At 70.2% G+C, this 82,234-nt stretch carries 67 protein-coding genes, 1 other RNA gene and 1 pseudogene (1 of these 69 only partly in view); 30 read left to right on the top strand and 39 right to left on the bottom strand.

The genetic code is table 11. The features are described 5' to 3' along the window. Window positions 1-302, top strand: a 302-nt coding sequence (locus ABD817_RS33565; protein ID WP_344922326.1) for a hypothetical protein, incomplete at its 5' end; no start/stop codon positions are given. Between the two features lie 146 nt (window positions 303-448). Continuing rightward, window positions 449-772 (top strand): hypothetical protein, encoded by a 324-nt coding sequence (locus ABD817_RS33560; protein ID WP_344922325.1) that lies wholly within the window; start codon window positions 449-451, stop codon window positions 770-772. A 120-nt stretch (window positions 773-892) separates the two neighbouring features. Here the strand turns inward: ABD817_RS33560 and ABD817_RS33555 are convergent, their stop codons facing one another. From ABD817_RS33555 to ABD817_RS33530, 6 genes are all read right to left on the bottom strand, one after another. Next, the gene (locus tag ABD817_RS33555) at window positions 893-1,645 is read right to left on the bottom strand and encodes a hypothetical protein (protein ID WP_344922324.1); all 753 of its coding nucleotides are present in this window, start codon (window positions 1,643-1,645) and stop codon (window positions 893-895) included. 171 nt (window positions 1,646-1,816) lie between these two features. Next, window positions 1,817-3,403 (bottom strand): acyl-CoA synthetase, encoded by a 1,587-nt coding sequence (locus ABD817_RS33550; protein WP_344922323.1) that lies wholly within the window; start codon window positions 3,401-3,403, stop codon window positions 1,817-1,819. Window positions 3,404-3,422: 19 nt separating this feature from the next. Then, a complete protein-coding gene (locus ABD817_RS33545; protein ID WP_344922322.1) occupies window positions 3,423-4,574 on the bottom strand; it encodes a thiolase domain-containing protein in 1,152 nt (383 codons plus the stop codon). 24 nt (window positions 4,575-4,598) lie between these two features. Continuing rightward, window positions 4,599-5,636, bottom strand: coding sequence for a thiolase domain-containing protein (locus ABD817_RS33540; protein WP_344922321.1), 1,038 nt, complete (start codon window positions 5,634-5,636; stop codon window positions 4,599-4,601). Next, complete coding sequence (locus ABD817_RS33535) at window positions 5,637-6,545, bottom strand: Zn-ribbon domain-containing OB-fold protein (RefSeq protein ID WP_344922320.1); 909 nt, start codon at window positions 6,543-6,545, stop codon at window positions 5,637-5,639. It lies immediately after the preceding gene. Continuing rightward, window positions 6,535-8,085: an acyl-CoA synthetase gene (locus ABD817_RS33530; protein ID WP_344922319.1), complete on the bottom strand. Its 1,551-nt coding sequence runs from the start codon at window positions 8,083-8,085 to the stop codon at window positions 6,535-6,537. Before ABD817_RS33530 ends, ABD817_RS33535 begins: the two co-directional genes overlap by 11 nt. Window positions 8,086-8,489: 404 nt before the next feature. Between ABD817_RS33530 and ABD817_RS33525 the strand changes: the two genes are divergently transcribed. From ABD817_RS33525 to ABD817_RS33505, 5 genes are all read left to right on the top strand, one after another. Next, window positions 8,490-9,305, top strand: coding sequence for a crotonase/enoyl-CoA hydratase family protein (locus ABD817_RS33525; RefSeq protein ID WP_344922318.1), 816 nt, complete (start codon window positions 8,490-8,492; stop codon window positions 9,303-9,305). Window positions 9,306-9,407: 102 nt separating this feature from the next. Continuing rightward, window positions 9,408-10,199, top strand: a complete 792-nt coding sequence (locus tag ABD817_RS33520; RefSeq protein WP_344922317.1) for a hypothetical protein — start codon at window positions 9,408-9,410, stop codon at window positions 10,197-10,199. Window positions 10,200-10,216: 17 nt separating this feature from the next. Beyond that, window positions 10,217-11,092 (top strand): DUF3037 domain-containing protein, encoded by an 876-nt coding sequence (locus ABD817_RS33515; RefSeq protein ID WP_344922316.1) that lies wholly within the window; start codon window positions 10,217-10,219, stop codon window positions 11,090-11,092. Between the two features lie 78 nt (window positions 11,093-11,170). Further along, window positions 11,171-12,385: a cysteine desulfurase-like protein gene (locus ABD817_RS33510; protein WP_344922315.1), complete on the top strand. Its 1,215-nt coding sequence runs from the start codon at window positions 11,171-11,173 to the stop codon at window positions 12,383-12,385. A gap of 252 nt (window positions 12,386-12,637) precedes the next feature. After that, the gene (locus ABD817_RS33505; protein WP_344922314.1) at window positions 12,638-13,438 is read left to right on the top strand and encodes an aminotransferase class IV; all 801 of its coding nucleotides are present in this window, start codon (window positions 12,638-12,640) and stop codon (window positions 13,436-13,438) included. 115 nt (window positions 13,439-13,553) lie between these two features. Here ABD817_RS33505 and ABD817_RS33500 read toward each other — a convergent pair whose 3' ends face one another. The 3 genes from ABD817_RS33500 to pgfA (ABD817_RS33490) form a co-directional block, all read right to left on the bottom strand. Then, window positions 13,554-15,449, bottom strand: a complete 1,896-nt coding sequence (locus ABD817_RS33500; protein WP_344922313.1) for a hypothetical protein — start codon at window positions 15,447-15,449, stop codon at window positions 13,554-13,556. A gap of 69 nt (window positions 15,450-15,518) precedes the next feature. Further along, window positions 15,519-16,634 carry an NAD(P)H-dependent flavin oxidoreductase gene (locus ABD817_RS33495; protein ID WP_344922312.1) on the bottom strand — a complete coding sequence of 372 codons (1,116 nt, stop codon included), beginning with the start codon at window positions 16,632-16,634 and terminating at the stop codon, window positions 15,519-15,521. Window positions 16,635-16,895: 261 nt separating this feature from the next. After that, entirely contained in the window at window positions 16,896-17,792 is an 897-nt protein-coding gene (pgfA, locus tag ABD817_RS33490) for a cell envelope lipid trafficking protein PgfA (protein ID WP_344922311.1), read from the bottom strand. A 129-nt stretch (window positions 17,793-17,921) separates the two neighbouring features. Here pgfA (ABD817_RS33490) and ABD817_RS33485 point away from each other — a divergent pair. Next, window positions 17,922-19,040 (top strand): annotated as a pseudogene (locus ABD817_RS33485) (acyltransferase family protein); the annotation flags it as partial. 55 nt (window positions 19,041-19,095) lie between these two features. Here the strand turns inward: ABD817_RS33485 and pgfA (ABD817_RS33480) are convergent. The 8 genes from pgfA (ABD817_RS33480) to ABD817_RS33445 all read right to left on the bottom strand — a co-directional run bounded on the left by pgfA (ABD817_RS33480) (window position 19,096) and on the right by ABD817_RS33445 (window position 32,327). After that, on the bottom strand, window positions 19,096-20,169 hold the full coding sequence (gene pgfA / locus ABD817_RS33480) for a cell envelope lipid trafficking protein PgfA (RefSeq protein WP_344922310.1): 1,074 nt from the start codon (window positions 20,167-20,169) through the stop codon (window positions 19,096-19,098). Further along, window positions 20,166-24,458: an alpha-(1->3)-arabinofuranosyltransferase domain-containing protein gene (locus ABD817_RS33475; protein WP_344922308.1), complete on the bottom strand. Its 4,293-nt coding sequence runs from the start codon at window positions 24,456-24,458 to the stop codon at window positions 20,166-20,168. The genes pgfA (ABD817_RS33480) and ABD817_RS33475 overlap by 4 nt, the downstream gene beginning before the upstream one ends. Then, window positions 24,459-25,730, bottom strand: coding sequence for a glycosyltransferase family 4 protein (locus tag ABD817_RS33470; RefSeq protein WP_425583430.1), 1,272 nt, complete (start codon window positions 25,728-25,730; stop codon window positions 24,459-24,461). It lies immediately after the preceding gene. A gap of 207 nt (window positions 25,731-25,937) precedes the next feature. Further along, the gene (locus ABD817_RS33465) at window positions 25,938-26,069 is read right to left on the bottom strand and encodes a hypothetical protein (protein ID WP_344922307.1); all 132 of its coding nucleotides are present in this window, start codon (window positions 26,067-26,069) and stop codon (window positions 25,938-25,940) included. Between the two features lie 139 nt (window positions 26,070-26,208). Continuing rightward, window positions 26,209-27,744 carry an MmpA family trehalose lipid delivery protein gene (locus tag ABD817_RS33460; protein ID WP_344922306.1) on the bottom strand — a complete coding sequence of 512 codons (1,536 nt, stop codon included), beginning with the start codon at window positions 27,742-27,744 and terminating at the stop codon, window positions 26,209-26,211. A 208-nt stretch (window positions 27,745-27,952) separates the two neighbouring features. Beyond that, the gene (locus ABD817_RS33455; protein WP_344922305.1) at window positions 27,953-28,717 is read right to left on the bottom strand and encodes an FkbM family methyltransferase; all 765 of its coding nucleotides are present in this window, start codon (window positions 28,715-28,717) and stop codon (window positions 27,953-27,955) included. Between the two features lie 90 nt (window positions 28,718-28,807). Beyond that, on the bottom strand, window positions 28,808-31,033 hold the full coding sequence (locus tag ABD817_RS33450; protein ID WP_344922304.1) for an acyl-CoA dehydrogenase family protein: 2,226 nt from the start codon (window positions 31,031-31,033) through the stop codon (window positions 28,808-28,810). A gap of 154 nt (window positions 31,034-31,187) precedes the next feature. Continuing rightward, window positions 31,188-32,327 carry a hypothetical protein gene (locus tag ABD817_RS33445; RefSeq protein ID WP_344922303.1) on the bottom strand — a complete coding sequence of 380 codons (1,140 nt, stop codon included), beginning with the start codon at window positions 32,325-32,327 and terminating at the stop codon, window positions 31,188-31,190. A gap of 551 nt (window positions 32,328-32,878) precedes the next feature. Here ABD817_RS33445 and ABD817_RS33440 point away from each other — a divergent pair. Then, a complete protein-coding gene (locus ABD817_RS33440) occupies window positions 32,879-33,985 on the top strand; it encodes a S1C family serine protease (RefSeq protein ID WP_344922302.1) in 1,107 nt (368 codons plus the stop codon). A gap of 249 nt (window positions 33,986-34,234) precedes the next feature. Here the strand turns inward: ABD817_RS33440 and ABD817_RS33435 are convergent, their stop codons facing one another. Continuing rightward, a complete protein-coding gene (locus ABD817_RS33435) occupies window positions 34,235-35,305 on the bottom strand; it encodes a polysaccharide deacetylase family protein (protein ID WP_344922301.1) in 1,071 nt (356 codons plus the stop codon). Between the two features lie 334 nt (window positions 35,306-35,639). On the opposite strand from ABD817_RS33435, the gene ABD817_RS33430 reads away from it, so the two are divergent. Both ABD817_RS33430 and glpK read left to right on the top strand, forming a co-directional pair. After that, window positions 35,640-36,473, top strand: a complete 834-nt coding sequence (locus ABD817_RS33430) for an MIP/aquaporin family protein (RefSeq protein ID WP_344922300.1) — start codon at window positions 35,640-35,642, stop codon at window positions 36,471-36,473. Window positions 36,474-36,560: 87 nt separating this feature from the next. Further along, window positions 36,561-38,078, top strand: coding sequence for a glycerol kinase GlpK (gene glpK, locus ABD817_RS33425; RefSeq protein ID WP_344922299.1), 1,518 nt, complete (start codon window positions 36,561-36,563; stop codon window positions 38,076-38,078). Between the two features lie 301 nt (window positions 38,079-38,379). Here the strand turns inward: glpK and ABD817_RS33420 are convergent, their stop codons facing one another. The 3 genes from ABD817_RS33420 to ABD817_RS33410 form a co-directional block, all read right to left on the bottom strand. Continuing rightward, on the bottom strand, window positions 38,380-38,790 hold the full coding sequence (locus ABD817_RS33420) for a hypothetical protein (RefSeq protein ID WP_344922298.1): 411 nt from the start codon (window positions 38,788-38,790) through the stop codon (window positions 38,380-38,382). A gap of 274 nt (window positions 38,791-39,064) precedes the next feature. Further along, window positions 39,065-39,433, bottom strand: a complete 369-nt coding sequence (locus ABD817_RS33415) for a roadblock/LC7 domain-containing protein (RefSeq protein ID WP_344922297.1) — start codon at window positions 39,431-39,433, stop codon at window positions 39,065-39,067. A gap of 156 nt (window positions 39,434-39,589) precedes the next feature. Then, complete coding sequence (locus tag ABD817_RS33410; protein WP_344922295.1) at window positions 39,590-40,504, bottom strand: hypothetical protein; 915 nt, start codon at window positions 40,502-40,504, stop codon at window positions 39,590-39,592. Between the two features lie 462 nt (window positions 40,505-40,966). Between ABD817_RS33410 and ABD817_RS33405 the strand changes: the two genes are divergently transcribed. The 3 genes from ABD817_RS33405 (at window position 40,967) to ABD817_RS33395 (ending at window position 42,017) form a co-directional block, all read left to right on the top strand. After that, the gene (locus ABD817_RS33405; RefSeq protein WP_344922294.1) at window positions 40,967-41,332 is read left to right on the top strand and encodes a hypothetical protein; all 366 of its coding nucleotides are present in this window, start codon (window positions 40,967-40,969) and stop codon (window positions 41,330-41,332) included. 113 nt (window positions 41,333-41,445) lie between these two features. Beyond that, window positions 41,446-41,646, top strand: a complete 201-nt coding sequence (locus ABD817_RS33400) for an Arc family DNA-binding protein (protein WP_329090606.1) — start codon at window positions 41,446-41,448, stop codon at window positions 41,644-41,646. After that, complete coding sequence (locus ABD817_RS33395) at window positions 41,643-42,017, top strand: type II toxin-antitoxin system death-on-curing family toxin (protein WP_344922293.1); 375 nt, start codon at window positions 41,643-41,645, stop codon at window positions 42,015-42,017. The genes ABD817_RS33400 and ABD817_RS33395 overlap by 4 nt, the downstream gene beginning before the upstream one ends. A gap of 114 nt (window positions 42,018-42,131) precedes the next feature. On the opposite strand, the gene ssrA is transcribed toward ABD817_RS33395, so the two are convergent. From ssrA to ftsE, 5 genes are all read right to left on the bottom strand, one after another. After that, window positions 42,132-42,516, bottom strand: a transfer-messenger RNA (tmRNA) gene (ssrA, locus tag ABD817_RS33390). Window positions 42,517-42,856: 340 nt separating this feature from the next. Beyond that, a complete protein-coding gene (locus tag ABD817_RS33385) occupies window positions 42,857-44,743 on the bottom strand; it encodes a penicillin-binding transpeptidase domain-containing protein (protein WP_344922292.1) in 1,887 nt (628 codons plus the stop codon). Between the two features lie 2 nt (window positions 44,744-44,745). Continuing rightward, a complete protein-coding gene (gene smpB, locus ABD817_RS33380; protein WP_344922291.1) occupies window positions 44,746-45,213 on the bottom strand; it encodes an SsrA-binding protein SmpB in 468 nt (155 codons plus the stop codon). Window positions 45,214-45,334: 121 nt separating this feature from the next. Next, the gene (gene ftsX, locus ABD817_RS33375; RefSeq protein ID WP_344922290.1) at window positions 45,335-46,243 is read right to left on the bottom strand and encodes a permease-like cell division protein FtsX; all 909 of its coding nucleotides are present in this window, start codon (window positions 46,241-46,243) and stop codon (window positions 45,335-45,337) included. A gap of 31 nt (window positions 46,244-46,274) precedes the next feature. Next, window positions 46,275-46,964 (bottom strand): cell division ATP-binding protein FtsE, encoded by a 690-nt coding sequence (gene ftsE / locus ABD817_RS33370; RefSeq protein WP_012888192.1) that lies wholly within the window; start codon window positions 46,962-46,964, stop codon window positions 46,275-46,277. A gap of 236 nt (window positions 46,965-47,200) precedes the next feature. Between ftsE and ABD817_RS33365 the strand changes: the two genes are divergently transcribed. Beyond that, window positions 47,201-47,392, top strand: coding sequence for a hypothetical protein (locus tag ABD817_RS33365; protein WP_344922289.1), 192 nt, complete (start codon window positions 47,201-47,203; stop codon window positions 47,390-47,392). 133 nt (window positions 47,393-47,525) lie between these two features. On the opposite strand, the gene prfB is transcribed toward ABD817_RS33365, so the two are convergent. Continuing rightward, window positions 47,526-48,644 carry a peptide chain release factor 2 gene (gene prfB / locus ABD817_RS33360; RefSeq protein ID WP_344922288.1) on the bottom strand — a complete coding sequence of 373 codons (1,119 nt, stop codon included), beginning with the start codon at window positions 48,642-48,644 and terminating at the stop codon, window positions 47,526-47,528. A 65-nt stretch (window positions 48,645-48,709) separates the two neighbouring features. Between prfB and ABD817_RS33355 the strand changes: the two genes are divergently transcribed. Continuing rightward, complete coding sequence (locus ABD817_RS33355; RefSeq protein WP_344922287.1) at window positions 48,710-49,801, top strand: DUF8094 domain-containing protein; 1,092 nt, start codon at window positions 48,710-48,712, stop codon at window positions 49,799-49,801. A gap of 72 nt (window positions 49,802-49,873) precedes the next feature. Here ABD817_RS33355 and ABD817_RS33350 read toward each other — a convergent pair whose 3' ends face one another. The 3 genes from ABD817_RS33350 to ABD817_RS33340 all read right to left on the bottom strand — a co-directional run bounded on the left by ABD817_RS33350 (window position 49,874) and on the right by ABD817_RS33340 (window position 56,057). Continuing rightward, on the bottom strand, window positions 49,874-54,754 hold the full coding sequence (locus ABD817_RS33350; RefSeq protein WP_344922286.1) for an NAD-glutamate dehydrogenase: 4,881 nt from the start codon (window positions 54,752-54,754) through the stop codon (window positions 49,874-49,876). A 560-nt stretch (window positions 54,755-55,314) separates the two neighbouring features. Further along, window positions 55,315-55,494 (bottom strand): zf-HC2 domain-containing protein, encoded by a 180-nt coding sequence (locus ABD817_RS33345; RefSeq protein WP_344922285.1) that lies wholly within the window; start codon window positions 55,492-55,494, stop codon window positions 55,315-55,317. Window positions 55,495-55,517: 23 nt separating this feature from the next. Beyond that, window positions 55,518-56,057 carry a sigma-70 family RNA polymerase sigma factor gene (locus ABD817_RS33340; RefSeq protein WP_329090583.1) on the bottom strand — a complete coding sequence of 180 codons (540 nt, stop codon included), beginning with the start codon at window positions 56,055-56,057 and terminating at the stop codon, window positions 55,518-55,520. A 307-nt stretch (window positions 56,058-56,364) separates the two neighbouring features. Between ABD817_RS33340 and ABD817_RS33335 the strand changes: the two genes are divergently transcribed. The 5 genes from ABD817_RS33335 to ABD817_RS33315 all read left to right on the top strand — a co-directional run bounded on the left by ABD817_RS33335 (window position 56,365) and on the right by ABD817_RS33315 (window position 62,565). After that, the gene (locus ABD817_RS33335) at window positions 56,365-57,036 is read left to right on the top strand and encodes a DUF4142 domain-containing protein (RefSeq protein ID WP_344922284.1); all 672 of its coding nucleotides are present in this window, start codon (window positions 56,365-56,367) and stop codon (window positions 57,034-57,036) included. Window positions 57,037-57,041: 5 nt separating this feature from the next. Then, window positions 57,042-58,508, top strand: coding sequence for a DUF1996 domain-containing protein (locus ABD817_RS33330; protein WP_344922333.1), 1,467 nt, complete (start codon window positions 57,042-57,044; stop codon window positions 58,506-58,508). 143 nt (window positions 58,509-58,651) lie between these two features. Then, window positions 58,652-59,473 carry a ferric reductase-like transmembrane domain-containing protein gene (locus ABD817_RS33325; RefSeq protein ID WP_344922283.1) on the top strand — a complete coding sequence of 274 codons (822 nt, stop codon included), beginning with the start codon at window positions 58,652-58,654 and terminating at the stop codon, window positions 59,471-59,473. Then, entirely contained in the window at window positions 59,470-60,927 is a 1,458-nt protein-coding gene (locus ABD817_RS33320) for an NADH-ubiquinone oxidoreductase-F iron-sulfur binding region domain-containing protein (protein ID WP_344922282.1), read from the top strand. Before ABD817_RS33325 ends, ABD817_RS33320 begins: the two co-directional genes overlap by 4 nt. 168 nt (window positions 60,928-61,095) lie before the next feature. Next, window positions 61,096-62,565: an FAD-binding oxidoreductase gene (locus ABD817_RS33315; protein ID WP_344922281.1), complete on the top strand. Its 1,470-nt coding sequence runs from the start codon at window positions 61,096-61,098 to the stop codon at window positions 62,563-62,565. 36 nt (window positions 62,566-62,601) lie between these two features. On the opposite strand, the gene ABD817_RS33310 is transcribed toward ABD817_RS33315, so the two are convergent. After that, entirely contained in the window at window positions 62,602-64,722 is a 2,121-nt protein-coding gene (locus ABD817_RS33310; protein WP_344922280.1) for an acetoacetate--CoA ligase, read from the bottom strand. Between the two features lie 583 nt (window positions 64,723-65,305). Here ABD817_RS33310 and ABD817_RS33305 point away from each other — a divergent pair. After that, complete coding sequence (locus ABD817_RS33305) at window positions 65,306-66,448, top strand: AAA family ATPase (protein WP_344922279.1); 1,143 nt, start codon at window positions 65,306-65,308, stop codon at window positions 66,446-66,448. Window positions 66,449-66,472: 24 nt separating this feature from the next. Here ABD817_RS33305 and ABD817_RS33300 read toward each other — a convergent pair whose 3' ends face one another. From ABD817_RS33300 to ABD817_RS33290, 3 genes are all read right to left on the bottom strand, one after another. Beyond that, complete coding sequence (locus tag ABD817_RS33300; RefSeq protein ID WP_344922278.1) at window positions 66,473-66,691, bottom strand: DUF397 domain-containing protein; 219 nt, start codon at window positions 66,689-66,691, stop codon at window positions 66,473-66,475. Between the two features lie 261 nt (window positions 66,692-66,952). Further along, window positions 66,953-67,156 (bottom strand): DUF397 domain-containing protein, encoded by a 204-nt coding sequence (locus tag ABD817_RS33295; protein ID WP_344922277.1) that lies wholly within the window; start codon window positions 67,154-67,156, stop codon window positions 66,953-66,955. Further along, entirely contained in the window at window positions 67,153-68,007 is an 855-nt protein-coding gene (locus tag ABD817_RS33290) for a helix-turn-helix domain-containing protein (RefSeq protein WP_344922276.1), read from the bottom strand. Before ABD817_RS33290 ends, ABD817_RS33295 begins: the two co-directional genes overlap by 4 nt. Window positions 68,008-68,239: 232 nt before the next feature. Between ABD817_RS33290 and ABD817_RS33285 the strand changes: the two genes are divergently transcribed. The 6 genes from ABD817_RS33285 (at window position 68,240) to ABD817_RS33260 (ending at window position 72,398) form a co-directional block, all read left to right on the top strand. Continuing rightward, complete coding sequence (locus tag ABD817_RS33285; protein WP_344922275.1) at window positions 68,240-68,506, top strand: hypothetical protein; 267 nt, start codon at window positions 68,240-68,242, stop codon at window positions 68,504-68,506. Then, on the top strand, window positions 68,503-68,928 hold the full coding sequence (locus ABD817_RS33280) for an ATP-binding protein (protein ID WP_344922274.1): 426 nt from the start codon (window positions 68,503-68,505) through the stop codon (window positions 68,926-68,928). The genes ABD817_RS33285 and ABD817_RS33280 overlap by 4 nt, the downstream gene beginning before the upstream one ends. Before the next feature lie 109 nt (window positions 68,929-69,037). Further along, complete coding sequence (locus tag ABD817_RS33275; protein WP_344922272.1) at window positions 69,038-69,172, top strand: hypothetical protein; 135 nt, start codon at window positions 69,038-69,040, stop codon at window positions 69,170-69,172. Between the two features lie 249 nt (window positions 69,173-69,421). Further along, window positions 69,422-70,354, top strand: a complete 933-nt coding sequence (locus ABD817_RS33270) for a hypothetical protein (RefSeq protein WP_344922271.1) — start codon at window positions 69,422-69,424, stop codon at window positions 70,352-70,354. Next, window positions 70,351-70,923 carry an AAA family ATPase gene (locus ABD817_RS33265; RefSeq protein WP_344922270.1) on the top strand — a complete coding sequence of 191 codons (573 nt, stop codon included), beginning with the start codon at window positions 70,351-70,353 and terminating at the stop codon, window positions 70,921-70,923. The genes ABD817_RS33270 and ABD817_RS33265 overlap by 4 nt, the downstream gene beginning before the upstream one ends. Window positions 70,924-70,940: 17 nt before the next feature. Beyond that, window positions 70,941-72,398: an ASCH domain-containing protein gene (locus ABD817_RS33260; protein ID WP_344922268.1), complete on the top strand. Its 1,458-nt coding sequence runs from the start codon at window positions 70,941-70,943 to the stop codon at window positions 72,396-72,398. Window positions 72,399-72,549: 151 nt separating this feature from the next. Here the strand turns inward: ABD817_RS33260 and ABD817_RS33255 are convergent, their stop codons facing one another. The 5 genes from ABD817_RS33255 to ABD817_RS33235 form a co-directional block, all read right to left on the bottom strand. Beyond that, entirely contained in the window at window positions 72,550-73,284 is a 735-nt protein-coding gene (locus ABD817_RS33255; RefSeq protein ID WP_344922332.1) for an HAD family hydrolase, read from the bottom strand. Window positions 73,285-73,464: 180 nt separating this feature from the next. Further along, complete coding sequence (locus ABD817_RS33250) at window positions 73,465-74,097, bottom strand: HAD family hydrolase (RefSeq protein ID WP_344922267.1); 633 nt, start codon at window positions 74,095-74,097, stop codon at window positions 73,465-73,467. Between the two features lie 129 nt (window positions 74,098-74,226). Next, entirely contained in the window at window positions 74,227-74,733 is a 507-nt protein-coding gene (locus tag ABD817_RS33245; RefSeq protein ID WP_344922265.1) for a DUF6912 family protein, read from the bottom strand. Window positions 74,734-74,837: 104 nt separating this feature from the next. Then, window positions 74,838-75,482, bottom strand: a complete 645-nt coding sequence (locus ABD817_RS33240) for an HAD family hydrolase (protein WP_344922264.1) — start codon at window positions 75,480-75,482, stop codon at window positions 74,838-74,840. Window positions 75,483-76,072: 590 nt separating this feature from the next. Continuing rightward, window positions 76,073-77,467 carry a hypothetical protein gene (locus tag ABD817_RS33235; RefSeq protein WP_344922263.1) on the bottom strand — a complete coding sequence of 465 codons (1,395 nt, stop codon included), beginning with the start codon at window positions 77,465-77,467 and terminating at the stop codon, window positions 76,073-76,075. 81 nt (window positions 77,468-77,548) lie between these two features. Between ABD817_RS33235 and ABD817_RS33230 the strand changes: the two genes are divergently transcribed. Together ABD817_RS33230 and ABD817_RS33225 are read left to right on the top strand one after the other, a co-directional pair. Beyond that, window positions 77,549-82,153 (top strand): HAD-IC family P-type ATPase, encoded by a 4,605-nt coding sequence (locus ABD817_RS33230; RefSeq protein WP_344922262.1) that lies wholly within the window; start codon window positions 77,549-77,551, stop codon window positions 82,151-82,153. Between the two features lie 66 nt (window positions 82,154-82,219). Next, a protein-coding gene (locus tag ABD817_RS33225) for a hypothetical protein (RefSeq protein WP_344922261.1) crosses the window boundary here: on the top strand, window positions 82,220-82,234 show its start. The gene runs 111 nt beyond the window's last position; only the first 15 of its 126 coding nucleotides appear in the window; its start codon is at window positions 82,220-82,222; its stop codon lies beyond the right edge, outside the window.

Here is an 82,234-nt window from a genome sequence, read left to right as displayed (position 1 = left end):
GCGACCGGCTCGGCGCGGCCACCTGGCGGCCCGGCGCCATCACCGCCCTGCGGCACCTGCGCACGGTTTTGCACGACCACCGGATCTACCCGGCGATCTCCTACGACGAGGGCGAACCGCGCCTCGTCATCAGCGCCGACCTGACCGTGTGGGCCGACCGCGAAGGCGAGTTCTTCGCGTGGGGAGCCGTCCACATGGAGGAGCCCGCCGAGTCCGCTCGAACCGACGACGTACCGCAGGTCGCACGCCGAATCGCCCGGCGACTCGGCGAGCACTACACCGAACCGACCACGGCCCCATGAGCGGCGCGACGGCACGGCGAGTGGCCTCCCATGCCGTCGCGCTCACACTCCCCGCAGGCGGTGGTGCACGACCAGGGGACGCGGCGAGGCGAGGCGCGGGGCCGGGAGTCGTCGCCCGGCCCCCGCACCTCGGAGAGGAGCACGCGATGCCAGCCACCCCCGACACTCAGAGCGGCGATCCGGACACCCGCGTCACCTGGCCCTGCCCCGGTGTCAGCGCACACCCCGTACGCGTCACTTCGAAGCGCCTGGCGCTCGACTGGGAGTCGGTACCGCAGGGGCGTTACCGCGTCACAGAGCACACGTGCTCCTGCCGGATGGTCTTCTACGAGCTGATCTCCTGCGGTGGCACCTACATGATCCACAGGGTGATTCAGAACAGACCGCCAGAACACGCCTTCGCCGGACGGTGGACGCTCCGCGAAGCGCGGGAGATGTGGCGGCAGGTGCTGACCGGGCAGGCGCGGTAGCCGAACACAAAAGTTGACGATGCCCGCCCAAGGGCCGCCTGCCCCGGTATCCGGCACCGGCTCGCCCGTGAACACAACTCATCGCGCAACCGAACAACCCATCATGTTACGGAGGCAAAATCACGGCAGCACCGCCTCCCAGCGGGCGATCAGGGTCTTGCCTCCGGGGGTCACCGTCACGTTGTCCCCCGCCTTCCCGAGGGCGGTACGCAGGGTCGTCGCCTCGCGTCCTTGGTAGGTCCGGGTGCCGAAGTTCCCGCCGGACGCGGCTTCGATCGGTGTGGTGATCCCCTCGGGCCAGGTCGCCTGCCGGATGGGCCGGGCGCTCGGGTCCTCGTACATCGTCACCGTGATCGGCGCGGCGGGGTCGGGGGTGCCGGTGGAGCGGATCCTTGCGGTCAGCTTCGAGAGGCGCTCGGTCGCGGCGACGATCGGCTCGTCCTCCGCCAGCGGCGTCCCCTCCAGCCGGGTCTCGTGCTTCTTTCCGCCGGGGTCCACCACGGTGACGACGGCGAACGGCTGGTCGGTCGCCCCTCCCTTACGGTCGAGCGTGCCCTCCCGTCCCGCGAGGGAGGCGACGAGCCCGGCCCGCAGGTCGCGCAGTTCGGCCTCCGGGAGCGGGACGACGACGAGTTCCCCGTCGCGCAGCGAGACGGCCCGCCCGTCGGCGGTGACGGCCATGCTGTCGCCGCCCTCGCATGTCATCCCGCCGCAGCTGACGTACCGGATGACGACGTCACCGGGCCGAGCACCGGTCGGCGCGATGGTCCCGCCCGGCGCGGTCGGCGCGGTGGTCTCGACGGTGGCGGTGGTTCCGGTGGTCGCGGAGCAGCCGGTCAGGAGGAGAAGCACGGCGGCGAGCAGGAAGCGCATCACACCCCTGAAACGGACCGGCCCCCCGAGCGGTTCACGCCTCGCCGGGCCACGCGGCCCCCTCCCTGCCTCTCCGGACCGGGAGCCCGTACGCCGGTGGCGTTTGACCCCGGCCCACCCGGCGGGCCGGAGCGGGGTGACACCAGGAGGCGGGTGACATCGGGAGGACCGTCAGGAACGGACGGCCTCGGCGATTTTCCTGGCCCAGCGGTAGTCGGCCTTGCCCGCCGGGGAGCGGACCATCTCGTCGACGAAGGCGAAGGTCCTGGGCACCTTGTAGCCGGAGATCCTTCCCCGGCAGTGGGCGCCGAGTTCCTCGGCCGTCGGTGCCGTGCCGGGGCGCGGCTCGATCACCGCCGCCACCCGGGTGCCCCACCGCTCGTCCGGGATACCGGTCACGACCGCGTCGAAGACCGCCGGGTGGCCCTTGAGCACCGCCTCGACCTCCTCGGGGAAGACCTTCTCCCCACCGGTGTTGATGCAGGCGGAGCCCCGGCCGAAGATCGCGATGGTGCCGTCCGCCTCGACCTTGGCCAGGTCGCCGGTGAGCAGCCAGCGGACGCCGCCCCTGTCCGTCACGAACGTACGGGCCGTCTTGGCCTCGTCCTTGTAGTAGCCGGAGGCGATGCGGCCGCTTCTGGCCACGGTGCCCAGCTGGTCCGAGCCGGGTTCGACCGGTTCCAGGGCCTCGCTGAGCACGGCGAGCCCGGCGTGGGGGTTCGCCTGGTAGCGTAGCCCGGACTCGGGGGAGGAGCCGGGGACCGCCGAGGCGGTGTAGCCGGACTCGGTGGAGCCGAAGCTGTCGACGATCATCTTGCCGGGCAGCAGTTCCTCCAGGCGCTCGCGTACGGAACCGCTGAGGATCGCGCCGGTGGAGCTCAGCACGAACAGCGAGGACAGGTCGTAGGCGCCGGTGGCGATCTCGTCGGCCAGTGGGCGGGCCATCGCGTCCCCGGTGATGTTGAGCGTGAGGACCCGCTCCCGCTCGACCGTCCGCAGCACCTCGGCCGCGTCGAACCTGCGGACGTACGCGATCGTGCCGCCCATGCACCAGGCGATGAAGGTGCCCATCTGGGCGGCGCCGTGCATCAGGGGGGCCGCGGCCATCATGGTCATCTCACTCGCGGCGACGGCCGCCTCGATCACCTCGTCCGGGGTGGTGGGCGGCTCGCCGTAGGGGTTGCCGCCGCCGAAGGCGAAGAAGAGGTCCTCGGTACGCCACATCACGCCCTTGGGCAGGCCGGTCGTGCCGCCGGTGTAGATGATGTAGAGGTCGTCGCCCGACCGCTCGGGGAACCCGCGCGTCTCCGGCCGCCCGGCCAGCGCCTCCTCGTACGGCACCGCGCCCTCGACCTCGGACGGTCCCCCCACCGCGACCAGGTGTCGCAGGGCGGGGGCGTGCGGTGCCGTGGCCGCCACCCGGGCGTCGAACTCCACGTCGAACAGCAGGGCCACAATGTCGGAGTCCTTGTAGAGGTAGAGCAGCTCCGCCTCGACGTAGCGGTAGTTCACGTTGACCGGCACCGCCCGGATCTTGAGGGTGGCGAGCAGCCCGGCCACGTACTCGACGCCGTTGTACAGGTGGATCCCGACGTGCTGCCCGGGGCGCACGCCCCTGCTCTCCAGGAAGTGGGCGAGCCGGTTGGCGTGCGCGTCCAACTCGGCGTAGGTCATGTGGCGGTCGCCGCAGACGACGGCCGTACGATCCCCGATCGCGTCGGCGAGTCCTTCGAACAGATCCGCGTGGTTGAACTCCATTCGCACCCCTCCTGGGGGATCAGGGTTTGTCGCTGCCGACCATCCACATCGCGAAGAATTGCGCGCCTCCCCCGTACGCGTGCCCGAGGGCCCGCCTGGCGCCGTCCACCTGGTGCTCCCCCGCCATCCCCCGCACCTGGAGCGCCGCCTCGGCGAACCGGATCAGCCCCGAGGCCCCGATCGGGTTGCTCGACAGCACGCCGCCCGAGGCGTTCCACGGGATGTCGCCGTCCAGGGCGGTGGCCCCGGACTCGGTGAGCTTCCAGCCCTCCCCCTCCGCGGCGAACCCGAGGTTCTCCAGCCACATCGGCTCGTACCAGGAGAAGGGCACGTACACCTCCGCCACGTCGATCTCCCGTCGCGGGTCGGTGACCCCGGCCTGCCGGTAGACGTCGGCCGCGCAGTCCTTGCCGCCCCGCGGGTTCACGGTGTCGCGGCCCGCGCGGAAGATCGGCTCGGAGCGCGTCGCCGCGCCGAGGACCCAGGCGGGGGTACTGCCGGTGAGCCTGTCCTCCGCGGCCAGGACCATCGCGCAGGCGCCGTCGGAGGACGGGCAGGTGTCGAGGTAGCGGATCGGCTCCCACAGCATCGGGGTCGACTCGACCATCCTCTGGTCGATGCCGGGGATCCTCAGGTGGGCGTACGGGTTCTTCAGGGCGTTGCGCCGGTCCTTGACGGCCACGAGGTGGCCGATGTGCCCGGGGGCGCCGGAGCGGCGGATGTACTCGCGGATGTGCGGGGCGAAGTAACCGCCCGCGCCGACGACCAGCGAGGCGCTGAACGGCAGGTGGGTGGAGAGCGCCCAGGTCGCGTTGGACTCCGACTGCTTCTCGAACGCCACCACCAGCACCCGGTCGTGCACGCCGCCCTGGATCAGCGAGGCGCCGACGAGCGCGGTGGACCCGCCGACCGAACCCGCGGTGTGGACCCGCATCATCGGCTTGCCCGCGGCGCCCAGCGCGTCGGCGAGGTACGCCTCGGGCATCATCACGCCCTCGAACAGGTCGGGCGCCTTGCCGATGACGACCGCGTCGATGTCCTTCCAGGTCAGACCCGCGTCCTCCAGCGCGCGCAGGGCCGCCTCGCGGACCAGCCCGGCGAGGGAGACGTCGTGCCGCCTGGTCGTGTAGCGGGTCTGGCCGACCCCGATGACAGCGCAGGGGTTACCCATGGTTCCTATGCCTCCATCACGTCTCTAAGCCCCGTCACGTCTCTGGGCCTCCATCACGGTGACGAGGTTGTGCTGGAGGCAGGGGCCGCTCGTGGCGTGCCCGAGGACGCGGCTCGCGGTGCCGTCCATGACGCGCCCGGCCGCCTCGCCGATCCTGATGAGACCGGTGGCCATGACCGGGTTGGCGGCGAGGGGGCCGCCGCTGGGATTGACGCGCGTGCCCTCCGGGAGCCCCAGCGCCTCGCGCAGGATGAGCTCCTCGTGGCTGAACTGGACGTGCAGCTCGGCCACGTCGACATCACCCTTGCCGACCCCCGCCGCTCGTGCGGCGTCGGCGGCGGAGGTCGACCGGGCGAGATCCCTCATGCCCAGGTAATGGGGTTCTATGCGGTGGGCGATGCCCGTTATCCACGCGGGCCGCTCGCACAGCTCCCCGGCCAGGTCACCGGCCGCCAGCACCACCGCGGCGGCGCCGTCGGTGATCGGGGCGATGTCGTACGGCCGCAGTGGCGCGACCTCGGCGGCCTCCCCTTCGGGGTCGGGCAGGTCGAGGGCGTACGGGTTGGCCCTGCCGTCGGCGCGGCTGCGCCGTACGATCTCGTCCAGCTCGGCCCGGTCCGCCCCGGTGGCCGACGCCTGCAGCGCGGCGAAGGAGACCTGGTCCAGCCCGAGGGGAGCCAGGTAGTACGGGTCCAGCTGGAGCGTCATGATCTCCCGCAGATCCCCCTGGGAGGACTTGCCGAAGCCGTAGACCAGGGCCGAGTCGACGTCGCCGTGCTGGAGCCTGACCCAGGCCTCGTACAGCGCCCAGGCCGCGTCCATCTCGACGTGGCTCTCCGAGATCGGCGGCCAGGCGCCGAGCGCGTCGAGCGCGGAGACGAAGGAGAACGGCGCGCCCGCCAGGTAGTCGCACGACCCCGAGCAGGTGAAGCCGAACCTCCGCAGCCCGGTGGCGGCCCTCACCTCCTCCAGCGGGGGCAGGATGAGCTCGGACTCGCTCTGTCCCTCGTCGACGGCGCTGTGCCGGGTCTGCGCGAACGCGACGACCGCTATCTCCCGCATCTAGAGCTCCGCGTCCGGCTCGCCGGTGGGGGCGAACCACTTGATGTTCGACATGGACGTCGTCCACTCCTCCTCGGGCACCCACACGGCCCGCACCCGCATGCCCTGGCGCACCTCGTGGGCCGCGATCCCGCCGACCAGGGCGATCATCGGGATGTCGGTGCCGTCGAGCCGGATGTACGCCGAGACGAACGGCACCTCGGGGGCGCGCGGGTCGGGCAGGTTGTTGATGGCGAAGGTGGTGATCGTGCCGGTGTCCGGGACGACCACCTCCTCGGTGATCGAGACCCCGCACTCGGGGCACGACAGCCGGTAGGGCACGTAGACCTTGTGGCAGGTGCCGCACCGGCAGCCGATGAGGACACCCTCGGCGACGCCCTCCAGGAAGCGGGTCAGCGCGAGGCCGGGCGTCACCGTGTACTCGACGCGGACCTCGGAGACGATCCGGGTGACCTCGGGGACGAAACTCTCGATGTCGGTGATGTGCCCGGTGCGCCCGGCCCGCCAGCGGGGGCGTACCCGCAGCCCCGGGCGCATCGCCCTGGCGTCCCCGGCGTCTCCCACGTCCACCGCGTGCACTAGCGAGGTGTCGGCGCCGTCCAGCCGGATCAGGGCCCAGGCGAACGGCCGGTCCAGCGGGTGGCCCTTCCTGGGGGCGGTCACCCACGCCCAGCTCTCGACGGTCCCGGCGGGGCCGACCTCGACGAACTCACCGGTCACGGCGTCGCCGGTCTCGGGGTCGTACTCCAGTGGCGGCACCAGTGTGCGGCCCGCCGCCGTGCGGACCCCGACGAGCCGTCCGTCCCGCAGCTCGGTGAGGAAGCGCCCGATCACCGGTCCCGTCGTGCGCGTGTATCCGCCGGGGAACTCCAGCACGTGCCGTGCCCGGGTGTCTTCGCTAGATGGCACGTTCGTGTCCCTTCCAGTACGGGTCACGCAGCTTGCGTTTGAGGAGCTTGCCGTTGGGCTCGCGGGGCATCTCCGCGATGAAGTCGATGGACTTCGGCCACTTCATCCTCGACAGGCGGCCGCGCAGCGACTCGATGAGCTCGGCCGCCAGCTCGGGCGAGGGGACGACGCCGGGCGCGGGCTCGACCACGGCCTTGATCTGCTCGCCCCACTCCTCGTCGGGGATGCCGAACACGGCCACGTCGGCGATCTTGGGGTGGACCGTCAGCTCGTTCTCGATCTCGGCCGGGTAGATGTTGGTCCCACCGGAGATGATCATGTCGGCCTTGCGGTCGCAGAGGAAGAGGAAGCCCTCCCCGTCCAGGTAGCCGATGTCGCCGACGGTGAAGTGGTCGCGCAGGCGGTTGGCCTCGGTCTTGGCCGGGTCGCCCTTGTACTCGAAGCCGGTGCCCAGCATCTTCATGTAGATGGTGCCGGGGGTTCCCGTCGGCACGGGCTCCAGGTTCTCGTCCACGATAAGCAGTTCGCTGATCGGCCAGGCGGTGCCGACGGTGCCGGGGTGCTTCCTCCAGCCCTCCGGGGTGGCGATGGTGCCGCCGCCCTCGGTGGCCGCGTAGTACTCGTAGACGCAGTCGCCCCACCACTCCAACATGGCCCACTTGACGGGGACCGGGCAGGGGGCCGCGGCGTGGATCATCCACCTGAGGGAGGAGAGGTCGTACTTCGACCTCACCTCGCCGGGGAGCGCGAGCAGGCGCTTGAAGTGGGTGGGAACCAGGTGCGAGTTGGTGACGCGGTACCTCTCGCAGAGCCGGAGCGTCTCCTCGGCGTCCCACCTGTCCATGTAGACGAGCGTGTGCCCCATCTGCAGGGCCGTCCCCCCGAACTGGGTGACGGCGGTGTGGTAGTTCGGCGAGGTGACCAGGTGGACGTTCTCCTTGCCCGGGGTGATGCCGAACAGCGTGAGCAGGAACGTCATCGACTCGGCCCCGTCGTCCGGGTCCAGGCCGTTGAGCGGGCGGCGCACGCCCTTGGGCCTGCCGGTGGTGCCGGAGGTGTAGTGCATGGTGGCGCCCGCCGTACGGTCGGCGGGGGCGGTGTCCGGCTGTCCCTCGGTCAGCTCGGAGACCGGCCTCACCCCCTCCACCCGCCCGAACGTGAAGACGCGGCCGGGGGCGATGCCCGACTCCGCGGCGCCGCGCAGGCCCTCCTCGGCGTAGCGCTCGTGCACGAAGAAGGCGCGCGCCTCGCTGTCGGCGACGATGTAGCCGATCTCGGGACCGGTGAGGTGCCAGTTGATCGGCGTGTAGTACCAGCCGGCCTGCAGGGCGGCGAGATAGAGGGTGAGCCCGTCGGAGCCGTTGGGCATGAGCCCGCAGATGCCGTCGCCCGTCTTGAGACCGAGTTCTCTCAGGCCGTGGACGAGACGGTTGGCACGGGCGAGCAGGTCACCGGCGCGGTGTTCGGTGCCGTCCGGGTCGACGGCGGCCACCCACCCGGGGTCCGCCTGCGCCAGCCTCCAGAAACCGAGCGTACCCATCGGACATCCTCTCGGTGGAAAGGCCCCGGTACGCCGGAGTGCATCACGTTCTCTTTATCGCGACAAGCCCTGGCGGAACGGGGTATATAGAACAAGAATCTGTTCTTGTACGCATGGGCAGAGTAACCCCGGGAGATACACCTAGCAAGCGCTTGACTTAGCGCGGAACCCGCCCCATCCGTGAGGGACCGGCCTTCGGAGGACGTCTCACCCCACACCACCGGAAACCCCGGATGGCCAGACCGCACGGGAACGACCGGCCCCCACCCCGGGCCGTCGGACCACACGAAAACCCCGGGCCGCCAGGGCACACAGAAGCGACCGAGGCTCCCCCACACCGCGCGAGAGCGATACAGACCCGGAATCTCCCATCAGGCACCTGGTGAATCAACGGAGGTCGTCCCGTGGAACTCCTGCCGATCAGCACGCCGCACTGCCGGATCGAACGCGACGGGCACATCGTGGTCGTCACGATGGACCGGCCCGAGGCGAGGAACGCGCTCTCCACCGACATGCTGGTCGGCCTGGCCGACGCCTGGGCCTACGTCTCGGCGGAGCCCGGGGTCCGCGTCGCCGTCCTGACCGGCGCGCACGGGACGTTCTGCGCGGGTGCCGACCTCAAGGCCATGGGTACCCCGTCCCAGGACCCCCGGGTCAGGGAGCGGGCCGCGGCCATCCCCGACTTCCACTGGAAGGGCCTGCTCCGCGACTCCGGCGCGCTGCCGACGAAGCCGATCGTCTGCGCGGTCGAGGGGTACGCCGTGGCCGGGGGCACCGAACTGCTCGTCGGCACCGACCTGCGGGTGGTCGCCGAGTCCGCCACCCTCGGCCTGTTCGAGGCCCGCCGCGCCCTCTTCCCCATGGGCGGCTCCGCGATCCGCCTCCCCCGCCAGATCCCGTACGCCTTCGCCATGGACATCCTGCTCACCGGCCGCGCCGTCACCGCGCGGGAGGCGCTGGACATGGGCCTGGTCAACCGGGTCGTCCCCGACGGGGAGGCACTCACCGCCGCCCTGGAGATCGCCGCCCAGGTCGCCGAGTGCGGCCCCCTCGCCGTCCAGGCCATCCTCCGCGCCTACCGGGAGACCCTGGGCCTGCCCGAGGCCGAGGCCCTGAAGGTCTCCGACACCATCGGCTGGCCGGTCATCGCCTCGGAGGACGCCAGGGAGGGCTCCCGGGCCTTCCGCGAAAAACGCCCGGCCACCTACCGGGGCGCCTGATCCGGGACACCACCGACTCCTTCTTCGGCAACCACCGGCCGCAGCGCTCACGCCCCGTTTATGCTGCCGCGATGAACCGTCGGTGAGTGAGCGGAGGCAGCCTTGGTCGATCTTGCCAGCTGGTACGGCCTGGTCAGCGGCCGCAGCGACGACTACGACGCCCTCCAGTTGGTCGCGGTCGTCGCCCCTGGCGGGCAAAGCTGGGCAAGTCCCTTCCGCGCGATCGCCGATGACGGAAACGACTATTTCGTCAAGACCTTGGAATCCTGTCGACGAGATTGGGCCAGAGGGTCACTCGCGGTCGAGTACATCGTCGGCAGAGCGGGAAAGCTGATCGAAGCTCCGGTGTGTGACAGCAGGTTGATCCGCATACCCGAGGACTTCAGAGGCGACGAGATTCGCCCCGGCATTCCCCTCGTACCGGGAATCGCCCACGCCAGCAAGGCGTTGGAGCACGCCGACGAGCAACGCGACCACCTGGCGTACCGCAACCAGGATCACAACCGAGCCCGCCATGTCGGCGTCTACGCACTGTATGACTGGTGTTACGGAGATGACGCCCAGTGGCTTTACGATCTCGACGACGACCGGTCGATCTACTCGCATGATCACGGCCTGTACTTTCCGCCCAACCACGGCGGCATCGAAGCCAACATACTCAAGCAGTCCGCCGACGAACCGAATGTGCTGCCCGACGCCCCGAAAGGGTTGGATCCGAAGGCGGTCGAAACCGTCGCGAGAGCCCTTGAGAAAATAGATCGCGATGCTCTCGTCAACATCCTGCGCGCCGTGCCAGCATCGTGGCCGGTGAGCGACGAAGCTTTGGCGACGCTCGGCTGGTTTCTTGAGCACCGGGCATCCGCCGTGGCGAGCCGTCTACGAGCCCTAGCCTGAAGGGGGTGTGACATCCAGTGAGCAGATACATCTACTCGATCGTTCGTTGTCTCCCTGACCCGCGAACCGGGGAATTCGTCAACGTCGGCGCCATAGCCGGCGATCCGAATACCGGCGACTGGGCCGTCCGGCGCTTGAGCAACACCGAACGGATCAAAAAGTTCGCACCGGCCCCGGCGATCGATGTCACCGACCGTTTCATGGTCCGGCTGAGCAGCGAGATAGCCGAGGCGCGCGAGAGCCTGGAAACCGATAACAGTCACCCGTTCGGTGACGACTGGCTCCTCAAGCTGCATCACGACCATCGGAACATCGTGCAGCTCAGCCCTCCGGTTCCGATCGTCGCCAACCACGCTGAGGCCGCACTGGACATCATCTTCGGGCGAATGATCATTGATCCGGCGTCACAGCCGCGACAGGTCACCGTCGGAAAGGACCGAGTCGTTCAGGACCTTCGTAAAGCCTATGCGCAGGCACAGATACCAGCGCACCTCCTGAGACCGAAATCCGAAGTGTTCATCGGCGACAAACTGCATTCCGCCATCGACATGGCCATCGCCAACGGCAAGGTCGCACAGCTGGCACAGGGCTGGTCCTTCCGGGTCACCGGCATGGAAAGGCTCCTCACACAGGTGAAGGCCTGGGGTTTCGCGCTGGAACGCCTGCGCCGCGGTGACGAGGCGCGGGTGGTGGACGCTCAGGGGCGCTTGAGTGAAGTCGCCCGAGACGTGAATCTACAGGTGGTCATCGCGACACCCGAGACGATTCAGCAGGAGGCGGCCTACGAAGAGGCGGAGCAGGTCTTCCACACGCTGGGCGCCGAAGTGCATCCCGTGGAAAACGTGGGTGCCGTGAGTGCCCGAGCCGTGGATCTCGTCCGAGAACTGCTCTGACATGTCCGGTTCCGGTGCCCCGCCTCTCGCGGAGAGGCGGGGCACTTCCGTATTGTCGACAGCGATCCGGGAGGTCTCATGGCATACGACGTGGCGGCTGTACGGGCGCGCTTTCCCGCGTTGGACGAGGGCGCGGCGCACTTCGACGGGCCGGGGGGCTCGCAGGTTCCCGCGGAGGTCGCGGAGGCCGTGGCCGGTGCGCTGCGGTCCGCCGTCTCCAACCGGGGCGTCGAGACCGCCGCCGAGCGGCGCGCCGACGGGATCGTGACCGAGGCGCGCCGGGCGATGGCCGACCTGCTCGGCGCCACGCCGGGCGGCATCGTGTTCGGCCGGAGCATGACGCAGCTCACCTACGACATGGCCCGTGCGCTCGCCAAGGAGTGGCGCCCCGGTGACGAGGTCGTGGTCACCACGCTGGACCACGACGCGAACATCCGGCCCTGGACGCAGGCCGCCGAGGCGCGCGGGGTCACGGTGCGCTGGGCCGACTTCGACCCGGAGCGCGGTGAGCTGGACGTCGCCGCGATCGCCGACCTGCTCACCGGGCGCACCAGGCTGGTGGCCGTCACGGCCGCGTCGAACCTGCTGGGCACCCGCCCGGACATCCCGGCGATCGCCGAGCGGGTGCACGCGGCCGGGGCGCTGCTCTACGTCGACGGCGTGCACCTGACACCGCACAGCCTGGTCGACGTCGGAGGGCTGGGCGCCGACTTCTACGCCTGCTCGCCGTACAAGTTCCTCGGCCCGCACCTGGGCGTGCTCGCCGCCGACCCCGGCCTGCTGGAGACCGTCCACCCCGACAAGCTGCTCCCCTCCAGCGACGCGGTGCCCGAACGCTTCGAGCTGGGCACGCTGCCGTACGAGCTGCTCGCCGGTACGACGGCGGCGGTCGGCTTCCTGGCCGGTCTCGTACCGGGCGAGGGAGACCGGCGCGAACGCCTGGCCCGCTCGATGGCCACGCTGGAGGAGCACGAGAACGCCCTGCTCGAACGGCTCGACGCCGGTCTGGCCGAGACCGCCGGGGTGACCTCGTACGGCGCGGCGTCGCGCAGGCGCACCCCCACGACGCTGTTCTCCGTCGACCACGTCAGCCCTGCCGACGCCTACCGCTTCCTGGCCGAACGCGGCGTCAACGCGCCCGCGAGCAGCTTCTACGCGCTGGAGTGCTCCCGCCGCCTGGGCCTGGGCGACACCGGCGCCCTCCGGGCCGGAATCGCGCCCTACACCGACGAGTCGGACGTGGACAGGCTGCTGAAGGGCATCCGCGAACTGGCCGGAACGCGCGGCGGGTAGCTCACTCCTCGCCCCCTGACCGAGCCTCGGCGCGGCCCAGTGCCTGAACGAGATCGGCGGCCAGGAGGGATACCGGCAGAGCAAAGGTATCGGTGCCTGTCCACAAACCGATCGCTTCGGGGTCCGCGAGGTGTTGAGGGTGCTGCGGCGCCGCCCACCCTTCCGCGAGCGGAGCGGTTCGGCTGCGACCGTGGTCGTCGCCGTGTCGACCGGACGAGTGTCCCGCATCGGTTGCTGGCGTACTCTGCGGGGATGTTGTACGTGGAGATCAACGGTGCTGCTCCCTCAATAGCCGACCTGCACCGCGTAGCGGTCGTCAACTACGGACACTTCACCTCGATGCAGGTGCGGGAGAACCGGGTTCGTGGGTTGGACCTGCATCTGCGCAGGCTCGACGACGCATCGAAGGAACTCTTCACGGCGACGCCGGGAACCGACCGCGTACGCTCGCTTCTACGACAGGCTTTGGACCATGGGCCGGGCGACGTGTCCGCACGGATTTCCGTCTTCGCCAGGTCAGGCGACATCTCTGTCCCGACCCCAGACGTTGATCTCGCCGTCATGGTGTCGCTGAGCGATCCGGTTCCTGAAACACCTCAGACACCGTGGAGCGTGTGCTCCATCCCATACCTTCGGGAATCAGCACATCTGAAACACGCCGCGACCATGGGACTCATCAGGGCTCGCCGCGCCGCCAGGTCCCAAGGCTTCGATGATGCCGTCTTCATCGGGCCGGACGGGCTCATCCTCGAGGGTTCCATCTGGAACCTCGGGCTTTGGGACGGTGAAACCGTTACCTGGCCACAGGGGCCGAAGCTGCCAGGCGTGACCGAACAGCTGCTGACGATGGGCCTTCACCGCATCGGAGTGCGGACGCGGACCAGGCCGGTGGTCGCGCAGGATCTTGCCCACTACCAGGCGGCGTTCGCCAGCTACTCCTGGTGTCCGGCACAGCCGTTGGCCAGTCTGGACGACGTGTCGTTCGCGAACCCCCCGGCGGCGTTCACGATGCTGGAGAAGGCATGGGACTCCGTACCCTGGGAGACCGTCTAATGGCGGCGGCCCGCATGTGACGCCCGGTTGCCCATGTCGGCCCTGACGGTAAAACCCCATGGAGGGACACCGCACACCGCCGAACTCCACGTCCGGCACGGGAGAGGCGCGCTCGTCAGGCGGGGACGACGCCGCCGAGGGTGGCGAGGGTGACGCACAGGTCCGCGTCGGGGGACAGGATCTCGATCTGGATCGAGGGCGTGGCGGCGCTCACCGGTAGGAAGACCCTCCCCGCGCCCCTGGCGAAGGCGACCTCGATCTCCTCCTGACCGAGCTGACCGAGCTGACCGAGCCGGCCGAGCCGCACGTAGGCCGCGGTCTCCTCCGCGCGAACGTAGGAGAGGCTGAGCGTCGCCGTGCCGCCCCGGTGACGCAGCGGGACGGTGACGAGGCCGCCGACGCGGGGGAAGCACTCGCCGGACGCGGGCACGGCGTACCCGCCGCGGACCTCGGCGGGGACCAGTCTGCCCTGGTCGTCGAGGACCAGCGGGTTCGTCGTCGGCCTCGGATGGCGCATGAGGGCGGCCAGGCCGGGGGGCGCCAGCGGGCTCAGCAGGTGCGAGCTGAGGTTCTCCTCTCCGAAGGAGAGCCAGAGCAGGTCGTCGGGGAGAGGGCGCGGGTAGATGTCGGTCGTCTCGGGGGCCGAGGCGAGGGTCGCCCGTACGGACTCCAGATACCGCTCGGTCCTGGCGCGGTGGTCCTCCTGCCCCGCGACGTAGCCCTCGACCGACACGACGGAGAAGGCGAGGAAGGCACAGACCACCACACCCCCCGCCACCCGGACGGACCGGCCCCGGGGGACACGGCGGCGGTAGGGCCGTTTCTCGCCGAGCAGCGGAAGCGTCGCGAGGGCGAGCGCGAGCGTCGCGACCAGGGCGCTGTCGGCCAGGTAGCGGGTGTCCTGCGCCGAGAAGAAGAACTGGCCGCGCCCCAGGAAGACCGGGACCATCAGCACCGCGGGGGTGAGGAACAGGATCGTCCAGGCCCGCCACGCCCCCCGCCGCCAGAGCAGGGTGACCACCACGACGGCGACGATGACGGCCCAGGCGAGCGCGATCACCGCGACCGGCGGATCGGACAGCTCGTCCGTCCACCGGCCGGGACCGCCGATGATGGAGGTCGGCATGGTGACGCCGAAGAACCGCGTGACGAACGCCATCCCCTGGGCGGGCGTCGGCAGCCCGGCCGACTGCTGCAGCTCGTCGAGCTTGGTGAGCACGTAGACCGAGTAGACGGCGATCAGCCCGGCGTACACCCCCCAGGCCCGTGCGTGCCGGGTGAGGACCCGCGAGCGGGGCCGCTCGGGGAAGTAGAGGACCGTGACGAGCAGCAGCAGGAGCGGGATCGCGACGGTGGCCTTCAGCTGGAACGACAGGAGCCCGAGGAGCGTCCATCCGGCCGCCGCGAGGACGTGCGAGAACCTGCCGTCGCGCAGATAGAGGACGTGGCTGCTCAACGCCATCGCGATGGCGATCTGCAGCGGGAGCGCCTGCAGTCCCGCCGCCCACCACCACGAGGCGGTGAAGGCCATGGGCGTGATCAGGTAGAACGACAGGGGAAGCAGGATGGCCGCGCGCCCGCCGAAGAGCACCCCGAGCATGCGGAGCACGGCCAGCGACGCGCCGAGTTGCAGGAGCAGCAGCGAGGCGGCGGCCAGGCCCCAGCCGTAGGGGTGGACGGCCGTGACGATTCCGACGATCGCCATCGGGACCGGCATCAGGTGGGCGCCGTAGATCTGGGTGAGGAACTCCCAGCCGAACCCCTGCCAGGCCGCCCTGCCGGTGAGCGTGAGGTCGTCGAGGAAGAAGTAGCCACGGCCGAGGAGGACGCCGTGCCAGACCAGCTGGGCGGCGATGAGCGCCAGGGCGACGGCCGGAACCCACCGCTCGCCGCGACGTCGCCTTCCCTCACCCGGGACGGGCGCCAGGGCGGCGGGCACCCACCGACTACGGGAACGCGGCCGGTCCGCCGCCTCCTCGCCAGGGGCCCGGTCGACCTCGGGGTGCGCCATCCATCTCCAACCTCGTCAACCACATCGTCGTTGATGAGTTTGTAGCGCACATCCGAACACCGGTGCCACTCAGTCGCCCGTTATGCGATCCAACCGGTCCTTGGCCGCCACATACTCCTCTACCAGGCTGAACACGACGTCACGGGTGGATCTCACCTGGTTCATCGCGCCGATGATCTGCCCGGCGGGGAAGGTCGCGAGCTCGGTCGCGCCGGAGCGGCCGATCCGGCGGAGCGCCTCGGAGATCAACATGAACTGCAGCGGCATCGGGAGCGTGCCGGGCGACTCCGGGGACTCCCAGGCGTCGGTCCACTCGTTCCTGAGCAGCCGGGCGGGCTTGCCGGTCCAGGACCGCGAGCGCACGGTGTCGCGCGAGGTGGCCTCCAGGATGCGGCGCCTGACCACCTCGGAGGTGTCGGCCTCCTCCACGGCGAGCCAGATCGACCCCGTCCACACGCCCTCGGCGCCGAGCGCGAGCCCGGCCGCCACCTGGCGGCCGTCGCCGATGCCGCCCGCCGCGAGTACGGGGACGTCGACGGCGTCCACGACCTGCGGGACGAGGACCATCGTGGAGATCTCCCCGGTGTGCCCGCCCGCCTCGGTGCCCTGGGCCACGACGATGTCCACGCCGACCTCGACCTGCTTGACCGCGTGCCGGGGTGTGGAGGCGAGCGCGGCGACCTTCACCCCCCTGGCGTGGGCCTGGCCGACCACGTCGGCGGGGGGCGGGCCCAGCGCGTTGGCGAGCAGCGCGATCGGGTGCCTCAGCGCCACCTCGACCTGCGGGCGGGCGGTGGCATCGGTCCAGCCGAGCAGCACCCTCCCCGCGTCCGCGTCGGCCGACAGCGGCGGCACGCCGTGGGCGGCGAGCAGGCCGTCGACGAACTCCCGGTGCTCCCGGGGGATCATCCCCTGGAGCCGTCCCACGAGGTCCTCCGGGGAGTCGACACCGAGGTCCGATCCGGCGTACGAGGCGGGCATGACCACGTCGACGCCGTACGGCCTGCCGCCGACGTGGGCGTCGATCCACGTGAGCTCCGTTTCGAGCTCCTCCGGGGTGAAGGAGAGGGCTCCGAGCACCCCCATCCCCCCGGCGCGGCTCACCTCGGCGACGACGTCACGGCAGTGGCTGAACGCGAAGATCGGCAACTCTATCCCGAGCATGTCGGTGACACGGGTCCGCATGCGTTGACTGTACGACCGCCGGAAATTAACTGCAACGTGTTCTAGTGTGTGGTCTTTCCTTCGGCCGGAACTCAAAGCTACTCGCGAGTAATCAACGGGGGAAAAGGGTGAAACACGTTCCAGCGGCATTCCGGTGAGCGTTCCGGCGAACGCTTTGGTGGCGTTCCGGCGAGAAGCGTGCGGCGGGGAGGCGGGAAAAAGCGGGGAGGCCGCGGGCGCTCTCGCCCGCGGCCTCCCCGTCACGATGTCCCGTCGAGAACGTCAGTTGTACGCGCGGCGCCTCATGAGCACGAAGCCGGTGATGACCAGGGCCAGCCCGAGCAGCAGGAGCACCAGCGGGATCGTGGTCCTGAGCATCGTGATGGTGCTCCTGCCGTCGATCGCGTTCTTGACCAGCTCGTCCTCGGTCTCCTGGGTCATCTTCGCGGTGGCGACGAAGGCCAGCGAGCGCTCGACCCCGTCCTCGGTCTTGAGCACCTCGTGGCGCTGCTGCTCCTGCCGCACCGGCGAGCCGGTGGCCGGTTCGATCCAGAAGGTGTTGACGGCGTCGTAGACGCGGTCCACCTGCACGTCACCGGAGTCGTCCATGCCGAGGACGGAGGCCGGGGCGGTGATGGTGTCGGTCTTGGTCGGCGGGACGGTCTGCTCGAACCGGTAGACCGACAGCCCTCCGACCTGCTCCTCACCGGCGAACCTGGCGTCGAACGCCTTGCCGGTGACCGCGTTGAACACGCTGTACGTCTTCTTCTCGACGTCGAAGGGCCACTTGTAGATCTGCCCCTGGAGCCGCACGGGGTCCTTGTCGACGTTGACGTCACAGCAGTTGACGCCCTCGCCGGTGTACTTGTCGAACGCGCTGCGGCGCTCGGTGAACGAGATGAGGGGGTTCTGGTTGGTGACGTCGTTGACGACCATGGCCTCCTCCCAGACGACCCGGTCGCCCTCGGCCGCTGCGACGTCGCCCCTGGTCGTGACGGTGATGTCGAGGTCGCCCGTCATCACCTTCAGGTCCCCGGGACTGAAGTACTGGGCGCCGACGGCCTCCAGCTTGCTGATGCCGTACTGGTCGGCGGGGGCGGCGATGAGGCCGGACGCGACCTGGAACCGCACGAGCGGCGCGAGAACGATGAGGAACGCCCCGATTCCGATCAGTGTCAAACCGACGACGCGACGCATCGCTCCTCCAGGGGCTGTCCGCTGCGCAGGGGTGCCGATCGCGCTATAACAAGTTCCATTTCGCGATATGTTAGTGGCGGCGATGACCTACGTCACGAGGGATGCCAAAAAGTGACCGAAGCAGGCTCTCCACCGGCCTACCGGCCGGTAACCCCCTCGGACGTGCGAGACCTTCCCGCGGTCGACGGTCGTCTGGACGCGCTGGACGGGGTCCGGGCGGTCGCCTCCTTCTGCGTGCTCTTCTATCATGTCGCGGCCCAGACGGGCGTGTCCCTGCGGGAGGGGTTCGTCGGCGGCCTGATCGCCCGCGGCGACATCGGGGTGCCGATCTTCTTCCTCCTGTCGGGGCTGCTGCTCTACCGCCCCTGGGCCCGGCAGGTCATCGAGGGCACGTCCGCTCCCGGGACGACGGGCTATCTGTGGAGACGCGCCCTGCGCATCCTGCCCGCGTACTGGCTCGTCGTGGTCGTGGCCATGGTGCTGTGGGCACCGGGCGCGGCGGGCGACCCGCTGAAATGGCTCCCGTTGCTGCTGCTCGGGCAGAACTACGTCACCACCCCCTGGTGGGAGGGGGCGAGCCCGGTGGGGCTCGGGCAGATGTGGAGCCTGTCGGTGGAGATGTCCTTCTACATCGCCCTGCCGGTGATCGCCGTGCTGCTGCGAGCCGTCGCGGGACGGGGCGCGTCACCGTCCGCGCGTGCCGTGCGGCTCCTGTTCTGCCTCGGAGCGCTGGCCTCGACCTCGTTCGCCTGGACGATTTTCACGCACGTGCCGGACCACCGGCCCGAGCTGGGGCTGTGGCTGCCCCGGCTGCTCGTCTACTTCTGCGCGGGCATGGCCCTGGCGGTCGTCTCGCTCTGGGCCCGCGCCGAACCCGACCCCGAGGCGCCGGTGCGGCGCCTGACGCGCGGGATCCGCGAGTCGTGGTTCACCTGCTGGGTCATCGCCGCCTTCGTCCTCGCCATCGCCGCCACCCCGATCGCCGGGGGGCGCCTCTTCGAGCTGCAGGACCTGTGGACGGACGTCTTCGAGATCGTCCTCTACACCGCCTTCGTCCTCGCCTTCCTGTCCCCCGTCGCCCTGCTCACCTCCGGCCCCTCGCCGCTGCGCTCGCTGCTCGGCAACCGCGTGATGCGCTATCTCGGCCGGATCTCCTACGGCGTCTTCCTGTGGCAGTTCGTGGTGATCGTGGCCTGGTACGAGCTGACCGGGCAGGCCGCCTTCACCGGCGACCTGGTGACCACGCTGGTGGTGTGCACCGCGCTCACCGTCGCGATCGCCGACCTCACGCATCGGCTGGTCGAGGGTCCCGCCCAGCGGCTGTACCGGCTGCTTCCCCAGGGCCGGAACCGGGACCGGGATCAGAGTCAGGACCGGGATCAGGGTCAGGGGCAGGGTCAAGGTCAGGACCGGGAACGGGATCAGGAGCGGGATCGGGCCCGTCAGGTCTGAGCTGCCGGCGCAGGCCCAGCAGCAGGGCGGCCAGCCCCGGCAGGGCCAGGCTGAGCGGCACCACCACCCCGACGACGAGCGACCACGAGCGGAAGTGCCCGGCCTCTCCGGCGTTCCACCGCTCGTCGCCCGAGGACGTACGCAGGTCGGCGGAGAAGAGCACCAGCCTGCCCCGGCCGTCGGCCGTGCGCAGGGTCTTGGTGAGGTTCTCCCTGACCCCGATCACCATGCCGCTCGCGGGTTCCACCCAGAAGGTGCGGGTGCCGTCCAGATAGGCGACGGCCGGTACCTCCTCCGGCCGGTCCAGGCCGAGCACGGTGCCCGGCAGGTTCATCGCGGGTTGCTGGAGACGCTCGTTGACCAGGCGCTGCGCGTAGCGGTGGACCCGCACGCCGTACAGGGTCTCGATGGCCTCGAACCTGGCGGTCACCGCGCGCCGGGCCAGCGGGTCGTAGACCGGGTAGGAGATCGGCCGCGCGTCCAGCGGCCAGCGGAAGACCAGCCCTCGGGGCCGGGGCCGGGGATCGATGTCGTTGTAGCCGTCGCAGCAGTCGACCGCCTGCCCGGTGCGGCGGTCGAAGGCGGCCCGCCGCTCGTGGTAGTCGATCCGGCCGCCCGTACGCGTCTGGACCGACACGAACTCGGTCCAGACGGCGACGTCCGCCGTCGACCTGACCAGGTCGCCGTACCGGGCGACGGCCACGTCGATCGGCACCCCCCGCCTGGTACGCAGTGCCGCGGTGTCGAAGTAGGTGCCGGACTCGGAGCTCATCCTGGTGACCCGGTCCTGTTCGGCGGGCAGGAGCATGGCGCCGGGATAGACATGGAGACGGACCAGTGCCGCGAGCGTGACGAGAAACGCTCCCACCGCGATCGCGACGACACCGTGCAGCCGACGGTCGATCATGGCTTCCCCTCGGGCTGGAGGGGCCGGGGAACCGTCGGCGCGGGCAGCCACGACCGGGGAAGGGGCCGGGTGCCGATCGCGGCGAACAGCAGGCCGAGCACGGCCAGGCAGAGATACTGCGCCACGGTCTGCCCGGTGTCGCCGCCGTACCCCAGCGCGGCCCCGGCCGCCCCCAGGACGGCCACCACCGGCGACGGCGACGTCAACACCCTGCCCGCCCGGTACGGCAGGCCGCCCGCGCTGTGCTCCGCGGTCGCGACCTCCCGCAGCCAGAGGGCCAGGGCGGCGACCACCCCGACGAGCAGCGCGCCGGGCCAGCCCTGGACCCAGAAGCCGAGCAGCGGGGCGAGGGGCCAGAGCCAGGCGGCGCGCACCCGCGCGGGCGCCGCCTCGGGAAGAAACCGCCCGAGACGGGGACTCTCAGGACGGGGACTCTCGGCGCGGAAACGGAAGCGGGGGCGGGAACCCGGACCGGAACGGGAACGGAGCAGCGCGAGTGCGGCGACCAGTGCGACGAGGATCCCCCCGGCGACGAGCGAGGCCCGGTACAGCCCGTCCGGCTCGTAGGTGATCACCACGACTCCGGTGGACGGCGGGAGCGACCACGCCTGGCGCCACCCGTCCAGCCGTGCGGGTTGGAGGGGGCGTCCGTCGATCGAGGCCCGCCACCCCCGGTTGTGGTTCTCGTTGACCACCAGGTAGGAGGGCTCGGTCGTACTGACCCTGACCACGCGCCGCGAGGCGTCCCAGCTCTCGACCTCGGCCGGTCGCATGACGACCTCACCGGCCTCCCCGCTCTGCCCGGTGCGGGTACCGGTCCCCCGGGTACGCCCGGCGTCCGTGACGACCAGCGAGTCCACCCGGTAGCCCTGCGAGGAGGAGGCGGTGAACCGCGCGACGCCCTCTCCCAGGGGGAGCGACGCGCAGCCCCGGTAGCCGAGCGGGCGGCCGTTCAGCAGGTCGGCGTAGGTCCCCGAAATGATCTCGGTGGCCACGGCGGTGCCGTTCACCCTCAGGGTCGGGCCGTAGCCGCAGGGGAGGCGCAGCGGCCGGTCGGGGTAGGAGGGCAGCGGCTTCACACCGGGGATGGAGACGTCGACCACCTCGGTCCTCCACGCGCCGAGCACGCCGAAGGCCAGCGTGATCCGGCTCGCCCTGAGCGGCTTGAAGTCGATCCAGCCGTCGGCGGAGGCCCACGCGTACCGGGTCCCGCCGTCGGTGGTGATCGTCACCCGCACGGGCGGCGCGCCGGTGCGGACGTCGGGGAAGTCGACGCGCAGGCGCGAGAGCTCGACGGTCCTGCCCAGGTCGGCGGTGAGGGACGGGGCGAGGTCGTCGCCGTGCGCGTACCAGATCGTGCTCCGGTCACCGTCGAACGCCGCCCAGGGGCCGGTCGCGGGGATGTCGCTCTTCGTGGAGGACGCGGTGACCTTCGGGTAGAGGTCCGGGGGCGTCAGCAGGCCGACCGCCGAATTCCCGTCGGTCAGTGCCGTCCGGCCGCTGATCACGCGCCTGCCGGGATTCTCCAGCAGGACCGTGCGGTCGAAGCCGTAGCCGTCCTCACCCACGATGCCCAGCTCCTCGGCGCAGGTCCACGCGTAGGAGCCGCGCATGCAGCCGGAGGCCCGGTCGGTACGGCTCGTCACGACCGTGGGTCCGCCCCTGTCCGGCACGACCGGCCCCGCCCCCCTCGGCGCCGCGCTCAGCGCCGTGCCCGACGCTGTGGGCACCGTGGGTACGAGCAGCGAGCGGCCGGGCTGGAGGCCGGGGATCGACAGGTCCAGGATCCCGACCTTGTTGCTCCGCTCCGTCGCCACCCCGGAGATCCGCACGCGCAACCTGGAGGTCTTGCCCGGCCTGACGTTGAGCTCCTGCCAGAAGGCCGCCGGGTCCACCCGGGTGCGTACCGCGCCCGCGTCCGTCTCCACCGACACCTCGGAGACCAGCGCGGTCTCGTCGGAGCGGTCGAAGGCCGCCCGCAGCGAGGGGACGGCCGTGGGCTCGGTGAACCGCACCTCCAGCCACTCCTCGGCCGGGGGCCGCCACCCCGTGGACCGCCACCCGGTGCGCACGTCACCGTCCAGGGCGGCGTACGGCTGCCGTCCGGGGTCCCGGACGTTCCACGGGGCGCCCAGCCGGGAGTCCGAGGAGGAGGCGGTCACGCGGTCGGCGCCGCTCAGGACGGCGACGGTCTTCGGTTCCTCCCACGCGGGGTCGGTGAGGTCGCTGACCGGCCTCTCCGTCTCGAAGGGCTCGTCGGCGGGAAGCGTCTCGGTCAGCGACCTGCGCAGGTCGCTGACGCCCAGCTCCCGTCTGCGCATGGTGTCGGTGAGTACGGTGTCGGCGGCGGGCACGTTCTCCGCCCCGGGGTCGTCCCCCAGGATGACGGGCCTGTCGTCGTCGAGCACGCCCTCCTCCGCCATCGTGAGCAGCGCCTCGGGTCCGCCGGACACCCGCAGCGGGCGCCGCGCGCTCACCGTGCCGACCGGCGGTCTCGCGTCCGTCACCTCGTAGATCTCCAGGGCGGTGTACGGCTGGTCCAGCCAGCCGGACCCGGTTCCCGACTCCGTGAAGCCGACCGGCGGGCCGTACCCGCTCACCCGGACGATGCCGGGAGAGCTCTCCAGCGCCTGGTGCACCCGGGCGGGCCAGGCGCCGCCGAAGGAGACGCGGTCCAGGTCGTTGCGGATCACGAGATAGCGGACGCCGACGCGGCGCAGGGTCCGGGCGAGCCCGGCGGAGCCCTGGCCGTTGGCGAAGCGGTCGTCGATCGCGTCGACGAGACGTGAGGAGCCCGCCGTCCCCCAGGGCACGATGGTGTTGCTCACCCACCGGGCCTTCCTCAGCAGCGGCTGGAACGGTTCGTCGATGGGCCGTCCCCAGGTGTACTCACCCCTGCGCGACCCCGGCAGGATCAGCACCGTCCCCTGGTCGGCCCGCTGGTCCAGCCAGGCCGCCGCCTCCCGCCAGTAGCCGGGAACGTCGGGGAAGGCCCCGCTCGGGGCGATGCCCGCGCTCGCGACCGGGACGAGGGTGAGCCCGATCAGCCCGGCGCACGTCGCGGCGACGGGGATCCTGACCGCCGCGCGGCGGGCTCCCACGTAGGACACGAGCGCCGCGAGGCCGAGAACGAGCGGCAGCCTGACGAGGGCGTTGAACTTGTGGAGGTTGCGGAACGGTGAGAGCGGCCCGTCGAGCAGCGCCCGCGTCGGCTCGGCCAGCGGCCCGGCGTACCCCATGACGAGGACGGCCACGCCGACGAGTGCCGTGGTGACGAGGAAGAGACGTTCGGGGGTGGCGGGGAGCGTGAGCCCGGCGAGCCCGAGTCCCGCGACCAGCGCGGTCACCAGGACCAGCCAGGGCACGGTCGCGTGCTCGTAGGCCGCGGGAAGGTACGGCCGTCCGTCCACGGGCAGGAAGGCCACCCAGTTGTTCACGCCGCGCAGCGCGTTGGTCAGGGAACCGACCAGCGTGGTCGTCCGCGCGTTCTCGGTGAAGGGCAGGAACGAGAAGACGTACCTGCCCAGCAGCACCAGCGGAGCGAGCCACCAGAACGACACCGCGGCGATCGCGGCGAGCCACCAGGCGATCAGCCGCCGCTTGCGCGGGCCGCGCGCCCGGGTCAACAGGTAGATCATCGGTACGACGAGCACGGCCAGTTCGGCGGCGGCGTTGATGCCACCGGCGAGCAGGAACACCAGCGCCGACAGGCAGGCGGCCCGGCGCGGGCTCGTCTCCCCCCGCGCGCCCCTGACGAGGAAGAGCAGCACCCAGGGCAGGACGGCGCTGGGGGCGAACTCCACGGAGTTGAACCCCATGAGCGCCTGCGCGTGCGGGGCGAGCGCGTAGGTGAGACCGGCCAGCACCCCGGCGAGCTGCCCGCCGATCCGCAGCGCCCTCGCCACCTGGGCGACGCCGACGAAGGCCACGCACAGGATCAGCGTCACCCAGAGCCGCTGCACCACCCACGGGGGCATGCCCGCGTTGATCAGCAGGGTGTAGAAGGGGCCCATCGGGAAGATGTAGCCGTACGCCTGGTTCTGCAGGTGTCCCAGGTAGTCCTGGTCCCACATGTTCAGCGCCTGGGAGAGGAAGCCGATCGGGTTGATCGGCATGTCCAGCTTCGTCTCGGCGATGAGCTTGCCCGGCGCCATGTTGAAGGCGACGGCGGCGAGGAGGAGACATCCGGCGAGCAGCCTGAGCCGGAGGCGCAGCCCGGTGTCGGAGGCTCCGAACTCGGAGGGAGGTGCGGCCAGGCGGTTGATCCACGCCTCGGAGGTCGCGGTCACTTATGGCGGATCGGTCTCACCCGCGGCGAGACAGAGATCGGATACATGGAGGTGACGACCGTTTTTAGAGAGCTCTGTGGTGATTAGTCCGGTCATCGTAGCGCCCGTTCTCCCCCAGGTGAACTCGGCGGCCCAGAGCCTGCACGCCTGCTGGATCTCCTCGCGCCTGGCCGGGTCCGACAGTTCCCGCAACGCGCGGTCCACCACGTCGGCCAGCGCCTCCCCCTCCCTGACCAGCCAGCCCGTGACGCCGTCGCGCACCGAGTCGCGCAGTCCCGCGACGTCGAAGGCGACGGTCGGGACGCCGAGGGCGGCGGCCTCGATCACCGTCAGCCCCCAGCCCTCGAACTCCGAGGCGGTGACGTTGACCCGCGCCGCCCCCAGGATCGCGTTCTTGGCGGCCTCGGGCAGGAAGCCGTGCAGGTGGACCCGGTCCTCAAGGCCGCGACGGGCGGCGTGGGCGGCGAGCCGCTCCTGCTCGCCGCCGCGCCCGATGACGTGCACGTGGACGCCGGGCCAGGCCGCTTCGAGGTCTCCGGCGAGGTCCACCACCCGCTCGACGCGTTTGTGGCCCACGAGCCTGCCGAGGTAGACCACCGCGGGGTCTCCCGCCACGTCCTCGCCGCTCGCGACCAGGCGTGCCGCGGGGCTGCCGTTCGGGACGACCTGGATCGGCGCGAGCCAGCCGAGCCGCTCGCGCAGCTCGTTCCTGGAGGACTCCGAGACCGTGACGGTCGGGCGGCGCCGGTAGACGAGCCGGGCGACCGGCCCCTCGATGAAGCAGCCGATCCGGGCCAGCCAGCGCGGGAAGAAGGCGTAGAACTGGCGGTCGTGCACGTGGTGCACCAGGGAGATGACGACCGTACGCCGTCTCACGACCAGGGGGGCGAAGAAGGGGATGCCGTTCATGCAGTCGATGACGACGTCGAAGCGCCTGCGCCGCAGCAGCATCCAGAGCGGGACCAGCAGATAGACCAGGAACGGGTTACCCATCCGCCGCAGCGCGATGCCGTCGCGCGCCTCGGCCGGGGACTGCCCGGCCTCCCTCGACGTGACGAAGGTGACCGACGCCCCCTGCCCCACCAGGTGGCGGCTGACCTGCCAGGCGTACTCCTCGGCGCCTCCGGCCACCGACTGCAGCGGCTCGCGGAAGTTCAGGACGGCGACGCGCACCCCGCGCATGGACGGCCGCTGCCGCGCCGTCGCGGCCACCAGGCCGGCGGGGGACGGGCCCGACGCCCGGCGGGTCGCCCTGGCGCCCTGTCCGGCCACGACCACTCCTATCTCCGTTCTCCGTACGCCATCTCGCTGCGCGACGCGTCCCCGGGTGAACGTCCCTGTGCGGCATGCGAGAACGGCCGCGCCAGGGGGTTTTCGCGCACGCGGCCGCCGGGTCCCGTCCTGCCGATGTGGGATCTTCCCGCGCCGGGGGCCCGGATGCTCAGGTGGGCGCCGGGACCGGCCTGCGGCCCCCGCGCGTCACCTGGTGCCGTAGTTGTAGAGCGGCCTGTTGGGCGGCTCGGGGGTCGGCGACGCGACGTTCACGACGGCCACCGAGGCACCGACCGCCAGTATTGCCCCTATCGCCAGGGCGGCAATCACTCGCAACACCCGAGCTCTCCCTCCACAGTGTGGTCATGCGGTGTGCCCGACAGTAGAACCAGATACAGGTCCTCGCCAGTCAATCGGTAAAAATGTGATAAATAACGTTACCAGCTGGTAAATCACGAAATAGCCACACCTCCCGGGATCAGAGGCGGAAGAGAAGCAGGTCCTGACCAGCGAAGACCAGCCGTGCGCCAGGAAGTCTGGAACGGAACAAGTTCTCGTTCGATCTCTGGATCAGCACGTGGCTGATCCCCTCCTCGGCCAGCGGCCCGGTCAGCGGGCCCGTCCCCGCGAGGACCGCGCCGACCCTGCGCGCCAGCGGATCCTCGGTGGCGAGGGTGAGCGTGCGGCCGTCTCCCAGCCCGACCGACAGGCCGTCGTTCCAGACGACCCTGCGCTGGAAGAGCTTGACCGCCGGGTCGAGCACCACCCGGCCCCCGTTCCAGCCGAACGCCCGGTACGCCCCCCACGGCAGCGTCAGCAGCGCCCCCGGCGCGGGATCCGCGTCCACGATCCTCTGCACCCCGGGCCAGTCAGGGGGGTACTCGGCCGCGACCAGCCTGCCGAACGCCCCCATCGCGAAGGTGGGCAGCACCAGCAGGGGCAGCACGAGCATGCCGGGGCGGATCGCCGGGGACAGGCGCGCGGTCACCTCGGCCAGGCCGACCGCCTGCAGCAGGGCGAAGGGAGCGAGGTAGAGCTGCCCGTCGCGAAGCGGCCCGAAGCCGGGCCACAGCCCGACCAGCGCCTCCACCACCCCCGGCAGGAAGGCCCCGGCGCACGCCACCACCAGCCCCGCCACCGAGGCGACCGCCAGCCCGCCCCAGTACGCGGGCCGCCCGCCGCCGTCCCGCTCCCTCGCGAGCAGGGCGTACCCGCTCACCGCCGCCACGGCCACCGCCAGCCGGACCAGGGCCGACCACCAGGTCTCCTGTCCGGGTACGGTGGCCCCGGAGTTCCACACACCGCCGAGGGTGAGCAGGCTGCCGAGGGTGCCCAGCGGCCCGTCCGCCCGTGGCGCGAAGGCCCGGACCCCGGCGGGGTCGGTGACGGCGGCGCTGCCCAGCGCCGGGACCAGCCACGGCAGGCTCAGTACGGCGACGGCGAGCAGGGCTCGCGGGGCACGGCGGCCCGCCACGGGCACGACCGCCATCGCCGAGACGAGCATCGCCTGGAAACCCCCGACCGCCGCGGGGAGCAATGCCAGGACCGTCCTCCAGACCCCCGCCCGGGTGACCGCGCGCACCGCCCACGGCAGGCCCGCGTACCCGAGCAGCAGCGCCCACTGGCCGAGCAGCAGCCGCTGGGCGAGGTAGACGTTCCAGGCGTAGAACGCCGCGGCGACCAGCCGGGCGGCCCGGCGCTCCCCCGGCACCAGGGCGGCGGCGCCCGTCGCGGCGAGCACGAAGATCCCCAGCAGGATCGCCTTCTGCACGATCTGCCCGGGAAGGACCGACGAGAGCAGGGCCACCACGAGGTCACTCGGCACGGCGCGGGGGAAGCCGCCGCTCTCCGGCGGGAACGCCGGGATCGGCGGGTCCGGCACGAACACCATGTCGTAGCGGAGCGCGAAACCGGGACCGAGCGCGGGCCAGAGCGCGAGCACCCCGAGGACCAGTCCCACCAGGGCCGGAGCCAGGCGCGCGGCCCACGGCCGGGCGCGGTCGAGGCGGCTCACGTCGGCCACCCCGCGGCCGGACGCGGAACGGGAACGGGCCGCGCGGCCAGGCGCGGGGCGAAAGCGGCCAAGCTCGGAACGGGAGCGGCCGAGTGGGAGGCGGAAGCGGCCAAGCTCGGAACGGGAGCGGCCGAGTGGGAGGCGGAAGCGGCCAGGCGCGGGGCGGGAGCGCGAAGGGCGCGCTCTACGACGCCGCGAAGGGGGCGCACTACGAGGCGGCGGGGCGGAACAGCACCATGTTCACGTACTCACCGCCGGGCCGAAGGAGACGGGAGATGAAGCTCCGCTCCACCTCGCCGACCGCGGCCTCCTGGTGGGCGGCCAGGTCGAAGCCGTCCAGCGGGACCCAGGCGCCGCCGGTGAGGACCGAGCCGGTGTAGCCCCACTCCGCGAGCTGGTCGACGACAAGGCCGATGTCCTGGTGCCGGGTCTCCAGCTCGACCAGCAGGACGGGCCGGTCCCGGTGGACGGTCCGCGCGGCGCCACGCAGGGCGGCGAGCTCGTGGCCCTCCACGTCGACCTTGATGAACCGGACGTCCTTCAGGTCCAGCTCGTCGATGGTGACGGTCGGGACGTCCACCGGCGTCCCCTCCCCGTGGACGAGCGAGGCCGTGGCCTCCGCTCCCCGCCCGCCGCCGGGTATCCACAGCCGCGCCGTGCCGGAGCTGTCCGAGGCGCCGGCCGCGACCACCCGGACGTCGGGGAAGGTCCGCCCGAGCATGGCGGCCAGGCGGGGGTTGGCCTCGATCGAGACGACGTCGCAATCGAGCCTCCGCAGCCTCGCGGTCCACGGCCCGTACCAGACGCCCACGTCGACGGCGGTGCCGCCGCGCGGCACGAACTCCCCGGCACGGGCCAGCTCGGCGTCCAGCCGGGGGTAGACCCGGCGGATCACGGCGCCGAACCAGCGCAGCGGGATCGCACCGGCGACGGCGCTCCGGACGACCACACCTGGCCGGAACCGCATCGACATGCGCGAAGCCTAACCGAAGCGTCAAAACCCACCCCGTACCGGACGTGACGGGTCCCGGCGGACGGGATCACGGAGACGACGGCGGGCGGGTCACTTCCCCGGCTCGGGGTCGCGCGGCAGGCCGAGCATGCGCTCGGCGATGATGTTGAGCTGCACCTCCGTGGTGCCACCGTAGATCGTCATGGCCCGGGTGGAGAGCACGGCGCGGTTCCAGTAGCCGGCGTCGCCGAGTTTCATGTCGGCGGCGATGACGGCCGAGGAACCGAGCAGCGAAACCGCGCACTCCGAGACGTGCTGGGCGTGCGAGGTGGACAGGAGCTTGCGGACCGAGGCGTCGGCGCCGGGCTCCTGGCCGGTCAGCTGCTTCAGGGTCACCCGCAGTCCGAGCGCGGCGATCGAGTGGCCCTCGCAGACGACGCGTGCCAGCTCCTGGCGTTCGGCGGGGGTCAGCTCCCTGCCGAGGCGCCCGGCCAGGCCGAGCAGGTCGGGGACGGACGAGCCGGTGCCGCCGGAACCCGACGAGAGCGAGACCCGCTCGTTGGACAGCGTGTTCCTGGCGACCTTCCAGCCCTGGCCCACCTCGCCGACGACGAGCTCGTCCGGGATGAACACGTCGTCGAGGAAGACCTCGTTGAACAGGTTCTCCCCGGTCATCTCGGTGAGCGGCCTGACCGTGACGCCGGGCCCCTTCATGTCGACGAGAAAGTACGTGATGCCCTCGTGCTTGGAGCCCTCGGAGGAGTTGCGGGCGATGCAGATGCCCCATTCGGCGAAGTGCGCCACGGAGGTCCAGATCTTCTGGCCGTTGAGCCGCCAGCCGCCCTCGACCCTCTCGGCCCTCATCTGCACGTTCGCCAGGTCGGAACCCGCGCCGGGCTCGGAGAAGAGCTGGCACCAGATCATCTCGCCGCTCAGCGTGGGCGGCAGGAAGCGCTCCTGCTGCTCGGGGGTGCCGTACGTGGCGATCGACGGCACCACCCAGGCGCCGATGATCATCTGGGGCAGCCTGACCTTGGCGGCCTTGAGCTCCTGGAGGATGAGGACCTGCTCCAGCGGCTTGGCGTCGCGGCCCCAGGGCCTGGCCAGGTGCGGCATGACGTATCCGGCGCCCGCCAGCGCCCGCTTCTGCTCCTGGCCCTCCAGCGCGGCGAACCCGGCGATCTCGGCCCGGATGCCCTCGCGCAGCTCGGCGGCCTCCTCGGGCAGCTCGATCTCCATCTCCCGGCTCACGCCGTTCAGCGCCAGCTCCGCGACCGACTCGGCCCACTCTCCCGAGGAGCCGAGCAGGGCGCGCAGGGTGAGCGCGCGGCGGTAGTACAGGTGGACGTCGTGCTCGTAGGTGTAGCCGATGCCGCCGAAGATCTGGATGGCGTCCTTGGCGCAGAGCACGGCCGCGTCGGGGGCGACCACACCAGCGATCGCGGCGGCGTAGGCCGGTTCGTCGGTCGCGCCCTCGGTGGCCTCGGTGGCCTCGGTGGCGCGGGCGGCGTCCCACACGGTCGCGCGGGCCTGCTCCAGGGCGACGAGCATCCGGGCGGCCTTGTGCTTCACGCCCTGGAACTGCCCGATCGGGCGGCCGAACTGCACGCGGACCTTGGCGTACCCGGCGGCGGCGGTCACGCACCACGACGCGACGCCCGCGGCCTCCGCGCCGAGCAGGATCGCGGCCAGGTTGAGGACCCCGGGACCCCGCAGCCCGTCGAGGACCCGCCCCGCCGGTACGGTGACCGCGTCCAGCTCGACCCTGGCCACCCCCCGGGTGAGGTCGAGCGACCTGACCGGGGTCACGGTCGCCGTGGCGGCGTCCACCGCGACCCACTCCTCACCGCGGTCGGTGTTCACCGGGAGCACCAGGACGTCGGCCAACGCGCCGCCCAGGACGAACTCGGCGGCGCCGCCGATCGTCAGGGTGCCGTCCTCGCCCCGGCTGCCGGTGATCGAGGCGCCCAGCGCGACCGCGCCGGTCAGCGTGCCGTCGGCGAGGCCGGGCAGGAGCTCGGCGTGGGCCTTGCCGTCGGAGGCGAGGATCACGGCACCGGCGAGCACCGTGGGAACGTACGGACCGGGGGCGACGCGCTCGCCGAGGGCCTCGACGGCGACGACGGTCTCCAGCAGGCTGTAGCCGCTGCCGCCGTACTCCTCGGGGATGTGCAGGCCGAGCAGGCCCTGGTCGGCCAGCCCCGCCCAGAAGCCGGGACGCTCCTCACCTGCCGCCGCGACGGTGGAGCGCACGACCTCGGACGGGATGTTGCGCTCCGCCCACCCGGTCACCGACTCCCGGAGCGCCTCGTGCTCCTCGCTCAACCCGATCGCCATGCCAGCCTCCAGACAGGATTCACTGCCAGAACCATATTCTAGAAGGTACTTCCATCACAACGCGCGAGCCTATCCCCGGGTACGGCGCCTCACGCCGTGAACACGGTCGGGAAACACGGTCAGGAGATCTCGTCTCCGGAAAGCGGGGAGAACCTCAGAGGGCGCGGACGCTCGCCATCAGCGGAGCGATGTCGGCCCAGAGCCGCTTGCGCGTGTCGGGCACGGTCACGAAGAGCACGGAGGGCTTGCGGCGGCCGACGTCGATCACGGCGAGCGCCGCCTGCGAGGTGTGCCGCTCGCCCTTGATCTCGTAGGTGACCCGGTAGCCGAGCGTCCACCCCTTGCCTCCGGCGGGCCGCTGCGAGGCGGTCCAGGCGACCTTGCCGCCCGCGGGGTGGTGGTTGCGGATCGTCCACCTCACCGCGTTCAGCGCCGCCCTGCGGTAGTCGGCGTCGCTCTTGAGGGCCTTGGCCGGGGTGGCGCCGGGAAGCGGCCCCGAGGCGATGACCGTGCGCGGCAGCCGCGCCGCGCCGACCTGCTGGCCGACGGAGAAGGACGGCACGGCCTTGGTCGCCCACGGCGCGCCCAGGCTGACGTAGGTCAGCGCGGACCTCGTGTCGGTCACCGCGCCCAGCACCGTACTCGGCCTGCCCGGCAGGACCTGCAGGGCGGTCGCGCCCGGCAGGGCGGGCAACGTGATCGGCGAGACGGTCGGCGAGGGCTTCGCGGTGGGCAGCACGGCCCGGCCGACCCCGGCCGGATCCCCGGGCTCGTCACCGGAGAACAGCACGAAGATCAGGGCCACGACGACACCGGTGAGGACGGCGGCCCCCAGGCTGTAGGCGACCCGGATCGGGATGTCGCCGATCCGCATCAGCAGGCCGCCGGACCTCTTCGCCCCGCCCTTCGCCCCCGGGCCGCCCTGCGCGCCGGACTGGTCCTGGGCGCCGGGGTCCGCGAACACGCCGGGCCGCTGCGCCGCGCCGGGCCATCCGGCCGCCGCGCCCTGCCCACCCCCCTGCCCGTCGTCCGAGCCCGCCGGAGACCACGCGCCCGGCCGGCCGGGCGTCCCGGTCCGGTCGGGGCGCCAGGGACCCGCGGAACCGCCCACCTGCCTGACCGGGATCGTCCCGAGCCCGCCCGACTCGCGTACCTGCTCGGCGTCCGCTCCCTGCTCGTCCCGCCGGTCGCCGGACGTCGTGCCGGGCGAGGACTGCGGGCGGGGGAACGATCCAGGGGGCCTGGAGACCAGAGCGGTCTCCTCGCCGTCACCGATGGGGAACCTCCGGGGCACCCGGGGGCTGATAATCGAACCGTCTTCGGCGGGTATGGCTGGTATGGGAGCCGTGGGCGCCTCATATGAGGGGATGTATCTCTCGTGAGAGCGCCCGGAGGAGTTGCCGCCGACGTCCGCCATAAGCGTCAGGTTATGTCACCCCGGAAAGATTCGACGCATCGCCGTTTATTACGCTTCGGCCACGAGGTGCACATCAGCCCAGGTGACCGTCTTTCCCTTTCCATGAACAGAATGTCGTTCTATACGGTCGCGCCATAAGGGCCACGAAGGGCCCCCACGAGATTGCGGCGACCGACCCCGGACACGCCGCCGACCGCGCGGCGTCCCATGACCGACCGGCGCACACCCAACATGACCGGTCTTCAGGGTCTGCCAGACCCCACCCCGCGGCCTTGACCCCTGACCTTAGTCGACACTGCGCGTCTCGGATGGCACGGCCTCACGCACTCCGGATGATCTAGCACCGCGACCGGATGCCGCTGGCAAGCTCAGTCGCAGTAATCATCGCAAGACGTATCTTCCTCTCTGAGCTGGGCAAATACCCTTGTATGGGGGTATCAAAGACAGGCGCCGCGCTACTGGCGGCTGCCGTCATGACGCTCGCGGGCTGCGGTCAGGGCCTGGAACTGCAAACGTCCGGGGCACTCGGCCCACCCCGCGCCCCCACCCCCGGCGCGTCGGCGAGCATCTCCGCCGGAGCCTCTCCGACGAACCCCCTCACCCCGGACACCCTGGAGGCCGCGTACGAACAAACCATCGCCAAGGTGCTGCCGTCCATCGTGCAGATCACCACGGGGGACGGCCTCGGCTCGGGGATCGTGTACGACACCTCCGGGCACATCATCACCAACGCCCACGTGGTCGGGGGTTCCAAGCGCTTCGAAGTCACGCTCGCCAACGGCGGCACCCCGCGTACGGCGAGGCTGGTCAACTCGTTCGAGCTGGGCGACCTGGCCGTGATCAAGGTGGACGACCCGACCGGGCTGAAACCCGCCGTCTTCGGCGACTCCGCCAGGTTGCGGGTCGGCGAGATCGTGATGGCGATGGGAAACCCGCTGGGCCTGTCGGGCAGCGTCACCGAGGGGATCATCTCGGCGCTGGGCCGCACGATCACCGAGCCCGTGGGCGAGAACTCGCCGGGTGCGACGATCAGCGGAGCCATCCAGACCTCCGCGCCCATCAACCCGGGTAACAGCGGCGGCGCCCTGGTCAACCTCAGGGGCGAGGTCGTCGGCGTGCCGACCCTGACCGCCGTCAACCCCGAACTCGGCAACGCCCAGGCCCCGGGCATCGGCTTCGCGATCCCGGCCAACATCGTCAAGGACGTCGCCACGCAGATCATCAGGGACGGCCGGGTCACCAACACCCGCAGGGCCGCGCTCGGCGTCGTCGTACGGACCGTGATCGACATGAACGGGCAGCCCGCGGGCATCAGCGTCGTACGGGTGCAGAGGAACAGCGGCGCGGAGAGGGCCGGGCTTGAGGCCGGAGACCTGATCGTCTCGGTCAACGGCACCCCCACACCGTCGACCCAGGAGCTGTCCACGGTCCTCGCGCAGCTCAAGCCCGGCGAGGACGCGAAGGTGGAGATCCTGCGCCCCGACGGCTCGACGACCACCGTGGTCGTTCCCCTCGAAGAGCTCCCCGGCGGCTGATCCCGGCGAACGGCCGATCCCGGCGACCTGACGACCTGGCGACCCGGCTCTCTGCTCTTGGCTCTCGGTGACCCGGTCGTCCGGTGACTTGGCCGTCCTGGCGACCCTCCGTCAAACCCCACGGAGCAGCCCTACGAAGCAGCCTTGATCCGTCTTCGGTGCCCGGCTCGGTGACCCCGCGGGGAGCCGCGGGGTCACCGTGGCCGCCCGGTTGGGGCGGCCGGGACGGTCAGTGCCGGTCAGTGCCGGTCAGTACGGCAGGACGCGGTCGGTGAAGGACTTGGCCACGAAGGGCGCCTTGAACTTGGGGAAGGCGACCGTCTTCACGTCGCCGTCGGAGGTGTAGCGCTCGTCGGCGTTCGCCTTCAGCCAGTCGAGCCAGGCCACCGAGCAGAACTTGACGCAGTCGCCCTTCTTGTCCATCGAGCGGATGCGCGGGATGCCGAGCGGGTCGAACTTCTTGTTGAACGGCGACATGGCCGGGGTGTACCCGGCGAGGAACACGCCGCCGTAGTCGTAGGAGACGTCGCCGGAGGAACCCTTGAGACCCCACTCCTTGCCGTCCGGCTGGTTGCCGTACGGCAGCGCCAGCGTGACCGGCGGCAGCTTGATCAGGCCGGTGATGAGCCGGTGGCCCGCCGCCACCTCGGCGTTGACCGCCTTCTTCGGCTTGCCGCCCAGGCTGAGGTGGTCGCGGGTGTGGTTGCCGATGTCGTAGCCCTTGTCGGTGAGCCAGAGGAGCATCTGCGCGCCCTCTTCGGGCGTCGCCTTGCCGAACATGTCTCGCGTGACGTAGAACGTTCCAACGCCGCGGAAGCCCGGGTAGGTCTTGGCGACGTCCTGGAGGATCGCGACGGCGGTGTTCGGCTTGGGCAGCCCCATCCCGTCCAGCTCGAACTGCGAGGGCGAGGAGTCGTCGAAGGTGAGGACGACGGGGTGCTTGCCCGCCGGGATGTCCATGCGCCCGGTGACGTACTCGGCGGCGGTGACCGCGACGTAGTCCTCCTTGGCCAGTCTCTCCAGCTCGGTACGGAACTGCTTGGGGGTGCGGTCGTCCTGGGTGGAGGGCTTGTCGACCACCCGGTGGTACATGAGGACGGGCACCTGCCCGAGCTCGTTCGCCTTGACCTTGGCCGCGGCCGCCGTCTTGGCCTTGAGGAGGTTGGCCTGCGAGGCGGCGGCGGCCGACGCCTTCGCCGAGGCCGCGATCTTGGCTTTCTGCGCGTCGCCCTCGTCCGACCCCGTCGATCCGCATCCGGCCAGTACGGCTCCTGTCGCGACGACGGCCACACCGGCCCTGCCCATTCTGAGACAGCCCATCGAATTCCTCCAAGCGCACTGACGATACGCTTCTCATCCCCCTCTGACCTGCGGGTTGACCTCCGCACCCGGCAAAGGTTCGCGCCGGAGCGGCTCTTGGCGGCACCTTGTGGCCCCGATGAGAAAGGGGTTTCCTCGCGTGGGAACGCCGGGCGGTGACGGGGTTCTCACCCGGCGGAGACGTCGCAAGTAATGACGTCGGATCATATTTCGGTGACGTTACCGATGACTTAGATTGTTGACCATAATTCAATAATTCCGTCACGTTACCGTTGACTGCCCTGAAATTCGCGCTTACCGTCCGGGCATCCGAGCGGCATCGTGAGGGGGCAAGATGGCGGAGCGCCTGAAGAACCGGGGGCTTGTCGGGGAGCTGGCGGCCGAGTTCGCGGGCACCATGATCCTTATCCTGTTCGGGGTCGCGGTGGTGGCCCAGGTCGTGGCGGCCGAGATCGGCGACCACGACAGCATCGCGTGGGCGTGGGGGCTCGGGGTGACCCTGGGCGTGTACGTCGCGGCACGCACCAGCGGGGCCCACCTCAACCCCGCCGTCAGCGTCGCGCTCGCCGCCTTCAAGGGCTTCTCCTGGCGCAAGGTCCTGCCGTACTCCCTGGCGCAGACCGCGGGCGCGTTCGTGGCGGCGCTCATCGTCCGTTTCAACTACAGCGAGGTGCTGCAGAAGGCCGATCCCGGGCTCACCATCAAGACCCAGGGCGTCTTCTCCACCCTGCCCGGCAACGGGAGCCTGCCCATCGGCACCTGGGGCGCCTTCCGCGACCAGGTGATCGGCACCGCGATCCTGCTCCTGCTCATCCTCGCCGTCTCCGACGTGCGCAACTCGGCGCCGATGGCGAACCTGGCCCCCTTCGTGGTCGGCCTGGTCGTCGTGGCCATCGGCATGGCCTGGGGCACCAACGCCGGGTACGCCATCAACCCCGCCCGCGACTTCGGGCCGCGGCTTGCCTCGTACCTCACCGGGTACGAGACCGCCTGGCAGGATCAGTACGGCCAGCTCTACTTCTGGGTGCCGATCGTGGCACCGGTGATCGGGGGCCTGATCGGGGCGTTCCTGTACCAGATCCTGATCGCCAGGTTCCTTCCCCCCGAGGACGCCGCGCCCGAGGTGGGGCGGGTCCCGCCGTCCGAGGAGAGGACCGACACCGCCTGAACGGAAGCGGGACGACGACCGCGGCCGGGAACCGTCACGGGGAGAGCGGCAGATCTCCCGGAGAGTCTCACAGAGGAGGCACCATCCATGCCTGACTTCGTCGGAGCGATCGACCAGGGAACGACGAGCACCCGTTTCATGATCTTCGATCATGGCGGTAACGAGATAGGCCGCCACCAGCTCGAACACGAGCAGATCCTGCCGAGGGCCGGATGGGTCGAGCACAACCCCACGGAGATCTGGGAGCGTACGAGGGCGGTGATCGAGACCGCGATGAACAGAGCCGGTCTCGCCGCCTCCGACCTGGCCGCGCTCGGCGTCACCAACCAGCGCGAGACCGCGGTGGTCTGGAACCGGAGGACCGGACGCCCGTACCACAACGCGATCGTCTGGCAGGACACCCGCACCGACCGGATCGCCTCCGCCCTGGACCGCGACGGCAGGGGCGACGTCATCCGCCGCAGGGCGGGCCTGCCCCCGGCGACGTACTTCTCCGGCGGCAAGATCCAGTGGATCCTGGAGAACGTCGAGGGGGTGCGCGAGGCGGCCGAGGCGGGGGAGGCGATCTTCGGCAACACCGACACGTGGCTGCTGTGGAACCTGACCGGCGGCACCGACGGCGGCGCGCACGTCACCGACCCGACCAACGCCAGCCGCACGATGCTGATGGACCTGGAGACCCTCGACTGGGACGACGAGCTGCTGTCGTTCTTCGGCATCCCCCGCCGGATGCTGCCGTCCATCGCCCCCTCCTCCCACCCCGGCCTGTACGGCGTCACCCGGGCGACCGGCCCGCTGAAGGGAGAGGTCCCGCTCTCCGGCGACCTCGGCGACCAGCAGGCCGCCACCGTCGGGCAGGTCTGCTTCGGCGTCGGCGAGGCCAAGAACACCTACGGCACCGGCAACTTCCTGCTGCTCAACACCGGCACCGAGCTCGTACGGTCCCAGAACGGCCTGCTCACCACCGTCTGCTACCGCTTCGGCGAGGAGCCGCCGGTGTACGCGCTGGAGGGCTCCATCGCGGTGACGGGCTCCGCCGTGCAGTGGCTGCGCGACCAGCTCGGCATCATCTCCGGGGCGGCGCAGAGCGAGGCGCTCGCCCGGCAGGTCGAGGACAACGGCGGCGTCTACTTCGTGCCCGCCTTCTCCGGTCTCTTCGCCCCGTACTGGCGGTCCGACGCCCGGGGCGCCATCGTCGGCCTGTCGCGCTTCAACAACAACGCCCACCTCGCGCGGGCCACCCTGGAGTCCATCTGCTACCAGACCCGCGACGTGGTCGAGGCGATGCGCCAGGACTCCGGCGTCACCCTCGACGTCCTGCGCGTCGACGGCGGCGTCACCGCCAACGACCTGTGCATGCAGATCCAGTCCGACCTGCTCGGCGTGCCCGTCTCCCGGCCCGTCGTGGCCGAGACGACCGCCCTGGGGGCCGCGTACGCGGCGGGGCTGGCCGTCGGCTTCTGGAAGTCGACCGACGAGCTCAGGCAGAACTGGCAGGAGGGCCGCCGCTGGGAGCCCCAATGGTCGGACGAGCAGCGGGCCACCGGCTACGCGGGCTGGAAGAAGGCGGTCGAGCGCACCCTCGACTGGGTCGACGTGTCCTGAACGACCTGCCGGGGCGACGGCGGCTCCCGCTCCCTGCGGAGTAGATCACGTCACCTTGCGCGCGGGCCCGCGACAAGGATGGGAACCGTGTCGAACAGACCGTGACCCGCCCCTTCGATCCGAGGTGACCGGCCCGCGACCGTGACGTCCGGGCCCGCGTTGACCGGGCCCGGACCCCGGAAACCATCTCACCGACGGTCCCCGCACCACCACGGTTCGCGCCCTCACCGGGACCGAGTGCGGTCCCGGTGAGGGCGCGAACCGATCGCCGTCTCGGCCCGGTCACCGTTGACCGGTGTGCTCAGGGCTGTACCCAGGCGCTGTGGAAGTTCTGGTTGTTGGTAATGTCCTGCATCTTCACCTGGCACTGCCCCTGGTTGCCAACCGAGAAAACGAAACTTCTTCTCTGACCCGCCGAGATCGAGAAGGCGCCGTTGTCGGATCGCCGGAAACCGTTCTGGCACTGCAGGTGGAACCGCGCGGTCAGCGCGGAACCCGCTCTCTTGATGTAGGTCGCGTCGTAACCGGCGGGAGAGCCGGGAATGCCGGTGGCACACAGGTCGCCGTTCCCGATGTTGATACACCGTGTCGGGCCGAAAGCGGCTGTGCCGCTCGTGCCTGCCTGGGCCGCGGACACGGAGAAAGTGGTCAGCGGCACAGCGGCGCACACTACTGCGAGCGCAATGGTGCTGATTCGACGGCGTGTGATCATTCATTGATCCTTTCTCAGATGGGATATCGCGCCGCGCGTTTGTGGTTCGTCGTTCGCAGGCGCTGATTCCAGGATCGGAAACCATCGGAGAAATGTCTTTGATCGTTGGTGCCACGTGCTTGACTATGCGTGCCAGGCTACACAGGGCGGTCATGGAGAGGGACCGGACGGCCCGCCTGCCGTGAACCTGCCCGCCGCGACGTCCTGTGCCAAGCGGCAGGTACCGACGACCTACCACTTCCATCGCGGGTAAAGGTGGTGGATGGAGTCCCGGTCAGGCTCCGGCGAGCAGCACGCCCAGCCTCTCGACCGTGGGCCGGGACTCCACGTGCAACCGGGAGACGTCCAGCCCCTCGTCGGCGAGCACGACGAGCAGCGCCTCCTGGCGGACGGCGTAGACGACGATGTATCCGCTGCGGCAGCGGATCACCACCTCACGAAGCTCCCCCATGCCCACCTCGTAGCCCGTCCGCTTGCCCAGCCCCAGCGTGGCGGCGGCCAGGGCCGCCAGCACCTCGGGCCTCGCCCCCTCGCTGTCGGCCGCGACGAGCAGCCCGTCCACGGACGCGACGGCCGTCTCCAGTACGCCCACCACCCGATCGCGCAGGATCTTCAGCTCGGCGAGCACCGCTTGCCTGCTCATCACATACCTCCAGCGTGGAGACGACCCCGGCCTCGGGGCCCAGGGAGGGAACGCGACACGACGCCGCACGAAGGGACTCTCCCGGAAGCCCGAGCGGGGCCGGGGAGAGAAAGCGGGAAGGTGGCGGTCCGGGCCGCCGCGAGGGTGTCGAAGCCGTCAGTCACCGGCGGGGCCGATCTCTTCCGGCTCCCGTGGGGGCAGGGGCCGGGGGGCGAGGATGGGCCGGGATCGGATCAGTCCTCCCCCGATGGCGGCCAGCACCTCATTGATCTTGCTGGTGCCCGGGTGGCGGCGCGGCAGCCGGGCATCCGAGCTCTCGTCCTGATCCTCCGCCGTGGGCTCGGGAGCGGGGGTCTCCTCCCCCGCCGGGGGACCGCCGAGGTCGAGCACCCCCTCCTCGACCATTCTGGCGATCTCGCTCATCACCGCGAACAGGCCCTTGCCCAGGACGAAGGCGATGTCGCGCGGCGTCCGGCGCCCGTTCGCCCGCTCCAGGACGGCACGGCGGATGCGGTCGGAGCCGAGCGGCGTGGGAACGGGGACGGCCGGGGGCACGGGCCTGACCCGCATGGACAGGCCGAGCCGCCGCCAGGTCTCCACGTGTCCCATGCGGCGCGCGGTCTCCCTCGCCAGCCGCTCGCGCCCGATCCCGGGCAGGACGGGCAGCAGCGGCAGGCGGTCGCCGGGGCCCACCGTCTCCGCGGCACACGACTCGACGCCGTAGAGGACCATGGCGAACACCGCGTCGAAGAGCGCGGCCAGGCACACCGCCTCCAGGCTCGCCTCGCCGATGACGCCGCGCCCGGCGAGTTCGGCGGCGAGCCGGTCGGCGGGGGCACCGGTCGCGTACGCGTCGGTCCAGTCCTTCTCCGACACCCTGCCCGACCGCAGCAGCAGCGACTCCGGGCCGGGGGCGACCGGCGTCGTGGCGGCCACCACGAGGCCGTCCCTGAGCCACAGCGCCCCTCCCGGGCCGCCCTCGACGCGCAGCACACCGGAGAATCCCTCGGGCGAGAGCCTGACCAGGAGCTTTCCGATCTCGCCCAGGACCTCCGGCTCCGCGGTGGTCACACCGTCATCCCGTTCTGGGAGAGGGAGCGGTCCGTCGCTCCACGGGACGGCATCGGCTGGGTCACGGCCGACGACGACACAAGGTCACCTCTGGTTCTGCTCGCGGAGGGCGAGTCGTTCAGGTGCGGAATGCGGGTCGGCCCCCACCACCGGATGCCTTCCCGACTCTCCCGCGGGCGCCTGGACGGGAGACGACACGACCGCCGCCGCGCACCCCCGGACGCGGCACAACACCCCTGACTTCGTGAAGGGGACGGGCATGTCCCCGGCCACGAGGTAGGGCTCCGGATATCTTCCTGAATGAGCCGTTCATCCGCTACTACACCATATTGCACTTCACTAACGGTAGTAGTTAAGTGTACTTTACGTATCTGCAGCCACAAACTGCCTCATCTGCGTGTCCGATAGTCCCCTCCCCCGGCGAGACACCGGGACACGCCCGTTCGCCTGGGAAAGAAGCTCATGAACATCGAAACCGCCCTCAAGGAAAGCATGACGATCGACGGCGCGGTCGGCGCGGCACTGGTCGACTACGAAAGCGGCATGTGCCTCGGCACGATCGGGGGAGGACGCGAGCTCGACCTGGAGGTGGCGGCCGCGGGCAACACCGACGTCGTCCGGGCCAAGGTCCGGACCCTGGCCGCGCTGAACATCAACGACGCCGTCGAGGACATCCTCATCACGCTGGCCAGGCAGTATCACATCATCAGGCTCCTCTCCGACAGCGCCGGCCACACCTTCCTCTACCTGGTGCTCGACCGCGACCGCGCCAACCTGGCCCTGGCCCGGCACCACCTCAGGCGCATCGAGACCGAGCTCACCGTCTAGGCGTACGGAAACGACCAGGCACCACAGGGCCGACGCGAGGACGAGCCCGTCAGCATCCGCGCCACGAAGGGATGACACCGCTTTTTGGTACCGCAGTTAGGTACCATCTCGTCATGGACCTTCGCCTTCGTCTTCCCGACGAGACCCACCGGCGGCTGCGCGCCGTCGCCGACGAGAGTGACAACAGCCTCAACGCCGAAATCCTGCTCGCCATCGAGGAGCATCTGGAACGCAGGCAGACCAGCGCGGTGCGGGCCATCGCCCGCAAGGTCGCCAAGCGTGACGCCGAACTCCTGGACAGGCTCTCCAAATGACCGTCTACCTCACGAAGGCCGACGTTCTGGCCATCGCCGAGGAGATCCTGCCTTCGGTCGGCCTGCGAGACGGCGGCCAGTTGCACGCGGCGGTGCTCAGGCCGCAGACCAGCGTGTTCGGGGACGACGCCTACCCCGACCTGTGGACCAAAGCGGCCGCGCTGATGCAGAGCTTGATCATCGGCCATCCTCTGGCCGACGGGAACAAGCGGCTCGGCTGGACCTCGGCCGTCGTCTTCCTGGAGCTGAACGGCGAGACGCTGAGCGGCACCGACGCGGATGCCGCCGAGGCTCTCGTGATCGCCGTCACCACAGGAGAGCTGGACGACGTGACCGAGATCGCCAAGCGGCTCCGCGAGCTGGAGCCGTAGACCCAGTAGGTTCAAACGCGGCCGTCCGGCAACGCCGAAGGGCGGTCGGGTCGGCGGTGGCGCCGACCCGACCGCCCTTCGGCGATCTGCTCCGCACGGTTCGGTGCGAAGCGGGGGTGGAGGTGGCGGGAATCGAACCCGCGTCCTTCAACTCCAAGACAGGGCTTCTCCGGGTGGAGCCTGCTGTGCTTTTCTCAGCCCCGGCGATCACGCAGGCAAGTCGCCGACGGGCTCAGCCACTGTAAGATTTCCCGATCTTCCCCGTGGCCGGGTCGATCGGTTGAGCCTCCTAGCGATGCCGGCTCCGGGCCGGAGGCACTCCCGGGCCGGCAGAAGTCACTCGCTGCTTAGGCGGCGAGGGCCAGGTTGCCCTGGCTGACTTCGGAGTGCGTCTTATTGGCACTTGTTGGTCGCGGTCACAGTGTTAACGAGGTTATGTCCGCAGTCCTCGACCCGCTTCACCTGACTTGCAAAGCCAAAGTCGAAACCAGTCACCCCCTGTTGAGTTTTCAACGCGGCCCCGAAGGGCCGAGCTATCCGAAGATACCCGTTACAACGCGGCTAACGCGAATCGAATTCCCGCCCGGCGCGCCACCTCGGGCCGGGGAGAACCGGCCCCCGGGAACGCCGAAACCCCGGGGACACCCGCGAATCGCGAGCGCCCCCGGGGCCGACCGGCAGGGTCGAGCCGGTCCTGACGGCAGGGCTTCCCCCGAGATGAAGCCCTGATCTCATCACAGCGACCGAGTCCGCAACCCCCCAAGCGGAGCCCGGTCACTTAGAAAGACGCAAACGAGACACCCTGCGGTTGCTCAGGGTGAAAAAATTATTACAGATAGTCACAGTCCGGCATGGAGCCCCTGGAAGAACCGCCCGGCGACGATCGCCCCCGCCGCGGCGTCCGAGCTCTGCGCCAGCACGGCGACGGCCACGTCCCCCTGCCACCCCACGAACCAGGCGAGCGGCTTGCGGTTCTGCGAGGCGACGGCGGTGATGCCGTGCACGGGGTCGCCGAGGGCCGAGGCGGCACGCGCCGAACCCGCGGTCACCCCGCTGCGCATGAAGGCGCGGAGGGTCTCGACCGTCTTGTCGTCCAGTTTTACCGGGTCGGGCGCCTTGACCGGCTTGGCGTCGGTCGTGGGGTCGGCCGCCCGGGGCTCGGTGACCAGGACCGGCGGACGCCAGGTGCCCGAGGCGACGGCCCCCGCGACCAGCGCCATGGACAGCGGGCTGACCAGGACGTTCTGCCCGGTGATCGCCCTGGCCGTGGCCGCGTCGTTCTGCAGCGGTTTCATGGAGCCGCTGAACGACTTCAGCGGGAGGGTCCACGGCACCCCGATGCCGAACTTCGCGGCGTCGGCCGCCAGCTCCGAGCCGTTGATCCTGCGGGCCAGCGCGGCGAGCGCGGTCACGCAGCCGGTGGCGAAGTTGGCCTGGAGGGTCGGCGAGCCCCCGGCGGGCACGCCCTCCTGGTGGAACGCGGCACCACCGACGGACCTGTCGGCCGGGCAGGCCACCTTCTGCTTGGGGTCGATCTTCGCCCTGAGCATGCCCTCGACGGTCGTGATCGAGAAGGCGGTCCCGGCCGGGAACCTCCCGGCGAGAGCGTGCCGCTCCTGGTTGTACTGCTCGGTGCTGGACACCGCCAGGATGTCGCCGGTCGAGGCCTGGACCGCGACCAGCATGCCGGGGGTCCCGCCCATCAGCGCGCTGTCGGCCGCCTTCTGGTGGGAGCGGTCGAGCGTGGTCTGGACCGGCGAGGTGGAGCGGTCGGGCCGCCACTTCTTGAGCTCGGTCACCTTGAGCGTCTTGAGGTCGACGGTGATCACACGCGTGTCGGTCGAACCGGTCAGATGCTCCTGGTACGCCTTCTGCAGACCGGCCCTGCCGACCGTGTCCCCGGCCCGCTGCGGGCCGCCGAGCTGCTGCTCGCTCTCCGGGGTGACGGCGGTGACGGTGCCGACGATCTGGGTGGGCGAGGCGGGGGCCACCGCCTGCTCCTGCTCGGAGAGGACGAGGCCGGGGATCGCCTTCAGCTGGGCGCTCAGCTGCCCGAACTTCGTACGGCCGAAGGTGACCAGCGGCACCTGGATGTTGGGCGGCGCGGAGCGGATCCGGCTCAGCAGGCGGTCCTGCGGGAAACCGGTGATCTTGGAGAGCTTCTCGCAGAGGTCGTCCGCCGCGCCGCTCTTCAGGTTGGCCGGGACCACGCTCGCCACGTGCAGGACGGCCTTCTCCTGCAGCGGTTCGCGGTTGCGGTCGAGAATCGGCTGGCGGCCCTCGGGGGTGACCTTCACCGCGAACCGCTCGCCCTCGCGCAGCTGGGGGTGCAGGACGCTGGGCGACCAGCGCACCCTCCACTGGCCGTCGACCAGGTGGAGCGGCAGCTTGCCCTCGTACTCCCACAGGGGGTTGTTCTCCCCCAGGTCGACCTCGGCGTCGAAGTCGGCCTCGACCTCGTCCGCCGCGCGCCGCATGCTCGTGACGTTGAAGCGGAACGAGGCCGCGTCGAGCTGGAGCTTGGCGTCCTCCAGCGCCCGGCTGACCACCTTCTGGTCGCCGTCCGTGCGCTTGGCCGCGGCGGCGTAGTCGCCCGTCTGCCAGCCGATCAGGAAGTCACGCACCGCCTCGTGGGCCGAGGGCTCCTCGAAGCACGCGGACAACATGGGAGCCGTCGCCGCCAGCGCGAGCGCGGCGGCGGTGGTTCGCCGGGCCCTGCCCCTCACGATCACCTGTTCCTGTGCCTGAGCGCGCGCGCCATCTCCCGCTTGGCCTGGTTCTCGGCCAGCGTCTGCCGCTTGTCCCAGTCTTTCTTTCCCTTGGCGAGGCCGATCTCTATCTTCGCCCTGCCGTCCTTGAAGTAGATGGCGAGCGGCACCAGGGTCAGGCCGCCCTCCTTGGTCTTGGAGACCAGCTTGTCGATCTCCTTGCGGTGGAGCAGGAGCTTGCGGGTTCGGCGCGCGGCGTGGTTGGTCCAGGTCCCCATGGTGTATTCGGGGATGTGGACGTTGATCAGCCAGGCCTCGCCGTCCTTGATGACGGCGTACCCGTCGAGGAGAGAGGCGCGGCCGAGCCGCAGGGACTTGACCTCCGTGCCCTGGAGCACGAGGCCGGCCTCGTAGGTGTCCTCGATGTGGTAGTCGTGCCAGGCACGCTTGTTCTGAGCGATTACCTTCCGCCCGGTCTCACGTGGCATGTCTGGAGCCTACCGGTGACCGGGGCCACGGGCCGCGCCCGCGAGCGTGGGCGGGGCCTCGATCGGCCCTCGGGCGCACCGCGCTCGCGGGACGGTCACGGCGGACGGGGTCACGAGATCGTCACACCCGCAGGTAGCGGCGGAGCGTGACGAAGGACGCCAGCACACAGATGAGCACGCCGAAGACCATGGTGACACTGATCACCGAGGCGACCGTCTCCCAGGACAGCTGGCTGTCGGGAGAGAGGCTGAGCTGCACCCCGTCGAAGAGGAAGACCTTGCTGACGATCAGCAGCATCGCGGCGAGCACACCGCCGATCAGGCCGGCGATGACGCCCTCCATCACGAACGGCAGCTGGATATAGAGGTTGGAGGCCCCCACCAGCCGCATGATGCCGGTCTCACGCCTGCGGTTGTACGCCGAGAGCCTGACGGTGTTGCCGATCAGGAGCGTGGCCGCGAAGACCAGGATGATCGCCACCACCAGGGCCGCCCAGCGGAGCTTCTCCAGCAGCCCGAAGAACTTCTCCAGGAGCTCCTTCTGGTTGACCACGTTGGAGACCCCCGGGGCGCCCTTGACCGCCTCGATCACCGGCCCGTAGGCGTCGGGGTCCTTGAGCTTGACCCGCAGCGACTCGGGCATGTCCTCGACCTGGATGGCGGAGAGCAGCACGGTGTTGTTGGCGTTCTGGTCCCGGAAGTTCTTGTAGGCCTCGGCCGCGTTCTCCACGGCGACCGACTCGACCTGGGGCATGGCCTCGATGGTCGACTTCAGCTCGGCCTGCTCCTGGGCGTTGACACCACCGCTGCCCTTGCACTGCGGGAAGGGATCGTTCTTCTTGCACAGGAAGACCGAGACCTCGACCTTGTCCGCCCAGAAGTCCTTCATGCTGGAGATCTGAGAGTTGATCATCAGACCGACGCCCAGCAACGCCATGCCGATCGCCACGGTCACGATGACCGCGATGGTCATCGTGAGGTTGCGGCGGAGGCCGATCCAGACCTCGGAGAAGATGAAGTTTGCCCGCATGCTCTTCCTGTCGCTCTATCCGGTCCTGGTGTCAGTACGCCTGGCCGTACACGCCTCGCGACTGGTCACGGACGATCTTTCCGTCCTCCAGTTCCACCACCCGCTTGCGCATGGAGTCGACGATGGCCGCGTCGTGCGTGGCCATGACGACCGTGGTGCCGGTCCGGTTGATCCGGTCGAGCACCTTCATGATGCCGATGCTCGTCGCGGGGTCGATGTTTCCGGTCGGCTCGTCGGCCAGCAGGATCATCGGCCGGTTGACGAACGCACGGGCCATCGCGACCCGCTGCTGCTCGCCACCGGACAGCTCGTCGGGCATCCGGTGTGCCTTGCCCTCGAGGCCGACCAGCTCGACGACCTCCGGGACCACCTTACGGATGAAACGCCGGGGTTTGCCGATGACCTCCAGAGCGAACGCGACGTTTTCGTACACGTTCTTGTTCGGGAGCAGCCGGAAGTCCTGGAAGACGCATCCGATCCGGCGGCGCAGGTGCGGGATCTTGAAGTTGGACAGTCGGGCGAGGTCCTTGCCGGCCACGTGGATCGCGCCCGAGTTGGGGCGCTCCTCCTTCAGGACCAGCCGGAGAAAGGTCGACTTCCCGGACCCCGAGGGGCCGACGAGGAACACGAACTCGCCCTTGTCGACATCGACGCTGACGTGGTCCAGCGCGGGCCGGTTCTGGTTCGCGTAGACCTTGGTGACATTATCAAAATGGATCACGGGCGCATCACGGCATGCCAGTCTAGGGGTTAGGACGGTCGCAGGAGTGGCAGAGGGCCACTTCCGCCTCTCGCCGGCCGGGGGGCGCCGGTCTTTTACTCTCGATCGACGTTCCGGTTGGCCGGAGCCCAGTCTAGGGGGAAGACTGGCATGGAAAGCCCATAACGGAAACAAAACGATTCGGCGCCCGGTAACGACCGCATAAAGTAGTTCTGACCTCGAAGAGGGAGGACGTCATGAGCTGTGAAGACCTGGTCTGCGCGGGGTGCGCTCACCCCGTGGCCGAAGGCCGCTGCCCCCGCTGCCGCGCGTACCGCGAGCGGATGCACCAGAACGCCTTCGGGAGCATGACCCCCGCGCTCGTCGCGCTGGTACTGATCGCGCTCTTCTTCCTCACCCTCGCCCTGAAGCACCTCAGCGGCGCCTGACCGCTCCCCGGAGCCTCCCGCGGGGCTCCGGCGGCGGTCGAGGAAGGAAAGCGGGGAAAACCGCCCCACGGGCGCTCGCGGGCGCCCGTGGGCGAAACCCGCGAAGGCACGCGAGACGGGGCGGCGGGCGGGCCTACTCGTCGGCGCCCGACTCCTGGCGGCGGGTCCAGCGGATCTCTGCCTCGATGAAGCCGTCCAGGTCGCCGTCGAGCACCCCGCTCGGGTTGCCCTCCTCGGCGCCCGTCCGCAGGTCCTTGACGATCTGGTACGGGTGGAGCACGTAGTTACGGATCTGGGTGCCCCATGACGTGGTCGACTCGCCCCGGATCTCGTTCAGCGCCGCCTTCTCCTCCTGGCGCTTGCGCTCCAGCAGCTTGGCCTGCAAAACCGCCATCGCGGTCGCCTTGTTCTGCAGCTGCGAGCGCTCGTTCTGGCAGGAGACCACGATGCCCGTGGGCAGGTGGGTCAGGCGGACCGCGGAGTCGGTCGTGTTGACGCCCTGGCCACCGGGCCCCGAGGAGCGGTAGACGTCGACGCGCAGGTCGTCCTCGTTGATCTCGATGTGGTCGGTCGTCTCGACGACCGGCACCACGTCGACGCCCGCGAAGGAGGTCTGGCGGCGGCCCTGGTTGTCGAACGGGCTGATGCGGACCAGCCGGTGGGTGCCGTGCTCGCCGCGGAGCGTGCCGTACGCGTAGGGGGCCTTGACCGTGAAGGTCGTCGACTTGATCCCGGCCTCCTCCGCGTAGGAGGTCTCGTAGACGTCGGTCGGGTAGCCCTTGCGCTCGGCCCACCGCAGGTACATCCGCTGGAGCATCTGGGCCCAGTCGGCGGCGTCCACGCCGCCCGCCTGTGACTGGATCGTGACGACCGCCTCGCGGGCGTCGTACTCGCCGGACAGGAGGGTGCGGACCTCCAGGGCGCCGATGTCGCTCCTCAGGGACTCCAGCTCGCGGTCGGCCTCCTCCCGCGTGTCGTCGTCCTCCTCGTCGGCGGCGAGTTCGTACAGGACGGAGAGGTCGTCCAGCCGCCGCCCCAGCGACTCGATCCTGTTGATCTCGCCCTGGAGGTAGGAGAGCCTGCTGGTGACCTTCTGCGCGCGATCCTGGTCGTTCCACAGGTCGGGCGCGGCGGCCTGATCCTCCAGCTCCTCGATCTGCTTGCGCATCGCGCCGAGGTCGAGCACGTCCTGGATGCTGTTCAGCGTCCCGGTAAGCTCGGTGATCTGTTCTGCCGGATCGATGAGTGCCACGTCTGTAAAGGGTACGCGACCTTCCAACCCCATCGTGTACGGCGTGCTCCCCCACCATGGCTAGCATGGCCCGCATCGGGGAGCATCGGGAGGTAGACGTGCGCGAACACGGGCGACCGGGTGTGCTCGCACTCGCGCTGGCGTTGATCACCGTGATCACCGCGACCGCGGCGTGCTCCGGTTCCGGCGACGTCCGGCCGGAGCGGAGCCCCTCGGCCGGCGGTGCCACGCCCGCCGCCCGTCCCAGGGTCGTCCCCTCACCGCCCCCGGTCACGCTCACCGAGGCCGCGAAGGCGCTGGCGGGCGTCGTGGGCGCCGACGGGGTGCTGGGAGCGGCGACGCCGCACCTGGACGCCGACCGCATGCTCATGCTGGATCAGACCCGCGACGGGCAGAAGGCGCTCAGCACGGCGGCCTTCAACGGCTCCGCCGAGGCCCTCCCCCACTACACGTGGGGCGCCCCCCGGCTGCTGGTCCCGCGCAACCAGGCGGGCCCGCTCTGGTTCGCCGCGGTCGTGGACCGCGAGGAGTCCTCGGGCCGGGTCCGCACCGCCGTACTGACCCTGATGCGGCAGGGTGGGGAAGACTGGCAGATCAGCTCGACCTCGCTGCTCGACGAGGGCGTCGAGCCCCCGGTGGTCGCCACCGACGCGGAGGGGTACGCGACGGCGCTGGGCGAGGAGGACGCGACGGTGGCGATCAGCCCTCGGCTGATGGCCCCGCTGCACGCGACCTCGGCCGAGGAGGGCAAGCGGGGGTTCGCGGCGAAGCTGATCGAGGAGGGCCCGCACACCACCGGCTTCGCCGACGAGATCACGAAGAAGCGCGCGGACGAGAAGAGCAACTGCCTTGGCTACGACTCGATCTTCGCCGCGAGCAACTACCCGGTGCACGCGCTGCGCACCGCCGACGGCGGCGCGCTGGTCCTCTACTCCCTGATCAGGACGACGACCCGGACGATCAAGGTCACTCCGTGCGGGTCGGAGATCCCGATCCCGCCCGAGGCCAGGAAGCTGACGAAGGAGCCGTTCATCCTCAAGGAGCTGCGCACGGTGGAGACACAGCTGTACGTGAGCACGGTCCCGGTCAAGAGGAGCGGCCGTCCCGCCAGGGTGATCGGCTATCTCGGCGGCATCACCAAGGTCACCGCGAGCTAGCCGCACCGACGCGGGAGGCCGGGGACACGACCGGTCGGCCGGGCCCCGGTGGGAGGCCCGGCCGGCCGGAGGTCAGGCGTCGGTGTGCGGGAGGTTGATGGTGGCCACCAGCGTGCGGATCGCGCGCAGGGCCACCGACAGGGTCGCCAGGTCGAAGGTGTCGCTCTCCCAGATCTCCGAGAGGGTCTGCCGCGCCCGCGAGACCGCCGCCGAGTTGGCCTCGGTCCAGCGCGCCAGGCGCTCCTCGGGCGACAGTCCGGGCGTGCTGTGCGTCAGGACGTCGTGGGTGAGCGCGGCGTGCGCGGCGTAGAGGTCGTCGCGCAGCGCGGCTCGCGCCATGGAGTTCCAGCGGCTGTCCCTGGGCAGCGCGACGACGCGCTCGCGCAGCCTGGAGAGCTGGAGCCGGTCGGCGAGGTCGAAGTAGACCTCGGCGACGTCGTGCACCGGCCTGCCGGTGCGTGAGGCCACCTCGACCAGGTCGAACGTGGAGTAGGCGGGCACCATCGCCGCCACGCGCTCGGCCAGGTCGCCGGGGACGCCCCGGGAGACGAAGCCGTCGCGCCGCTCCTCGAACGCGGACAGGTCGGACCCGGTCAGCAGCTTGGGCAGGTGCGGCAGCAGGCCGTTCATGCCCTTGGCGAAGAAGTCGACGGTGGAGGCGAGGTCCAGCGGCGGGCGCCGGTTGCCCAGCAGCCAGCGGGTGCCCCGCTCGACGAGCTTGCGGGCCTCCAGCTCCATCGCGATCTGGGTGGAGGTGTCGACCTTGTTGTCCAGCTCCTCGATCTGCTGCCAGAGGCTGGGCATGTCGAAGACCTCCCGCGTGACCAGGTAGGCGCGGGCGATGTCGGGGGTGGAGGCGCCGCTCTCCTCGCCGAGGCGGAACATGAAGGTGGTCCCGCTGGAGTTGACCAGGTCGTTCACCACCCCGGTGGTGATGATCTCCCTGCGGAGCGGGTGGGCGTCCATGTAGGCGCGGATCCCGGCGTCGCGCAGCGCCGACGGGAAGTAGGACACCAGCCAGGACGCCAGGTAGGGGTCGTCGGGCAGGTCGGAGGCGAGGATCTCGGCGTCGGTCACCAGCTTGGTGTAGGCGAGCAGCACCGAGAACTCCGGCGCGGTCAGCCCGAGACCGGCCTGGCGGCGCTCGGCGAGCGCCTTGTCCGACGGCAGGAACTCCAGCTTTCGGTCGAGCAGCCCGGCCCGCTCCAGCCTGCGCAGCTGGCGCGAGTGGATGTGCAGCATGTCGGGGGCCTGCGCGCGGGCGGCGGCCAGCACCACGTTCTGGTCGTAGTTGTCGCGCAGGACCAGCTCGGCCACCTCGTCGGTCATGTCGAGGAAGAGCTGGTTGCGCTGCTTGTCGGTGAGCTCCCCGTCGCGGACGGCCCGGTCGAGCAGGATCTTGATGTTGACCTCGTGGTCGGAGGTGTCCACCCCGGCGGAGTTGTCGATGAAGTCGGTGTTGACCAGGCCGCCGTTGAGCGCGAACTCTATCCGGGCGAGCTGGGTGAAGCCCAGGTTGCCGCCCTCGCCGATCACCTTGCAGCGCAGCTCGGCGGCGGTGACCCGCAGGCCGTCGTTGGCCTTGTCGCCGACGTCGGCGTTGGACTCGCTCGACGCCCTGACGTAGGTGCCGATGCCGCCGTTCCACAGCAGGTCGACCGGGGCCCGCAGGATGGCGCTGATCAGGTCGTTGGGGGCCAGTGACGTCACGCCGGAGTCGATGCCGAGCGCGGCGCGCGCCTGCGCGGAGAGGGGGATCGACTTGGCCGTACGGGGCCAGACGCCGCCTCCCTTGGAGATGAGCGAGGCGTCGTAGTCGTCCCAGGAGCTGCGGGGCAGCGCGAACAGCCGGGCGCGCTCGGCGTAGCTCCGGGCGACGTCCGGCTGGGGGTCGATGAAGACGTGCCGGTGGTCGAACGCCGCGACCAGCCTGATGTGCTGGGAGAGCAGCATGCCGTTGCCGAACACGTCACCGGACATGTCGCCGATCCCGGCCACGGTGAAGTCGGTGCCCTGGATGTCGACGCCGGTCGTGCGGAAGTGGTACTTGACCGACTCCCAGGCGCCCCTGGCGGTGATGCCCATGGCTTTGTGGTCGTAGCCGATCGAGCCGCCGGAGGCGAAGGCGTCGCCCAGCCAGAAGCCGTACTCCTTGGCCACCGCGTTGGCGATGTCGGAGAACGTCGCGGTGCCCTTGTCGGCGGCGACCACCAGGTAGGTGTCGTCGCCGTCGTGCCTGACGACGTCGGCGGGCGGGGCCACCTCGCCGTCGACGAGGTTGTCGGTGAGGTCGAGCAGGCCGGAGATGAACATCCGGTAGCAGGCGATGCCCTCGACCAGGGTGTCCTCCCGCGACCCCGACTTCGGCGGATTTTTTACGACGAAGCCGCCCTTGGAACCGGTGGGGACGATAACGGTGTTTTTCACCATCTGCGCCTTCACCAGCCCGAGCACCTCCGTCCGGAAGTCCTCCATCCGGTCCGACCAGCGCAGCCCGCCCCGCGCGACCTTGCCGAAGCGCAGGTGCACGCCCTCGACCCTGGGCGAGTAGACGAACACCTCGAACTTGGGCCGGGGCAGCGGCAGCACGCTGATCGACGGCGAGTCGAGCTTCAGGCTGACGTACGGCTTGCGCTCGCCGTCGGCCCGCTGGAAGTAGTTGGTCCGCAGGGTGGCGCCGATCATCTCCAGGTAGGCCCGCAGGATCCGGTCCTCGTCCAGCGAGGCCACGTCGTCCAGGGCGCCGATGATCTCCTCGTGCAGCGCGTCGGACAGGTCGGAGCGGACCTCGGCCGGGCGCCGGGGGTTGAGCCTCGCCTCGAACAGGCGCACCAGCAGCCGGGCGAGCCGCACGTTGCCCATCAGCACCCGCTCGATGTACTCCTGGCTGAACGTGGTGCCCGCCTGGCGCAGGTACCTGGCGTACACGCGCAGGATCTCGGCCTGCTCCCAGGTCAGCCCGGCGGCCAGGACGAGCCCGTTGAACCCGTCGCTCTCCACCCGCCCGGCCCACAGGGCGCCGAACGCGTCCTGGAAGAGCCGCTTGAACTCGTCCCTGTCGACCTCGGGCGAGGGCGTGTAGCGCAGGCCGAAGTCGTAGATCCAGGCGTCCTTGGTGGCCGGGTCCCCGTCGCGGTCGATCTCGTACGGCCGCTCGTCGACCACCTCCACGCCCATCCGCTGCAGCAGCGGCAGCACCCGCGACAGGGAGACCGGCGCGCCGAGGCGGTAGAGCTTGAAGCGGCGCTCGTTCTCCGGGGCGTCGTACGGCTCGTAGAGGTTCATCCCGATCTCGTCGGAGGAGGCGGCCAGCGCCTCCAGGCGGCGCAGGTCGGCGACCGCCATCCGGGCCGGGAAGTCGGCCTTGTACCCCTCGGGGAACGCCGGGGCGTAGCGGCGCACGAGCTTGGGCGCCTCGTCCTCGGAGCTCAGCTCGGTGATCGCGGCGACCAGGTCGTCCTCCCAGGACCTGGTGGCGGCGGCGAGCCTCGCCTCCAGCTCCTCGACGTTCACCGTGTCGGCGCGCAGCGGCCTGCCGCGCTCGCCGCGCACGACCACGTGCAGCCTGGCGAGGGCCGACTCCCCGATCATCGCGCTGTAGTCGAAACTGGTGGCGCCGAGCGCCCTGAGCAGGATGTCCTGCATCTTGATGCGGATCTTGGTGGTGTAGCGGTCGCGCGGGAGGTAGACCAGGCACGAGACGTAGCGGCCGTAGTCGTCCGGGCGCAGGAAGACCTTGACCTGCTTGCGCTCGCGGAGCCTGAGCACGCCGAGGGCGATCGGCAGCAGCTGCTCCACGGAGGTCTGGAAGAGCTCGTCCCTGGGGAAGGTCTCCAGGATCTCGATCAGGTCCTTGCCGTCGTGGCTGTCGGCGGTGAGCCCGGCGAGCACGAGCACCTCGGCCAGCTTGCGCCGGAGCACCGGGACGCGCGAGATCGACTCGCTGTAGGCCACGTGGGTGAAGAGGCCGAGGAAGCGCCGCTCGCCGACGACCTCGCCCGAGGCGTCGAAGAGCTTGACGCCCACGTAGTCGAGGTAGGCGGAGCGGTGCACGGTGGCGCGGGTGTTGGCCTTGGTGACGATCAGCATCTGCTGCTTCTCGCGGGCCTTGGCGCGCAGCTCGGGCGGGAGCGCGGCGAAGCTGCCGGAGTCGGCGCTGTCGTTGCGCAGGATGCCCAGCCCGGTCCCGGGCATCGGGTGCAGCCGGTCGCCCTCCTCGCCCTCCTCCAGGCGGTACTCGCGGTAGCCGAGGAAGGTGAAGTGCCCGTCGGCCAGCCAGCGCAGCAGCTCCAGGCTGTCCTCCACCCCGGCGGGGTCGAGGGGCGGCGGGTTGGCCGAGACGTCCTCGGCGATCCGCAAGGCGAGGGTCCGCATCTTGACGAAGTCCTCGACGGCGCCGCGCACGTCCTCCAGGACGCGCTGCAGGTCGGCCTCGATCGTCTTGAGCGCGGCGGGGTCGGTCTGCCTGTCGATCTCGAAGTGCATCCAGGACTCGGCGAGCACCTGCCCGGTGACGTCCTCCTCGCCGCGCCCGAGCAGCTTGCCCGTCATGTCCCTGCGCACGCGCATCTGCGGGTGGACGACCAGGTGGGTGCCGATGTCGTGCCGGTCGAGCTCCATGGTCACCGAGTCGACGAGGAAGGGCATGTCGTCGGTGACGATCTCCACGACGGAGACCCCGGGGTCCCAGCCGTGCTCCTCCAGGGTGGGCGTGTAGGCCCGCACCAGGGCTCGGCCCTGGGGACGCCGCTCGGCGAGCTGCCGCTGGGTCATCGGCGGGCCGTACACGTCGACAGGGTCGCGGCCGAGCAGGTCCTCCGGGGCGACATGCCGGTAATAGAGCCGCAGGAAGGCGAGCGCCTCCTCCACGCCCACGTGATCACTGCCCGGTGTGCGCGCGCACGTCTCCGCGGCACTCCTCAGCAGCTCGTCCTTGGCCTCGTCGAGCGGCATGTCGCTCTCACTCCTTTGTGAGGGATTTTGCATAGTTAGGCGAGAATCCACGGTGGATCTCATGATTTCTACGGAAGTAGTGCCCCGCAGAGAGGGGGTGATGTCGCCCGCGCCCTCCGGGATGCGGCGCCCTCGTCCGGCCATCCGCTCCCGGCCACACTCCGATCCCCGGGGATCGGGGCGCGAAACGCCCACCACGGGGTGATCGCCTCGTTATGGGTGATCTGGATTTCGGCCAGGCGCCGCGGCTCGTCATGGGAACCGCGGTCTCTCGCCGCTGCCGACGGGGAACGGAAGGGCTCCTGGTCGGAGACGGCGGGTTCTCCCCGTGAGGTGGCGGTAGGGCAATCATTCCACAGGGTCGCCTCGGAACGGCTACGGCGCAGCCGGGCGAGTCTGGCCTCGCTCCGGACGCCTCGCCCGGCGGGCCGGGCCGGTCGGCCCGCACTCCGCCCATCGGGCATGGCCCGCGGCACGACACCTCCAGTGGCCGTCTGTCCCGGTCCTCGTTGACCGGGACACACCACCGTTCCTGATATCACCCCAAAAGCGGCTAAACGTCAATGTGGTGTGCGGTCGTCGTCCAGGGCATTGGAGCGGTCCCGCTTCACCGCATCGAGGAGTCCGGGAACCTCGCCGAGTTCCCGGAGCTCGACCTGACACTCCTCGCAGGTCATGAGATGGCGGTGAAACGCCTCGTGGTCCTCTTCGTCGAGCACCCCGAGCGCGAACGCCGCCACGTCATGATGCGGGGAGGGCAACATCAGCTCGCGACACCTCTCTCCTTCAGGACCTTTCGGAGAGCCCGGATTCCGTAGTAGAGCCGGGACTTGACCGTACCCGGCGGGATCCCGAGGATCTCCGCCGCCTCGTTAATCGTACGGTCCCGTAGGTAAGTCTGCTCGATGACTTCGCGGTGTTCTGGGGACAGTTCTCGCAACGCCTCGGCGACGATCATCGCCTCCAGCGCGCGATCGGCCCCGTCGGGAACGGGCACAGCGTTCGCGTCGGCGGGTTCGACCTCCTGTGGTCTCGTCCCTCGCCTGCGACGACCGTCGATGACGATACGTCGGGCGACGGTCAGGAGCCAGGCCCATAACAGGCCGGGCTCTCGTTGCAACCTCCCTGCGTTACGCCAGGCTCGGACGAGCGTCTCCTGGACGACGTCCTCCGCCCATTGCAGATCGTTACCGGTGGCCTTACGCACATGGCGGAGCAGGGGTACACCGAACTCCCGGTACAGGTCTTCTACCAGGAGGACATCGGTGTCCGCGCTCTCGAACCGACTGTCGAGTTGACGCACGGGCACATCTTTACACCTTCGTTATCAGTCCCGTCTGCAACTCTGGCAACTCCAGTCATTTCTAACTATCTCATCACTTCTCCTGAACCACCCCGGGCGACGCCGCGTACCTCCCTCCAAGTGCGCCCGCACCGGCGGGCCTCGAGGGAAGGAAACGACATGGCAGTGCGGCACATTCCGTGGCCGGTCGGAGCTGTCCTCCTCCTCACGCACCCGGCCCCGTACGGGCCGGGCGGCACGTTCGCCACCGCGCCGGGCGCCGAGAGGGCCCCGGCAGCGGCCAGTCTCTGAGAGCGGAACCGGGCCAATGTTCAGATCACTGTTCCGCCGCTTCAAGAACGGCGAACCCCTGCTGTTCGGGGCCTTCATCGCGATCGCCGCCGTGGCGGTCGTCCTGATCACCCCGCCCGGCGGCGGGGCCTCCGCCGCCCAGGGCTGGGTCCAGACCCCGCAGGGGCCACTGGGCGCGGCCGACCGCGACCTCCTGGTCAAGGTCCGCCTGGCCGGACTCTGGGAGATTCCCAGCGGCCAGCAGGCCCAGCAGAAGGCCGCGAGCAAGCGGGTGAAGGAGGTCGGCATGCACCTGATGACCGACCACCTCAAGCTCGACGAGCAGGTCCGCGCCCTCGCGGCGAAGCTGAACGTGCCGCTGCCCGACCAGCCCAACGCCGACCAGCAGGGCTGGATGGCGGAGCTGGCGGCGGTGAAGCCGGGCGCCGAGTACGACCTCCTGTTCGCCAAGCTGCTGCGGGCGGCCCACGGAAAGGTCTTCGGGGTGGTCGCCGGCGTACGGTCCGGCACCCGCAACGACCTGGTCAGGGCATTCGCCCAGCGGGCGGTCGAGGTGGTCATGAAGCACATGACCCTGCTGGAGAGCACGGGGCTGGTCGACTACTCGGAACTGCCCGAGCCTCCGATGCCCTCCCCGCCGCCGCCCGTCTCCGCTCTCGACACACCTGTGAGGAGAGAAATCGCTTGAACATCATGAAACGCTCGCTCGTCTCCCTGTCCGCGCTGGCCCTCGCCGCCAGCACGCTCACCACCGTCACGTTCACGGTGGCGGTCACGACCCCCGCCTACGGTGACCACTGCGATCCCGCCGAGCAACAGGCCCAGAACCAGCGAAGCCAGCAGGACCAGAACCAGCAGAACCAGAACGCTCCCGCCCAGGACCAACCGGCTCAGGACCAGCCGGCCCAGGACCAGCCCGCGCAGGACGCTCCCGCTCAGGACCAGAACCAGGACCAGCCCGCTCAGGACCAACCGGCCCAGGACCAGCCCGCCGACGCGCCTCCCGCGGGCGGCAGCCTCATCCAGGCGTCCCCCACGGAACCGGCCGCCCCCGACGAGCCCTCCCAGCCCGCCGACCAGCAGGCCCAGGACCAGGAGAACACCGGCGGCGCCGACAACGCCCGCCGCCGGCCCACCCAGGCCCCCTCGCAGAGCCCCACCCAGGCACCCACCGACGCTCCGCCCGCCGACAACCCGCCGACCGACGCCCCGGCCGACCCGCCCGCGGAGACGCCCGCCCCCAGCGAGACCCCCGCTCCCCCGCAGGACGACGAGGACGACGAGGAAGCCGAGTGCGCCGACCTCGGGCCGTTCCCCGAGGACTTCATCGACATCCGGCAGGTCCCGAGGAACGTCCAGGAGATCCGGCCCCGGCGCAGTGGCTCCGCCGGCCTCTTCACCTCCCGGTGCGGCAGGAACGAGAACGGTCACCACAACTCCGACAACTTCATCGTGGCCCCCGGCGTGACCAACGGCGCCCACCACATCCACGACTACGTCGGCAACCTGTCGACCGACGGGTTCTCCACGGACCAGTCCCTGGCCGCAGCGGGCACCACCTGCGCGCTCAACGACCGCTCGACCTACTTCTGGCCGGTCCTTCGCGACCGTACGACCGACGCCAACGTCGACGACGCGGACGGCAACGTCGGCACCATCATGCGGGCCCGCCAGGTGAGCCTGCAGTTCCGTGGGAACGCGGTCTCCAAGGTGAGCCCGATGCCGCGTTTCATCAGGATCCTCACCGGTGACGCCAAGGCCGCCACGAACGGCGGCGCGAACGCCCTCGCCAAGTGGACCTGCACCGGGTTCACCAACCGGATCACCACCAAGTACCCGCTCTGCCCGCGCGGCAGCCAGCTCGTCCGGATCCTGGACTTCCCCAGCTGCTGGGACGGCCGCAACAACGACAGCGCCAACCACCGCACGCATGTGCTGTTCCCCGACGCGAACGGCGCCTGCCCGTCCGGCACCAAGGTCATCCCGCAGCTGCGGATGACCCTGACCTACGCCACGCCGCGCACGGCGTCCTTCGCGCTGGACTCCTTCCCCGAGCAACGGCACAACCCCGTCACCGACCACGGCGACTTCGCCAACGTGATGCCCGACCGGCTCATGAGGCTCGTCGTCGACTGCATCAACAGGAACCGTCGCTGCTGACGGCATCCCGCCGGGACCGCCGCTCCCCGTCTCCGCGCCTCTTCCACACCCTGCGGAGACGGGGGGCGGCATCTCGCGATATCAGAGTCCATCACCCTCGTACGCGGACGTCGTTCGAGCCGCTTCGCAGACAGGAGCCATAGGTGGGTAACAAACGGACTCCAAGACATACCCGGTCGGAGGCCGGGATCAGTCTCGACCAGAGGCCGGCCAGGATCGGCCTCGGTGTCACGATCACGGTCTCCGTGGTCGGCCTCCTCGCCCTCGGGCGGACGGCGCCCGGCATGGAGGTGGCCGCCACCATCCGTGGCGTCTTCTCGTTCTTCTCCGGCGTGATCGCCCTCGTGTCGCTCACCGCGACCGTGGCGCTCGGCCTGCTCTCCGCCGACCGGATCGTGCTGCCCGTCCTGGGCAGGATCCGCTCGCAGCTCGTCCACCGGGCCGCCGCCATGCTCGGCATGGGCTTCCTCGCCATCCACGTCATCATGAAGATCATCGAAAGCAAGACCTCCCTTCCCTCCGTCGTGATCCCGCTCTCCGCGAGCGGCCAGGGCCTGTACGTCGGCTTCGGCGCCATCGCCTCCGACCTGATGATCGTCGTCTTCCTCACCGGGGTCGCCCGAGCCAGGTTCGCGGAGAACCGCAGGCCGTGGCTCTGGCGCATGCTGCACGGCTCCGCCTATCTGGCGTGGCCGATGGCGGTCCTGCACGGGCTGACCGCGGGCCGCGCCCCCGCCGAGTGGGTGACCTGGAGTTACGTCGTCTGCCTGGTCGCGGTGGGAGCCGCCCTGCTGATCAGGGTCATCTCCGAGCTGCAGCCCAAGCCGATCGTCGTGCGCGAGGAGGTACCGGTGGAGGTACCCGTCGCCGCGGAGCTGACCCCGCCCACGAGCATCGTCGGCCGCATCCCGCGCATCGTCCGTGAGGAGCAGCCGGAGCTTCGTCGTATCGGAGATGTCGGATGATTCCCTACCGCGTTCCCCCCGTCCGCCAGCTGGGACCCGCCCGGCTCACCGCCGGGCTTGAGGACTGCCGCAGGATGGACCTCGCGGAACACCGCGACATGCACGGCACGGCGCCGGGCATGTCCGGCGAGGAGCTGGCCGCGCTGGCCGACGAGGTGGACATGCGCGGGCGGGGCGGGGCCGCGTTCCCCTTCGCCCGCAAGGTACGCGCGGTGATGGACAAGAAGTCGGAGAAGATCGTCCTGGTCAACGCGGCCGAGGGCGAGCCCGCGAGCAGCAAGGACACGATGCTGCTCACCAGGACCCCCCACCTGGTCATCGAGGGCGCGCTGCTCGCGGCGGGCGCGATCGGCGCCAAGCAGGTCGTGATCGCGACCGTCGAGGGCGGCATGGGCCAGGCGTCCGTGGCCGCCGCGGTCGAGGAACGGGGCATCAGCGACCAGGTCCGGGTGGTCGGCATCGTCGAGAGGTTCATCTCCGGCGAGGGCGGCGCCCTGGTCCGCTCGGTGAACGGCCTGGTCGGGGAGCCGCCGGGCCGCAAGGTCAGGGCCGTGGAGAGCGGCGTGAACGGGCTGCCCACCCTGCTGTCCAACGCCGAGACGTACGCGCAGCTCGCGGTCCTCGCGACCCTGGGCGCGGAACGGTACGCCGACGTCGGCACGGCGCGCGAGCCGGGGACGGTCCTGCTCACCGTGGGAGGCTCCGCCAAGGCCCCGGCCGTGGTCGAGGTCGCGACCGGCACCCCGCTGTACGCCGTCCTGGACGCCTGCCAGGCCTCCACCGGCGACGGGGTGCTGGTCGGCGGCTACCACGGCGCGTGGCTCCACGCGGACGCCGCGGCCGTGGCGACCGTCTCCCGCCAGGGCATCCTGGAGGCGGGCGGCCAGCTCGGCGCCGGGATCATCGTGCCGCTCGGCGGGGAGACCTGCCCGCTGGGCGAGACGGTCAGGGTCGCGAAGTACCTGGCCGCCCAGTCGTCGGGGCAGTGCGGCCCCTGCCGGCTCGGCCTCCCGGACGTCGCGCAGTCGATGGCCGAACTCGTGAAAGGCTCGGCCTCCGCCCTGGACGAGCTGCGGAGCAGGGCGTCGAGCGTCAAGGGCAGGGGCGCGTGCTTCCACCCCGACGGAACGTCCAGGTTCGTGCTGTCGGCGCTGGACGCCTTCCCCGAGGACATCGAGGAGCACCTCCTGCGCGGCGGCTGCGGGCGCCCGGTGCTCGGCGTGCTCCCCCTGCCCCCGCAGGAGAACGAGCCCGAGGTGAAGCTCACCGTGGACTGGACCCGCTGCCAGGGCCACGGCCTGTGCGCGCAGCTCGCCCCCGACCTCGTCCACCTCGACGAGCACGGCTACCCGGTGTTCGGCCGCGACACCGTACCCACCCAGTTCCGGCGGATGGCCCGCAGGGCCGTCGAGATGTGCCCGGCCCTCGCGCTGCGCGTGGCGCAGGAGGCGTGAGCCGTTCTCCCTTTCCTCTTTCTTCGTCAGGTTTCCTCACGGGGTGATGCGAATGTGACCAACCAGAAGGGTGGTGCGGTCGTCCTATCGGGCAGATGACACCGAACCTCGGGGAGAAACGACATGCGAACCCCTCCGGACAGGCGGGCATTCCTTCGGACCGGCGGCTTGGCCGCCCTCACACTGGGCGCTCAGGGCACACCCGCCCTGGGCGCCGTCGGCATGACCGGCGCCGGCACGACCGGCTTGAGCTCCACGGGCGCGCCTCGGCCCGCCGACTGGCGGGCCCTGGCGGACGGGCTGGAGGGCAGGATCATCCGGCCGGGCGACGCCGCGTACGACGGCGCCAGGAAGCTGTTCAATCCCGCCTTCGACGCGGTCCGGCCGGCGGGGGTCGCCTACTGCGCCAACCCCTCCGACGTCGCCGAGTGCGTCGGCTTCGCGCGCCGGCTGAACCTGCCGCTGGCCGTACGCTCCGGCGGGCACTCCTACGCGGGCTGGTCCACCGGCACCGGCCTCGTCCTCGACGTGTCCCGGATGAGCACGGTGAGACACGCCTCCGGGAGGGCGACCGTCGGGGCGGGCGCCAAGCTGATCGACGTCTACGACCGGCTGGCCGCGAGCGGGGTGAGCATCCCCGCGGGGACCTGCGCCACGGTCGGGGTGAGCGGGCTCGCGCTGGGTGGCGGGATCGGCGTGGTCTCCAGGAAGTACGGCCTGACCTGCGACGTGATGGAGTCGGTCCAGATCGTCACGGCCGACGGGAAGCTGCTGACCTGCGACGCGAACCACAACGCCGACCTGTACTGGGCCTCGCGGGGTGGCGGCGGGGGCAACCTCGGCGTGGCGGTCTCCTTCGGGTTCCGGACCCACCCCACCCGCGAGGTCACGGTGTTCTTCCTGCACTGGCCGTGGTCGAGGGCGGTCAGGGCCCTGCGCGCCTGGCAGGCGTGGGCCCCCTCGGCCCCGGACGCCATGTGGTCGGGGATGCACCTGAGCCGCAACGGCGCGACGGACGTGGAGGTCGTCGGGCTCTACCTCGGCGGCAGGGCCGGGTGCGAGCGGCTGCTCGACAGGCTGGCCGACGCGGCGGGGTCGCCGTCGTCGAGCTCCGTCAGGCAGACCTCCTACCGCCAGGCCATGCTGATCATGGCGGGCTGCGGCTCGCTCTCGGTCTCCCAGTGCCACCTGGGCGGCTCCCTGCCGGGGCAGACCCGGGGCGGGCGGCTGTCCAGGGACACCTTCAAGGCCAAGTCGCACATGGCCTACCGCCCGCTCTCCGAGGCCGGGGCCAAGGCGCTGGTCGCCCAGGTCGCCCGCCCCGGCGAGCACACCGTGCTGCTGGACGCCCTCGGCGGCGCCGTCGCCAGGGTCCGCCCCGACGCCACGGCCTTCCCGCACCGGGCCGCCCTCTACAGCGTGCAGTACTACGCCCACCGCTCCGGGGCGGCGAGCTGGGCCAGGACCGCGCACGCGACGATGCGACCCCACTTCGGCGACCACGCGTACGTCAACTACATCGACCCGGAGCTCAAGGGCTGGCGCGCGGCCTACTACGGGGGTAACGCCGCCAGGCTCGCCCAGATCAAGTCCGCCCGCGACCCGGGCCGCCTGTTCCGCCTTCCCCAGGGGATCTGACCCCGGCCCGGCCCGGCGCGGTGTGGCGTGTGGTGGTCAGTGCCGTGTGCCGTCGGCTCCCGGTACGAAGTGGGAGAGGACCTCGGGGTTGGCCATGGCGTCGAGGTTGGCGGCCTTCTCCGGGGCGACGCCGAGGAGGATCTTGCGGATGGGGACCTCCAGCTTCTTGCCGCTGAGGGTGCGGGGGATGCCGGGGACCTCGATGATCTCGTTCGGCACGTGGCGCGGGGAGAGACCCTCCCGCAGCTCCCGGCGCAGGCGCGCGACCAGGTCGTCGTCCAGGGGCGTCGCCTCGGCCATGGTGACGTACAGCAGGAGACGGCCCTCCTGCCCGAGCTGACCGGTGTCGATCACCAGGCTGTCGGTGATCTCCTCGAAGCGCTCCACCACGCGGTAGAACTCGCTGGTGCCCATCCGGACACCACCCCGGTTCAGGGTCGAGTCGGAGCGGCCGTAGATCACGCAGCCGCCGTCGGGAAGGATCTTGATCCAGTCGCCGTGCCGCCAGACGCCGGGATACTCGGAGAAGTAGCTGTCGCGGTAGCGGGACCCGTCGGGGTCGTTCCAGAACATCACCGGCATCGACGGCATCGGCAGGGTCAGCACCAGCTCGCCCACCTCGCCGATCACCGGCGTGCCCGACGGGTCGAAGGACTCGACCCTCGCCCCCAGGCAGCGGCACGGGATCACCCCCGCCCGGACCGGGAGCAGCGGTACGGCGCCCACGAAACCGGTGCACACGTCGGTGCCGCCGGAGAACGAGCCGAGCTGGACCTCCGGCAGCGCGTCGTGCACCCAGGCGAACCCCTCGGGCGGCAGCGGCGAGCCGGTGGAGCCGAGCCCCCGCAGCCGGTCGAGACCGGACGGTTCGAGGCCGGCCTTCATGGACGCGATCACGTACGGAGCTCCTGTACCGAAGTAGGTGACCCCCTCCTCCGCGGCGAGCCGCCAGAGCGCGCCGGTCTCCGGGTAGGTCGCCGCCCCGTCGTAGAGCACCACCGCCGAGCCGACCAGCAGGCCGCCGACGAGGTAGTTCCACATCATCCAGCCGGTGGTGGTGTACCAGAAGAAGACGTCACCCTCACCCAGGTCCTGGTGGAAGGAGAGCGCCTTGAGGTGCTCCAGCACCACGCCGCCGTGACCGTGCACGATCGGCTTGGGCAGCCCGGTCGTGCCCGAGGAGTAGACGATCCAGAGCGGGTGGCCGAACGGCACCGGCTCGAAGTCGAGCGGCCCCGCGACGGCGCGCGTCTCCGCCCAGCTCACCGTACGGACTCCGTCCCCGGCCGTGCTCGCGGTAGCCCGCCCGGCCACCGTCGCGGCCGGGACGCCCACGTCCCCGATCACGGCCGGGGCATCCGCGTCCCTGGTCACGGCCGGGGTGCCCGCGTCCCCGGTCACGGCCGGGGCATCCGCGTCACCGATCACGGCCGGGGCGTGCGGCGCGCCAGAAACCCCAGGGGCATCCTGTACGGCCTGGGCCGGGATGCGCACCCTCGCCACCAGGGTCGGCAGTTTGGCGGCGATGTCCTGGACGACCGCGCTCCGGTCGAAGTGTTTGCCGTTGTAGTCGTAGCCGTCGACCGCGACAAGCACCTTCGGCTCGATCTGGGTGAAACGGTCGATCACGCTGGACGCGCCGAAGTCGGGCGAGCAGGAGGACCAGATGGCGCCCAGGGAGGCGGTCGCCAGGAAGGCGATCAGCGCCTCGGGGACGTTCGGCACGTAGGCCGCGACCCGGTCGCCCCGCCCGACGCCCAGCGCGGCCAGCCCCGTGCGGACCCGCGCCACCTCCTCGGCCAGTTCCCCCAGGGTGAGCGTCCGGCGCCCGCCCGTCTCGTCGCGGGAGACCACCGCGAGCCGCCCGGGGTCGGACGCGGCCCCGCGCAGCGCGTTGGCCGCGTAGTTCAGCGTCGAACCGGCGAACCACTCGGTGCCGGGCATCTCCCCCGACATGACGGACCCGTCACCGCGCTCCCCCACGACCCCGAAGTAGTCCCAGATCGACGTCCAGAACTCCTCGGGGGCGTCGACCGACCATCGCCACAGGGACTCGTAGTCACCGGCCCTGCCCAGCCACTCCGCGTAGCGGGTGACCTTGGCGTTCCTCACGATCTCCGGGGACGGCTCCCAGAGCGGCGCACCTTCCTCAACCATGGCCCCATCCTCTCGGCGCCCCACCCGAATGTCATCCCCCGAGACCACACACCCTCCGCTCACCCCGTGTGGGACGACCACGTACGAACCCCCCGGCGGCCCGATCCCGTCCCCCGAACTCCCCGAGACGCGCGGAACCCGGCAACGGACATGGCTCTCACACCCAGTCCGCGACGCATGCCCCGCCCATACCGGAGCCGTCTCGCCCCCCCTCGGCCCCGGCACGGATCGCTCCCCTCAGCCGATCACGTGGAACCGATCAGCGACGACAGGCCCGGCTCGACGCCATCCACCTCCCCACGCACGGCCACCGACCGTCGCCGAGGAAAACTCACCGCTCGACATACTGTTGCTGGCATCTCCTAGAGGAGCGTCATAGGCTGTCTCGTACAGACTTTCTGTACGAGAACGCAGATGACACGGAAGAAATCGGTGTGACAGGAGGTCAACGGTGCTGATCCGCTTCCGGTTGGCCAACCATCGGTCCATTCGCAGCGAGCACGAACTGTCGCTGATCGCGACCGAATTCGATGAGGGAAGAGGACGCGGGACCGGCTTGAGGCAGCGGGGGCGAGAGGTTTTCGTGCAGCCCGTGCTGGGGGTGTTCGGAGCCAATGCCTCGGGGAAGTCCAACCTGCTCAGCGGCTTCCAGTTCATGCGTGACGCAGTGACGGAGTCCTTCGCGGACTGGGCGAAGGCACCGGAGGCGGTTCCCCGGGAGCCTTTCAAGCTCGACCCCTCCTCCCGCGAGGAGACGACCCTGTTCGAAGTGGATCTGGTGCTGGGCCGAGATCCCGTCCGCTACACCTACGGCTTCGAGTTGTCGGACGAGCGGGTGGAGGCGGAGTGGCTTCACGCGTACCCTCATGGCCGTCGCAACGTCTGGTTCGACCGTGAGGCGGATCGCCCGGAGCAGGAGGGCGGGGAGTTCGTCTTCAGAGGAGAGGGCTTCAAGGGAGAGCGGGAGTCCCTGGTCAAGCTGACCCGTCCGAACGCCCTGTTCCTGTCCGTCGGCGCGGCTCTCAACGACCCCCAGTTGTCGGCGATACACGGGTGGTTCCTCGACAACCTGTGGCTGATCACGCCGGGAAGGGACCTCGGCGCGCGGGTGCGCTGGACCACACGCCTCCTGAGAGACCAAGACCAGTCAGAGAACCACCGTCAGCGCATCGTGCGGTTGCTGCGATCGGCCGACCTGGGAGTCACCCGGCTCGACACGGATCCCGAGACCGGTGAGATCCGGCTGTGGCACCGCGCCCCGAATGACGGGGAGACCGCGCTGGACTTCCGCGAAGAAGAGTCCCTGGGCACCCATTCCTGGTTCGCCTTCCTCGGCCCCATGCTCGCCGTCCTGGATCAGGGGTCGGTCCTGCTGGTGGACGAGCTGGATTCGAGCCTGCACCCCGCACTCGCGGCCGAGGTCGTGCGCGTCTTCCAGGATCCCGTGTCCAACCCGCGCGGCGCACAGCTGATCTTCACCACGCACGACGCGACCCTGCTGGGCAATGCGGTGCTCGACCATCCACTCGGCCGCGACCAGGTGTGGATCACCGCGAAGAAGCACTCCGGGGAGACCGAGCTGTACCCGCTGACGGAGGCCAAGCCGCGCAAGGAGGAGAACCTTGAGCGCGGTTATCTGCGCGGCCGTTACGGTGGGGTCCCCCGGGTCACCGCGGGGGAGATCGTCCGTGAACTGTCCCGGCGGGAGGCCAAGGAACCGGCGTGAGCAGGCGATATTACGAGTTCGACTTCAGCGGCTTGCGGGCGCTTCGAATTCTCCCAGGCGGACGCCTCCGGCAAAGGCTCGCCATTCACCGGAGGTGAAGACCAGCGTCGGGCCGTCCGGGTCTTTGCTGTCACGCACGGCCACCCGCTTACCGAGGAAAGCGATCTGCACGCATTGACCGTTCGAGCCGCTAAGGCTGCTGGTCCACCACTCGGCGCGGGACAGATCAAGCTTCTCGTTCATCCTCGCCTCGCTCTACGTCTGCGAGCGCACGAACCGGAAGATCGCGGCTCTCATCTGGGCTAGTTGCTACAACTAGAGGTTGCTTGAATCTCAGGTTATGTCGCCTCAAGCCAGTCTTGCCGTCCAGGATCAGATCTGTTTGGAAAACGGCTTTCCCCCGGCTCTGTGCGGGTAGCATAAAGCGCCCGATCACCAGAGTGGCCGGGCGCTTCTCCGCTTCATCCGAGATGACTCGACAGGGATGTCTTCAGGCCGGACGAGTCAGGTCAGGTCGAACTCGCCGCTCTTGACGCCGGAGACGAAAGCGCTCCACTGACGTGGCCCGAAGGTCAACGCGGGCCCCTGGGGGTTCTTGCTGTCGCGGACGGCCACGGTGTCGGGGAGGTTGTCGGCCACCTCGACGCAGTTGTTGCCACTCCCGCTCAGGCTGCTCTTACGCCAGGCGGCGTTCGATAGATCAGTCATGAGAACAGGTGTTCCTTGGTGTCGGCGATGAGCCCCAGGGACTCCTCCGGGGGCAGAGCGGCATCATATATGCGCCCAAACGCCACTTTATAGCGTTCTACCTGCTCCGTGCTTTCCACATAAACGTCACCGGCCGTGCCTTCCACGTAGGCGACATCAGGATCGACGTCTTCCGCGAAGGATAGGACCGTGAACGCGCCTTCGAGTCCGGCGTGCACCCCGACGCTGTAGGGAAGGACGCGGATCGTCACGTTGGGTCGGCGGGCGGCGATCAGCAGAGCGCCCAGCTGGTCGCGCATCAGCTCGTGACCCCCGATGGGGCGACGGATGACGCCCTCGTCCACCACCGCGAGCAGTTCCGGCGCGTCAGGACGGCTGAGCAGTGTCCGCCGAGCCATGCGCGCCATCACTCGCCGCTGGATGTCCTCTGGGTCGTGCGGTTCAGGTCTCCCAGCGCCGATCACCACGCGTGCGTAGTCCTCGGTTTGTAGAAGGCCCGGAACGAGCTGCACCTGCCACTCACAGATGCGCGACGCCTCGTCTTCCAGACCCACGTAGGAACCGGTGAACACGTCTGCGTAAGCCGTCCACCAGCCTCGCTTCCTGACCTCCTTCGCGAGCTGGATCAGCGTGGCCCGATCTGACGATCCGGCGCCGTACAGATCGCAGATGGCGGCGACGTCAGAGGTGCTGGCACGCGTGCGGCCGGTTTCGATGCGGCTGACCTTGCTGCGGCTCCATCCGAGCTGGGCCGCTGCGGCTTCGGGACCCAATCCCCTCGCCTCCCGCATTCGGCGTAGCTCACGAGCGAGACGCCTGAGTCGCACGGTTGGGCTGTAGGTCGGTGACATGGAGCAAAGTGTGCCGCAAGTACGACTCAGATGCACAGGATCTCATTATTTTTGCACAGTGCATTGACAAGCTGCATTTGGTAAGCACATCATGACGCTGCGTTCATCGCTGTGCTCGATGCTTTTGCCAGGCGCCCGTTGCGCACTATGTCGGAAAAGCCTGCTGGAGCGGACGCGCAGCGGGTCGGCAAACCACAGTCGAAGCGCAACCTCACTCAAGGAGGTCAGGGTTATGCAAGCGTCGGATCGGGAGAACCAGTTCATTCACCTGGTGCGGCTGGCGTGGGATCTGCGCACGTTGCATGTGACCTCGTCGGTCGAACTTCCCAAAGACAAGGAACCCGCCCTGCTACTGGGCGCGGAGAGCAGCGCCGTGAAGGTCCGGGCGACGAAGGAGCGGGGCGTCTGGGTTTTCATCTGGGGCCGGGGTCCCGAGCAGCGGGTACGGGCTCTGAGCGAGGAAGCGGCACGAACCATCCAGAAAGCGGTGTACCAGTGACGTCGCGATTTCTGGGCGGGGTCGTTCTCCCCGGGGAGCTGGTGTCGGTTCCGCTGGCCCGAGCGTTCGTCAGGGCGGCCCTGAGGCTGCGTGAACTCGCGGGTGACGAGGGTGACGAGTACGTGGTGCTGCTGGTGGTCAGCGAGCTGGTGACCAACTCGGTGCGCCACTCCAACTCCGGCAGGCGCCGAGGCGGCCTGGTCACGGTGAAACTGCGAGCGAAGGGGCCGGTGCTGCGGCTGGCCGTCGTCGACGAGGGCACGCTGGACAGCGCCCCGCAAATCCGGCGGGTGGACGCCGACAGCGACGGGGGACGCGGCCTGGAGCTGATCGAGGAGATGGCCCTGAAGTGGGGGTCGTACGAAATCACGGCCGGGCGCGTCGTGTGGGCCGATCTCGCCCTGAACATATGTGTGGCCTGACGCGCCGACCTCGGCAGAGAGGAAAGGGATGTTGAGAGACCTGATGGCTCGCCACGGGCGAACCTGGATCATCGCGGAAGGAGCCGGAGGCTGCTATGCCGTACGACGCGTGAGCCTGCGGGCACACGGGCTTGAGCGCGGCCTGTGCAACGTACGCTGCGGAGCGACCGTGGAGGAGTTGGCCCGCAACCTGGACGAGGAAACCCGGCTGGAGAAGCGGTCACGACTGCATCAGGCGTTCTAACCCATGGGCGGGGGAAGGGGAAAGATCCAAATTGGTGCCGCTCACCTTTCAGAACCGGGATCAGCGGCCTGCGAGAAGGTGACCGACGCCGGGGGGCGAAGTGAGCAGAACGACAACGTACGCCAAACCCATTCGTATAGATCAGCCATCGCGTGTGAGCGTGGGCTGCCGAGGATCTGGCATATAGCTCTGGGCATTTTATGGGCATCAGACTGGGCTTTTTCTGGGCATGTCTGAGATGCTGAAGTCATGACCAAACCTGGAACAGCGGCGGTGAACGCGACGGCGACTGATGTCCTGGCTGAGGAGGTCAAAGTGCTGCTGCGCGCTGGACTCCCAGTTCAATTGGAACGGTGCGGTCCGAACCTCTTGGGGTTGCATGGAGTGAGAGCACGGTCGTCAAGTCCAGATGTTCCAGGCAGCCGGGCGCGGGCGCTGGATGGTCTGCTGCGTGAGCAGTTGGACCGGCTGGAGAACAGCGAGCTGGCCGAGGCGGCCCGGCTGTTGTTCGGCGCACAGGTCTCGACATCGGGGTCGACGCTGACTGCCCGGCGAGCGATGGCCGCCGCCGCATCCGGATATGAGGTGCACCACTTCCGTAAGCGAATCGAGCCGAGGCTCTTGGAACTGCTGGCCTGGCAGTTGCGCCGTGACAGTGAGGCCTTCGCCACCCGACACGCCGAACCGCCCGAGCTGCACGCCACCTCTGGACGGCTCGTGCTGCCATCGGATGTCTTCGCATGGGAGGCCGCAGAGCACCAGCATGCCCTGGCCTCCCTATGGGGGGCGGTCTATCTGTTACGCGCGCAGTTACTGACCGTAGCGCGGCTGGTGAGCATGGACACCGCCGGGCAGGACTTAGCGGCTGCGGTGGCGCTGTGGCGGCATGCCCTGGTACTGCGCGCCGCCCATGCCTACCGATCCGCCTACGGCGCGGTGCTGCTGCACGCGGCGACCAAACTCGGCCCTGAGAAGATCGCTGCATCCGCCGGTTGGACGCCACCCCTCACTCCTCCCCAGGAGCTGCTGCTTACCGAACTCGCCGACTCGGAGCAGGGTTGGGACTCCTTCGCTGCCCGCTTGGCCCTCGCTGAGGGCGGCACCGAGCTGGTCGCCGTCTGGCAGCGAGCACTGATCGGCCGCCAAGGCGGTTCCCAGGAAGAAAAAGGACATCACGCATGAGTCTTGACCAATTACTCAATCCGAACACCGCCCCCCGCCGGTATGTCGTGACTGGAGGCCCTTCTGCGGGTAAGGAAGCCGTGATCGCCGAGATTCAGAAGCGAGATATTCCATGTACCGAGGGGGAACCGGCCCGGGAGATCTATCGCGAGCACCGCGAGCGCCTCGGCCGCCACTTGCAGGTTGGTGATCGGCGCGCCTACTCCCGCGATGTGCTGAACGCCTTCGTCGCCGAGTTCTGCGGGCACACGTCCGGGTTGCGGTTCTACAACCGCGCCATTCCCGACGGGTACGGATGGGACGCCTTCTTCGGGCTGGGCCCATATCCGGAACTTGAGGAAGCCTCCCGCATCTACCGCTACGACGCGGTGTTCGTGCTTGATCCCCTTGATGACTTCGATTCCGAGGACGATCTGGTGTGGGCCAAGGAGCGAGAGATCCGCCGCGTCCACGAATTAATCATCCAGGGCTACTACGACGCCGGCTACCGGCCGATCTTCGTCCCTGCTGACGAGCCAGGCCGCCGGGTCGACTTCATCCTCGCGCAGCTTCCCGTGCCAACGATCTGACCGAAGGGCCCCACCTTATGAGCGGCCGTACCGATTCCGTGGAGATCATCAGCCCGAACAACGTCCTGGCCAACGCGATGCTGCGTAGCGTTGACATGGTCCGCCCCCGTCTGCAGGCTACCAATCCCGATCGGGTCGCTTTCTGCGTCGGCACCCAGATCAACGGCGCACCCCATTTGGGCACCTCGCTGGTTCAGACAGCGGCGTTTCTCCTCGCCAAGGCCACCAAGCGCATCTTCAATGTGGATTCTGTCGTCCGGTTCGGCGCACTCGACAACGCGCCCTATGACATCCGCCTGGACCCTGAGACCCATCATGCCTACCAGCAGACCTACATCCACGCCCTCGGCGGCGACGGCGTCGCCAAACTGATCGACAAGTACTACCGGGGTATGTTCGACTCCCTTGCCGACGCCACCGGCGTTGACTACGAGATCGAGACTTACTCCGCCCAGCAGGCCGACCCCGCCTTCCGGCATGAGTTCCTAGCTACCCTCGGCCGCTTAGACCAGATCCGCTGGCCGCTCGCGCCTTCACACGGTGAGGTTCACCTGCGCCTGCCTTGCCCGCAGTGCGGGTGGGCCGAGAAACGCTCCGAGCGAACGAAGCTGCTACGCACTGGATCCGGTGGAGCGGATTTCGCCGCAGTGTGCACCGACCACGGCGGCTACGAGATCGCCATCACCGCCGACACCAGCGCCTACTTGGACCTGGCCACCCTGTACCGGAACCTGGTCAAGGAGCGGATGGCCGCCCGCGATCACGTCACGTTGTCGGTGATGGTGAAGGGCGGCGATTGGGCGTACGGCTGCCAGCTGGTGGATGAGGCCTTCGCTCAGCTCCCCGGGCTCGTCCCTCCGCCCCGTATCTTCACACCGATGGTGCTGACCGACACCGGCGCGAAGCTGTCGAAGTCACTGATCCGGGATGGGAAGGTCCCACCGCCGCCCGGCGCTCGGGACTGGATGCTCGACGTCACCGAATGGGTCGGCGACACCGATTCCTACGTCGACGCCATGGTCTGGCTCGTCGGCCGGATGCTCTCCGACCCCAAACACTTCTATCGCAGCTACACCACCCAGGAACTGGACCGCATCATGACCAGCAGGACCGCCGCACCCGCAGGCGTGCGCGCCCGCGAGATGAACCTTTACCGCCGATACTTCGACCTGGTCGCCGCCGGGCGCAAGACCATCGAGGTCCGCGTTCAGTATCCCAACCTCCGCACCTTGAAGGCGGGCGACCACATCCGCTTCGTGTGCGGTCGCGACGACGCCCTCACCAAGGTCAGGCGCGTCGCCCGGTACAGGAGTTTCGAGGAAATGCTCGACATCGAGGGCCCCGCCAACGTCAATCCGGACAGTCCCCGCGAGCAGCAACTTGCCAATATCCGCCGCATCTACGGACCCGAGAAGGAAGCCCTCGGCGTGCTGGCCATCGAGATCGAACTCCTCGACCCTCCGACCGGTCACTGACACGAACCTCGAACGGCCGGACCTTCTCACCCCGCCCGGCTGAGCTTCCCCCGTAGGGCGGATATCGGCGGTGTGGCCTCAGACTTCCGGGTCCGGCGGCCGGTGATGCCACTCGTCCTCGGGCGGGCCGGGGAGTCAACGGTGGCCGGGGTCAGCGGCCCGCCGGGGAGTGGCCCGCGCGCCGGGCCGGGGTGGTGAGGCCGGCGACGGCGGCGACGACCTCGGAGGGGTTGGAGAGGTCGGGCAGGACCACGTCGGCTCCCGCCTCGTGCAGTTCGGCCGGGAGGGAACGTCCCGAGGCGACCCCGATCATCGCGGCCCCGGCGATCCTCGCGGCCTGGACGTCCCTGGCCGAGTCGCCGATCAGCACGGTGTTGCGCCCGTCGAAGGTCGCCCCGTACCTCTGCTTGGCGCGGCCCTGCGCGACCTGTAGGAGGGTGGCCTTGGGATAGACCTCCTCGCCGTAGCCGCCGATCTCGAAGTCGATGTGCTTGTCGAGACTGAACGCGGTCAGCTTGTGCACCGCGTTGCTCTTGATCGTGCCGGTGAGCACCGACTGGACCACGCCGTCGAGCCTCGCCACGGCCTTCAGCGCGTCACGGGCGCCGGGCATCATCCGGCCGTCCTTGGCCAGGCGCCTGCGCCGGGCTCCGAAGGCCCCGGCCAGCGCGTCGAGGAATGTGGGGAGGTGGTCGTCCTCGGCGACGATCCCGTTGATGGCGAGCATCTCGAAGACGATCTCCGAGTCGGGGCGCCCGTTGGCCTGGGTCAGTTTGACCAGCGGCCTTCCGGTGACGCTGCGGAACGCCTCCGCGTACGCCTCGCGGGTGACGATCGACACGTCGACCAGCGTGAGGTCGATGTTCCAGAGGACGAGGCGGTTGATCGGGGGCCTCCCGGAATGGGGGTGGATGCCCAGGGTAAGGCCCCGAGCGCACGATGACCGCCTTCGATACCAAAAGGATCCGTTCGCCGGTTACCTCAGGGTCGTGCGAAAGGGTCGTGCGAAAGGTCGTTCTCTCGAGGTCCGCGACGAGCCGTTCTCGTGAGGTCGCGTCACCGGCCGTCAGGCGTGGTTGAGCGCGTCCGTGAGGGTGTCGACGACCGGGACGCCGCAGGCCATCAGGTCGGTCCGGCTGGTCATGCCGCCGGTGTAGAGGACCGCGCGCGCCCCGACGTGCTGGGCGGCGTGCGCGTCGTCCAGGCTGTCGCCGATGACGAGGACGTCGGCCGGGTCGACGCCGAGGGCGGCGAGGTGGGCCACCATCGACTCGGCCTTGTGCCCGCCGGAGGCGCTGCGCAGGCCGTCGATCCGGGTGAAGTGGTGGTCGATGCCGAATTCCGCGATCTTGGGAACCAGTCGTTCGTGCGCCCACATGGACAGCAGCGACTGCTTGCCACCCGCGCGCTCCCAGCTCTGCAGGGTGGAGAGGGCGTCGGCGGCCAGCCCGCACTCCAGCATCAGCCGGTGGTAGCTCTCGTGGAAATCGAGGTCGAGCCGCTCCCACTCGCCGTCCTCAAGGGCACGGCCGAGCATGCGCTCGTAGGCGGCCCAGATCGGGCGCGTGTAGACCGCACGGAAGCGGTCGGCATCGTAGGAACCCAGCCCGTACGGCTCGAACACCACGTTCGTCGCACCGACGACAGCGTCGATGTCATGAAACAGCGTGCCGTTCCAATCCCAAACAATGTGTCTCATATGCCCTCTAGAGTAGCGAAAATCCCCGCCGGATCGGTGCCGCGAACGGAAGCGGCCCGCTCGGAGACACCCCGGGCCTCGGGGCCCGGGGCTCCCGACGCGAGGGAGGCGAGGGAGAAGGGGAGGAGGTCAGCCGACCAGGTCGGGGATCTCCTGGGTGGCGTACCACAGGAGCTCGTGGGCCTCGGCGCCGTCCACGGTGAAGCGGGCGTCGTCGTCGCCGCGGTCGGCCGCGGGCAGCGCGGCGAGGGCGGCCTCGACGTCCTTCACCGCCGACAGGTCGTCCACGTGGACCGCGGCGATCAACCCCAGCGGGACCGCCGCGGCGAGCCGCACCCGGGCGCGCTCCTCCAGGTCGGCGCTCGCGCTCACGTCGCCCTCCGGTACGTCGACGGCGACGACCACCCGCCGCGCGGCGACCTCCACCCCGTCGGTGCGGTCGGCGGCCAGCATCCGCAGGGAACTCCTGGCCGCCTCGGTCAGGGCGACGTACTCCAGCTCCTCGGTGTCACCCGAGGCGTACCACTCGATCAACGCGGGGGTCACCGCGTAGCCGGTCAGCGGGGCCGGGCCCAGCTCCCCCACGGCGGCCACGCGGGCCAGCGCCGGGAGCGTACACGGCAGGTAGACGCGCATCCATGCCTCGATCTATCTCTCCGACATCGGCGCCGGTGCGGCGCCGATTCACGCATCGAGTGTGCCAGTACCGGCGGCCCCCGGTATCCAGGGGGCGGGACGGGTCAGCGGAGCGAGACCTGGAACAGGGTCTCCAGTTCGGCGATGGTCAGGTCGGGGTCGCGGTGGTGCACGCCGACGATGCCGAACCGCCGGGCGGCCTCGATGTTGGCCTCGATGTCGTCGACGAACACGCACTCCTGCCCGGCCAGGCCGAGCCTGCCGAGCGCGTGCTCGAAGATCCTCGGCTCGGGCTTGCGCATGCCGATCTCCCCCGAGATGACGACCTCGTCGAAAAAGTCCTCCCAGCCCTCGCGGGGATACTCGTTCGCCCAGGAGTTGGAGAGCAGGCAGGTGCGCAATCCCGCGGCGCGGGCCTCACGGAGCATCTCGTACATCGGCTCGACCCGGTGGAAGCGGGAGAACATCCTGTTCAGCAGTCCCTCGGCGACCGGTGGTACACCGTCCGTCGTGAGCAGCCTGGCCGCCAGGTCGCGTTCGAAGTCCAGGCCGGAGATCTCTCCGCGCTCCAGGGCGTGGATGGTGTTCTCGCCGTTCTCCGTGTTCTCGTACGCGTGAACGATGAGCTCGCGCATCACCTGCCGGTAGTGGGCCTCGTCGAGCCGCTCGACGACGATCCACTCGGCGATCGCCTCGGCGAGACCGACGGTGAGCACGCCACCCCAGTCGATCAGCACGCCCTTCAGCATCTCTCCTCCTCGATGGAACGGGTTCCAGGGTAGGCGTGGACCGGTGGACGGCGACAGACGAGGTTCGCATCCACACCGTGACTCACCGCGCGCTCACGCCGTACCTCCCCAAACCATCCCCAAACGGACAGCGAGCGGTCCGAGCAGCCGGAGATTCATCCCCTAACATCCGATTCAACGACCGTTACGCGTTTCGCGGCCACAATACGAGGAAGATTACGAGAATGGCACTCGGGCCATATAACCGCACGTAGAAGGCATGATCGACCTCCTGCGGGCTCCATTTGCACCTTCCCTCGGTTCCCATGAGGAGGGATCATGGCAGTAGCTCAGACGAGCCGGTCACGCGCCCGTACGGCGCAGCGACCGACCACACCCGCAACGTCCACCACGCATGCCCAGGCAAGGTCCACCACACATGCCCAGGCAAGCAGGAAACAGGACGGCAACTCGCTAACGCTCAAACTTCCGATGCTGACCGTGCAGCTGCGGCCTCCGCATGTTCACCTGCCGCACGTCAGCAGGCAGGAGGCGGGGCAGGCCGTGGACGCGGCCAAGTCCTTCCTCCCGCCCGCCGAGCGCATCGTCTACTACGGAGGACTCGGCGCGCTCGCGGTGGCCGGATTGCTCGAATGGCCGGTAGCGGCGGCCATCGGGGTCGGGACGCTGATCGCGCAGCGTGCGCGCGGGAAGAACGGGTCGTCGAGTCCGGTCTCCAGGCCCGCGACGTCCACTTCCGCGACCGGGGGCACCGCGTCCCGGACGACCGGTTCGACGTCCAGGTCCCGCGCGGGAGGCACCACGTCCCGGACCAGACCCGCGTCCCGCACGTCCGCGTCACGCACCGCGTCCAAGGCCGCGGGCACCGTGTCCCGGGCGGCGGGCACCGCCGCGTCGCGCACCGCGAGTGCCGCGTCCAAGGCCGCGGGCACCGCGACCCGCGCGGCGGGTACCGCCGCCTCCCGGGCCACCGGCGCCGCCTCACGCGCGGCGGGCACCGCCTCCCGGACAGCCGCCAAGGCATCCCGGGCGACCAGGCCCACCGCACGGACCCGCGGCACCGCGACCCGCGCGGCGGGCACCATCGCGTCCCAGGCCACCGGCGCCGCCTCACGCGCGGCGGGCACCGCCTCCCGAGCAGCCGCCAAGGCATCCCGGGCGACCAGCCCCACCGCACGGACGCGGAGCACCGCGACCCGCAAGGGAAGCTCCACCGCACGGACGCGCAGCACCGCCTCACGCGCGACGGGTGCAGCGACCCGCGCGGCGGGTACCGCCGCCTCCCGGGCCACCGGCGCCGCCTCACGCGCGGCGGGCACCGCCTCCCGGACAGCCGCCAAGGCATCCCGGGCGACCAGCCCCGCCACACGGACGCGGAGCACCGCGACCCGCAAGGGAAGCTCCACCACACGGACGCGCAGCACCGCCTCACGCGCGACGGGTGCCACCTCCCGGAAGACCGGAACGGCATCCCGGGCCACGAGACCCACCACACGGGCTCGCGGCACCGCCTCACGGGCGGCGGGTGCCGCGACCCGCGCGGCGGGTACCGCCGCCTCCCGGGCCACCGGCGCCGCCTCACGCGCGGCGGGCACCGCCTCCCGGACAGCCGCCAAGGCATCCCGGGCGACCAGGCCCACCACACGGACACGGAGCACCACGTCACGGGCGGCGTCGTCCACGTCACGGACCGCGAGCACCGCCTCCCGGGCCACCACGCCCACCTCACGCTCACGGAGCACGACCGCGTCTCGGGCCACGAGACCCGCGTCGCGGGCCGCGAAGCCCTCGGCACGGGCGACGAAACCCGCGTCGCGGACCACCAAACCGGCGTCCCGGACCACGACGTCCACGTCGCGACGGACCGCGACGCCCACCTCACGAGCGCGAGCCTCGGCGTCCACGTCCCGCACCGCGAGCTCCGGCTCCCGGGCGGCGACGTCCGCCTCCCGTTCGAGGGGTTCGGTCCGCGGGAGGTCGTCCAAGTAATCGCAGCGATGGGGCCGATCAGGTCACGCGTAACAACGGCCTGATCGGCCCTGTCATTTTTCCCGCTGGAGATCTGAATGTTCGTGCCCCGCCTGCTGTCTGTTCCCGCGGAGACCCTCTGGAGCGTCGTGCCCGGCGCGATCAAGGTCGTACCCGGCGCGGTCAGGAGCGTCCTGCCGCGCTCACGCGGGAAACGGACCTGCCCCGGAGGGCTCCATGTCGATCTACGCGTGATCGGCGCCCCGGGCAGCGAGTCGAAGGCCCGGCGGCTGGAGAACGCGCTGCTGAGGCTGGAGGGGGTCGAGCGTGCGGAGGTCAACGGTGCCCTCAGCTCCATCTTCGTGGGATGCGACCCGGGATCGATCAACCTGAAGAAGCTGCTGGCGGTCATCGAAGCGCTCGACAGCGAGGGCGCGGACGACGACGAAGATGACGATGACGATGACGATCTGACCGACGACTACGACATCGACGACCTGGGCGAGGACACCGAAGACGAGGACATCGAAGACGAGGACGCCGAATTCGACGAGATCTCGCCACCGGGAGCCGGGTTCCTCGCGTCCACGCTGGTGGAACACCACACCGCCAGGCTGGTGGAACGGCACACCCGTGCCGGTATCCGGCTCGGCGCGAGCCTGCTCGGGGCGGGTATGGCGTTCGCCGGGCGAGCGGTGCACGCGCCGCCGCTCCCCCCGATCGTTCCGGCACTGCTGGGCCTGATCGAGTCCACCCCGAGAGTCCGCTACGAGCTGGAACGCCACATCGGCGCTCCGGCCACCGTCGCCCTGTTCACGACGGCGAACATCGTCACCCACACGTTGGCGCTGCGCCGGGTGGGGATGCTCGTCCAGTCGCTCACCGCCGCCAGCCGCTACGCCGAGGCGCGCGACACCCGGCGGGCCTGGGAGGCGCGCCAGCACGCACTGGCCTCGGGAAAGGGCTCCTACCGCCACATCCGTACGGCCAGGAAGCCGCGTCCCGCGCCCATGGCCCACAGCCCCGTGGAGCGGTTCGAGCGCGTCGGGAGCCCGGTGGCGGTGGGCGCCGCCGGGCTGACGTACCTTTTCGGCGACAGCCGGGAGCGTGCCGTCGCCATGCTCACCGCGACGACACCCAAGGCCGCGAAGCTGGGCCGTGAGTCCTTCGCCTCCGCGATAGGGCGTGCCCTGGCGAGGCGCGGGGCGATCGTTCTCAACGATCGGGCCCTGCGTCACATGGACGGGATCGACACCGTCATCCTCGACGCCGACACACTCGGCACGGGGTCGTGGGAGATCGACCGCGTCATCCCCCTCGGCGACGTGGACTCCGTGAACGGCGAGGGCCCCGGCGAGTTGCGCGCGCGGCTCCGCACCCTGATCGACGTCGACGACCCCGGCGCGCGGCGGGAACGCGACACATGGAAGGCCGAGCCCCTCGCGGGCCCGGCCGGGCTCGTCACCGCGGAGGCCGAGGACTGGGAGACCCAGGGGCTCCGGGCCGTCCGGGTGACGAGGAAGGGCGTTCCGGTCGCCCTGGTCGGCATGGCGCCGCAGGTCGACCCGCTGGCCGACGCGATCGTCGCCGCGGCCAAGGGCGCGTGCGCCGTGGCGCTCGCGGGGGGCGACCCGGCACTCGGCCTGCGGCTCGGCATCGACGAGATCGTGCCGGGCGGTTCCCGGCTGACCCGGTCGATCCGCGCTCTCCAGGCGGACGGCCACGGGGTCGCCGTGGTGTCGGAACACCGCATGGCGGCGCTCGCCCAGGCCGACCTGGGCATCGGCGTGCTGCGCCGCTCGGGCCGGGTGCCCTGGGACGCGGACGTGATCGCCGAGCTTGAGGAGGTTCACCTGCTCCTGAGCTGCCTGGCACCGGCGAGGAGGACGAGCGAGCGCTGCGTGTGGCTCACCGCCGCGGGGAACGCCGCCGGAGGCGTGCTGGCGGCCCTCGGGCCGACGGGGGAATCACCGCACAAGGCACAGCTCGCGAGCAGCTGCACGTCGATGGCGACCCTCGTCACGGGCGAGTGGGCGGGCCGGCACGCCGGGCGGGAGACGCCGCCGATCCGGATCGACAGAACCCCCTGGCACGCGATGCCGACCAAGGAGGTCCTGGCCCAGCTGGGCTCGTCGGCCAACGGGATCGACGAGGCCGAGGCCCTGCGGCGCAGGGCCTCCACGGGATCGGGAGAGCCGCAGGGCCCCGATTCGCTGCTCCGCGTGTCCGCCAAGGAACTGGCCAACCCGCTGACCCCCATCCTGGCGGCCGGGGCGGGCCTGTCGGCCCTGGTCGGCTCAGTCTCCGACTCGGTGATGATAGGCACGGTCATGGCAGCCAACGCGCTCATCGGAGGGAGCCAGCGCTACACCGCCGACCGGGCGCTGCACCGCCTGACCGAGGCGGTGGCGGTTCCGGTACGGCTGCGCCGTCCCAAGGAGAAGGCGAGCACGGCTCGCTCCGCCAAGGGGGCGGCCACCACCCGCTCTCACGAGCAGGCGAACGCGACCGTCGCGGACCTCGTACCCGGTGATGTGATCGAGTTGCGCGCGGGCGACACCGTCCCGGCCGACTGCCGCGTGCTCAAGGCGGTGGGCCTGGAGATCGACGAGGCCGCCCTGACCGGCGAGTCGCAGCTCGTCACCAAGTCACCGGAGCCCGTCAACGCGCCCGCCATCGCCGACCGGACCTCGATGGTCTACGAGGGGACGACGGTGGCGGCCGGCAGCGGGCTGGCCGTGGTGGTCGCGGCGGGCGAGACGACCGAGGCGGCCAGGACCGCCAGGCTCGCCGAGGAGCAGCCCCCGGCCTCGGGCGTGCGGCTGCGGTTGCGGGAGCTGAGCCGCCGGGTCCTGCCGGTCGCGGTCGGATCCGGCGTCGTCCTGCTCGCCGCCGACCTGTTGCGCGGCAGCTCCGCGCCGCAGGCGCTCGCGCCCGCGGTGAGCCTCGCCGTCGCCGCCGTACCCGAGGGGCTGCCGTTCGTCGCCTCGGTGGCGGAGCTCGCCTCCGCGCGGCGGCTGTCGACCCGCAACACCCTGGTGCCCAACCCCTCCACGATCGAGGCCCTCGGCCGGGTGAACGTCCTCTGCTTCGACAAGACGGGAACCCTCACCGAGGGGCGTATCAGCCTGCGGTGCGTCTCGGACGTGCAGGACGAACGCCCCCTGGAGGACCTGACGCCCGAGCTGAGACACATCGTGACCGCGGGGACGCGCGCCTGCCCCCGGCACGACGAGGGGCGTCCCGTCCCGCACCCCACCGACCGCGCCGTGCTGAAGGGGGCCGAGCGGCTGGGCGTGACCGAGAAGGGGACCGGAAGCTGGGAGCGGGTCGACGAGCTTCCCTTCGAACCGGGACGCGGCTACCACGCCGTACTCGGCAAGGGCGACTCTGGCCCGCTGCTGAGCGTCAAGGGCGCTCCCGAGGTCGTGGTCACCCGGTGCACGTCCATACTCCGTGACGGCCGGGTGGTCCCGCTCGTGGACTCCCTCGTGGCGGAGATCGAGAAGGAGCTCGACCAGCTCGCCCGGCAGGGCTACCGGGTGCTCGCGGTCGCCGAGCGCCCCGCCTCCGACCGCCGCGATCTCGACGAATCCCGCATCCAGGACCTGTGCTTCCTCGGATTCCTCGGCCTGGCCGACCCCGTGCGGCCCACGGCCGCGGAGAGCGTCGGCCGCCTCACGCGGGCGGGCGTACGCGTTGTCATGATCACGGGTGACCATCCGAGCACGGCGGAGGCGATCGGCGCCGAACTGAACGTGCTGAACGGCGGGCGGATCATGACGGGGCCCGAGCTGGACGAGATGGACGACGACGCCCTAGTGGAGGCGCTGCCGGACGTGACGGTCTTCGCCAGGACCACCCCGGCGCACAAGGCGCGGATCGTCGGCTGCCTGCGCCGGACCGGCAAGGTCGTCGCGGTCACCGGCGACGGCGCCAACGACGCCCCCGCGATCCGGGTCGCGGACGTGGGGATCGCCCTCGGGTCCCGCGCCACCCCGGCGGCGCGGGCGGCGGCCGACATCGTCGTGACCGACGACCGCATCGAGACGATCGTCGACGCGATCATCGAGGGCCGGGCCATGTGGAGCTCGGTCCGCGACGCCCTCAGCATCCTGCTCGGCGGCAACATCGGCGAGATCGTCTTCGCGGTCGGCTCCAGCCTGCTCAGTGGCGGGAACGTGCTGAACGCCCGGCAGCTGCTGCTGGTCAACCTGCTCACCGACATGCTGCCCGCGATGGCGGTGGCCTCCCGCCCCCCGACGGCCACCAGCCCGGAGAAGCTGCTGGAAGAGGGGCCGGAGGCCTCGCTGGGAGCCTCCCTCACCCGCGACATCTACCTGCGCGCCGCCACCACGGCGAGCGCGGCGGGCCTGGCCTGGGCGATCGGCCGGGTGACGGGTACGCGCGGGCGGGCGGACACGATGGGGCTGGTCGCGCTCGTGGCGTCGCAGCTGCTGCAGACCCTGGCCCTGGGCAGCCGGGATCGCCTGGTGGTGCTGGCCTCGCTCCTGTCCCTGGGCATCCTGGGCGTGTCCGTCACGGTTCCGGGGTTCTGCCGGTTCTTCGGCTGCCACTTCCTGGGGCCCGTGGGGTGGACCGTCGCCCTGGGAAGCGCCACCGCCACGACGGCCGCGGGGGCGGTTTTCCAGGCGGCCACGCGGAGGACGTCACCGAATGTTCACCAAACAGCAACCTCATGACTGGTGACTTAGACACTTTTGATATGAATTATCACCTTAAGTGCTGTCTCTCCCTGTGAGGTTGTTATGTCCGGATTCGTC

This window comes from Streptosporangium oxazolinicum (assembly GCF_039537505.1).
GTDB classification, from domain to species: domain Bacteria; phylum Actinomycetota; class Actinomycetes; order Streptosporangiales; family Streptosporangiaceae; genus Streptosporangium; species Streptosporangium oxazolinicum.
This window is presented reverse-complemented; position numbering and strand designations above follow the sequence as displayed.

Excerpts from the sequence above, each read along its gene's own strand:
- ABD817_RS33560 (WP_344922325.1), top strand. The coding sequence starts at position 449 with ATGCCAGCCACCCCCGACACTCAGAGCGGCGATCCGGACACCCGCGTC.
- ABD817_RS33555 (WP_344922324.1), bottom strand. The coding sequence starts at position 1,645 with ATGCGCTTCCTGCTCGCCGCCGTGCTTCTCCTCCTGACCGGCTGCTCC.
- ABD817_RS33550 (WP_344922323.1), bottom strand. The coding sequence starts at position 3,403 with ATGGAGTTCAACCACGCGGATCTGTTCGAAGGACTCGCCGACGCGATC.
- ABD817_RS33545 (WP_344922322.1), bottom strand. The coding sequence starts at position 4,574 with ATGGGTAACCCCTGCGCTGTCATCGGGGTCGGCCAGACCCGCTACACG.
- ABD817_RS33540 (WP_344922321.1), bottom strand. The coding sequence starts at position 5,636 with ATGCGGGAGATAGCGGTCGTCGCGTTCGCGCAGACCCGGCACAGCGCC.
- ABD817_RS33530 (WP_344922319.1), bottom strand. The coding sequence starts at position 8,085 with ATGGGTACGCTCGGTTTCTGGAGGCTGGCGCAGGCGGACCCCGGGTGG.
- ABD817_RS33510 (WP_344922315.1), top strand. The coding sequence starts at position 11,171 with ATGGCATACGACGTGGCGGCTGTACGGGCGCGCTTTCCCGCGTTGGAC.
- ABD817_RS33505 (WP_344922314.1), top strand. The coding sequence starts at position 12,638 with ATGTTGTACGTGGAGATCAACGGTGCTGCTCCCTCAATAGCCGACCTG.
- ABD817_RS33500 (WP_344922313.1), bottom strand. The coding sequence starts at position 15,449 with ATGGCGCACCCCGAGGTCGACCGGGCCCCTGGCGAGGAGGCGGCGGAC.
- ABD817_RS33495 (WP_344922312.1), bottom strand. The coding sequence starts at position 16,634 with ATGCGGACCCGTGTCACCGACATGCTCGGGATAGAGTTGCCGATCTTC.
- pgfA (WP_344922310.1), bottom strand. The coding sequence starts at position 20,169 with ATGATCGACCGTCGGCTGCACGGTGTCGTCGCGATCGCGGTGGGAGCG.
- ABD817_RS33455 (WP_344922305.1), bottom strand. The coding sequence starts at position 28,717 with ATGTCGATGCGGTTCCGGCCAGGTGTGGTCGTCCGGAGCGCCGTCGCC.
- ABD817_RS33450 (WP_344922304.1), bottom strand. The coding sequence starts at position 31,033 with ATGGCGATCGGGTTGAGCGAGGAGCACGAGGCGCTCCGGGAGTCGGTG.
- ABD817_RS33440 (WP_344922302.1), top strand. The coding sequence starts at position 32,879 with ATGGGGGTATCAAAGACAGGCGCCGCGCTACTGGCGGCTGCCGTCATG.
- ABD817_RS33435 (WP_344922301.1), bottom strand. The coding sequence starts at position 35,305 with ATGGGCTGTCTCAGAATGGGCAGGGCCGGTGTGGCCGTCGTCGCGACA.
- ABD817_RS33430 (WP_344922300.1), top strand. The coding sequence starts at position 35,640 with ATGGCGGAGCGCCTGAAGAACCGGGGGCTTGTCGGGGAGCTGGCGGCC.
- glpK (WP_344922299.1), top strand. The coding sequence starts at position 36,561 with ATGCCTGACTTCGTCGGAGCGATCGACCAGGGAACGACGAGCACCCGT.
- ABD817_RS33420 (WP_344922298.1), bottom strand. The coding sequence starts at position 38,790 with ATGATCACACGCCGTCGAATCAGCACCATTGCGCTCGCAGTAGTGTGC.
- ABD817_RS33415 (WP_344922297.1), bottom strand. The coding sequence starts at position 39,433 with ATGAGCAGGCAAGCGGTGCTCGCCGAGCTGAAGATCCTGCGCGATCGG.
- ABD817_RS33405 (WP_344922294.1), top strand. The coding sequence starts at position 40,967 with ATGAACATCGAAACCGCCCTCAAGGAAAGCATGACGATCGACGGCGCG.
- ABD817_RS33400 (WP_329090606.1), top strand. The coding sequence starts at position 41,446 with ATGGACCTTCGCCTTCGTCTTCCCGACGAGACCCACCGGCGGCTGCGC.
- ABD817_RS33395 (WP_344922293.1), top strand. The coding sequence starts at position 41,643 with ATGACCGTCTACCTCACGAAGGCCGACGTTCTGGCCATCGCCGAGGAG.
- smpB (WP_344922291.1), bottom strand. The coding sequence starts at position 45,213 with ATGCCACGTGAGACCGGGCGGAAGGTAATCGCTCAGAACAAGCGTGCC.
- ftsX (WP_344922290.1), bottom strand. The coding sequence starts at position 46,243 with ATGCGGGCAAACTTCATCTTCTCCGAGGTCTGGATCGGCCTCCGCCGC.
- ABD817_RS33365 (WP_344922289.1), top strand. The coding sequence starts at position 47,201 with ATGAGCTGTGAAGACCTGGTCTGCGCGGGGTGCGCTCACCCCGTGGCC.
- ABD817_RS33355 (WP_344922287.1), top strand. The coding sequence starts at position 48,710 with ATGGCCCGCATCGGGGAGCATCGGGAGGTAGACGTGCGCGAACACGGG.
- ABD817_RS33350 (WP_344922286.1), bottom strand. The coding sequence starts at position 54,754 with ATGCCGCTCGACGAGGCCAAGGACGAGCTGCTGAGGAGTGCCGCGGAG.
- ABD817_RS33335 (WP_344922284.1), top strand. The coding sequence starts at position 56,365 with ATGTTCAGATCACTGTTCCGCCGCTTCAAGAACGGCGAACCCCTGCTG.
- ABD817_RS33330 (WP_344922333.1), top strand. The coding sequence starts at position 57,042 with ATGAAACGCTCGCTCGTCTCCCTGTCCGCGCTGGCCCTCGCCGCCAGC.
- ABD817_RS33320 (WP_344922282.1), top strand. The coding sequence starts at position 59,470 with ATGATTCCCTACCGCGTTCCCCCCGTCCGCCAGCTGGGACCCGCCCGG.
- ABD817_RS33310 (WP_344922280.1), bottom strand. The coding sequence starts at position 64,722 with ATGGTTGAGGAAGGTGCGCCGCTCTGGGAGCCGTCCCCGGAGATCGTG.
- ABD817_RS33300 (WP_344922278.1), bottom strand. The coding sequence starts at position 66,691 with ATGAACGAGAAGCTTGATCTGTCCCGCGCCGAGTGGTGGACCAGCAGC.
- ABD817_RS33295 (WP_344922277.1), bottom strand. The coding sequence starts at position 67,156 with ATGACTGATCTATCGAACGCCGCCTGGCGTAAGAGCAGCCTGAGCGGG.
- ABD817_RS33290 (WP_344922276.1), bottom strand. The coding sequence starts at position 68,007 with ATGTCACCGACCTACAGCCCAACCGTGCGACTCAGGCGTCTCGCTCGT.
- ABD817_RS33285 (WP_344922275.1), top strand. The coding sequence starts at position 68,240 with ATGCAAGCGTCGGATCGGGAGAACCAGTTCATTCACCTGGTGCGGCTG.
- ABD817_RS33270 (WP_344922271.1), top strand. The coding sequence starts at position 69,422 with ATGACCAAACCTGGAACAGCGGCGGTGAACGCGACGGCGACTGATGTC.
- ABD817_RS33265 (WP_344922270.1), top strand. The coding sequence starts at position 70,351 with ATGAGTCTTGACCAATTACTCAATCCGAACACCGCCCCCCGCCGGTAT.
- ABD817_RS33260 (WP_344922268.1), top strand. The coding sequence starts at position 70,941 with ATGAGCGGCCGTACCGATTCCGTGGAGATCATCAGCCCGAACAACGTC.
- ABD817_RS33250 (WP_344922267.1), bottom strand. The coding sequence starts at position 74,097 with ATGAGACACATTGTTTGGGATTGGAACGGCACGCTGTTTCATGACATC.
- ABD817_RS33245 (WP_344922265.1), bottom strand. The coding sequence starts at position 74,733 with ATGCGCGTCTACCTGCCGTGTACGCTCCCGGCGCTGGCCCGCGTGGCC.
- ABD817_RS33240 (WP_344922264.1), bottom strand. The coding sequence starts at position 75,482 with ATGCTGAAGGGCGTGCTGATCGACTGGGGTGGCGTGCTCACCGTCGGT.
- ABD817_RS33230 (WP_344922262.1), top strand. The coding sequence starts at position 77,549 with ATGTTCGTGCCCCGCCTGCTGTCTGTTCCCGCGGAGACCCTCTGGAGC.